The sequence below is a fragment of the Calyptranema fuscum S582 genome, assembly GCF_055793305.1.
Map to the genome: position 1 here is coordinate 57,672 of NZ_JBSLYH010000010.1, position 115,343 is coordinate 173,014.

General features: G+C 47.2%; 75 protein-coding genes, 1 tRNA gene and 1 pseudogene (2 of these 77 cut by a window edge). 33 read left to right on the forward strand and 44 right to left on the reverse strand.

Annotation, left to right across the window (positions count from 1 at the left end; genetic code table 11):
- The 3 genes from ACR6Z4_RS09260 to ACR6Z4_RS09270 all read right to left on the reverse strand — a co-directional run.
- Positions 1 to 599, reverse strand: the 5' portion of a protein-coding gene (locus ACR6Z4_RS09260) for an SLBB domain-containing protein (protein WP_479716968.1). Its footprint begins 865 nt before the window's first position; 599 of the gene's 1,464 nt are visible here — the first part of the coding sequence; its start codon is at positions 597 to 599; its stop codon lies off the left edge, out of view.
- A gap of 142 nt (positions 600 to 741) precedes the next feature.
- The gene (locus tag ACR6Z4_RS09265; RefSeq protein WP_479716969.1) at positions 742 to 1,266 is read right to left on the reverse strand and encodes a GNAT family N-acetyltransferase; all 525 of its coding nucleotides are present in this window, start codon (positions 1,264 to 1,266) and stop codon (positions 742 to 744) included.
- A 326-nt stretch (positions 1,267 to 1,592) separates the two neighbouring features.
- Positions 1,593 to 2,213, reverse strand: coding sequence for a TMEM165/GDT1 family protein (locus tag ACR6Z4_RS09270; protein ID WP_479716970.1), 621 nt, complete (start codon positions 2,211 to 2,213; stop codon positions 1,593 to 1,595).
- A 472-nt stretch (positions 2,214 to 2,685) separates the two neighbouring features.
- Here ACR6Z4_RS09270 and ACR6Z4_RS09275 point away from each other — a divergent pair, with 472 nt between their 5' ends.
- Positions 2,686 to 3,861 (forward strand): tetratricopeptide repeat protein, encoded by a 1,176-nt coding sequence (locus ACR6Z4_RS09275; RefSeq protein WP_479716971.1) that lies wholly within the window; start codon positions 2,686 to 2,688, stop codon positions 3,859 to 3,861.
- Between the two features lie 40 nt (positions 3,862 to 3,901).
- Here ACR6Z4_RS09275 and ACR6Z4_RS09280 read toward each other — a convergent pair whose 3' ends face one another.
- Together ACR6Z4_RS09280 and ACR6Z4_RS09285 are read right to left on the reverse strand one after the other, a co-directional pair.
- On the reverse strand, positions 3,902 to 4,774 hold the full coding sequence (locus ACR6Z4_RS09280; RefSeq protein WP_479716972.1) for an SDR family oxidoreductase: 873 nt from the start codon (positions 4,772 to 4,774) through the stop codon (positions 3,902 to 3,904).
- Positions 4,775 to 5,020: 246 nt separating this feature from the next.
- Positions 5,021 to 6,265: an FIST signal transduction protein gene (locus ACR6Z4_RS09285; RefSeq protein WP_479716973.1), complete on the reverse strand. Its 1,245-nt coding sequence runs from the start codon at positions 6,263 to 6,265 to the stop codon at positions 5,021 to 5,023.
- A 394-nt stretch (positions 6,266 to 6,659) separates the two neighbouring features.
- Here ACR6Z4_RS09285 and ACR6Z4_RS09290 point away from each other — a divergent pair, with 394 nt between their 5' ends.
- Positions 6,660 to 6,884 (forward strand): CP12 domain-containing protein, encoded by a 225-nt coding sequence (locus tag ACR6Z4_RS09290; RefSeq protein ID WP_479716974.1) that lies wholly within the window; start codon positions 6,660 to 6,662, stop codon positions 6,882 to 6,884.
- A gap of 178 nt (positions 6,885 to 7,062) precedes the next feature.
- Positions 7,063 to 7,557: a tRNA (adenosine(37)-N6)-threonylcarbamoyltransferase complex ATPase subunit type 1 TsaE gene (gene tsaE, locus ACR6Z4_RS09295; protein WP_479716975.1), complete on the forward strand. Its 495-nt coding sequence runs from the start codon at positions 7,063 to 7,065 to the stop codon at positions 7,555 to 7,557.
- A gap of 139 nt (positions 7,558 to 7,696) precedes the next feature.
- Here tsaE and lgt read toward each other — a convergent pair whose 3' ends face one another.
- From lgt to ACR6Z4_RS09310, 3 genes are all read right to left on the reverse strand, one after another.
- Positions 7,697 to 8,557: a prolipoprotein diacylglyceryl transferase gene (gene lgt, locus ACR6Z4_RS09300; protein ID WP_479716976.1), complete on the reverse strand. Its 861-nt coding sequence runs from the start codon at positions 8,555 to 8,557 to the stop codon at positions 7,697 to 7,699.
- 37 nt (positions 8,558 to 8,594) lie between these two features.
- Positions 8,595 to 9,284: a PPC domain-containing protein gene (locus tag ACR6Z4_RS09305; RefSeq protein ID WP_479716977.1), complete on the reverse strand. Its 690-nt coding sequence runs from the start codon at positions 9,282 to 9,284 to the stop codon at positions 8,595 to 8,597.
- 113 nt (positions 9,285 to 9,397) lie between these two features.
- Positions 9,398 to 9,577: a hypothetical protein gene (locus tag ACR6Z4_RS09310; protein ID WP_479716978.1), complete on the reverse strand. Its 180-nt coding sequence runs from the start codon at positions 9,575 to 9,577 to the stop codon at positions 9,398 to 9,400.
- Positions 9,578 to 9,766: 189 nt separating this feature from the next.
- On the opposite strand from ACR6Z4_RS09310, the gene ACR6Z4_RS09315 reads away from it, so the two are divergent.
- The gene (locus ACR6Z4_RS09315) at positions 9,767 to 10,516 is read left to right on the forward strand and encodes a C40 family peptidase (RefSeq protein WP_479716979.1); all 750 of its coding nucleotides are present in this window, start codon (positions 9,767 to 9,769) and stop codon (positions 10,514 to 10,516) included.
- Positions 10,517 to 10,623: 107 nt separating this feature from the next.
- On the opposite strand, the gene ACR6Z4_RS09320 is transcribed toward ACR6Z4_RS09315, so the two are convergent.
- Positions 10,624 to 11,376, reverse strand: a complete 753-nt coding sequence (locus ACR6Z4_RS09320) for a hypothetical protein (protein ID WP_479716980.1) — start codon at positions 11,374 to 11,376, stop codon at positions 10,624 to 10,626.
- Positions 11,376 to 12,023, reverse strand: a complete 648-nt coding sequence (locus ACR6Z4_RS09325; RefSeq protein ID WP_479716981.1) for an AAA family ATPase — start codon at positions 12,021 to 12,023, stop codon at positions 11,376 to 11,378. The genes ACR6Z4_RS09320 and ACR6Z4_RS09325 overlap by 1 nt, the downstream gene beginning before the upstream one ends.
- 312 nt (positions 12,024 to 12,335) lie before the next feature.
- On the opposite strand from ACR6Z4_RS09325, the gene ACR6Z4_RS09330 reads away from it, so the two are divergent.
- Together ACR6Z4_RS09330 and ACR6Z4_RS09335 are read left to right on the forward strand one after the other, a co-directional pair.
- Positions 12,336 to 12,503: a hypothetical protein gene (locus ACR6Z4_RS09330; RefSeq protein ID WP_479716982.1), complete on the forward strand. Its 168-nt coding sequence runs from the start codon at positions 12,336 to 12,338 to the stop codon at positions 12,501 to 12,503.
- Between the two features lie 129 nt (positions 12,504 to 12,632).
- Positions 12,633 to 12,809 carry a hypothetical protein gene (locus tag ACR6Z4_RS09335; protein ID WP_479716983.1) on the forward strand — a complete coding sequence of 59 codons (177 nt, stop codon included), beginning with the start codon at positions 12,633 to 12,635 and terminating at the stop codon, positions 12,807 to 12,809.
- Between the two features lie 155 nt (positions 12,810 to 12,964).
- On the opposite strand, the gene ACR6Z4_RS09340 is transcribed toward ACR6Z4_RS09335, so the two are convergent.
- Both ACR6Z4_RS09340 and ACR6Z4_RS09345 read right to left on the reverse strand, forming a co-directional pair.
- Positions 12,965 to 13,591, reverse strand: coding sequence for a hypothetical protein (locus tag ACR6Z4_RS09340; protein WP_479716984.1), 627 nt, complete (start codon positions 13,589 to 13,591; stop codon positions 12,965 to 12,967).
- A 116-nt stretch (positions 13,592 to 13,707) separates the two neighbouring features.
- On the reverse strand, positions 13,708 to 17,802 hold the full coding sequence (locus ACR6Z4_RS09345; RefSeq protein ID WP_479716985.1) for a TIR domain-containing protein: 4,095 nt from the start codon (positions 17,800 to 17,802) through the stop codon (positions 13,708 to 13,710).
- A gap of 271 nt (positions 17,803 to 18,073) precedes the next feature.
- Here ACR6Z4_RS09345 and ppc point away from each other — a divergent pair, with 271 nt between their 5' ends.
- Positions 18,074 to 21,202 (forward strand): phosphoenolpyruvate carboxylase, encoded by a 3,129-nt coding sequence (gene ppc, locus ACR6Z4_RS09350; RefSeq protein ID WP_479716986.1) that lies wholly within the window; start codon positions 18,074 to 18,076, stop codon positions 21,200 to 21,202.
- Positions 21,203 to 21,627: 425 nt separating this feature from the next.
- Here the strand turns inward: ppc and pstB are convergent, their stop codons facing one another.
- The 4 genes from pstB to ACR6Z4_RS09370 form a co-directional block, all read right to left on the reverse strand.
- Positions 21,628 to 22,431 (reverse strand): phosphate ABC transporter ATP-binding protein PstB, encoded by an 804-nt coding sequence (gene pstB / locus ACR6Z4_RS09355; protein WP_479716987.1) that lies wholly within the window; start codon positions 22,429 to 22,431, stop codon positions 21,628 to 21,630.
- A gap of 161 nt (positions 22,432 to 22,592) precedes the next feature.
- The gene (pstA, locus tag ACR6Z4_RS09360) at positions 22,593 to 23,522 is read right to left on the reverse strand and encodes a phosphate ABC transporter permease PstA (protein WP_479716988.1); all 930 of its coding nucleotides are present in this window, start codon (positions 23,520 to 23,522) and stop codon (positions 22,593 to 22,595) included.
- Positions 23,519 to 24,460, reverse strand: coding sequence for a phosphate ABC transporter permease subunit PstC (gene pstC / locus ACR6Z4_RS09365; RefSeq protein WP_479716989.1), 942 nt, complete (start codon positions 24,458 to 24,460; stop codon positions 23,519 to 23,521). Before pstC ends, pstA begins: the two co-directional genes overlap by 4 nt.
- Before the next feature lie 292 nt (positions 24,461 to 24,752).
- On the reverse strand, positions 24,753 to 25,742 hold the full coding sequence (locus tag ACR6Z4_RS09370) for a PstS family phosphate ABC transporter substrate-binding protein (RefSeq protein WP_479716990.1): 990 nt from the start codon (positions 25,740 to 25,742) through the stop codon (positions 24,753 to 24,755).
- 365 nt (positions 25,743 to 26,107) lie between these two features.
- Here ACR6Z4_RS09370 and ACR6Z4_RS09375 point away from each other — a divergent pair, with 365 nt between their 5' ends.
- Complete coding sequence (locus ACR6Z4_RS09375) at positions 26,108 to 26,509, forward strand: thiol-disulfide oxidoreductase DCC family protein (protein ID WP_479716991.1); 402 nt, start codon at positions 26,108 to 26,110, stop codon at positions 26,507 to 26,509.
- A 187-nt stretch (positions 26,510 to 26,696) separates the two neighbouring features.
- On the opposite strand, the gene ACR6Z4_RS09380 is transcribed toward ACR6Z4_RS09375, so the two are convergent.
- From ACR6Z4_RS09380 to ACR6Z4_RS09390, 3 genes are all read right to left on the reverse strand, one after another.
- Entirely contained in the window at positions 26,697 to 29,363 is a 2,667-nt protein-coding gene (locus ACR6Z4_RS09380) for a GAF domain-containing protein (protein WP_479716992.1), read from the reverse strand.
- Positions 29,364 to 29,640: 277 nt separating this feature from the next.
- Positions 29,641 to 35,772, reverse strand: a complete 6,132-nt coding sequence (locus ACR6Z4_RS09385; RefSeq protein WP_479716993.1) for a PAS domain S-box protein — start codon at positions 35,770 to 35,772, stop codon at positions 29,641 to 29,643.
- A gap of 648 nt (positions 35,773 to 36,420) precedes the next feature.
- Positions 36,421 to 39,453 (reverse strand): PAS domain S-box protein, encoded by a 3,033-nt coding sequence (locus ACR6Z4_RS09390; RefSeq protein WP_479716994.1) that lies wholly within the window; start codon positions 39,451 to 39,453, stop codon positions 36,421 to 36,423.
- A gap of 640 nt (positions 39,454 to 40,093) precedes the next feature.
- On the opposite strand from ACR6Z4_RS09390, the gene ACR6Z4_RS09395 reads away from it, so the two are divergent.
- A complete protein-coding gene (locus ACR6Z4_RS09395) occupies positions 40,094 to 40,519 on the forward strand; it encodes a hypothetical protein (RefSeq protein ID WP_479716995.1) in 426 nt (141 codons plus the stop codon).
- A 343-nt stretch (positions 40,520 to 40,862) separates the two neighbouring features.
- Here the strand turns inward: ACR6Z4_RS09395 and ACR6Z4_RS09400 are convergent, their stop codons facing one another.
- The 3 genes from ACR6Z4_RS09400 to ACR6Z4_RS09410 form a co-directional block, all read right to left on the reverse strand.
- Entirely contained in the window at positions 40,863 to 41,813 is a 951-nt protein-coding gene (locus ACR6Z4_RS09400) for an alpha/beta fold hydrolase (protein ID WP_479716996.1), read from the reverse strand.
- A 149-nt stretch (positions 41,814 to 41,962) separates the two neighbouring features.
- On the reverse strand, positions 41,963 to 44,728 hold the full coding sequence (locus tag ACR6Z4_RS09405; RefSeq protein WP_479717051.1) for an MGH1-like glycoside hydrolase domain-containing protein: 2,766 nt from the start codon (positions 44,726 to 44,728) through the stop codon (positions 41,963 to 41,965).
- 309 nt (positions 44,729 to 45,037) lie between these two features.
- Complete coding sequence (locus ACR6Z4_RS09410) at positions 45,038 to 45,517, reverse strand: DM13 domain-containing protein (protein ID WP_479716997.1); 480 nt, start codon at positions 45,515 to 45,517, stop codon at positions 45,038 to 45,040.
- A gap of 416 nt (positions 45,518 to 45,933) precedes the next feature.
- On the opposite strand from ACR6Z4_RS09410, the gene ACR6Z4_RS09415 reads away from it, so the two are divergent.
- Together ACR6Z4_RS09415 and crtO are read left to right on the forward strand one after the other, a co-directional pair.
- Positions 45,934 to 47,259, forward strand: coding sequence for a glycosyltransferase family 2 protein (locus ACR6Z4_RS09415; RefSeq protein ID WP_479716998.1), 1,326 nt, complete (start codon positions 45,934 to 45,936; stop codon positions 47,257 to 47,259).
- Positions 47,260 to 47,391: 132 nt separating this feature from the next.
- Complete coding sequence (gene crtO / locus ACR6Z4_RS09420) at positions 47,392 to 49,086, forward strand: beta-carotene ketolase CrtO (protein WP_479716999.1); 1,695 nt, start codon at positions 47,392 to 47,394, stop codon at positions 49,084 to 49,086.
- 77 nt (positions 49,087 to 49,163) lie between these two features.
- On the opposite strand, the gene ACR6Z4_RS09425 is transcribed toward crtO, so the two are convergent.
- From ACR6Z4_RS09425 to ACR6Z4_RS09440, 4 genes are all read right to left on the reverse strand, one after another.
- A complete protein-coding gene (locus ACR6Z4_RS09425; protein WP_479717000.1) occupies positions 49,164 to 49,760 on the reverse strand; it encodes an SAM-dependent methyltransferase in 597 nt (198 codons plus the stop codon).
- A 9-nt stretch (positions 49,761 to 49,769) separates the two neighbouring features.
- Entirely contained in the window at positions 49,770 to 50,564 is a 795-nt protein-coding gene (locus tag ACR6Z4_RS09430) for a PIG-L deacetylase family protein (RefSeq protein ID WP_479717001.1), read from the reverse strand.
- A gap of 128 nt (positions 50,565 to 50,692) precedes the next feature.
- The gene (locus ACR6Z4_RS09435) at positions 50,693 to 51,907 is read right to left on the reverse strand and encodes an acyl-CoA dehydrogenase family protein (RefSeq protein WP_479717002.1); all 1,215 of its coding nucleotides are present in this window, start codon (positions 51,905 to 51,907) and stop codon (positions 50,693 to 50,695) included.
- 117 nt (positions 51,908 to 52,024) lie between these two features.
- Positions 52,025 to 52,366, reverse strand: a complete 342-nt coding sequence (locus tag ACR6Z4_RS09440) for a hypothetical protein (RefSeq protein ID WP_479717003.1) — start codon at positions 52,364 to 52,366, stop codon at positions 52,025 to 52,027.
- A gap of 671 nt (positions 52,367 to 53,037) precedes the next feature.
- On the opposite strand from ACR6Z4_RS09440, the gene ACR6Z4_RS09445 reads away from it, so the two are divergent.
- Both ACR6Z4_RS09445 and ACR6Z4_RS09450 read left to right on the forward strand, forming a co-directional pair.
- Positions 53,038 to 53,955: a putative selenate ABC transporter substrate-binding protein gene (locus ACR6Z4_RS09445; RefSeq protein ID WP_479717004.1), complete on the forward strand. Its 918-nt coding sequence runs from the start codon at positions 53,038 to 53,040 to the stop codon at positions 53,953 to 53,955.
- A gap of 132 nt (positions 53,956 to 54,087) precedes the next feature.
- Positions 54,088 to 54,399 (forward strand): HigA family addiction module antitoxin, encoded by a 312-nt coding sequence (locus ACR6Z4_RS09450; RefSeq protein WP_479717005.1) that lies wholly within the window; start codon positions 54,088 to 54,090, stop codon positions 54,397 to 54,399.
- A 165-nt stretch (positions 54,400 to 54,564) separates the two neighbouring features.
- Here ACR6Z4_RS09450 and ACR6Z4_RS09455 read toward each other — a convergent pair whose 3' ends face one another.
- From ACR6Z4_RS09455 to ACR6Z4_RS09480, 6 genes are all read right to left on the reverse strand, one after another.
- On the reverse strand, positions 54,565 to 54,759 hold the full coding sequence (locus ACR6Z4_RS09455; RefSeq protein ID WP_479717006.1) for a DUF2949 domain-containing protein: 195 nt from the start codon (positions 54,757 to 54,759) through the stop codon (positions 54,565 to 54,567).
- A gap of 100 nt (positions 54,760 to 54,859) precedes the next feature.
- Positions 54,860 to 57,676, reverse strand: coding sequence for a bifunctional acetate--CoA ligase family protein/GNAT family N-acetyltransferase (locus ACR6Z4_RS09460; protein WP_479717007.1), 2,817 nt, complete (start codon positions 57,674 to 57,676; stop codon positions 54,860 to 54,862).
- Between the two features lie 139 nt (positions 57,677 to 57,815).
- Positions 57,816 to 60,584, reverse strand: a complete 2,769-nt coding sequence (locus tag ACR6Z4_RS09465; RefSeq protein ID WP_479717008.1) for a response regulator — start codon at positions 60,582 to 60,584, stop codon at positions 57,816 to 57,818.
- Between the two features lie 472 nt (positions 60,585 to 61,056).
- On the reverse strand, positions 61,057 to 62,775 hold the full coding sequence (locus ACR6Z4_RS09470; protein ID WP_479717009.1) for a hypothetical protein: 1,719 nt from the start codon (positions 62,773 to 62,775) through the stop codon (positions 61,057 to 61,059).
- Between the two features lie 99 nt (positions 62,776 to 62,874).
- On the reverse strand, positions 62,875 to 64,272 hold the full coding sequence (locus ACR6Z4_RS09475) for a glycosyltransferase (protein WP_479717010.1): 1,398 nt from the start codon (positions 64,270 to 64,272) through the stop codon (positions 62,875 to 62,877).
- A 289-nt stretch (positions 64,273 to 64,561) separates the two neighbouring features.
- Entirely contained in the window at positions 64,562 to 65,524 is a 963-nt protein-coding gene (locus ACR6Z4_RS09480) for a DUF1517 domain-containing protein (RefSeq protein WP_479717011.1), read from the reverse strand.
- 733 nt (positions 65,525 to 66,257) lie between these two features.
- Between ACR6Z4_RS09480 and ACR6Z4_RS09485 the strand changes: the two genes are divergently transcribed.
- From ACR6Z4_RS09485 to ACR6Z4_RS09500, 4 genes are all read left to right on the forward strand, one after another.
- A complete protein-coding gene (locus ACR6Z4_RS09485) occupies positions 66,258 to 69,191 on the forward strand; it encodes a CBS domain-containing protein (RefSeq protein ID WP_479717012.1) in 2,934 nt (977 codons plus the stop codon).
- Between the two features lie 66 nt (positions 69,192 to 69,257).
- Entirely contained in the window at positions 69,258 to 70,415 is a 1,158-nt protein-coding gene (locus tag ACR6Z4_RS09490; protein ID WP_479717013.1) for a hybrid sensor histidine kinase/response regulator, read from the forward strand.
- 373 nt (positions 70,416 to 70,788) lie between these two features.
- Positions 70,789 to 73,101, forward strand: a complete 2,313-nt coding sequence (locus ACR6Z4_RS09495; protein WP_479717014.1) for a response regulator — start codon at positions 70,789 to 70,791, stop codon at positions 73,099 to 73,101.
- Between the two features lie 298 nt (positions 73,102 to 73,399).
- Positions 73,400 to 75,940: a PAS domain S-box protein gene (locus ACR6Z4_RS09500; protein WP_479717015.1), complete on the forward strand. Its 2,541-nt coding sequence runs from the start codon at positions 73,400 to 73,402 to the stop codon at positions 75,938 to 75,940.
- A 29-nt stretch (positions 75,941 to 75,969) separates the two neighbouring features.
- On the opposite strand, the gene ACR6Z4_RS09505 is transcribed toward ACR6Z4_RS09500, so the two are convergent.
- The gene (locus ACR6Z4_RS09505; RefSeq protein WP_479717016.1) at positions 75,970 to 77,064 is read right to left on the reverse strand and encodes a hybrid sensor histidine kinase/response regulator; all 1,095 of its coding nucleotides are present in this window, start codon (positions 77,062 to 77,064) and stop codon (positions 75,970 to 75,972) included.
- Positions 77,065 to 77,569: 505 nt separating this feature from the next.
- On the opposite strand from ACR6Z4_RS09505, the gene ACR6Z4_RS09510 reads away from it, so the two are divergent.
- Positions 77,570 to 78,694, forward strand: a complete 1,125-nt coding sequence (locus ACR6Z4_RS09510; protein WP_479717017.1) for a putative bifunctional diguanylate cyclase/phosphodiesterase — start codon at positions 77,570 to 77,572, stop codon at positions 78,692 to 78,694.
- 161 nt (positions 78,695 to 78,855) lie between these two features.
- Here ACR6Z4_RS09510 and ACR6Z4_RS09515 read toward each other — a convergent pair whose 3' ends face one another.
- The gene (locus ACR6Z4_RS09515) at positions 78,856 to 81,162 is read right to left on the reverse strand and encodes a sensor histidine kinase (RefSeq protein WP_479717018.1); all 2,307 of its coding nucleotides are present in this window, start codon (positions 81,160 to 81,162) and stop codon (positions 78,856 to 78,858) included.
- A gap of 616 nt (positions 81,163 to 81,778) precedes the next feature.
- On the opposite strand from ACR6Z4_RS09515, the gene ACR6Z4_RS09520 reads away from it, so the two are divergent.
- The 4 genes from ACR6Z4_RS09520 (at position 81,779) to ACR6Z4_RS09535 (ending at position 89,983) form a co-directional block, all read left to right on the forward strand.
- On the forward strand, positions 81,779 to 84,559 hold the full coding sequence (locus tag ACR6Z4_RS09520; RefSeq protein ID WP_479717019.1) for an ATP-binding protein: 2,781 nt from the start codon (positions 81,779 to 81,781) through the stop codon (positions 84,557 to 84,559).
- Positions 84,556 to 87,159, forward strand: a complete 2,604-nt coding sequence (locus tag ACR6Z4_RS09525; protein ID WP_479717020.1) for a two-component system response regulator — start codon at positions 84,556 to 84,558, stop codon at positions 87,157 to 87,159. The genes ACR6Z4_RS09520 and ACR6Z4_RS09525 overlap by 4 nt, the downstream gene beginning before the upstream one ends.
- A 496-nt stretch (positions 87,160 to 87,655) precedes the next feature.
- The gene (gene ald / locus ACR6Z4_RS09530; protein ID WP_479717021.1) at positions 87,656 to 88,738 is read left to right on the forward strand and encodes an alanine dehydrogenase; all 1,083 of its coding nucleotides are present in this window, start codon (positions 87,656 to 87,658) and stop codon (positions 88,736 to 88,738) included.
- 198 nt (positions 88,739 to 88,936) lie between these two features.
- Entirely contained in the window at positions 88,937 to 89,983 is a 1,047-nt protein-coding gene (locus ACR6Z4_RS09535) for a hypothetical protein (RefSeq protein ID WP_479717022.1), read from the forward strand.
- 33 nt (positions 89,984 to 90,016) lie between these two features.
- Here the strand turns inward: ACR6Z4_RS09535 and ACR6Z4_RS09540 are convergent, their stop codons facing one another.
- From ACR6Z4_RS09540 to ACR6Z4_RS09570, 7 genes are all read right to left on the reverse strand, one after another.
- Complete coding sequence (locus ACR6Z4_RS09540) at positions 90,017 to 91,087, reverse strand: hybrid sensor histidine kinase/response regulator (RefSeq protein WP_479717023.1); 1,071 nt, start codon at positions 91,085 to 91,087, stop codon at positions 90,017 to 90,019.
- The gene (locus ACR6Z4_RS09545; protein WP_479717024.1) at positions 91,084 to 94,077 is read right to left on the reverse strand and encodes a response regulator; all 2,994 of its coding nucleotides are present in this window, start codon (positions 94,075 to 94,077) and stop codon (positions 91,084 to 91,086) included. The genes ACR6Z4_RS09540 and ACR6Z4_RS09545 overlap by 4 nt, the downstream gene beginning before the upstream one ends.
- Before the next feature lie 901 nt (positions 94,078 to 94,978).
- A complete protein-coding gene (gene recG / locus ACR6Z4_RS09550; RefSeq protein ID WP_479717025.1) occupies positions 94,979 to 97,501 on the reverse strand; it encodes an ATP-dependent DNA helicase RecG in 2,523 nt (840 codons plus the stop codon).
- Positions 97,502 to 97,512: 11 nt separating this feature from the next.
- A complete protein-coding gene (locus ACR6Z4_RS09555) occupies positions 97,513 to 98,487 on the reverse strand; it encodes a hypothetical protein (RefSeq protein WP_479717026.1) in 975 nt (324 codons plus the stop codon).
- Positions 98,488 to 98,675: 188 nt separating this feature from the next.
- Positions 98,676 to 99,335, reverse strand: a complete 660-nt coding sequence (gene tsf, locus ACR6Z4_RS09560; RefSeq protein WP_479717027.1) for a translation elongation factor Ts — start codon at positions 99,333 to 99,335, stop codon at positions 98,676 to 98,678.
- A gap of 11 nt (positions 99,336 to 99,346) precedes the next feature.
- On the reverse strand, positions 99,347 to 100,135 hold the full coding sequence (rpsB, locus tag ACR6Z4_RS09565) for a 30S ribosomal protein S2 (RefSeq protein ID WP_479717028.1): 789 nt from the start codon (positions 100,133 to 100,135) through the stop codon (positions 99,347 to 99,349).
- Between the two features lie 224 nt (positions 100,136 to 100,359).
- Positions 100,360 to 100,833, reverse strand: a complete 474-nt coding sequence (locus ACR6Z4_RS09570) for a DUF2996 domain-containing protein (protein WP_479717029.1) — start codon at positions 100,831 to 100,833, stop codon at positions 100,360 to 100,362.
- 318 nt (positions 100,834 to 101,151) lie between these two features.
- Between ACR6Z4_RS09570 and ACR6Z4_RS09575 the strand changes: the two genes are divergently transcribed.
- Both ACR6Z4_RS09575 and ACR6Z4_RS09580 read left to right on the forward strand, forming a co-directional pair.
- Positions 101,152 to 102,027, forward strand: coding sequence for a M48 family metallopeptidase (locus ACR6Z4_RS09575; RefSeq protein WP_479717030.1), 876 nt, complete (start codon positions 101,152 to 101,154; stop codon positions 102,025 to 102,027).
- Positions 102,006 to 102,087 (forward strand) — tRNA-Leu (locus ACR6Z4_RS09580). The genes ACR6Z4_RS09575 and ACR6Z4_RS09580 overlap by 22 nt, the downstream gene beginning before the upstream one ends.
- 141 nt (positions 102,088 to 102,228) lie before the next feature.
- Here ACR6Z4_RS09580 and ACR6Z4_RS09585 read toward each other — a convergent pair.
- Positions 102,229 to 103,482 (reverse strand): vWA domain-containing protein, encoded by a 1,254-nt coding sequence (locus ACR6Z4_RS09585; RefSeq protein WP_479717031.1) that lies wholly within the window; start codon positions 103,480 to 103,482, stop codon positions 102,229 to 102,231.
- Positions 103,479 to 104,129, reverse strand: coding sequence for a MerR family transcriptional regulator (locus ACR6Z4_RS09590; protein ID WP_479717032.1), 651 nt, complete (start codon positions 104,127 to 104,129; stop codon positions 103,479 to 103,481). Before ACR6Z4_RS09590 ends, ACR6Z4_RS09585 begins: the two co-directional genes overlap by 4 nt.
- Positions 104,130 to 104,487: 358 nt before the next feature.
- Between ACR6Z4_RS09590 and ACR6Z4_RS09595 the strand changes: the two genes are divergently transcribed.
- Positions 104,488 to 106,416 carry a GTPase family protein gene (locus ACR6Z4_RS09595; protein ID WP_479717033.1) on the forward strand — a complete coding sequence of 643 codons (1,929 nt, stop codon included), beginning with the start codon at positions 104,488 to 104,490 and terminating at the stop codon, positions 106,414 to 106,416.
- A gap of 179 nt (positions 106,417 to 106,595) precedes the next feature.
- Here the strand turns inward: ACR6Z4_RS09595 and msrP are convergent, their stop codons facing one another.
- Positions 106,596 to 107,585: a protein-methionine-sulfoxide reductase catalytic subunit MsrP gene (gene msrP / locus ACR6Z4_RS09600; protein ID WP_479717034.1), complete on the reverse strand. Its 990-nt coding sequence runs from the start codon at positions 107,583 to 107,585 to the stop codon at positions 106,596 to 106,598.
- A gap of 182 nt (positions 107,586 to 107,767) precedes the next feature.
- Here msrP and ACR6Z4_RS09605 point away from each other — a divergent pair, with 182 nt between their 5' ends.
- From ACR6Z4_RS09605 to ACR6Z4_RS09640, 8 genes and pseudogenes are all read left to right on the forward strand, one after another.
- On the forward strand, positions 107,768 to 109,105 hold the full coding sequence (locus tag ACR6Z4_RS09605; protein WP_479717035.1) for a calcium-binding protein: 1,338 nt from the start codon (positions 107,768 to 107,770) through the stop codon (positions 109,103 to 109,105).
- Between the two features lie 527 nt (positions 109,106 to 109,632).
- Positions 109,633 to 110,217 carry an RICIN domain-containing protein gene (locus ACR6Z4_RS09610; RefSeq protein WP_479717036.1) on the forward strand — a complete coding sequence of 195 codons (585 nt, stop codon included), beginning with the start codon at positions 109,633 to 109,635 and terminating at the stop codon, positions 110,215 to 110,217.
- Between the two features lie 343 nt (positions 110,218 to 110,560).
- Positions 110,561 to 110,677 (forward strand): annotated as a pseudogene (locus tag ACR6Z4_RS09615) (BrnT family toxin); the annotation flags it as partial.
- Entirely contained in the window at positions 110,661 to 110,900 is a 240-nt protein-coding gene (locus tag ACR6Z4_RS09620) for a hypothetical protein (protein ID WP_479717037.1), read from the forward strand. The pseudogene ACR6Z4_RS09615 and the gene ACR6Z4_RS09620, both read left to right, overlap by 17 nt.
- A gap of 599 nt (positions 110,901 to 111,499) precedes the next feature.
- A complete protein-coding gene (locus ACR6Z4_RS09625; RefSeq protein WP_479717038.1) occupies positions 111,500 to 112,579 on the forward strand; it encodes a GUN4 domain-containing protein in 1,080 nt (359 codons plus the stop codon).
- 161 nt (positions 112,580 to 112,740) lie between these two features.
- Positions 112,741 to 113,121 carry a hypothetical protein gene (locus ACR6Z4_RS09630; RefSeq protein ID WP_479717039.1) on the forward strand — a complete coding sequence of 127 codons (381 nt, stop codon included), beginning with the start codon at positions 112,741 to 112,743 and terminating at the stop codon, positions 113,119 to 113,121.
- Positions 113,122 to 113,756: 635 nt separating this feature from the next.
- The gene (locus ACR6Z4_RS09635; protein WP_479717040.1) at positions 113,757 to 114,431 is read left to right on the forward strand and encodes a hypothetical protein; all 675 of its coding nucleotides are present in this window, start codon (positions 113,757 to 113,759) and stop codon (positions 114,429 to 114,431) included.
- A 416-nt stretch (positions 114,432 to 114,847) separates the two neighbouring features.
- A protein-coding gene (locus ACR6Z4_RS09640) for a hypothetical protein (RefSeq protein WP_479717041.1) crosses the window boundary here: on the forward strand, positions 114,848 to 115,343 show its 5' portion. It continues 188 nt past the right edge of the window; 496 of the gene's 684 nt are visible here — the first part of the coding sequence; its start codon is at positions 114,848 to 114,850; its stop codon lies off the right edge, out of view.

Here is a 115,343-nt window from a genome sequence, read left to right on the forward strand (position 1 = left end):
CCGCCGGTGCTATTAGGCAGCAGTCGATAAATTTGGATCTGACGCAGATCGGCAACCTGGGTGACGCCACCGGCAACCTGTAACGCATGGGTGAGATTGGGAACACTGCTTGCCTCATCTTGAGACAGGGTGTAAGAACCGGGGCGGTTAATTTCTCCTGCGATCGCCACCGTCAGAGGTCGAGTTTCCAACAAAGTCAACGTTACAAGAGGACGTCTGAGAATCGTAGCAAAGCGCTCAGACAGGACACTGGAAGCCTGTTGCAAGGTCATTCCCCGCACCAGCACAGAACCAACCACGGGTAGATTGAGAGAGCCGTCTACCAATATCTCAAATTCGCCGCTGTATTCAGGCACATTAAAAATAGTGAGTTGAACGCGATCGCCCACCCCCAACAAATATCCATCCAGTGACGCTGGCGCAGTTGCAGCGAACGGCGGCAAATTAGCACTGGCAGCCTGTTGCCAGCCGGTCAATAGCGGGCACACCAGCCACAGCGTCAGCACAGACAAGCGAATGGCTGATTGTTTTACCCCCTGTGTCGTGCATTTGCGGGTCGATCGGGCATCACTCTGCTGATTGACCTCTGCTCTATCCATGCCCGTGCCTCCGGAAATGACCTGTATCTCTCAAGACATTTGCCGGGAGAGAGAGAGAGAATCAGGAATTTTTGTTTTCACGAAATATAAAGCTCTGCTGATTTAATCGTGAAAATGATCCGTTGATTCAACCGCCTATCTTCTAGCTCAATTGTTTATAGAAAAATGTGGTGTCGCTGAGCGGACCATCCGGCATCTGAGCATAGTTGGGAATGATGCCGATCTCGACATAGCCCAACGAGCGATATAAACGGTCTGCAATACTTCCGGTGATGGTATCTAGCGTCAATAGCGATCGCCCTCTCTGGCGAGCGTAGGCTTCAACCGTTTGCATCAAGGCGCGTCCGATGCCACAGCTCTGGGCTGAACGATGGACTAAGAGCTTGGCAATATTAGCGCGATGAATTTGATTAGGGGGAGTAGCAAGCCCCAACTGTACCGTTCCGATGGCGCGATCGCCTGCGATCGCCGCCAGCAAAACCGTCTGTCCATCTGCAACAGAGCTTACAATCGTGTTCCAATAGGCGATCGCCTCTGCCTGCGAAAACGGCAACATAAAACTGACCGAAGCCCCTCCTTCAACAACATTGGTTAAGATATCGGACAGCTCTAGTAACCGGGTAGACGCAGCGATCGCGTCTAATTCAACAATGGTGTAGTTGAGCATGATAGGAGATGAGAGAGTTTTAAGCGGTATTGGATTTGCCTGAAAATATAGCGCGTCTCTCTCCGATCAAACTAGTGTTGCAAACACAAAATTTTGCAACATGGGGGTTTGGGGGCTGCGCCCCCAAGAGGGGGGAAAACCCCCTCCACCCCCTCTAAAACTTTTAAGTTGGTGTACTAGAACTAAATCTCTGTACCACCTGCTGTACAAACGGCATAGAGTTTTGACCACAAAACACAAGACCTCCAAGGTTTCCAAAAACCTCGGAGGTCTGAGGGAACGATATCAGAGATCGATAACCCTAAAGGTTAAATGATGTCCCCGACTTAAGCACCCAACTCGATCGCCGCTACGATGCCAAACACCATAAACAACCCGCCACCGATCAGGGTAATGGTACGTTCAGAAATACGTCCAGCGATCAGCTTTCCGCCAATCACGGCGACCATTGCACAGATCGCATGACCCAAGACAGCACCTATGGTGACCCCGTAAGGATTGTTGGACGCAGATAGCGCAATAGTTGTGATCTGGGTGCGATCGCCCCACTCTGCAATAAACGTCAAGCTAAACGCTTGCATTAAGATTGCCCAGGGGCTTTTAGTTTGTAGGGTGCATTCAACCTGTTTAATAGCGGCGATCGCATCGGTTTGGTCATCCAGATCGCAGGATTTAGCAGGCATCCGCCACGCATCATAGAGCAACTTAAAGCCAAACCCAATAAACAAGGCAACTTCGGCATAGTCGATATAAGTTTGGGGCAATAATGATGCCGTCTGCCCTAACAGCACGGATAGCACCGTCATCGCAGCCAGTGCCCCAATTACGCCCAAAAATACCAATTTCCGAGAATGGCGCATTGCCAAAAGTACGGCAATAAAAAAGGTTTTATCACCCAATTCCGAAATGGATACGAGTAAAAGACCTGCTGTAAAGGCTGTTAGCATTTCGCTCCTCTCAAAGTTTCTCAGAAAAATGCAGCGATCTGAGTGAACTTGATGAGGGTTTTAAAACACTTCACCAAGCCCACATTCGATCGAATCGTGGACTCAGTGAAGGTCTCGCTTGCGATTAAAAAACTTTTAGCCGTACGTCTTGGCTATTAGCAAATCGTCACCAGAACCAGGCTCATCGCCAGTATGTTGATTCAGGTGGGCTGGCATTATCCCAGCAGCTACTCCCCTTCTTAATGTCAGATAGTATACAAGATGCCAGGCAACCCAGACTACCGTATTCACTCGGTAATCGGCAGTGGTTTAACCATCGCTTACTCTAATTTGATCTGGGTGCTGCGCGAAGCGCAGCACCCAGATCAAAAGCGGCATCGCCTATGGTTTGAATGAGCCATTCTTTAGGAGAATGCTGACAGCGTCTAATTCCTCTGGGTATAGTCATTATGTGGAATCGCCGGATCTGTTCATGAACACAAAACGATTTTGGGCAATGGTTTTGGTCATCACTCTAATTTTTGGGAGTGGTATGCCAGGGACTGCGATCGCCCAAACCCCTTCACCTGTGGAATCTTCTTCTGTCAATTCGTCATCTGGCTCCACATCGCTGTGGGAAAAGCTAGAACGCCTGCGCGATGACACGCAACTCCAACGATTGGTAGAAGACGATATCGAAAAGAGTTTGGCAATTCATGAGCAAATTCAGGTTGAGGTCGATCGCACCTTTTCCCACACGACAACGTTGTTGAATGTATTGCTGGTGATTTTAACTGCCATGCCGATTTTGGCAGGGATAGGTATCTGGTTTATTCGGCGCAGTGTGCTGAACCAGATTGTGGCAGACACCCGCAAACAACTCCAGGAAGAAGTGGAGAAACAACTTTCCGCCGAGGTTGCCGAAGAACTGAAGCAGCAAGCAGCCGCTTTTCAAAAAGAAATTGAGGATTTAAAGGCAGAGTTTGCCGCGCAGCTGGATCAGCTCAGAAGCCTATTTTCTGATGCGCAAAAGGAAAAAGACAAGATTATTCAAGAGCTGGCTCAAATTTTGCCGTCTCCTATCCGCGACTCGACCAGTCCAGAAGTTCACCAAAAAATTCAAACCCTGACCAAGCAGTTAGAAATTCTCAAATCCGCAAATTCTCGTCTGTCGTTTACTGCCAACGATTATGTGGAGCAGGGTAAAGCGCTCTATTTTGAAGGCCAGTACGAAGACGCGATCGCCTTTTACGAAAAAGCAATCACCGCTGAACCGGAGAATCTCAAAGCCTGGTTAAGTCGGGGCGCAGCACTGGCAAAACTACAACGCTACGATGAAGCGATCGCCGCTTACGAGAAAGTAACAACGCTCAAACCCGATTTCTCAGAAGCCTGGTTTGGTAAGGGTTTGGTACTGACACGCATGCAAAAATATGAGGCAGCGATCGCCGCTTACACCCAATTGACAGATCTAAAGCCCGACTTTTACCTGGCATGGTTTGGCAAAGCCCGTTGTTATGCGTACCAAAACCAGATAGCTCCAGCCTTAACCGCACTAGAGAAAGCGATCGCCCTTAATCCCGACAAAGTTAAGGACGCGACAAAAACAGACAATGCCTTCGAACCGCTACGTGACAACGAACAGTTTCAAGCCCTGATCTCGCCCTAAAGAGCCGTCGTTTTTTGTAAAAGTATTGGGTTGCAGACTATTAAACCGTTCCCTTGAGTGCTGTTAATTCTTCTCGAATAGTCCGGGTTTGATAGCCCAAACTGTATGCTAGGGAACTATCTAGCGAAACATCTGCCGGACGCGGTGCTGACATCGGCACATCGGCTTGACGACAGGGCAACAGTTTCTCGCCTGGTAAGTCTAAAATTTCGACCATTAATCGCCCAAAATCGTAGCGAGATAGTCGTTCTTTGCCGCCCAGATGAATGATGCCCTGAACCTTTTCGAGCGCTAATAATAGTCCCTGCGCAGCGGTAAAGCCACCGACTGGCGTCCGGATTTCATCGGTAAAGAGCTTCAGATCCTGGTGCGATCGCAGTTGTTGAATAAACGGCTGAATAAAGCTGGGTGCCGTGGGTGCAGCGCCAAACATTAGCGGCATCCGGGCGATCGCTGCCCTGGGATAGGACGCTCGTATCCCCTGTTCAGCGGCGACCTTATGCTCTCCGTACACATTGACTGGACAGACCAAATCTGTCTCGCAGTAGGGCGGATTCTGCCCATCAAATACCAGATCGGTCGAAGTAAATACGTAGGGAATGGCAGCATCGGCACAAAGGGTCGCCAACGTGATCGACGCTGTCACATTGATGGCATAAGACTGTTCGGGCTGGGTTTGACAAAGATTGGGGCTAGATTGTGCCGCCAGATGGATCACTGCATCGGGTTGAATCTGTTGAAATAAGGAGTGCAGGGCTTGAGTATCGGTCAAGTCAACCTGAAGCGGCTTGATTCCGGGAATTTTCACCGGATGAGAGCGATACAACCCGTAGACCTGCCACGTTTGCTGAGCACTGTGGCACAGATGCCAGCCCAAAAACCCGCTTGCCCCCGTAATCCATAATTTCTTCATGGCAACACGCTTGTTAAATCTCTTGGCTATGGGCTATGCATCACCTTGGAACAGCCAGGATGACTAGTACACCAACTTAAAGTTTTAGAGGGGGTGGAGGGGGTAAAATCCCCTCTTGGGGGCGCAGCCCCCAAACCCCCATTTTGCAAAATTTCGTGTTTGCAACATTAGGGCGCTTTTAAAACTCGCCAAGAGGGTTGTTTTTTCGTGCGCGAAGCGCACGAAAAAACAACTTGAAAACCGACTCTAGGGCTGGCGGCAAATGCCAAAGACCGAGGTATAACCATGCAAAAAGGTGGCACTGCCTACGGGACCAATTTCGCCGTTACAGAAAAAGCCCGTTAACGAAACATCGTTGAGGTAACGCTGAAATAGCTGGGAATCAAAATTGGGTCGCCCATACAGCCCTTCACCCCGCCCGACGCAGGCAAACATGAGTGCGCCAACCGAAGAGGCTTGATTGGGAAGAGACTGGGTTTGGTAGCGCTTGAGCATAGCACTCAGGTCTTCTTCAGATGCCTGGGCATCGCGCAGATGAAACTGAATCCGCTGACCCGGACGAATGCGATCGCCAATGGCGATCGCTCCGTTTCGAGGATCAACCCCTAAAAGATTGCGAACAAGAAAATCTCCGGGTTCTAACTCTTGCTTAAATTCACTCTGGGCAATGCCAACAAATAACGAATGCTGGGCTAATTGGCGATCGTCTTCATTTAAAGTCTGAAAAATTTCCTGAAGCACTTCTAACGGAGTGCGGGTTGGCTGTCTACCGGCACCCACAGCAACGGGTTCTTCTAATTTGAGTAAGATATTACGCTCGCCTTCTGCGACCCGATAAGGCTGCCCTATCGGACGGCACCCCTGTGCCACGATCGCATCCAACATGATATTGCCGCTCAACGCAATGCCAACCGTGCCTTCCTGGTAAGTTTTGTAGTTGCAAAATAAACTGCTGCCGTTGGAAACCGAACCCACATTTGCCAATCCACCGACCTTAATGGAGCCGGGGTAAGCAAAATCTAAGCCCTGCAATAAGTCATTAATGCCAGACGAAAACGGATCTGACAGCAAAACAAAGCTAGGGCGCTCTGCGGGCGAAACCCCGACTAAATCTATCCAACGACTGGGAGGGCTATCTAAATCAGGTAACTCTCCGCTGGCAATATGAAACGCCTGAATATTTACTCCTGGCAAATACGCCAAACTGAGGCTGAGCGCCGCTTGTTGCTCGACTTCACGAATTTGCCCAACGGCATCGGTGCCAACTACCCCGCCCCCACTACAGCCGACGAGTACAGGAACCGAAAGTTGGTCGCGCAGCAATGGCATCAAACGAGAATATTCACTAGCAAACGCGGCAGAAATAAATAGCAATGCCAAATCTGGAGGTTTTCCCAACGAAACCTGAGCCTGCTCGACAACCTCTTTAAGAGCGGCTTCCAGAGAAGGACGGGTCGATAAAGCACTAGCCCACTTCATTTGCTCAGTCATGGGTTCCACCATTTGGATGACACCGTTCGCTTACTCGGTTAAGTAAAAGGCAGGAGTTGGTTAGGCATTAAGTTTACCCTAAGACCAAACTCTCACGTATAACTCATTATTGTGGCTACCATTAAATTTTGGTAACAATCGTTACGAGCTAAAAGCGTCTGGCAAGGCTAAGATCGAAATTGAGTCATCCTAGTTGCTCACCCTTTACAATTTGTAGAGGGTTAAATCTTAAGAAATGGCACTCGATTCAGCCTTTGTTTCTTCAGTATATGTATTACTGAAGATTAGGTTAACACCTGATACATTGAGTTGATCGGGTTAGTTGACGGGCTGAGCTATCTTGGGATAGTTATACCCTTTGTATTGATGAAATTGATTGGGATAGCAGGATCTTATGAGCGATATTCATAACCAGATTCAAGAAGAAAGAGACCAAGCTCGCGTTGTTTGCGAGGTCAGTGGGGCAAATTCAGCCGAATGTGCCGCAGCATGGGATGTCGTCGAAGAGTTACAAGCTGAAGCGTCTCACCAACGCGAAAAGGAAGAGCCTAAAACTTCCCTGGAGCAATATTGCGATGCTAATCCAGATGCAGATGAGTGCCGGTTGTACGATAACTAAGTAGCGCGTTCAAGATATCAACCTAGAAATTGATACCGTGTAGTTAGCAGATTGTAGAAGGTTAGGGGCGCAGATTTCTGCGTCCCTAATTTGCGTTTACAGCACTTTCTACGTCAAAGGTGGCGTTTTTCTGACAGGAAAACGCCACCTTTCAAAGCAATGCATTTTAGATCGAAGTATGGACAAGACACCGGACACCGCCATTATTCACTTGCCCAGTGCTGAGGCAACCAATCAGCTGGGTAGACTGCTGGGGCGATCGCTTGTTGCTGGCACTGTGCTGCTGTTGCAAGGCGACTTGGGGAGCGGTAAGACGTCACTTGTGCAGGGAATCGGTCAAGGGTTAGGAATTACCGATGCGATCGCCAGTCCTACATTTACTTTGATTAATGAATATTTAGAAGGTCGCATTCCGCTTTACCACTTCGACCTCTACCGCTTGGAACCCGCAGACGTGACATCGCTCTATCCAGAAACCTACTGGGAAGGCATTGAGACCCCTTTGGGGATTGTGGCAATCGAGTGGGCAGACCGTCTACCCTATTTGCCACCCAGTTATTTAAACATGACCTTAGGATGGACCGCTGAAGGCGGGCGAGAAGCCCATCTTACAGCCGTTGGCGAGATTGACTTATCCCACCTCAATATGAGGCTGCAACGGTTAGAAGCATGATTCAAAAGAACCTGCCGAAAGATTACCTTTCTGGATGATTCAGTAGGGCGTTGTGGGGTGCGGAGCGCCCCACAACGCCCTACTTGTACGCAACAAACACCGCTATCCGCAAATCAAACATCGTAGAGGGTCTGGCGGACTACTTTAATTCAACTCTGGCTCTTCGTTTGGGAAATGAAGTGACATCAGGAAGCGATCGCTTCAACCCATACAGCCAAACCAAACCCAACAGCCCCAAACTAATTTCGGTAAGACTGACGACCTGGGCAATGCGTAACGGCCCCAGCATCAAACTATCCATCCGCAGCCCTTCGATCCAAAAGCGCCCTGTACTGTACATCACCATGTAGACCAGCAACAGCGTCCCCAATCGTAAGGGCACCTTGCCTTTCAAGCCCCAGAAAAATAGAGCGATGAGCAAGCAAAAGACACCTAAATTCCAAAGCGACTCATACAAAAATGTGGGATGAAAATATTCAAACTGAACATAGCCGCGAGGTCTGTGTTCAACCGGAATATAAAGTTTCCAGGGTAGATCCGTTGGGCGACCGAAGGCTTCAGAGTTAAAGAAATTGCCCCACCGTCCGATCGCTTGCCCCAAAATCAATGATGGGGCTACCAGGTCAGCAATTTGCCAGAAGAATAATTTATTGAGACGGGCAAACACCAGCGTTGCCAATACCCCTCCCAAAATTGCCCCGTGGATAGCAATTCCGCCTTTCCAGATCGCCACAATATCTTCGGGATGGCGAGAGTAAGCATCCCACTCAAACCAAACATAGTAGAGACGGGCAGAGGGGATAGCTGCCAACACCAACCAGATCACCAAATCTGACATGAGTTCGGGGTTAACATGCCGCCGTGACGCCAGATAGCGAGACAACGTGACTCCCAGCAAAACCGCAGACGCAATCAGCAAGCCATACCATCGCACCGCTAATGGCCCTAATTCAAACAAAATAGGACCCGGAGAGGTAAATTGTGCAGCCAAAATCGGCATTGTTAAAAAGCACCTTCCCAAATGATGAGCACTTTACTTATTCAAATGACACGTTTAGGCGGTAGTTAGAATTGCCGGTAACTCGATTCACCCGCACGTAGTAAACACCTGCGCCCAATGTTTTTTCAATCGATTCTGCGTTTCTGCCCCGGTTGTCAGAAAAAGCAACTCGCTTTTCTTTACTGTTGAATAATGTCAGATCGGTGTTGGACTGAAGCCCATCTAAAATCGCCGTTAGCTTGCTGCGGCGGAAGAGCCGAATTTTGTAGAAGTCAAATTTATCTTCATTATCGACGGTACCGCTGTTAGAAAAACTGCCCTTGAGTTGGCTTCTAGTGGTGCGAATGAGCTGAGCGTTGGAAAAACTGTTCCCTGCATCTTGAAAGATAGAAATTCCCAGTTGGTAGTTTTTAATATCTCCATCAATGCGGTTAACCCGAATAAAGTAAGTGCCTGCTGGCAGCAAACGCCGCACAACCTCACCCGCATTTTCTTCATTTTCAGACACATCAATTTCATTGCTGTCTGGATCAAAGATGCCGAGGTCAGCATTATCTCCGTCTTTCAGGTTCGAGAGTCGGACACTGACATTGCTTGCCCGTGTCAGACGAATTTTGTAGAAGTCAAGCTGGTCAGATTTGTCTAGCGAATTGCTGAGGATGACTGTGCCATTCTTGAGATTGATGTTAAACGCTTCTGAAAATCGATCGCCTGCATCCTTTACCATGAATCCCGATCCTTGTGTTTCTATACTGTGCTAGCCTATCGCTTGAAGCTAAGGGAATGTGGAGATGAGCCTCCCCGGCAGTAATGGTGTCACTGTACCCTATGCTTCAGAACTTAAGCCAATGCGCTGCGGCAATATACCTCACCGTCAGGCATGAATTGCAATGTGTCTTTGGGTTGCACCTGACTATTCCAGCACACTTCGATAAACACACGCAATTGCCATTCTAAACCCTGTTTGCGTTGGAACCTGGAGTTTTCCTGCAAGGGAAAATCTAGCGAGACTGAATCCACGATGATATCTATGTCATACGGCACCTTTGGAATCACAGATCGTTGGGATCACAGATTAATTGACCTGCCATTCTGTTTGAGAGAGCGACGGCGGAGCCGTCGCTCTCTCAAACAGAATTGGGGTTTATTCAATTCACCATCCTGATCTAATATCCACTGGTCTATCTGTCCACAAATGTTTCACCTTCCATGATTGCGATCGCCACTCTCCAACAGACCTTTGCTGCCCAGCCTTTGCAAGAATATCAATGTCAAGCAAACCTCAATCTTTATGACTCTCCTAGCCTGACAGGGTTAACAACTCAGGCGATCGCCAAACGGCACCTGATCATCCAGTCCATTGATCCGTCAATCGATCGATCAATCCACACAGCAATTCCAGTGCGGCTTTGCGAAGACCATTATCCAGGCTGGTTAGCGGTTGAGGATCTAGATTTACTGGCGATCGCAGATACTCCCTATGAAGCGATCGCCCTTTCTGAAACTGCCATTCGAACCCGTCTGCCTAAAGTTATCGACTTTGCCTATGCGGCGATGAAGCAAACCAACCATTATCTCTGGGGTGGCACTGTCGGTCCGAATTACGACTGTTCTGGGTTGGTGCAAACGGCATTTGCCGCGATGGATATTTGGCTTCCCAGAGATGCGTACCAACAAGAAGCCTTTGTGCAAGCTGTCTCGCTGGAGCAACTGGAGCCTGGGGATCTAATCTTTTTTGGCACGCCAGAACGTTGCACCCATGTCGGTATCCACCTGGGCGATCGCTACTATATTCACAGCTCAGGCAAAGATCAGGGTCGCAATGGCATTGGCATCGATTGCTTATCTAACCAGGGCGATCGCATCAGTCAGACGTACTACCAGCAGTTGAGAGGGGCAGGGCGAGTGGTTGCCAGCTTTCAGCCCCACCTGCACTCCGTACCCCAGTCCAGACCCTAGATTTTATGGAAAAGTTTTGTCTGCGGCAAAGCCGCAGACAAAACCTTTTCTCATCTCAACACCGTTTGCAAGGTCGGGTGCCAAGCACCCGACCTTGCACCCTCATCTCAGTCAAACCAACCGATGTCGTCATTCGATAGGCGGCTGGCAGGGGGTTCGGGGCGCACTGGATGCTGAAGCACTTTTTTGAGTTCGATGTAGTGCGTGGTTGAGTGCTCAGATTGAGCAGGTGCAGTGGTTGCGTGGGGTAATTTCAAAGGTACGTCCGTGCGTTGTGGGCTTGCCGGTTTTGCTGCAACTGGCTTCACCTCAGCCTGACGCCCCCGCGCTAAGTCGGCTTGCAGTTTCTCTGCCAGGGTGCGCTGTTCGTCTAACTTGGCTGCCAAATCCATGACTTGCCGTTGCAACAAACGCTCTTTATCGTCTGCGGCAGCGATGGTTTGTTGCAAGGTGGCAATGGTTGCTTCGAGCGTGGCGATGCGGGTTAAGAGTTCTGCATCAGCGGGGGCAGGGGAAGCAGTTTCAGACTGGGGTGGTGCTGCTGAATCTGGAGATTTCTCAGCGGCTTCTACCGATACCTGAGGAGTCTCGTTTACCTCAGCAGTTTTTGCCCCAGCGTGAGGGTCTGATGCCGAGTCAGTAGAGGCTGTTGCCGCCGATGAGGGTTTACGCGTTTTGCTGGTGCTACTCTGCGCCGCAGGCTGAGTTTTTGCGGCAGCATCAGCAGGCGATCGCCCTTTTGCAGATGCTGTTGCTGGTTTTGCCGCTGGGGCAGGTTGCGCTTCAGCCGCTTCAGCCTCGGCATCGGTTGATTTTTGTGCTTCTTCTCGCAATAGGTCAGATAGACGTTTCCTAGCCATTACTTCCTCCAATCTCGTTGAATTTCCTCAACAACCCGACGATAGTCTGCTTCTGCCTCTCGGGCATTTTTGCCGCGACACTGAGCAATCGGTAAGCCCTCTAGAGCTGCTCTTTCGTGTGCTTTATACGCTCGGATAAACGCATGACATGCCGGAATTCCAAGTTCTAATAAGGTGTTTTGGGCTTCTAATGCTTCATTCAGGCTGCGTGGATCTACTCTAGTTAACAGTACCCGATAAGCAACCCTTGCCGGAACGACTGCTGTTTTAACCGTTTCAATCAGAGCCGTCAGATCCATCGGCGAAGGAGGGGTTGGCAAAACCAGGTAATCTGCCGCAGACACTACGGCGGCTAGTGCGCTGGAATTGAGGGCAGGAGGTGTATCTACGACCACCAGTTGATAGCCTTTGACCTGACGCAATTTTTTTAGCAAGGTGGGGTTGGTTTCTTGCGATAGATCAAAATTCATTCCCTTTTCGTGGCGCTCAACCCACCATGTTGCCGAGGCTTGCGGGTCAGCATCAACGAGCAACACCTTGCGTTGGTCAGCCAGTGTTGCTGCCAGGTTAACGGCTGTCGTCGTTTTGCCGACGCCCCCTTTGCCGTTAAGAACAGCTAGGATTTTGTGTGTCTGCGAAGTCTGCATGGGGTTGAATATACCTCGATATGTTCAACTCAGAGCAAAAAACACACAACCTTTTAGGACATAACCCTGGACGTCCGCGTTGTTATGGTTCTACGCAATTTAGTTAGGACATCGGGGAGGTGGGGCGGTGCCCCCACGCAGGGGTTTCACCCCTGCACCCCGTCCTAACCCGAATGCGTACCGCTATATGGAATATGGGATTTCAAAAGGGTACAGAGAATACATTAATGTTAGCGAGAGATCACGATAAATACGGGCTACGTTGGCTTGAGCCTTTGCTATAACCGTAGGTATGTAGTACGTCAAAGATTCATGACTAAATATCTGTGGCGATCGCTCTTGATTTTGTTGTTGATTTACGGCTTGTATGAAGTGAAATCAGCATTGGGAATCAACCTTTCTCGCCAATATCATGCCGCAGACCTATTTAGAATTCCGATTCAGCTATTCGTTCACCTGCTACAACGGGTTGTTGGATGAGAATTGATTTAGCAATTTTCATCTAAATGGAGGGTCTCACCTCTCTCCCCCTTCCGTAATCTTGCGATTTAAAATCGCGGTTTAAGGTATTAAGAATAGATCAGCTATATCAGGACGAGGGGTGCATTTATGGCTGTCACGTATCTATCCGACAACGACATCGCGATCGCAACGGCGATCGCACAATATACGACTTCTGTTGAAACCATGCAACAGCCCAAAAAAGTATTAAAAACTAATCCATTTACAACCTATCGAGATCCCGAAACGGGACGCTGGATGGTTGTCAAACCGACGGGACTATAAAAAAAACTTAGGGTTTTGTTTACGTAAATTGCCATAACAAGTCTGGACGCTAAACGACCGGGCTTGTTTTTTGCATATAAGTACAGAAACGGTGCTGTGGGGCGCTTCGCGCCCCACAGCACCGCACTGAATCAACCCGCCCAGCGCTATAAGAATTAATGTCGATAGTGGAAGGCAGCCACGTTATTGCTTGTAGCCGCTGCAATTTGAGGTGCGGGTCGTCGAGTCTGGCTACTCCCCTGAGCAATGGCATCTATAGGCAGAGCTTTGGGATTGAGTGCGATAGCAATTCTGTTCAGAGCTGAATCAGGCAGTTGCGAGACCTCTTCGGCACAATACCACTCATCTGAACTTAAGGAAAAGTCGGCATAGTAGGCATCGCCATGGTGTTCATGGCAATAGGTTTCGGTATGCTGCCAATCGCTTATGGCTTGGGCGATCGCCTGACGTTCGATGTCATCATCCAATTCACCCAATCGATCGTTCCTATCGCCTAAGTCCTGATCATCGTCCAGAGCTTCTAATATCTCTTCATCCAGGAGATCCACATCTGACCACTCATCCAGATCTCGTAAGATCTCCTGATAAATTTCTGCTTCAAATCTCTCTTCATCCCAATCTACAGGAATAGAAAAATTAGCCTGGGCTAAGGTCAGCGGATTATTTTTGAGCTGATAGGGGTGCTGCGTAATTGCGTAGGCATTATCTGAGGCAACAAGACTAACAATCACCGCTGAAACAACGCTGGCAGTCAGATTTAGAGATCGAAAATTGGTCATCATATCAATGACTCCAGGATAATTATATCTAGACAAAATATGGCGTTTCGCGTCTGCATAGATTGCAGTTGTTGTGAGAGAGCCTTGCTACACATGCTAAATAAGCTTAATGAAAAAAGTTAGTGTTGGATACCCAGACCCTGACACAATGTGCGATCGCCAGGATCTACCTGAGGACTATATTTTAGATAGTCATGTAGCCAGGCACAGCCCTTGTTTAACACATCATCCAGGGTTAAATCTTGAATCCGCTGTTCTCCCAACCGATCGACGCTAAGATTCCAACGGATCACTCGATGATCCGCTCCCGCCGAGGCTAGTGTTTTACCGTCGGGGCTAAAACTGACACTGGTGATCAAACCCTCATGCCCGGTTAGCGTTACCAATAGCTGACCCGAACGATTCCATAGCTTGATGACATTCTCACTACTGTAGGTCTCATCGCCGCTGGCTGTAACCAGGATCTGTCCATCGGGGCTAAAACTGACGCTATTGACTGCCGACTGATGCTCTGGAAGCGTTTGCAGCAATTGCCCCGATCGATTCCACAGCAACACAGCACCATCGCCACCGACAGTGGCGATCGCCTCACCATCGGGGCTAAAGCTAATGGCATTGACCCAGTCTTGATGCTCTAACAGAGTATGCAACAGTTTGCCCGATCGATCCCACAGCTTAAAGCTATTATCGCGGCTGGCAGTCGCCAGAATCTTGCCATCTGGACTAAATGCCACACTGGTGATTCGATCTGCATGTGCTGTCAGGGTATTAAGCAGGTGACCTGCTCGATCCCATAGCTTTACGGTGCCATCATCATATCCGGTTGCCAGAGTCGTGCCATCCAGGCTAAATGCAACATCGACAGCTTCGACCTGCCCTGGTAAGGTCTGGAGCAATTGTCCTGCTCGATTCCATAGTTTGACAGTGCCATCTTTACTAGCCGTGGCGATCGCCTCATTATCGGGGCTGATCGTCACACGGGTGACAAAATCTTGATGTCCATTTAACGTCTGCAACAGATGACCTGATGTATCCCATAACTTCACCGTATTGTCGCGGCTGGCAGTTGCTAGTAGATCACCATTAGGGCTATAGCTGACACTTGTCACCCAATCTTGATGCCCGTTGAGAATTTGCATCACTTGGGTTGGACGTGACCATAGTTTTACGGTTTTGTCATCACTGGCAGAGATCAGAGTTTGCCCGTCGGGGCTAAAGCTGACACTATTGACCCAATTTTGATGCCCTTGCAAAACCTGTAAGAGTTGCCCCGATCGATCCCACACTCTTACCGTTTTATCCCAACTAGCGGTGGCAATAAACTGTCCATCGGGGCTAAAACTGACACTTTTAACCTCACCCTGATGCCCCGTCAGAGTTTGTAATACCTGACCATCAGATGTCCATAGATTGACTGTGCCATCCCCGCTGGCTGAGGCAAGGATTTGTCCATCGGGGCTAAAGCTGACGCTGTTGATCCAGGCAGTCTGTCCAGTTAAGGTCTGACGGGCTTGTTTTGATCCAGAATCGGACAGATCCCACAGCGTTACAGTTTTATCTAAGCTGCCACTGGCGAGGGTTTGTCCGTCAGGACTGAAGCTGACACTCAAAACGCTATCTTGATGCCCAGTCAGCGTCTGTAGCAATTCACCTGAGCGACTCCAGATTCTAATCGTCTTATCGTCACTGCCACTGGCGATGCGCTGTCCATCGGGGCTAAAGCGAGCCGTGTTGACGGCAGATTGATGACCGATCAGAGTATGCAGCCGTTCACCTGACCGACTCCAAAGTTTGACGGTGCCTTCTTTCCCGGCTGTCAAGATGAGTTGTCCATCGGGGCTAACGCTAACACTGGTAACCAGGCTGCGATCGCCTTGTAGGGTCTGAATCAACTCGCCATCTGCTGTCCATAAGCGGATCGTGCCATCGCCACCCCCTGTGACAATGAGTTGCCCATCGGGGCTAAACTGGGCGCTGCTGACCCAGTCTTCGTGCCCCATCAACCGATTTCGTTCTTGCACCCCATAAAAAGCTTGCAAGAGTGCTGCAATTACACGGTGTCGCGTTTCCTGGCTCGTCCAACCCAACTGCTGCTTGAGTTGTCTGCCCGCCCGAATGCCTTCAATTAAGGCATCAAAGGCTTGATCAGAATCAAACAAAGCGTTGGAATACCGACTGAGCGCATTGATCTGTCCTTCTTCGACGACTTCGGCACGACGCCACTGGAGCACAGCAACTACTAAGGCAGCGCTAACCGAAACCAGCAGGCTGCGTAAAATCCACAGACGAATTTTGTCGCGGCGTTGTTCAGCGGCGATCGCCCGTTGACTGGCGTGGATAAATTCGCTTTGCAAATCGGTGGCAGAGGGTTGTTTACCACGCTCCAGAGCCTCTTGGAGCCAGGTTTCCGCTACGGCAAACTCAGTGCCCCGTAGCAATAAGTCGGGATTTTTGCCTTTGTCTTGCCATTCCAGCGATCGCAACGACCATTTCGTATGGTTTCGTACATGCTCTCGGTCAGTGTCGATCGTCCGCACCAGTTCGTTGAAATTTGCATAGAAATCGCCGTTATGACGATTAAAATCAATCCACTGCACGCTAGAAAGTGCGACAGGTAAGGTCGCCAGGTCTATCGGACGATACAGTACCGTGACGATCCGCTTATTGAGCTTCGCGGCATATGCTACTTCGTCGGCACAGTAAGGTGAGTTGACCGAACTGGGAGAAAGGATAAATAAGACATTGTCAGAGGTTTCGATTCCCCGGTAGATTTCTTGCTGAAAGTCTGTACCGGACGCAATGCTTTCTTGATCAAACCAGGTGGTTTTACCCTGGATCTGGAGGGCATCGTTGAGTTTGCGGGCAAAGTCTGAATCAGTGCGCGAGTAAGAAACAAAAACTTCCAGGGTGAGATTGGGGGGTTGCTTTAAACTCTCGCTGATAAATTCTATCTGAAGGGGCGTTGGTGGATAGTCTGGGCGTTGTTGAGCAATTTTTAGCCAGGCTTCGGCATGGCTGAGGTTATAGCCTCGCAGCAAAATGCTGGAATTGCGGCTTTGCCGATCCCATTTCAGTGCCTGGGTGAGTAAAATCTTATGTTGTTCGTGGTACGGGGCGTCTGTATCCAGGGTATTTAGCAATTCGTCAATCGCCTGGCGATCGCCTTCCTGGATATAGCCCGTTAAATCGATTAACTGGAGCGATCGCAAATGGGCTGGAATCTCTTGCAGATCGAGCGGTTCAACCAACACGGGTAGAATCCGTTTGTGCAAGTCTAAGGCATAGGCAAGTTCTTGCTGGCAATAGGAAGACTGAAGCGAACTCTGCGAGATTAAATACACAAGATTGTCGGTTTGCTCAATCCCCTGATTAATCTCAGTTTGAAAGGCTACTCCCTTTTTGATATCGAGGTCACTTGTCCAGATGGTAATGCTCTCACGCAAGAGAATTTTACCAATGGTTTCTGCCACCGCCCGATCTGGGGTGGAGTGACAGATAAACACCTGGGTCATCAAATTGTTGGCGTTTTGGATGCTCTCACAAATAAATTCGCAATGCAAATCCGTCGGTTCACAGGGCGCTTGCTCTTGATCAAAGCGCATTTTGAGCCACTGCTCGGCTGCTGTTCGCTCTTCCCCAACCAGCAAATAGCGAGACTCTTTATGGTGTCGTTGCCACTCCAACGCCTTTGCTAAAAAATACGTATGTTGGGTTACATAGTGGCGTTGGCGCTCAAAAATTTCTAATAAACCAGCAAACGACTGCTCAAAATCGTCTACCCCTTCCCGAAAATAAACCCAGTTGATTTTGCTAATGGTCGGATGCATATTGGGGAAGCTAGAATGCAGCCCCTTCGCCTGATACTCTTGCCACTCTTCTTCTGTGCCCTGGGGATGACGCTGCTGCCAAAGTTCAGCGCTGATTTGTTCCACATGTAACAGAGGAACGATCCGTTTGTTGTGACGCAGGGCTAGCTCAATTTCTTTATGGCAATAGGGGGAGTTAACGGAATGGGGAGCAATGATATAGAGGAAGTTATGTGCTTTTTCAATGCCGTCATCAATCTGGTTTTGGTAGTCCACACCTAACGGAATATCGTGTTGATCAAACCAAATCCCTAAGCCCTGCTCGATCAACCGATCATGTAATGTTGTGGCAAATGCCTTGCTGTCAGCTCGTCCATAGGAGATAAAAGCATCCTGAAAAATCTTCATCGGCTTTTTAAAAATTGCCTGGGTGATATTTAAATCTTTTATTAATTTTATCGGGGTAGACAAAGTAAGTTTTGATGATTGCAGTCAAAGCGATCGCAATAAACGTGAGATATTCGTGGTATCTCTGGGGTTATCGTTTTCTCTTCCTCCACTCATCCATCCTTCTCACCGATCCTGAAGATATTCCTTAGACAGCGACAGAATCCGCTAAAGACCTGGATTAGAGAAGGCAAAACCTCTAAAATTATCAGATATTCTTGGCAGGATAACTATGACATCGACTCGCGCTTCTTCAGAAGACACTCTAAGCCCTGACACTGTTTCAGAATCTCAAGTCGGTCAAGAAACGCCAAATTCTGCCTCAGACTTGTTCCTGCGCCATCGCCTCAGGATTGTAGAGGACTTGTGGGAGTCTGTTTTACAGCAAGAATGTGGTCAACAACTTGTGGATTTATTAAGGCAGTTGCGATCGATGTGTTCACCTGAAGGGCAGGTGCCAGAATCGGTTGAGGTCACTGCCTTAAAGCTAGTAGAAAAGCTGGACTTAAACGAAGCCATTCGTGCAGCACGCGCTTTCGCCCTCTACTTTCAGTTAATTAACATTGTCGAACAACACTACGAACAACGCGGGCAACGCCAATCGCGCGCGGTCGAAGGCTTGTCTCGAACACCCGAAAAACCCAGTCCAGTTGAGCCGGAAGAACCCATTTATCTCGATCCAGAAGCGCAGGGTAGTGGGCTGCACGCCGATTTCCTTGAGAAAAACTTTTACGAGGATGGTGCCGTTCGACGGGAACCTGCGACCTTTCAGACGCTGTTTCCAAAATTGCGTACGCTCAATGTCCCCCCCCGACAGATCCAACATTTAATTAATAATCTAGATGTGCGGTTAGTGTTTACGGCACACCCCACAGAAATTGTGCGGCATACGATCCGAGATAAACAGCGCCGGATTGCTAAAATTCTGCGTAATTTTGATCAGGTCGAAGAAGGGTTGCAACCGCTCGGCTTATCTTCGTCCTGGGAAGTCGATATGCTCCGCGATCAGCTGATGGAAGAAATTCGGTTGTGGTGGCGCACCGATGAACTGCATCAGTTCAAACCCACGGTTTTAGATGAAGTAGACTATACGCTGCATTACTTCCAGGAAGTTTTGTTTGATGTGATTCCTGAGCTATATCATCGCTTGCGGCAGGCATTGCATAATACATTCCCCCATTTGCAACCACCCCGGTACGACTTTTGTAAGTTTGGCTCTTGGGTTGGGTCTGACCGCGATGGCAACCCGTCTGTGACGCCCCAAATTACCTGGAAAACTGCCTGTTACCAACGCAATCTGGTTTTAGAAAAATATATTCAATCGGTTAAAAATCTAATTAACCTGTTGAGTTTATCGTTGCATTGGAGTGATGTCTTGCCAGACTTGCTGGAATCGTTGGAGCAAGACCAGGTGCAAATGCCAGATATTTACGAACAGCTGGCGATTCGCTATCGCCAGGAACCCTATCGGTTGAAGCTGGCATATATCCAAAAACGGTTAGAAAATACGCGCGATCGCAGTCTCAAACTCTATAACGGCGACTATTTGCAAGACGACACGATTGAGATTAATCCGGCAACGATTTATCGGTCGGGCAAAGATTTTCTGGCAGCGCTGCAAATGATTCAGCGAAATTTGCAGGAAACCGGGCTAAGTTGCCGTGATTTAGAAAATCTCATCTGCCAGGTGGAAATTTATGGGTTTAATCTGGCGCATTTAGATATTCGCCAGGAAAGTTCGCGTCATTCGGATGCGCTGAGTGAAATTGCCGACTATCTGCAAATCTTGCCGACTTCCTATAACGAATTGTCGGAAGAACAGCGATCGCTATGGTTATCCACTGAGCTGCAAACCCGTCGTCCTTTAATTCCCACAGAATTACCCTTTTCCGAAAAAACCAACGAGACGATCCAAACGTTTCGCATGGTGCGCAAGCTGCATCAAGAGTTTGGATCTGAAATTTGTCAGACCTATGTCATCAGCATGAGCCACCATGCCAGTGACTTACTGGAGGTCTTATTGCTGTCTAAAGAAGCAGGTCTTTACGATCCGGCAACCGGAATTGGCAGTCTGCATGTGGTGCCGTTGTTTGAAACGGTCGAAGATTTGCAGCGTGCCCCAACGGTGATGCGTCAGTTGTTTGAACTGCCCCTTTACCGCTCTTATCTCGCTGGCGGCTATGCCAAGAGTGCAGAAGTCAAAGTGGTAGAACCTGAGTTAGACGCTGACTTACAAAACTCGAAACTGAAAACCCAGACCTCGCTGCAAGAAGTGATGTTGGGCTATTCCGATAGCAACAAAGACTCTGGCTTTTTGAGTAGCAACTGGGAAATTCATAAAGCTCAGCAAGCGTTGCAACGCACTGCCGATGAATATGACATTGCCCTGCGCATCTTTCATGGTCGGGGTGGATCCGTGGGGCGCGGCGGCGGACCTGCCTATGAGGCAATCCTGGCACAACCCGGTCGCAGCATTGATGGACGGATTAAAATCACCGAGCAAGGTGAAGTACTAGCCTCTAAATACAATTTGCCAGAATTAGCCATCTATAACCTGGAAACCATTTCCACAGCCGTATTGCAAGCCAGTTTGTTGCGCAATGGCTTTGATGATATTCAGCCCTGGCACGAAATTATGGAAGAGTTGGCAGCGCGATCGCGCTCTCACTACCGGGGTCTGATTTACGAACAGCCCGATTTTGTCGATTTCTTCCATCAGGTCACACCCATCGACGAAATTAGCCAATTGCAAATTAGTTCTCGTCCGGCGCGGCGCGGCGGTAAGCGGGATCTGAGCAGTTTGCGAGCAATTCCCTGGGTGTTTAGCTGGACGCAAACCCGCTTTCTGTTGCCGTCCTGGTATGGCGTCGGAACGGCTATTCGTGACTTTTTAGAGCATGAGCCCGAAGAACATCTAAAACTACTGCGCTATTTCTATTACAAATGGCCTTTCTTTAAGATGGCAATTTCGAAGTGCGAAATGACGCTGTCGAAGGTGGACTTACAGATTGCCCATCATTATGTGCAAGAACTTAGCCAACCTGAAGATCGCGATCGCTTTGAGAAAGTCTTCAAGCAAATTGCCGCAGAATACTATCTCACCCGTGATCTGGTACTCACGATTACAGGTCATAAGCGGCTATTGGATGGCGACCCCGACCTTCAGCGCTCGGTGCAACTGCGCAATGGCACCATTGTGCCCCTGGGCTTCTTGCAAGTTTCGTTGCTAAAACGTCTACGTCAACACAAGTCGCAGGCAGCGTCTGGGGTAATTCGTTCGCGCTATAGCCGGGGTGAACTGTTGCGCGGTGCCCTGCTAACGATTAACGGCATCGCTGCCGGAATGCGGAACACAGGTTGATCTGCGATCGCGTGCAAGAGAAATCTCCAATCTCTCAGGTACGCGATGCTCCTTCCTCCAGAACTGGGCATTCTAGCGTGCCACGCTATAGCAACCGCCGAGACGGCTAGATCAGGAGGTTGTGTGAGAACCCGCGCAGAGCGCGGGTTCTCACACAACCGTTATCTTAATCAACTCCTCGACTACTATATCTCCAGGTCTTTAAAACGATAAAAGCCCCGCACTGCGGGGCTTTTATCGTTTTAATCTGATTAATCTGAACTCAGCAGTGTTGATGCTGGGGATGCATTTGAACATGAACCCTGCGGCTCAGCCCCATCACCAACGCATAGCGCTGTGCAGGTTGATTCAGTGCGGAGTTATGGGGTGCTCCGCGCCCCATAACACTGTTTCTGTACTGAACACAAACTTGCACACCGCTATCATCAACCAAATCGACCGCTGACGTAATCTTGCGTTGCCGTTTGCGTCGGGCTATTAAAAATAATTTGAGTAGGGGCGTATTCTACCAGATACCCCATTTTGCCGCCGGTCAGTGTTGCCTCAGCATTAAAGAATGCCGTCATATCCGACACCCTAGATGCCTGTTGCATATTGTGGGTGACGATGATGATGGTATAGCGTTCTTTTAACTCATGCATCAACTCTTCTACCCGTAGTGTCGAAATCGGGTCAAGCGCAGAGCACGGTTCATCCATCAACAATACTTCTGGCTCAATGGCGATCGCCCGCGCAATACACAACCGTTGTTGCTGACCTCCAGACAACGACAACCCACTTTCTTTTAACTTATCTTTGACTTCGTCCCACAGAGCAGCACCCCGGAGCGATCGCTCCACCAGTTCATCCATATTGCCTCTGTAGCCGTTGATCCGGGCACCAAATGCAATATTTTCGTAGATTGATTTGGGGAATGGGTTTGGTTTTTGGAAAACCATGCCAATACGGCGACGCAACTCGGTTGGGTCAACACTTTTGTCGTAAATATTGACGCCGTTATAGGTAATCCGGCCCTCAAGTCGGGCACCCGGAATTAGGTCATTCAGCCGATTAAAACACCGCAATGCCGTGCTTTTGCCGCACCCTGATGGTCCAATAAACGCCGTAATTTTGCGATTGGGAATTTCTAGAAAAACATCACGAACCGCCAGGTTCGAACCATAGTAGTAGTTTGCTTTCTCGACATGAAAAGCAGTGTCGGTTGCCACAGTGAAAGAATTGGTTTGCATGGGAGGTCTGCCCTCAAAAAATAATAGTAAAGCCAGAAGAAACGGCTTAAATCTTGCTAATAGACCCAATCAAACGGTATGAAGAGGGCAGAAGGGATAAGGCTCCAACCCTCCTGTTGCAACGGTAAATATTGCAACACCAGCTATCTGTCAACCCAAACTTATCGTCTAGATTGAAATCTATTCCGTAGATAAATCGCTCCAGCATTCATAATTAGCAGCACAATCATCAAAACGATGCTGCCCGCAGCCGCGTTGGCATGAAACTCTTCTTGGGGGCGAGAAGTCCAGTTCCAAATTTGAATCGGAAGGGCAGAAAAAGACGATTGAAACCCTTCTAGCGAAATCGGTGGGGTAAATGGCACAAAGGTTTGTGCACCAATCACAATCAACGGCGCAGTTTCACCAATAGCACGCGATAAACCCAGAATCGTACCTGTCAAAATTCCTGGAAATGCCTGGGGTAAGACATGATGCCAGACGGTCTGCCATCGCGTTGATCCGAGTGCCATCCCTGCCATCCGCAAACTGTCTGGCACTGCCTTCAACGATTCGCGCGTGGCAACGATAATCACCGGCAAAATCAATAACGCCAGCGTTAGACCACCAGCTAATACGCTCCTGCCGCCGGTGATGGGTTCGATAATTCGAACAAACACCATGAGACCGAGCAAGCCATAAATAATTGATGGCACTGCTGCCAGATTACTGATATTAATCTCGACAGCTCGCGTTATATAAGAATCAGGGGCAAACTCTTGCAAAAAAATACCTGTACCGACACCAATGGGGAATGCGAATACAGCCGTAATGCACAACAACCAAACCGTACCCACTAAAGCCGATAGAACTCCGGCATTGGTCGGACGTCGGGAGGGGAAGCTCGTCAGAAAATCCCAGTGCAGTCGGGGCAACCCATCTAAAAAGGTCGTGGTCAGCAACCACACCAATACCAAGATACCAATAACTGTGGCTGACCAACTAGCGAGCATAAAAACTTGATCCCAAGTATAGCGGGAGGATAACTTTGGATCAAAATGCTCGTTAGCCTGAAACCCTTGTTGTTGAGGCATAGAACGGGGAGATGTCATTCGTACTTCTCCTGGTAACGACGAACAAACCAGAAACTAAAGATATTGAGCACAAGCGTAATCAAGAACAAGGTCATGCCAACGACAAACAGTGTGTCATATTTTAGAGTGCCCACCGGAACATCTCCTCCACTGACCTGAACGATAAAAGAGGTCATGGTCTGGATTGGCACTCGTGGATCAAGGGTCAGAGTCGGATTTTGCCCAGCTGCCAGGGTAACGATCATCGTTTCGCCCACTGCCCGTGCTATACCCAAAATAATCGCTGCCACAATGCCAGACAGTGCTGCCGGAAGGACAACACTGACAATGGTTTCTCGTTTGGTTGCACCGAGTGCATAAGAACCTTGTCGGAGGCTCTGGGGGACTGCATAAATCGCATCTTCACTCAAAGAGGCGATCGTCGGGAGCAAGGCAATCCCTAAAACCAGACCAGCACTTAGACCATTAAATGTTTGCAACCCTGGGACAAGCACTTTCAAAACAGGGGTGACCGTGAGCAGGGCAAAATACCCGAAAACAACGGTCGGTACACCTGCCAAAATCTCAAGCGCCGGTTTCAACCAGGTGCGCACTTTGCGAGGGGCATATTCACTCAGGCATACAGCCGCTAACAAACCTAGAGGCACAGAAACTAACAACGCAATCAAGGATGTTAAAAATGTTGCGCTGATCAGCACAAAAATGCCGTATTTAGGATTCGTAAATAGCGGCGTCCAGGCAGTATCTGTAAAAAATTGTAGGGGCGAAACCTGGGCAAAAAATCGCAGGGTTTCAGTAATCAGTGACAGCACAATGCCAACGGTTGTCAGAATTGACAGAGCCGCAAAAATACCAAAAATAGTTTTAACAATAGCTTCTGATCGTTTGCTTTGAGCACGATTGGGATGCCATAGAACAGCAGATTGCTGCTCACTGGGGAGAGAACTGTCAGTCATGTCAACAACCTTAAACTTAACGAATGATGTCAGGTCGGTCTTGAAGGACTGACCTGACAGCGACTCTCAGCACAACTCGTCGTCAATAGACCTCTTGCAAATTAAGTTTTTGGGATTAGTTTGGTCAGGGGCAAAGCCTTTGACCAAACTAATCTGAAAGAGGTCTAACAGAAATGAGAACTTGCAGGATAGGGCTTCATCACGAGCCGTTTAGACTCAGCGACACGCTAGAAGCCCGACTGAATGCAGTTATGCCTGCGAACTGAATGATTGTCAACTGGGTAAGCAAGGTCTACTGAACTAGCCCTTTGACCTCAGTATATTTAGCATCATCCAACGGGACATACCCTGTTTCTTCAACAAATTCCTTGTTTGCGGAATCTGTATAGAACTGGATGAACGCTTTTACTTCAGGACGTTCCATCTCGTTCTTGCTGACGTAGATAAATAGAGGACGAGATAAAGGCTTGTAGGTGCCGTTCAAGACATCTTCCTGACTAGGTTCAACACAGCCTTCGCCCCCGTCTACTTCAACGGCTTTGAGCCTGTTTTGGTTTTCTACATAGTAAGCATAGCCAAAATAGCCCAATGCATTTTTGTCACCTTCCACGCCCTGAACCAAGACGTTGTCGTCTTCGCTGGCGGTGTAGTCTCCTCGACTAGCACCCTCTTCTCCATTGATTTCATCAGTAAAGTAGTCAAAGGTGCCAGAATCAGTGCCGGGTCCATAGAGTGTCAGGGGTGCATCGGGGAAATCAGGGCGAACCTGGTTCCAGCTGGTGATTTTGCCCTGAGAATCCGGTGACCAAATGGTGCCCAGTTCTGCAACTGTGAGGCAGGTTGCCCAATCATTTTCAGGATTGACAACAACCGTGAGTGCATCCGTAGCAACGGGAATTTCAATATATTCAATACCGGCTGCTTTGCACTTTGCAGCTTCTTCTTCTTTAATGGCGCGGGATGCGTTAGAGATTGCGGTTTCGCCACCACAGAATTTCTCAAATCCACCCCCTGTGCCAGAGGTACCTACTGTAATTCTAACATTAGGGTTAGATGCCATAAATTCTTCCGCCATAGCTTCACTGATGGGGAAGACCGTGCTGGAACCGTCAACTAAGATATCACCACTGAGATCGGAGGCTGGTGCGGAAGCAGCCGTGTCTCCAGCAGGAGATTCGGTCGTGGTATCGCTGCCGCCACTGGCGCAAGCTGTTAAACTTCCAATGAGAACAGCCAATGAAATCGCGGATGCCAAGCGTGCTGGGCGGTTCGTAAAAACCATAAGTCCTCTCAACTCTCTAAAAAATCGATCTGCGTTTTACAGGGTTTCCTGTCGCAAGATACTGCATGAGAGTAAAGCTTAGGTTAAGAATATGTTATGAAATTGATTGTTTTGGGTCTATGGTTGGTGTGCTTTCGCTACAGTCTGAAGGGATTAAGTAGCTTTAATTCTTAGAAATAAAATTTTGACAAAGATTGTGATTGGATTGACCAACGGATACGCCGTGTTTTGCAAAGTTTGGAAATCTGCGAGAATTAAACATAGCATAGTGCGATCGCTTTCTATGGCTATCTCCATAGCGATTGATTCATAAATGCCATGAATGCCATAAATTTGAGTAGTCTGTTTATTGGATCGTCTTAGGGATGTACCACGTAATTTATGACGGCAACTGTAACCTGTGTGTCAATTTGGTGAGATTTTTGGAATCTCTGGATGCGGGTCAACAGTTTCACTATGCACCTATGCAAGATCCTGACGCTCTGGAGCGGTTTGGGATTACACCCCAAGATTGCGAATTGGGCATGATTGTGATCAATGGCAATCTGCCAGAACAGCGCTGGCAAGGCAGTGATGCCGCTGAGGAGATTGCTCGGTTATTGCCTGTTGGGCAGCCGTTTATCGACGCATATCGGGCATTGCCAGGGATGAAGTGGATGGGCGATCGCGTCTATCAACAGGTTCGAGACAATCGCTATGCTTTATTTGGCAAACGTACTTCGACATACCAATCTGCCTATCCCATTTGTCAATCTGGACAGTGTTGAATTTTGGGATGAATTTGCATGGCAAACCGAAGCCTGGATAGGGTATGAATGTTGCGAGAGCCGCGCTCCGCGCGGCTCTCGCAACACCTTGTACATCACGTTATGAAACATTGCGGTAGAACAGTGAGGGGGTTTGAGCGCGCGGCGGCGGCGTGCGCTCAAACCCTCGCCATTGAGGAGTTACAAGTTAGAACAACAAGTAATCTGCACTAAACTCCAGGATGAAGCAGGTCTGATGGGTGTTACTTTCTACCCGAATATCTGCATCAATGTAGCTTACTAGTTTTTTGACCAGAGCCAGCCCCAAGCCTGTGCCGCTATATTTCCATGGATCGCCACTGGGAATGCGATAGAATTTCTCGAAAATGCGGCTGATTTCGGTACTCGGAATTTCGACGCCTGTGTTGCTGACGGTGATTTGTAACGCCTTGCGGCTGTCCGTTTCAATCATCTGAGCAGATAAAACGATCGCTCCTCCAGCAGGGGTATATTTGCAAGCATTGGTTAGCAATTCAGACAGAATGCGTTCCAGGGATGCGATGTCGTTCTTGAGAATGGGCAAGGTTGCAGGCAGATTTAGAGAAATCGTTTGATGGCGATCGCCCATGGTTTTGGTAAATGGCTCAAGCACATGGGGCAACCAGTTTTTCAAGTCAATATCAAACAGAATCAGCGGTTCTGTGCCGGCTTCTAATGTATTCAGATTGAGCAAGTCATTGATCAGACTAATTTCTCGTTCACATTCATCACTTAGCACTTGAAAATATTGAGCTGCTCCCAATTTAGGGTCTAATAGCCCCATCGGTTGCAGAATGATTTCAAGCATTTGAATCGCGAGTTTGACATTTGAAATAGGAGTCCGTAATTCATGAGAAATAGTGTTGAGAAAGTCGTCTTTAAGCCGATTGAGACGTTCTAATTCTTCTACTTGAGCTTGAGCGGCTTTATAAAGGCGTGCCTGGCGAATGGCGATCGCACATTGATCGGTGACTTGTTGAATCAGTTGAATTTCGGCAAGACTAAAAAACTCAGAGCGATCGCGCAGCAATAAAATATCGCCCAACATTAGCCCCTGATCATCCATCATGGGGCAAATGAGCACGGTTGCCCAGCTCCAGGGATAGGTGTCTACCGTTGTGCAAAACTCTAGTGCGATTCCCTGCATCAATTGAGTCGTGATTTCAGGAAAATCTTCCGCCGATAGCACCAAACCAGCTAACTCAGGATGCTGCTCGGTAGATTCTGTGACGACCGTCAAAACTTCTTGTTGCTCATCATTCAGCTCAAAAAAAACAACATTGCTAAACGTTACCGCTAATTGGCTGGATAGCTCCTGGATCGCCGTTTGCAGAATTTTTTGTTCATTCAGGCTATCTCTAACGCTGATGATGATGCGTCGCAGCAATGCTTCAAAGTCGAAGGCTTGTTTGAGAAGTGCTGTCCGGTCCTGGACTTGTTGTTCAAGCCGGGTATTTAACTGTTGCACTTGTTGATAGAGTTCAGATTGCTGAATGGCAATGCCCACCTGGTCTGCCAACTGTTTTAGTAAACTTATTTCCCAACTTTTCCAGGGTCGGGGTGTTGCACAGTGTTGCGCTGCCAGTAAGCCCCACAAGCGATCGCCATGTAAGATACCAACGACCAGGTTTGCCCGGATATGAAAGCGTGCCAGCATATCCACATGACACTGGGCTAAACCAGCCGTATAAATATCTGCGACTGCCTGACTGCCTCCGAGTAAATAATGACGAATGCAAGGTTCGACTGTGAGGTGCGCGTCTTCAATGGGGCACCCCAACATGACCGGATAACCCTCTGCCAGAGACTCAGCAATTACCATGCCACCCCAATCCGGCAGATTTAAGCCGGGCGTATTTGCCAGCGATAGATCTGGATCGACCGATGGGATTGCCGAGGTTGGACTCAGTTCTGTGACAAAGCGATAAATAATCACTCGATCAATATTTAAAACCTGTCGCACCTCAGCAACCGTGGTGGTGAGAATGTCATCCAGGTTGAGCGATCGCCGAATGCGCTGGGCGATCGCCCCTAACAATCGTTCTTGTTCAGCTTGTTGCCGCAAGGTCTCTTCGGTCTGCTGTCGATCGGTGATGTCTTGAAATACCAAGACCCCGCCCAACACTTCACCCTGAGCATTTTTGATTGGGGCAGCCGAATCTCCAATAATTCGCCGTACTCCATCTTTCATTTTCAGCAAACAATTGGCTGGCAGAGTTGTCTGCACTCCGTCTCGAATCGCTTGCAAAATTGGATTTTCGATCGATTCACCCGTTTCTGCATGGACGAGTTCCATCAGCAAAATGGCAGGTTTGCCCAAGGCATCGGCTTGTTGCCAGCCCGTCAACTCTTCGGCAACCGGATTCATAAACGTAATCCGACCTTCTTTGTCAGTTGTAATCATGCCATCGGCAATGCTGTTGACCGTGGTTTCCAGGTGTTGCCAGTTCTTCCACACGGTATTTTCTTCTTGATGCCGACGCAGTGCCGTCTTAATAGCCGCATGTAACTCAAGCCGATTAAACGGTTTGATGACATAGCCAAACGGTGCAGAACCAATGGCTTGCTCAATCGTTTGTTCGTCTGCATGGGCGGTGAGATAGACAATGGGGATGTGAAGCTGTGCCCAAATCAGTTGCGCGGCGCTGATGCCATCCATTTTGCCGCGCAACCGAATATCCATCAGCACCAGGTCGGGTTGGGTTTCGGCAGCAACCCGGAGAGCTTCGTCCCCAGAATTAACCGTTGCCACGGTTTCGTGGGCAAAGATTTTGAGGATCTCCTGGATATTCCAAGCAACGAGCCGCTCGTCTTCAACGATTAAGATTCTTGCCATGCAGAGTAACTAGCAGAGTAACTAAATGTTTTGCAGGAATTGATACCAAATTAAACAGAACTCAGGACGGCTAAAGGGGAATGGGGCTATGCCCCCAGATGGGGGCAAATACCTCGCGCCCCCATCTGTCGCGTTTGTTTTTAAGTTGGTATGAATTGAATTCGTTTCTATACTAGTTTTGTTTATTTCCCTGGTTTTCATTCAAACGTACCCGATCCCCCTACCAGACTAGCTGAGAACTTATGAAATTCATTGAAATTTAACCAACTTCGCGGATCTAGAGGTCAGAGGACTCCGCTGTGTAGGGTGGAAAGGTGACAATAAAACAGGTGCGATCGCCTCTAACAATCTCGATGGCACCATTGAGCTGATCGACAAGCGTCAGCACCAGTCTTAAGCCCATCGACTTAACCGACATGTCTAGAGCGAAATTATCGGGCAGTTGATCACCATCGTTGGCAACCCTAAGACACAGAAGCTGATTCTCGGTTTGATCCAACGATATATATAGCTTGCCCGATTGACCGTCTGGAAAGCCATGTTTTAGGGCATTGGTAATCAGCTCGTTTAACAACAACCCACAGGGAATAGCCTGGTCAAGCGACACCGTAACGCTAGAAGAGATATCCAATTCTGGGGTAATAATGCCAGAGGTGGATCGATAGGTCTGGAGCAGATGCAGGACTAATTCTTGAACATAATCGGTCAGTTTAATTTCGGCAAAATTTTGAGAGCGGTAGAGGCGTTCGTGTACCAGTGCCATCGAGTAGATGCGGCTGCAACTATCTTCTAAAGCAGCACGAATCGGGGGATCACTGGTACGCATGGCTTGTAGGTCAAGCAAGCTAAAGATGATTTGCAGATTATTTTTGACGCGATGGTGAATTTCAGACAGCAATACATCTTTTTCTTTGAGCGAGTCTTGCAACTGTTCCTGGACTTGCCTGCGGGCTTGAATGTCTTCAACGACCGCAATGTCATAGATCTGGGAGCCGTCAGAGTCTCGCACCCGCGACAGGGTCAGATTGACCCACCGAATACTGCCGTTTTTGCAGATGTAGCGTTTTTCTCTAGAAGCGCTCATGCTTTGATCAGTCAGGATTTGAGCAGTATTAGCAAACCAATGGGGATCAATGTCGTCGGGGTAGGTGATGTCTTTCCAGGTGCGCTCCAACAGTTCGGCTTCGGTATACCCCAGCATTTGACAAAATCGCTGATTGACTTTGAAATATTTTTCTGACGTACTTTCGACCAGCGTCATGCCGATGCCAGCTTGCTCAAAAATGCTGCGGAAGCGAGCTTCACTCGTTTGCAAGGCTAAGGCAGCGTGTTTGCGATCGCTAATATCGGTGACTAATGAATAGAACCCCAGAGTTTCATGGGTTTCCGTCAGCACCGGGACAAAGATGGTATCGACATAGCGACTTCCACCCCTGAGATAAGGAACTTCGGTTTCATAGTGAACAGCTTCACCCCCAAGAACTTGGTGGATATAGCCCTGAAGCTTTTGATGGGCGGCATCTCCCAAAACGTCTCGAACCGACCGACCGACAATATCTTCGCGAGGGCAATCAAACCAAATTTCATAGGTTTTATTGACAAATTGATAGATTTGCTGGGCATCAATGTAAGAAATACAGACGGGCAGGGCTTCGGTAATTAAGCGCAATCGCTCTTCACTTTGGTGCAGCGCATCTTCTGCCTGTTTACGCTGGGTAATGTCGGTCGTAATGCCATCAATGCGAATTGGGTTGCAGTCGTTATCGTAAATCAGTCGGGCGCGAACCTGAATCCAGCGCATCGTGCCATCCGACCGGATGATGCGATAGTGCTGATCTTTGCTGCCCGTTCGAATTAAGTCACTGGCTCCAGCCTCGATGATGGTGAGGTCATCTGGGTGAACAACCTCCATCCACAGTCGGGGATTTTGGGTAAAGTCAGCCACCGAGTAGCCGTAGATCGCTTCTACTGCCGGACTCATATACAGCAGGCTGTAGTCTTTGCAGCTGACTGACCAGACCATATCTTCTAATGAGTTGAGGATGCTATTCAGCCGTTCCTGGCTGGTACGCAACGCCTCTTCCATCAGCTTGCGACCCGTAACGTCACGGTTGACGCCAGCAAAGCGGATGATATCTCCGGCTTCGTTGTAGATCGGGAAGGTGCGATCCCAAATCCACCGAATTGAGCCATCGGGCAGAACGACTCGATATTCCTGATCAAAAAAGCGATCGCCCTGGTTTTGAAATTCTAAATTGTAGAGGATGCGATCGCGATCGTCGGGATGGATATGATCAAGCCAGGAAGACGGATCGTCGTATAGAAGCTGGGACGATAGCTGATAGAGCTGTTCGTACGCCGGGTTGAGATAGATCAGCTGCCCCGATTTGAAATCTTTTAAGAAAAAGACATCTTCAATATTGTCGGCAATTTGTCGCAGCTGCTGTTCGCTTTCTTGCAACGCCGTTTCAGCCTGTTTGCGGCGGGTTGCATCTTTGGCAAAGCAGTAATGCCCGGTCTGTTGCTGGTGATTATCGTAAATGGCGACGAGCACGACCTGTTTATAGAAGATCGAACCATCTTTACGGATGCCCCGGAGTTCCATTTCGGCTCTGCCGGTGCGCTGCATTTCTTGATGTGCGGCGATCGCTTCTTCTAAATCATCGGGATGAATAGCTTGTAAACACCCCATCCCCACCATTTCGTCTGGGGTATAGCCCATCATGTTGGCATAGGCTGGGTTGATGCTGACATAATTTCCGTCTAAATCGATTTGGGCAATGCCTTCGATCACATTTTCCATTGCCAAATTAAGCCGTTTGACCTCTCGTTCTGCCTGGTTCAGGTCAGTTGTATTGATGCTGGTGCCGATGATGCGGACAATCTGGTTGTGGTGATTGCGGATCGGAGTCAACTGGGTCAGCCACCAATACTCGTGCCCTTGAAACGGCAAATATTCTTCGTAGGTAATGCTAGTGCCAGCATCAACACAGGCTTGGTAATGTTGCTGGACGATCGCTGCCCATTCTGGAGATAAAACTTGGGCGGGTGTTTTGCCGATGAGGAACTCTGTAGAAAGACCCGTGAAACGCTCGTGGGCTGAATTGAGGCCGACAAAGCGAAATTCTCCGGGGGCGACCACATCTACAACAAAAATACTTTCTTGCACGCCATCATAGACACTTCGGAGAAATGCTTCCTGGTCTTGGAGGGTTTGTTCGGCTTGCTTCAGCTCGGTAATGTCGCGGCTTGTGACAATGGCTCCAGAAATGCTGCCGTCTGGTTCTAAATAGGGGACATAGGTCACGCTAATAAACCGCGACCCTATGACTTTATAGTGAAACCATTCTTCGTATTGAATCGTTTCTCCTGCAAAACACCGATCGAGTCTGGGTCGGATCGCGGACTCAAATATATCTGGGTTCATCAAATCGGCAACAGAATGCCCGACAATTTCATCGTAGGTTTTATCATTCCGTTGTAGATAGGTTTGGTTGACCAGGGTGTAAACGTAGTTGCGATCGACCAGAGCAATGCCATCGGGGGTTGCAGAAACAATGCGGGCAGATTTTTGCAGCATGGCTTCTGCTTGTTTTCGCAGAGTGATGTCGTTGACCAGCACAAATCGGGCAGTCTTTCCTTCCCAGGTCAAGTTGCTGGAGGTAATTTCGACATCCATCAAACTGCCATCGCGCTTGCGGTGCTTGCCAATCCGTCGGGCAGGTACACCAGGGTTGGCGATCGCCTGTCTGAAGGCAGGAACGTCTTCGGGTGGACGGATATCGAAGAGAGATAGGGCTAAAAATTCTGCTTCAGAATACCCGTAGTGGGCGATCGCCGCTTGATTGACCCGCAAAAACGTCAGGGTTTCCAGGTCATAAATCCACATGGGGTTGGGATTTGTTTCAAACATCAAGCGATATTGCGTTTCAGAAGTTTGCAACGCCAACTCAAGCTGTTTTCGTTCTGTAATATCTTCGGCAGTGCCGACATAGTGCAACGTCTGATCGGCTTCATTGGTTACGGGCAAAACGTTTGCGGCAATCCACCGAATGCTGCCATCGCGATGAATAATGCGATATTCTCGCGTTGCCGAATTACCTTGAAACTGGGTTTTCAGTGAGGTTTGAACCAGGATGCGATCGTCGGGATAAATGCTTTCTAGCCACGAGTTAGGGTTTTCATAGAGGCTTGCGCACGACCGTCCCCAGAGGGTTTCGTAGGCGGGACTGACATATAGAAACTGCCCAGTCTCAGCAGAGCGAATAAAGAAAAATTGATGGATGTTGGCAGCAATTTGCCGGAACCGGATTTCGCTTTCTTTGAGCGACTCTTCTAACTGTTTGCGTTGTGTCAGATCAGTTTCCACAAACGTAACGACCCAGCAATCTTCGGTGGCATGGCGATGAGACGTAAAGGTTTCAGAAATCCACCGCAGACTGCCATCTTTGTGGTGAAAACGGTATTCAAATTGGGCAGTCCGTTCGTTAAAAATATGATCCCAAAAGTCGATCGAATGGATGTCGTCTGGCACGACCCGCGATCGCCACAGGTTGGGATCTGCCGAAAATTCGTCAGCCGTATAGCCAAACACAGCTTCATGCCCAGCAGAGCGGTAGATTTCTCGCTGAGATCGGTCGGCAAAAATGTAAAAACAGCCGATGGCGGCATTAACACTGTTCAGGACGTCATTCAGCCGGGTTTCCGATGCTTTCAGTTGATTTTCTAACTGTTTGCGATCGCTGATGTTGCGGCGCAGGGTCAACACGCAGTCTATGCCATCTAAATGAATGATTTCGGCAGACAGCAACAGCGTTTTTGCCCCGGTGGGCGTGTTTTGCAGCTCTACTTCTAAATTGGAAATATGCCCGGTTTGCTGAAGCAAGTGTCGAAAGCGATCGCGGTCGGCAGCATTAGTCCATAGCCCTACCTCCAGGGTTGTGCGACCAATCACCTGATCTCGGGAGAACCCATAGGTATGCAGAAAGGTATCGTTGACTTCGATAAATCGTCCATCTGCCAGGGTAGTGAGAGAGATGGCATCGGGGCTAACTCGAAAAACTTTGGTAAATTTTGCCTCTGAGATTAACCAGGCGCTATTGAGTGACTCAAACAATTGCCGCAGTTGGAATGACATTTGCTCAAACGACTGCGCCATAATCGACAGCTCTGCAATGCAGCCGTGGGGCGTTGGGTAATGGGTGGCGATCGTTCTATCGGCGGCTTGTTGTGCCAGTGACCGGGCAGCGCGGCTGAGGGTTTGGATGGGGGTGGCAATCCACTGGGCTAGTGCCGTTGCCAGAGCGATCGCCCCTACCAACACAAAACTGAGGAGATACCAGGTCTGATGGGTATTGGCATTGATGGGTGCCATAAACACCGACTTGGGTATCGCTGTAACAATCAACCAATCCAACCCGTCTCTAGACCGGAAGGGAAGGACATTGACGAAATAGCGATCGTCTTTGAGCTTGAGCTGAAGATATTGATTTTCCTCAATCTGATCGAAGCTGCTAAATTGAGCTTGCAAACTGCGGCTGATATCCCGCACGATGGGGGCTTGACTGTCAGCTGCATTCACCCGCTTGTATTGCGGTGCGCCCTCTTGCCACCCGGTCGTATAGGGCATGATGCTGGTTGAGGTGCCCACCAGCAATCCATTCCGTTCCATGACAAAAACGGTTCGGACTTCATCGGCTGTCAGGGTGCGCAAAAAATAATTGAGGCGAGACAGCAAAATGCCTGTGGAAAACACACCTCGCAATGCACCCGTATTGGATTCATACACAGGCACACTCAGATTGAGTGACAGATCGCGATCGTTTCCCATTTGAAAAATCGGAACCCAGGTCGATTGCCGTTGCTCAACCGCGATTTTATACCAGGGTCGTTTGCTGGCATCAGATTGTTGATAGCTGTGTAATAGGGCAGTTTGATTACCGTGTGGATCGACCGCATACTCATCAATTTTGTTGCGGGTTGAGGCATCGGGTTGCAGGAAGTTGATCTGCCCTGAATGTCGGCTGAAGGTGACAAATTTGCCATCCTGGGCGGCAGCCGAAACGACGTCAATTGAGTCAAAATTTTCGATTTGCTCATACAAATGCTGGGTCAATTGAGTCGTATTTTGCAGGTCTAGATCGCCATCATCAAAGGCATCTACATTCAATCGATTGATTAAATAAGCCGTAGAGAGATAGCTCTCGATTTGCTGAGAAATGCGATCGCTAACGGTTGCCATCAACTGATGCGCCAGATTTTCGACGGCTCTTTGCCCATTTCTGAAGGCAAGATGGCTGGTTAAGCCAATTCCCACAACAATTTGAGCAACAAAGACAACGGTCAAAATTGCTCTTAAACTCCACGGTCGAGGAATAGTAAAGGAACGGATCAGTCTAGGGAATACCATGCGTTTTAATGGGGCTAGCATGTACTTGAACACGGCAAACGATCAACGCAGTGACTATTCAGACTCGGTTCCATACAGGGATGAACGTTATGGGGTTATGAGGCGGCAGTACTGATTTAGGCTACGAACTTTAGTGTGAGTGCCGCACGGCACTCACACTAAAGTTCGTAGCTGGATTAAGCCATGCCTACAGAGCTTCATCAAAAAAAATCCAATGGGTTAGATCGTATGTTTAATCTCACGTATTTTTGATTATCTTTTCTTCAGTATTCAGAGGATCTTTTACAAATCTTGAAATGCAGCGTCAACTTCACACAGGGTGTTCATGAAGAAATGGTGAGTGCCGTTGAAGTTCTTAAGGATAGCGCTAGTACAGCAAAACTTTCGTTTTGTCAGGGGTGAAGGGGTGGAACCCCTTCTTGGGGGCTTCGCCCCCAACCCCCCTGTTGCAAAATTGGGTGTTTGCAACACTAGGCAGGTTGATTCAGTATGGTATTGTAGGGCGCGAAGTGCCCGACAATACCGTTTCTCTACTTAACGCCATATAGCCTGACACCGTTGCTAAATCCAGCCAGGATTTATGAAATGGGTTGGGTGCTGCGCGCAGCACCCAACCCATTTCACTCAAAACAGCACCGTTTCCGGGGCTTACCACTGCACGATAAAGGTCGTTTGCCCTTCATGACTGATGACCTCAATCGTTGCCCCCAAATGCTCTACTAACTTTTTTACCAGCGCTAAGCCTAACCCGGTACCACCATGTTTCCAGGGGTCATGACTCGGGATCCGGTAAAACTTGTCGAAAATGCGGGGCAATTCGTCGGGGGCAATTTCGATCCCGGTGCTGGTAACGCTAATTTGTAACGCCTCAGGTCTATCGGGGAAGGCTAGACTGCCACTATCGTGTCGGCAAAGGCGATCGCCATTGGCGATCGCCTTTGCCGACACGATAATGGACTCTGACATGGGGGTGTATTTGCAGGCATTGCTGAGCAACTCGGCAACGATGCGCTCTAAATACGATAAATCAGTGGTTAAAGAAGGCAAATTATCGGGAATCTGCAACAGAAACTGTTGCTCTTGGCGTGCCGCTTGTTCTATAAAGGGAGCCGCAATTTGCAGCAACCAGGGTTGCAGTTGAATCGTGGTCAGGTTCTTCAAGGCTTCATCATTGGCTTCTAACCGAGACAAGTCGAGCAAATCGTTAATCAGCTTAATTTCTCGGCGGCATTCATCTTGCAAAATACGGAAATAGCGTTTGACCTGTGCCAGCGTGGCAGCCGGTAAGATTAATGGTGCGTCAGAGGCTTCTGCCTCCTCATGGGTTTCCAAATCAGCATGTCTAAACAAAACCGTTTCGAGCATTTGAGTTGCCATTTTGATGTTAGACATGGGTGTGCGCAACTCGTGGGAAACCGTACTCAAAAAGTCATCTTTTAGGCGATTCAACCGTTCTAACTCTTCGACCTGGGCCTGGGCAGCATGGTACAGCCGAGCTTGCCGTAAGGTGATGGCACATTGGCTAGCCACCAGCTCAACCAGTTGGATATCCTGGTCGCTAAACACTCGATCGGCTTGATGAATTAACCACAGATCGCCCAGCACGCCCTGATCATCTTGAATGGGGCAGGCAAGTTTGGCAACACGCCCCTGTTCGGGATGGGGAAATAAACTACAAAATTGGAAATATTCGCCTGCCAATAATTGCTCATAGCCTTCGGCAAAGTCAGCCATTCGCATGGTGTAGCCCTGAAATGGCACCCCGGACGTGGTGTACTCATAGCAAATGGTTGAGGATTGGTGTTCTAAATCGTAGAGGGCAGCGTTGCAGGTATGAACTCGGACGGTGCGGGCAAGCTCTCGCACAACCGTTTGTAAAATGTGCTTTTCGTCCAGGCTATCTCTAACGCGATCGATAATTCGTTTGAGGGTAGCTTCAAAATTAAACGCTTGTTGCAGTTGAGCTGTGCGTTCTTGAATTTGAGCTTCAAGATCGCTGTTGAGGTGCTGAATCTGTTGGTAGAGCTGACCTTGTTGGATGGCGATCGCAATTTTTTCAGCCAGTTGTTGCAATAACTTCATTTCCCAGGCTTGCCATTGACGCGGCGCATGGCATTGCTGAATTGCCATTAAGCCCCAGAGCTGGGCACCTAAAACGATGCCCACGACTAGATTGGCTCTTACCTGAAACTGCTCTAATAAATCGATATAACAATCGGCAAAACCAGCGGTGTAAATATCGGGCGTATTCCCCACATAGTTGTGAGTATAGGGAATGATGCATTGTTCAACATTCAGGCACGGGTCAAAAATTTCTCGTCCTAACATCGGCACCCACCGGGCATCGACGGACTCAGCAATCACAGCCCCCCCATCATTGGGATAAAACTGATAGATGACTACGCGATCAGCCTGCAATAGTTGACGGATCTCAGTGACAGAGGTATTGAGAATGTCATCCAAATTGAGCGATGCTCGAATATGTTGCACGATGGCACTCAACAAACGCTCTTGCTCTGCCTGATGTTGTAACGCTTGCTGGGCTTGTCGATATTCGGTGATATCGCGTGCCACACTTAACACAGATTCCACTGTTTCATCGGGGTCAAATTCAGGCACCAATCGAAATTGATAGAATCGCATTCCCTCAACGGTCAACAGGGCAAATTCAATGCTTTGTTCGATGCCCGTGGCGATGACGTCTTGCAGTGCCTTATCCCATGACTCTACAACGGTTGCCGACATTCCTAAAGTCTGGTTGGTTCTGCCAATAAAGGCTCTAGCCGGAATGCCAATGGCACGTTCCATGGCTGAATTGACATAGGTATAGCGTAAGCCTCGATCAAACCGGGCAATGATGTCGGGTGAGTTTTCTACCAATGCCCTAAATTCTTGTTCGCGGCGATGAAGTATAGTTTGGGCTTGTTTTTGTTGAGTGATGTCTCGAAATACTAAAACACTGCCAATAATGTCTCCTTGCGGATTGCGAATGGGCGAGGCGATATCTCCGATGGCTCGTTCTCTACCATCTTTGGTGCGCAACAGGCATTCGGTGGGCACTGCGATGCTGATGCCAGACTGAATCGACTGAAGCAGGGGGTTGTCTAACGTTTCCCGAGTTTCGCTATGAATCAGGTCAAGGATATGGGTGGCAGATTTGCCGATCGCCTCTGATTGCTGCCATCCGGTCAGTGCTTCGGCAACCGGGTTCATAAACGTAATGTAACCATCGCGATCGGTCGTAATCGTGCCATCGCCAATGCTGTTGAGAGTGGTGACCAGCCATTGTTCGGTTGCCTGAAGTTGCTTTTCTTTTTGGCGACGATAAAGCGCGATATTAATGGCAGTTTTTAATTCGGCAGAATTAAATGGTTTGACTAAGTAGCCGAAGGGTTCTGAGGCGATCGCCCGTCGTAAGGTTTGCGGATCGCTATGGGCTGTTACATAGATCACAGGGATGCCGAATCGCTGGCGAATTTCGGTCGCTGCCGTGATGCCATCTATTTGCCCGTCCAGCAAAATATCCATTAAGACAAGATCGGGTTGTATATCTGCGATCGCGTTCAGGGACTCTGTCCCAGATGTAGCATTGGCAATAACTTCATGACCAAAAATTTGTAAAGCTTCTTGAATACTCCAAGCAACAACCCGTTCATCTTCAACGATTAAAATTCTCGCCATAGTGAACATTGCCTCTGTCCGCCACCCTGGTGACTGGGAACGTGCTAGTGGTGCTTCCCCGATGTTGTCAAACAAATCACAGGAAAGGAACCCGCAAAAACAAGGATTTCGTAGCTAATTTTGATACGAACGTAAAGATTATTTATAACAGCAATCTTACTGTTTCCCCGGATGTAACATCCAAACTTCAGCAATCTCAATCTCTAGGGCTAGAGCAAATGATGCAAATCCTAACTTTTTGCATTCAGCTGTCGGGTGACCGATTTATCGTCACCGATGAAAAGTACTGGTGTGTTGTTGGAGCGCCGCGTTCCGCGCGGCGCTCCAACAACGTATACGCTACGCTATGGAAAATTGCTATGTAGCTACCGAAGGGCTGATTAGAACGCGGGGCGGGGGGCTGTGCCTCCTGTCCAAAGGACAGCCCTGCACCCCGTCCTACTGAACCCTGTGATGATTTTTTGTGGCGCGGGCGTCGCCCGCGCCACAAAAAATCATCACAGTTCCAGGACTACCCAATTGCGATAGGAGATCAAGTTTAAAGAAGAAACTTGTAAATCGCCGCCGAAGAAATCAACGACCCCATAAAATGGCTGTAATTTGGGCATTGCTATCGTCATTTGGATTGAGGACGACGACGATGAATACAACCTGGGTTATGGATAGTGTACAAACGGCGATCGCCAGTTCTATCTCCAGCTGGCTAGACCAGCACCCCATTGTTGCTTGGGCAGTTTCTCACCCGCTGTGGGTGTTGGTCATTCTGCTGATGTTATTTTTTCTGTTGTGGGGCTTTTTGAAGGCGATCGCCCACTTTGCCGAACGGGTTTGGCTCGCCTTATTTCGGTTTCCCTTTCGCCTGGGGCAATGGCTGCTGGGGCTGATTGTGCAAACCCTCAGACCCTCCGTTGCCCGTGCGGATGGCATACCTGAAGACCCCCCGCAACAACAGCTAACCGTTTTGTTAGATCGCTTGGAAACGATGCGACGTGAGCAAGACGAACTGATGCAAGAAATTCAATCCATCCTGACGGTGAATAGTTTGATGCTGAAATCCTCAAAATAGCGGATGTCCTTGATTCTGATGGATGTTGTGTCAGAACCATCACATCCCGTAAGGGCTTAGGAGCTGTAAAGAAATAACATGAGCTGGGCTGTTAGCTGTTGGCTAATAGCTAATAGCCAGACAAAACCGTGAAACTATTTTTCAACAAACCCTTAGGATCGTGGATTAAATAAGATCGAATATTGAATCGTTTGGAGGGGCGAACGGCCGTTCGCCCGTACAACAAATCATCGGAGTTATTTAATTCCCACTCCTTAGCATTAGGGTAAGGATTTTCGGGATGTATCAGGGATTTTTTGCCCAATGCTAAGCCCTTACACTACGCGCTTCGTATGGCTCTCAACTACGATCTGTCGGCGTTGGGTTTTACCTCAACCTGTGGTGATAAGTGCCGTTGAGCTAAGCCAATAAAAATCTCTGGGACTTCAAGATGGGGTAACACGCCAGCATTGGGAATTTCGTGAAATGTGGCGATCGCCTGGGGATTTAATTGAGCCAATCGGCGACCTTTTGAGGGGCTGCCAAAACGAGCATTTTCGCCCCAAAATAACACAGTGGGAACTTTGAGAGAATTGATGTGGAGACTCAAGTCGAAAAAGACATCGCCCCGTAACGAAGATAGAGCCGCATATTCGGCATTGAGTTGCCGGGCGGAGGCAAGATAAGCCGCCACAATTTCGGGGGTAATGCGCGATCGCTGGGCAAACAAAAATTGTTCTAGAAAGGTTTGAATCGCAATTTCATTCGCGGCTCCCAGTTGATAAATCCAGCGATCGACGATAGGGATTTTGGTTACTTGAGCTGCCAGATTGCGGCGATAGTCTTCGCCAAAGTCGCCATACCCCGATGGACAGACCAGCAATAGCTTTTGGAATAGCTCAGGACGTTGGCTGGCTAAGCGAATGGCGATCGCTCCCATGAGGGATGAAGCAAAGACGACCACGGGTGCCCAGGTAGTTTGCTCAATCAACTCGGTCACCATTTGTAAATAATCTTCGACCCGATACTGGCGTTGGGGATGGGTCGATTGCCCCCAGCCAATTAAGTCGGGGGCGATAATGCGATAATCAGCAGCAAATGCCGGGTAAACCTTTGACCATTCGTAGGCTGACGATCCACCGCCCAAACTATGCAGAAACAGTAAGACTGGGGTTGAATCTGAGGTCGTGTCTGGTATTGAATGGGGGGGCAAATCCGGTTGCCAAAAGCTGCTCACCGATGTGTAGTATGCCATGACGCCCAAGGAGGTTTCGATCACCGTTTGGCTAAACCCTGGGGGTTGAAATCGCAGCATCTACTGATCCCAAATTAAAGTATTCCTCCATCTTAGGATCCTTACAAAATTAAAACCCACAACTTTTTTGGGAGAGTGCGGCGAAGCCGCACTCTCCCAAAAAAGTTGTTCAAGTTATTTTATAAAGATCTTTAGGATGTGATGTGAATTTAGGGGTGATCCGTGACCAGGGGTGAACATGGAGCTGATTCAGGAGTTTTGTGTTGCCCTTGATATTCGCTATGCTGTTGAATCAGTTTAGCAATCAACCCCGTCCAACCCGTCTGGTGACTGGCTCCAATGCCTGCACCATTATCACCATGAAAGTATTCGTAAAACAAAATCAAATCTCGCCAGTGGGGATCCGTTTGAAACGTTTCATTGCCTCCATAAACGGGTCGATATCCGGCTTCATTGCGGGCAAAGATTTGCATAAGCCGTTCTGATAAAACAGTAGCAACGTCCCACAGAGTCAGCATTTGACCTGATCCGACCGGACACTCGACTTTGAAGTCTTCGCCGAAGTAATGATGAAATTTTTGCAGAGATTCAATAATCAAGTAGTTGACCGGAAACCAGATCGGACCTCGCCAGTTGGAATTTCCACCAAATAAACCGTTACTGGATTCAGCAGGTTCGTAATCGACGCGGTGCTGCTGTCCTCCGGCTACAAAAATGTAGGGATGTTCTAAATGACAGCGAGACAGGGCACGAATACCATGCTGGCTGAGAAACTCGGTTTCATCTAGCATTTTTTTGAGAATGCAACGCAACTTATCAGGATAGGCGATCGCCAATAAGCGTCTGGCGTCTGTCCCTTCGGTTTGAATGCAGGCAACATTGCGCGTCAGGTCAGGGCGATTGGCAATAAACCATTCCATCCGCTCTTTGAATCCAGGCAAACTATTCAATCGATCGGATTCCAACGTTGCCACCGCAAACAGGGGAATTAAGCCAACCATCGATCGCACTTTTAGCCGCAGTCGTTCGCCATTGGGCAAGTGCAAGACATCGTAGTAAAAGCCATCCTCGCTATCCCACAATTCCGCACCATCCCCGCCAATATGATTCATAGCATCAGCGATATAGAGGAAATGCTCAAAAAACTTGGTTGCCATGTCTTCGTAGACAGGATTTTCTTTTGCTAATTCTAAAGCGATCGTCAGCATATTGAGGCAATACATTCCCATCCAACTGGTGCCGTCTGATTGCTCCATGTAACCGCCGGTGGGTAAGGGCGCACTGCGGTCAAACACACCGATATTATCTAGCCCCAGAAAGCCACCTTCAAATACATTACTGCCTTCGGTATCTTTGCGATTCACCCACCAGGTGAAGTTGAGCAATAGCTTTTGAAATACCCGCTCTAAAAATTGGCGATCGCTTCTGCCATAAATCTTCTGCTCGATCTTATAAACACGCCAGGTTGCCCAGGCATGAACCGGCGGATTGACATCGCCAAATGCCCATTCATAGGCAGGAATTTGACCATTGGGATGCATATACCATTCCCGTGTCATCAGGTCGAGTTGTTGCTTGGCAAACTCTGGATCAACTATGGCTAACGGCAGACAATGAAATGCTAGATCCCACGCGGCAAACCAGGGATATTCCCACTTGTCGGGCATCGAAAGCACATCTTCAGTTTCGAGATGCAACCATTGATGATTCCGTCCATTTTTGCGCTCTGGCGGCGGGGATGGCATAGTTGGATCGCCCTTCAACCAGCGATCGACCGAATAGGACAGGTATTGTTTGTTCCACAACATTCCGGCAAATGCTTGCCGTTGAATAGTTTGCTGATCGGCATCTATGGGAAAGGGACAGATCCGGTGATAAAATGCATCGGCTTCTTGCACCCGTGTTTGCCAGATAGTATCAAAATCATGCCCAAAGGGTTGAGCTAAATCCAACGCCCGACTCAGCCTCAGACGCACTACTTTCGTTTCACCACCTGCGATCGCCAGCTGATAATCAGCGGAAGCTTTTGTTCCCACGTGCGCCGGGTTTACGGCATTGATCTGACCATTGATGATGTAATCATTAATCCCGTCTTTGACGTATAGACTCTGATTTTTAACGCCGTACAACCGTTGATGATTGGTTTCATTCTCTGTAAACAATAAGGAAGGAACTTCGTTATTCTGAGCTTCACAGTACAGCTGAAAGCGTCCCAGGGTTGGATGCTGAGCTGCAATACTGGCGACACCAGCAGGAGGAGTACTGGATGGTGTGGGATAGTGATTTTGAGTCGCCGGATCAACAGAAATCCCCCGACTCAAGCCAGGTTTGGGCATCCCTTCATCCCACGACCAGGTATTGCGAAACCACAGGGACGGCAGGAGATGTAGCGTTTTCTCTGCCGTCCCCCGATTGCTCATGCTGATTTTAATCAAGATATCTTCAGTATCTGCTTTGGCATATTCAACAATGACATCAAAGTAGCGATCGCCTTCAAACACACCTGTATCCAGCAATTCAAATTCTGATTCTTGGCGACTGCGTCGCCCATTTTCTTCTACTAATTGTCCATAGGGAAACGCTTGCTGCGGATATTTATACAGATACTTCATGTAAGAGTGAGTCGGGGTGTTGTCGAGATAGAAGTAGTATTCTTTGACATCTTCTCCATGATTGCCCTGCGACCCAGTTAAACCAAATAAGCGTTCTTTTAAAATGGCATCTTCCCCATTCCACAGGGCGATCGCAAAACACAGTAACTGGCGATCGTCTGAGATGCCAGCGATGCCATCTTCGCCCCAGCGATATGCCCGAGAGCGTGCCTGGTCATGGGGAAAGTAGTCCCAGGCTTCACCATACGCGCTATAGTCTTCCCGAACTGTACCCCATTGGCGTTCGCTCAAATAGGGACCCCACTTTTTCCAATTGGCTTGACGCTTGCGAGTTTCTTCTAGCCTGGTTTCTTCAGCCGTCATCATCATTCTCCCTCTATCTTCCTTGCTATATCGCAAATCGGGGCATTGCTTACAGCGCTTCGCGCTTGAATATGTTTAGATTTTTTGTTGTGTGCCGCGCTCTGCGCGGCACACAACAAAAAATCTGTGGCTTAATCAATTGAAAATGGCTGTAAGAGTGGTATGAATTGAACGTGAAACCAAAGGTTTCACGTTCAATTCATACCCAAAATCAGCAACGCCCAAATCGGTAGTGGTATTCATGTCATGATTTTTTGGGGCGCGGGCGACGCCCGCGCCCCAAAAAATCATGACAGTTCCAGGACTACCCTAACGCAATGGAGCATAACCAAAGGTTGCGTTTGCCATGCGGCACCAGATCACAACGGCACCATAGTCATCTAGATTAATCGTATCTGGAATAGGATAGCGTTGTGCGCCACTATAGTCTTGTAAAGCACCCAGATTAATCACACTGCCCAGATTGCTATACGATTGCCCCGGTTGGGCTACCGGATCTAAAAGAACGTGCAGGTCGGGGCCTTGAGTGCTGGTGCTGAAGGCGGCATCAATTTCTAAATAGCGATGCCCATCGTCGGTAACAATGCGGGCTGCACCCGTCGTGGGTGCTTCACCCGCCACAAATGAGCCTGATTTTAGGACAGATGTGCTTTGTGCCACCATCACGCTATGAGTTATAGACGGCTGACCTGATACGGATGAAGGAGTGGCGATCGCAACTGCAACTATGGGTAAGGCAGAAACGAGAGCAGTGGTAACACCAAGCAATACCAATCGATTCAATTTCATAGTGTTCGGCTTCATTCAAAAGTTTGGGGTGTTGACTAAAAGCCATCTTGCCTGGATCTCAATGAAAAAAAATGATTTCCCCCTGAGAAATTGAAATAAAAATCTGAAGGTTGGCTGAGACTTTTCACGCCCAATTCTCAGATTTAAACCTTGAGATACTTCCTAAAAAACGTTCGGAGTTGTCGCACCTGCTCCGTTGAGGATCACAAATTCATTAAAACCTGGACGTTCATTTTTGGAAGCGCGGCTCCGCCGCGCTTCCAAAAATAAATTTTCGGCTTTATCAAATCCACGATCCTAAGTGACCTGGATTAACACCTCTATCTAAGTAAGACAGATACTTCAAAAGAAAGATTTGCGTAAATTAAGAAACTACGAAAATAAGCTAGTACAAGATTTAAACGTTTACTTGAATCATGGTATCAACTCCTTCAGGCAACGAGGGAACTCAATTTCGTGCGAAAAATCGAAGTGCGAAGGGTGTACAACTTCAAGAGCCCCATCCCTTTTCGAGTTTGTTAGTTGCTCCTGACTTGTCGGGCTTCACCTTCTCTTCTCAAGCTCTTGTTCAGACTCTACCTCATCCGAATTGCAATGTTTGCGTCATCGTTCCTGTTTGTAATGAAGAGGAAACCTTAGAGCAAACCCTCACGGCGCTTTTGCATCAAACCGACTTACGAGGTAAAGCGCTCGATCGCACCAGTTATGAAGTAATTGTATTAGCCAATAATTGTACGGATTGCTCAGTTGACATTGCAAAACAATTTGCCGATCGCCATCCATCGTTGGTGCTGCATGTAGTTGAGCGGGTGTTTCCGCCGGAAGAAGCCTATGTCGGACGGGTTCGTCAATTATTAATGGACGAAGCCTATCGGCGCTTAACCAGTCTCAATCGCCCTCAAGGAATTATTGCTTCTACCGATGGGGATAGCCAGGTTTCACCTACCTGGATTGCCGCAATCCGTTGGGAAATAGCGCAGGGTGTAGACGCTGTGGGCGGACGGATTGTCACTGATTCCCGAAGCCGTCATGCTCTTAATCCCCATGCCCGTCATTGTTTTTTATATGAAGTCGGCTATCGCTCTTTGATTGCCGAATTAGAGTCTCATCTTGATGCAGATCCGTATGACCCCTTTCCCCGTCATTATCAACACTATGGAGCCAGTTTTGCCGTCACCGCAGCCATATATGCTGAGGCAGGTGGGTTGCCAGCCGTTCGTACTCCAGAGGATGAAGCATTTTATCAAGCCTTAATGCGCATTAATGCCCGCTTTCGCCACAGTCCCCTGGTGCGAGTCACTACCTCAGCTCGACAAACCGGACGCTCTCCAGTGGGGTTAGCGAAGCAATTAAATCAATGGTCAAAGCGAGAGAATCAGGCATTTTGGGTAGAACCGGCAGGGGCGATCGCAACTCGATTACAAGCCCGTCGCTTACTACGACAGCTATGGCATCATACTCTCACCAATTATTCCTTGCCTCATCGTGAGGTCATCCAGTTAGCACATACCTTTGGTATCGATCCGCTGTGGTTAAAGCTAGAATTAACTCAACGATATACCTTTGGTCATCTGTTTCAGCGCATTGAACAACAGCAACTTGAAGAAGGTCATTGGCGGCAGCGCTGGTCGCTTGTAGATATCAAACAAGCCATTTGGGATTTACGCCTTCATATAGAGCGATTACGCCGAAGATCATCCAGCATTGCTGATTCTAGAGACATGTTTGTCAACCAAACGTAAGGTCTGTCGTACGTGTAAGGGTGCCGATCCCATGAAAGAGATCGTACAAGCTTCTCTCCCATTTGATAGATAAAAAACGACTTGGAACTTTCTAGAATTGCTGTGTTCTCTAGGAAATAGTATTGGTTGATAGTGCAAACATATGACGTTGTAATGATTGGCGCAGGCCATAATGGCTTGGTATGTGCTGCTTATTTGTTAAAAGCAGGCTATAGCGTTCTTCTCCTAGAGAAACGTCCCATTCCGGGGGGTGGCGCTACTACTGAAGAAGCCATGCCCGCAGAGGCTCCAGGGTTTTATTTCAATCTTTGTGCCATTGACCATGAGTTTATTCATCTCGGTCCAGTTGTTGAAGAATTAGAACTAACTAAGTACGGGCTAGAGTATCTTTTTTGCGATCCCATTGTTTTTTGTCCTCATCCCGATGGCAAGTATTTTCTTGCCCATCAATCGGTTGAAAAAACCTGTGCAGAGATTGCCCGATACAGCCAACGAGATGCTCAGAAATACGGTGAGTTTATTGACTTTTGGCAGCGTCTCACCACGGGTATCGCACCCATTTTTAATGCTCCCCCCAAATCGATTCTGGATATCATCGGCAACTACCGATCAGACAATATTCAAGACTTTCTGTCTGTTCTAGGTGGCGTTGATAAAACGCTGAATCTAGTCCGCACTATGCTGAGCAGCCCTGAAGACGTTCTTAACGAGTGGTTTGATTCAGAATTTTTAAAGGCTCCCTTAGCACGGTTAGCATCAGAATTTGGTGCTCCGCCTTCGCAAAAAATGATCTCAATCGGGTCAATGATGATGTCAATGCGCCATCATCCGGGTATGGCTCGACCTCGCGGTGGTACGGGAGCGTTAACTAAGGCACTTCTGAACCTGGTGAAGAGTCTGGGGGGAGTTGTCCTATGCGACCAAACCGTAGAGCAACTGTTGATTAATGCTGATAAGCGAGTAGAAGGGGTCAGGGTCGCTGGCGGAACGGAATATCGGGCGACAAAGGGTGTCATCTCTAACATTGATGCCAGACGATTATTTCTGCAATTGGTGGACGCCGATACAATGCGATCGCTTGATGCGGATCTGCAAGAAAGTTTGGAACGGCGTATTGTCAATAACAATGAAACGATCCTCAAGATTGATTGTGCTTTGTCAGAACCCCCACGGTTTGAGCAGTTTAACCATCAAGATGAGTATTTAATCGGGTCTGTATTGATTGCCGATTCGGTGAATCATGTTGAGGAAGCCCATGCTTTACCAGGGATGGGAAAAATCCCGGATGCCAATCCCTCTATCTACCTGGATGTACCCACAGTTCTAGATCCATCCATGGCTCCTGAAGGACGGCACACGCTCTGGATTGAGTTTTTTGCGCCCTATCAAATTGCTGGGGCAGAAGGGACTGGACTGAAAGGCACGGGCTGGACGGATGAATTAAAGAATAAAGTTGCCGATCGCGTGATTGATAAACTGGCAGATTATGCACCCAATGTGAAAAATGCCATCCTGGCTCGTCGAGTCGAAAGTCCGGCTGAATTAGGAGAACGCTTAGGGGCTTACAAAGGTAATTACTATCATCTTGATATGTCCCTGGAGCAAATGCTTTTATTCCGGCCTTTACCCGAAATCGCTAATTACACAACACCTGTAGAAGGATTGTATTTAACCGGAGCAGGCACCCATCCGGGTGGCTCGATTTCAGGAATGCCGGGACGGAATTGCGCTAAAGTTTTCATTAGCTCCCAGCGCTCTCTAGGGCAAAAAGTTAAAGATGTTGGCAAAGATGTGGGTGAATTTGTGAAGTCAATTCTTCCAGGTTAGTAATTGAGAGAAAGCCGCGCTGAGCGCGGCTTTCTCTCAACACTCGTTATCCATCCAGGTGCGAAGTCTTATATGAATTAGCGTTTATTTCGCTGAAACAGATCCAGACGATATTGTGCCTCTCGTTGCCCTTTGAGATGGCTGAGCTGAGTCGGCACATCGTCAAAAAATGAATCATGAACTTGATCCCCAGTTAAGGGCATTTCTTTAGCATCTACCGTCCAATGCACCAAGAGCAACTGTCCATCAGGTTGTAAGTGCTGAATCATCAGATCTTGGGCTTGATGCAAATCGTCCCAGCACCAGTAATAGCCCACTTCTGACAGCACAATCAAGTCGAACTGTTGTGCTGGAAACTCATTGGGCACCTGCATCAGCTGAAACTGAATGTGGGGTAAATGACGACATCGCTCGATCGCCTGATCTTGGGCTTTTTTAGAGACATCAATCGATAATAAGAAGGTACAGCGATCGCCCAATTTTTCCGTCAGTACACCAATAGAACCCCCGATTTCTAATGCACGTTCATACTGGGGTTTGGGCAATGCTGCTAACGTTGCTGCATACTTGCCTGCTTCATAATCACTGGTTGTAAAGTTCCAGGGATCAGGATTGGTTTCATACAACGCATCAAAAAACTCGGGGTTCAAGGATTGAGAGTTAGGTGTACCCATGCAAAGTCCTCAACATGTAATTTCCTCGAAGTACAATTCCCAGGGAGATTGAAAGTTGGCAAGCATTTCTGGCATTAAGCGAAACCCAGTGGGATCATCATGAATCAGATCCGTGGTTTGAGATTGATAGGCGGCGATCGCCTGTTGTTTGAGAGCAATTACTGTTTGAATGTCGAGTCGCCAACCTGTATGGGTTGCGGTCGGGCAATTGCCCCGTTGGCTTGTATCCCAATCCCAAATCAGATATTCAATCAATCGGGGTAACATTTGTAACGGTGGCAATAATGGCTCTGGCAAGGCTTGCACAGCCGCATGAATCAACTGCCAGGATGCTCGGTGATCGGGATGGGGGTCATAACGCCAGGGGACAAAAATAACTTGGGGTGAATGGTGGGTGATGTAGGTGCAAATCTGCTTTACCGCCGCAGCAAATCCCACGTCGTCTACCTGGGGCACGGCTCCATCTGGCAGTTTCAAAAAGGTAACAGCATCTGCCTCTATTCCCAACGTTGCCATGGCTTGCAGCGTTTCCTGTTGCCGCAATGCCTGTAACGCCAGCGGTGGATATTGACGGGAATGAGGATGAGACTTTGTACCATCACTGACCACCAACACCTTGACGTCATAGCCCGACTGATGCAGAAGCGCGATCGCACCTCCACATCCTAACGTTTCATCATCGGGATGGGGTGCCACAATTAGGACTGAATGGGCGATCGCCATATCGGGCATCACTGCATCCGACATAACTTGCGGGAGCGATCGCAGCGGCAACAATTCAGGTGTGATCAAAATGGATGTCATTGGTTGAGCATTGAGTTAATGTATAGCGTTGTGCGCCTGGATAGATGATGTTTTTTGGGTGAGAGCCTTGCAGAGCAAGGCTCTCACCCAAAAAAACTTGTATCTCATGCTATGGGGAATTGCTATATTTACGCTGCGTCATTCTGCCAAATGGCATCAGCCGATTCGCCCTGCTTAAGAACGTGCTGCCCAACAGAGGCTAAAGCCGCATCAAAGACGGGTTGACGAATATAGAGGGTTAAGTCCCGAATGATGCGTTCTAACGGCTGAGGTGGCAATAACCCTCGTGTACCGACCGATCTTTCTGCCAGTTGCATGACATCTACGCAAACCTGTTCGATTGCCGTGCGCACCATGTTGGCATACGCAACCAGTTGTGCCGCATTCGGCTGGGGCTGGGTTGGGTCGCCCGCAAAGATAGGATCATACGCAGCCACTCGCTCCGCCGCACTTTGCAGCCAAAGATTGCCACTTTCTAGAGCGATCGCCATCTGTCCCAAACGGGCTTCTTGATACGGATCTTGAGTCCGGTTGAGTTCCCGCAAAAATTGCCGGGTGGCGTCCAATACAGCCGCCGCTCCCCCCAGTTGTACAGCCGCAAAACGGATCACTCCCGTCGTTAGCCAGGGTTGACGATAATAATCTCCGGGCTGACCAATCAGAGCTGTTTCATCCAACTCCACACCTGTAAAATCTACTTTATAGCTGGCAGTGGCTCGCATTCCAGCGGGTTGCCACCAGCTTGGATCAGCAACAGTGGCTACTTCATCCATCGGTACAATGCACAACTGCCAACTGCCATCCGGCAACGCACTTGGGACGAAGGGGCGATCGACATAGCCACACCCTGAGGCAAACGTTTTACAGCCTTCTAAGCGATACTTGCCGTTGGTTAAAGGAATCAGCTTGACGCCATCTTGAGCTTCTGCATTCCATACACCAAAGATTTTATGGCGATCGCGAGCATCTGATGCATACTTGACAATCTGTTCAGGTGTTCCCAGAGTTTGAATCAATTGCAGCGCATTGACATGACCTTCATAGATCCGCCCCACGGCTAAATTGCCATAGCCGATCTGCTTCAGTGCCGTTAGCAGGGTCGCTGTCGCAGCGGATTCAATGCCCCAACCGACCCCACCTAATTCTTGAGCAAGCGGGGCTGCCAACAAACCTGCCTGGGCAATTTGTTTGAACTCTTCCACCGGAAAAGCGCCGCAGTAGTCTATCGTAGCCGCATTTTTGCTGCAATATGATGCAATCTGAAATACAGATTGAAGAAACTCACCTCGATTCAAGTTTCCTGCATGAAGTCCATTGAATCGAGGTGAAAGTTGTTGAGTCATGGTTAACTCATTCACTAAGTCGCTCATAAAGTCTCGCTAACCAGCATCAAGATCGCATCCTCACACTCTCATTAGAATCTAAGGGTGTGCTAGCGTTCATCTGCTTTGAGACTGAAGTTAGGGTTGAGGTTTCGCGTTGCGATTAACAACAATTAAGGTGACAGGCTTTGCATTGGCGATCGCAACGCCTACTTCTTTAAAGTCTTTTCCGGTAATTTGTGCCCAGGTTTTTCTTATTTGACACGTAGAACGATCCAGACCGAGCGGTCTTTTTATCACGGCAGTCCACACATCGTCGGTGGCGTGATGCCCCAATGCATAAAATCCAAAAGCATCGTAATAATAGTCAACAAATTCCTGTAGAACGATTGTACTCCGACTGCGCTGAGCTACAACGTCTTGGGAGCGAACCGATGCCCTATTTTTCGGAGTCAAGATATTCCAGTTAAATGCGGTCATAGACTTAAGCCTCAAGGGGGTCAGAGGAGGAAACCTTTAATCCACGGTAAGTCGGTCAAGATGCAGTAGATTGATGAATTGACTATGGCATATAAAAATTGAGAACGCAAGATCGTTTGTCAGGCATACTGCTTTTGCGCTTACATCACGGGTAGACACCATTAAACGTTTTACAACGGGGTGCAGGGGTTCTATCCCTGCGTGGAGGCTTCGCCTCCATGGTGCAAAATTTAGTGTTTGCAACATTAGTGCTCTATGCAGAATTTTCTCTCAGGTCAGGATGTCAGGGCAGCGGCTCTCTACGAGGTCTATCCCTGTACCCCACCAATAGAAAACTGACAGACCATGGGTCTGAACGCTACTAATTGTGAGATTTTTTTACATGAAAAATGGCTTTTTTCGCAAAAAAATCCCCGACTAAACCCCTAAGGATCGGGGATTTAATAAAACCCAATTCTTTTTGAGAGAGCGACGGCTCCGCCGTCGCTCTCTCAAAAAGAATTACAGGTTAATTAATTTGTGATCCTCAGGATCGGGGATTTAATAAAACCGAAAATTTATATTTGGCAGCGTAGCAGCGTCGCACTTGCAAACATAAACGTTTGGGTTGTATTTAATGTGCGATCCTAAATTCACGTCATCATTCATCTATCTATCGTGTCCATGTTGTTATGAAAAAAGTTTTGCTATCTACCGTTTTATCGATATTGCTACCGCTGGCAGCCTGCGCTCCCAGTTCCAGCCCCACCCAGTCGGGTGACAGCTCAGTGGAGGTGAAACCGCTGGTAACCAGTGCCATTCCCGATCAAGATCCAGAAAAACTTCAGCGATTGTATGGCAAGCTTGCAGAGTATTTGTCAGCAGAGTTAGGTATTCCTGTGGAATATAAGCCGGTTACCGATTATGCGGCGGCTGTGACTGCGTTTAAGGTAGGAGATTTAGATCTCGTCTGGTTTGGCGGGTTGACGGGTGTACAAGCGCGACTACAGGTACCTGGAGCACAGGCGATCGCCCAACGTGATATTGATGCTGAGTTTCATAGCGTTTTTATTGTTAATAAGAGCACAGGGATTGAACCGTTTGATGACATCAACGGCTTACAAACGTTAAAAGGTCACTCCCTTACCTTTGGCAGCGAATCCTCCACATCGGGTCGATTGATGCCGCAATATTTTTTAGAACAAGCAGGTGTAAAACTGGAAGATTTCAAAGGAGAAGCTGGGTTTTCACAGTCCCATGATGCCACCATCAAACTAGTCGAAGCGGGGAGTTATGAAGTCGGTGTACTCAACGAACAAGTCTGGAAAAGCCGAGTCGATGCCGGTGAAGTAGATCTCGAAAAAGTTCAAGTCGTCTGGCGTACCCCTGCCTACTATGACTATCACTGGGTAATTAATCCAGCCGTTAAAGAGCGTTATGGTGAAGATTTTGTGAATCAGGTGCAGGCAGCACTGTTGAAGCTCGACCCCACTGTTCCAGAGCAACAGGAAATTTTAGATCTGTTTGGAGCGACCCAATTTATTCCGACTGAAAACGCCAATTACAGTCAGATTGAAGCCGTAGGTCGCCAAATCGGTAAAATTCAGTGACTGTCATTCTTTTTGAAAGAGCGATGGCTCCGCCATCGCTCTTTCAAAAAGAATATTGAAGATTATCACTAAACTATAAAGAAAAACTAGAGATTCTGCTTCAAGCACATTCAAGCACAAAAATTAATTCTTATGAAAGACTTACAAAATATCATCCATGGGAGGCAAGTAAGACCAGTACATCCTGGTGAGATTATTTTAGATGTGCTTGAAGATTTAGACATAACCCAAACAAGTTTCGCTGAACTTCTTGGCGTATCGCGACGTACTGTTAATGAAATTGTTCAAGGTCGAAGACCCATTACGGTGGATATGGCAATTCGCATTGGGAAAGCTCTGGGAAATGGTCCGCAACTCTGGCTTAATCTTCAGCAAAAGGTTGATATCTGGGATGCGATGCAAACAAACCGAGAAGAATACGATAAAGTCACGACGATAGTGTGATAAATTATCGGGTTTGCATTGCTTTGCAGGTTTTATAAATATCACTTCTAACCCTATTGGTTAGATCCTTGATAAAACCGAATTGTTATTGGGGAGCCACGCTCCGCGTGGCTCCCCAATACCTTGATTACTTGAAAAGTGTTGTCAGGGGTCTATTGACTTAGATTAAATACACTGTTCAAGCCAGTCGAAAATCTGATCCAGTTGGTTAATAGTGACCAATCCATACTGCCACAGAATCATCGGCAGAAACCCGGATGATTGGGTATCCTGAGCCAACGCTAACTGAATAGCATCGGTTGGAATGCCCAGGTCTTCTGTTAAAAAACTGATGAATCGTTCCTGTCTACCTGGCACCATAACCTTCACCTCCGCCCTGATTTTGGAGTTGGCTAACTGGATAATTTACCACATTAAAGGAAAAGTGTGAGGAATTTGTGAAGGTTAACTGAGAAATAACTCAGATTGACAGGTCTAAATCTGCCTTAATCAAATCGGGCGATCGCGTTAGAGAGAACCCGGCTTTGATACAGACCCGTTGCATTCCTGTATTTTCGGGCAAGATTTCTGCGGTAATCCGCTCTAATCGTTCATCTCGACCAATTTGTACCAGACGTTTGAGTAACTCGGTACCCAACCCCTGACACTGCACGGCATCGCTGATGAGCATGGCAAATTCTGCTTCATTGACCCCATGCAGCTTGCTCAGACGTGCAACACCCACAATTTCATGCTCCTCTGTTTCAGGATTTTTGTAATCTGCAATCAACGCCATCTCCCGGTCATAGTCAATAAAACAGATGCGGGTGAGACGCTCATGGGTGATACGTTGGCTCAGTTTGATCAAATGGAAATACCGCAGATAAACACTTTGTTCAGAAAGCGTTTGATGGAAACGAGCAACTAACGGTTCATCTTCGGGCGAAATCGGTCTGATGCTGACATCGATCCCATTCTTTAATGTCCAGGGCGCAACATATTGGGTGGGATAAGGGCAAATAGCAGATTTGGGGAGTTGGTTTTCTGGAGTATCAGCCTGATGTAAAACAATGCGAGCATCCAACGCCAGCAATGGCATCGTGTTTGGGGTATCCAATGGTGATGCCAATAGGGGGTTGATATCAATTTCCTTGATCCATCGCTGTTCGACCACCAGTTGGCTAAAGTTAACCAACAATTGTTCTAACGCGGCAAAGTCAATGGGTTGCCGTCCACGCACGCCTTTCAGGGCTTTGTAGATTTTGGTTTGTTCCATCATCCGCCGTGCCAGGGTGGTATTGAGCGGAGGGAGAGCGATCGCCCGATCCTTAAACACTTCTACCAACTGTCCGCCCATGCCAAACAACAACACGGGACCAAATTGCGGATCAAGGCTGCTGCCAATAATCAACTCATAACTATCATTGAGATTGATCATCGGTTGCACCGTGACCCCCAGAAAAGCCGTGTTATCTTGATCTCGGCTACCAGCCTGTCGCTGTTCGTGTTGCCAGTTTTCTACAGCAGAGGCGATCGCTTGATAGGCGCGTCGAACCGACTCTGCATCCCGCAGATTGAGCTGCACCCCTCCCACATCTGTTTTGTGGGTAATGGTTTCAGAAAAGAGTTTGAGTACAACTGGATAGCCAATTGCTTCTGCTGCTTCTACCGCCTGGATATCGGTCGTCGCAACACGGGTTTCCACCGTCGGAATACCATAGGCAGCCAGAACTTGCTTTGATTCAAATTCGGTTAAGATGGTGCGATTTTCCTGACGTACTTTCGCCAGAACGGTTTGAACCTTAGTGCGATCGGGAATGCCCTCCTGATCTTCTAGCAATCGAGGCGTTTCATAGATGGCACGCAGGTTATAGCTGTAGCGCCACATGTAATTAAACACCCGTGCGGCTGAATCTGGATAGGCATAGGTGGGAATCCGATAGCGGTTGAGCGTGGCTTCTCCTGCCGTCACTTCCGCTCCCCCCATCCAACTGGCCAGGATCGGCTTGGTTGAAACTGCCATATTGGGCTGAGGCACTGCAACGGTAATCAACTGCTCAGCCGTTTTGGTCGGATCTGTCATCGCCTGAGGCGTCAAGATCACCAATAATCCATCACTACCGGGATCTTTGGCGGCAATTTCTAGCGCTTTGACATAGCGTTCGGGTTCTGCGTCTCCTAAAATATCAATCGGATTATTGTGGCTCCAGTAAGGCGGCAATACTTGATCAAGCGCTGCAATGGTTTCATCTGATAGCTCTGCTAATTCACCGCCTGTGGCAATCAGGGCATCTGTTGCCAATACTCCGGGACCACCTGCATTGGTAATGATTGTCAGTCTGGGGCCCTTGGCACGGGGTTGTTTTGCCAATACTTCTGCCACATCAAACAATTCTGAAATCCGAGTCACCCGCAACACCCCACACCGCCGAAATGCAGCATCCAGAACTCCGTCACTGCCAGTCATCGCACCCGTATGGGAGGCTGAGGCTTTGGCTGCGGCTTCAGTTTGCCCACCCTTGATGACAATGATGGGTTTAGACAACGCAACTTCTCGGGCAGCAGAAATGAAGGATCGAGCATTGCCGATCGATTCCATATAAATCACGATGCTCTGGGTGTGGGGATCATCGCCTAGATAGTAGATCAGATCTCCCCAATCGACATCGAGCATGGAACCAATGGAAACGAAGGCGCTGAAGCCAACATTTTCCCGCAAGCTCCAGTCCAAAATAGACGTACACAAAGCACCGCTTTGGCTAATAAATCCGACGTTACCTGGGCGAGCGGTCGCACTGGCAAACGTGGCATTCAAACCCGTATGGGGATTCATTAAGCCCAAGCAATTTGGTCCGATGATTCTTAATCTGCCTGCCCTTGCTTTTTCTAAAATTTGCTGTTCCAGGGCAATGCCTTTGACACCAATTTCTTTGAATCCGGCTGAAAGAATAACAGCTCCTTTGACTCCGGCTTCAACACATTCGCCAATCACGCCAGGAACGCTTGCCGCAGGCGTTGCAATCACGACCAGATCGACGGGTTCGGGAACCGCTGCAATACTGCTATAAGCCGTAATGCCCATGACACTGCGATGCTTGGGATTAATCGGAAAAACGGTACCACCAAACGGGCTGCTAATTAAATTCCACAAAAGGGTGCGACCTACACTGCCAGGGCGGTCAGTGGCACCGATAACGGCTACGGTTTTAGGTTCAAACATGGCGCTCAGAGGTTGTCGCTGAGTGCGCAAAATGTCGTAGGTGGAATCGGGTATGGATGGTCTGGGAGTTTGTACCATAAGTATGCCTAAGGGGGGGAAAGGTCATTAAGCGATCGCCTACCAATCATTCACAGCATATCGCTTCAAATTAACCCCACCCTGAACTTAAAAGAAAAATTTGAGGATGTTGTGAGGACGTGCCCCATTCACCACACCATCACCTCAAAGATGGCGATCGGGCGATCGCCATTTTCGTTTTTTGCCAGATAAACGACAGTGTTTGCATCATCACGGTTGGGCTACATGGCATGGGAATGTAGTCTGTTGCGCCCATCTGTCGCACTTGTTGTGCATCATCTGATTGCTCCAACAGAACGATGACTTGAGACTGTTGCGTCACCTTGCTCCGTTTTAATTGATTGAATACTTTAACCCCATCTGTATCGGGCAACTGTTTAGCCAATAAAATCTGATGGGCGCGTAGCCTGGGTTGAGGGCCGCATAACTGCTCAACGGCTGCGACGCCCGTCAAAAATGTTTGGCTACTATAGCCACGAGTGTTTAAGGCTCGCACAACGTCTTGGGTTAAGAGTGGATCGGGATGAATTAAAACAACATCGACGATGGCAATGGGGCTTAATATAGGGGCTTTCCAGGTTGTCGGATAAATGCGATCGCCACCGGCTTGATAAGCCTGGTCTAAAGCATTACGGGCAGCATGTTGTAGCGCACTTAAACTGGTACCATCTTCTAAAAGCTGGGCAACACCCGCCGAAAACGAGACATGAAGACTATCGTTGCCGTCTAAAGGAAACTCATATTGGCGAAAGGTTTCTAAGGCAGCCGCAAGCCATTCCACCCCTTCACGACGATGGATGTCATACATCCCTACGACAAATTCTGCACCACCCCAACGAGCGATGACATCTTCTTGGCGCAACTCATCTTTTAGCAGTTGGGCAAGATGACGTAAGACTAAGTCACCTGTAGCATGACCATAGTGTTGATTGATCTGTTGCAAATGATCTACTTTCAAGACTGCCAGACAGACGGGCTGTTGGGCATGGCTCGCCAATTGCAGCAATTGATTTAAGTCTTCCGTAGCTCGTTTGCGATTGGATAAGTCAGTAACGTCATCCTTTTCACCCTGATGGCGGAGCAGACGGGTTCGATCTAAGCGATTGAGGATACGCACGACTAGTTCTGGAGCCACAATCGGCTTATTCACATAGTCATCTGCACCGGCTGAAAAGACGGCATGAATCGTCTCAGCATCAGTACAACTGGTGAGAAAGATGACCGGCAACCATCCCCACTTCAAATCATTACGTAGAGTTTGGCAAAGCTGAATACCATTAATCTCCGGCATTTGTACGTCTAAGATCAGCAACTCTGGATTGGTTGCAGTTAATACATCCCAAAATTTTTGAGGGTCGGATAACGTGATAACGTTGACGCCCCATTCTTTTAGAACACGTTGCAACTGAGCCAAAATAATCGGATCATCATCCACCGCTAAGACTTTAGGAGCATTAGGCTGATTGTGATGCAAGATCTGGGCGATCGCGTCTACCACCTGAACAGGTTTTTTAGGTTTTTGCAGAAATCCTTTCGTTTTTAAAGATGCCACTGCAATGCGTTGAGACAATGCATCACTCGCCGTAAACACAAGGACGGGAATCTGTGGCATTTGGCGAGTTAAATAATTCAAAAAAGCTAACCCTTCATCGGGTAACTTGCTGACTTCCAGATCTAGCAAAACTAAATCAAAACGGTGTTGCACCACAAGCGATCGCGCCTCTGCAATAGTATTAACGGCTATAGCGCATAGCCCTCTGGCGATCGCCTCTTCTACCAGTGCTTCTGTCAGTTCTGTATCTGTGTCTACAATCAATAATCGTCGCCCCACCACCCCATCAGGTGGAGAGGCAACCTGGCTCAAGCAACTGATGCCATCTGGCTGAACGGGAAGTGTTACGTCCGTCATCAGTTGCTGCAACTTCTCTACCAATTGGCGCAGTTCGCGAGTTTCCTGGGGCAACGCACTTTTGACACATAATTCAATCTGCCGTGCCCTATTAGCTGCCTCTTTCAGCCCAAAAGTACCTAGAGAACCCACCAGTTTATGAGCTTCTTGCTCAATTGCTTGTTTGATCTTTTTATCTAGCTTCTTAGCCGTTTTTACAGTATGTTCTAACCGATTAATCCGTTCAAGAATGATGTCCTTGTTGCTTTCCCATGCTTGATCCAGGGTTTCTTGTGAAGTGGCGGGCTGGGATGAACCTGGGAGTTTCGTTTCAGCCTGGGTTGCGTAGGCAGCATTGATGCGGTAGCCTACCCCATACACTGTTTCAATTAAATCTGCGGCACCCACGGCTTTTAGCTTCTGTCGTAAGCCTTTGATATGCGCCCGAATTGTTTCTTCCCCAGGCATTTCATCATCAAATGACCAGAGTTGCTCTAATAAAGCAGTCCGGCTATAAACACGCTGACTATTACGCAAAAACAGCTCTAGAATAGAATATTCTTTGGGCGTAAAGTGTAAAGGATAGTTGCCATAAGAGACTTCCCGCTGATTTGGATCGAGCCGTAACTGTCCCCATTCCAATATGGGAGATGTGCTGGCTTGACTGCGACGCATCAATGCTCTGACTCTAGCGACAAACTCATCTAAATTAGGCGGTTTGATCAGATAGTCATCAGCCCCTGCATCTAACCCTAAAACCTTGTCGTTGCTACTTCCTCTGGCTGTGAGGATAAGAATCGGTGTTTGGATGCCATGCGATCGAATCTTGCGGCAAAGACTGATGCCGTCTAGCTTGGGTAACATGACATCTAAAATCATCAGGTCATAGGTTTGGGCTGAAGCCAACTCCCAACCCATCTGACCATCTTCAGCCATATCAACCACGTAGCTCTGAGCTTTTAGAACTGTTTTGAATAGAATCGCTAGATCTTCCGTGTCTTCTACCAACAAAATTCTCATGGTGCCTTGATCATAAGAGTGACGCTTACTCAGTCAGGGCAAAAAATCAGTACCCCCTTAGCTTATTTTTCCCACAAACATGGGTTAACGCCATTTCTTCTCACCACTCAAACGTAAAAAAAGATATAGCGGTTTTTATGCCGATTTAAACGAATGTGAATTTTTATCAGCCCCTATCAAAACGGTGGCTATAGCGCTTTGTACCCAGATAAATTACGGGGTTTGTATGAGAGCTGCGCTCCGCGCAGCTCTTATACCGTTTCTATATGAAAATGCGCCAAATCTATTAGGGGTAGGACGGGGTGCAAGGGTTTCACCCTTGCACCCCGTCGTAGAGCTTTTAATTGGGTCTACTAGTGTTGCAAACACGAAATTTTGCAACATGGGGGTTTGGGGGCTGCGCCCCCAAGAGGGGGTTTTACCCCCTCCACCCCCTCTAAAACTTTTAAGTTGGTGTACTAGAACGACGTAATTAAGGTTGTTGCCTTCTGGGACGGGCAATCCGGTCTGCTGAGGTAATCCGATACAAGGCTTCCAGTTTGCCGACAAAAACCTCTTCTAAATGAACGTTAGGCACCGATCGCCCACCTTTACCATGTAAAGGATTGCTATGAAATAACAAACACCCTTCGGTTTGCCTGAAAAGTTGTCTAAAGTTTAATTTTTTAGCATAGGTTTGAAATGGATTTTGCCTACCCCGAGGATTGTAAAAGATCTCGTCAGGATAAATTTGTTGCAATCGTTCTGTAAACGTTTCACCTGCCCACCAACTGTTTGCATAAAACAACGCAGAGGCTTGAGAAGAGGCGCGGGCAGAGGTAATAACGGCACATGTTTTATAGGCTGGCTCCGTGCTAATAAGATGCTGAATTTGTTGCAGTTCATCTCGTCTGAGTGCTGCACGATTTTGGATGAAATGAGATGAATCTTCTATCTGTTCAATACCAACAATGATGCAGCCAATCAGGGCGATCGCTCGGACTCCAAGCCCCAAATGATTAAGGTTAAATCGGTTGAGATAAGGTGGCGAAAAAGAGACAAGCGCAAGACTGCCGAGACACAGTTCCATCAGTACGACGATCAACAGTCCCATGAGGCTTAAAGATGGAACTAAATAGCGAATTTCTGCTCCTTTATCCAGAGTAAGAAAAACTTGAAACCATGAGGCAATTAATAAGAGAACGGCTACAAAAAACAGCTTATTTACTTTCGAATTGCTGGGATCATCTAACCTTGTCTTTTTGAAAAGTCTAAGAATAAAAATTGCTAAGCATACAACTGTTAAGACAGTAATAATATTGAAAAAAGTGTGACTATATCGATTTAGGAAAAAGCCACCTGTTTCCACGACGACTTCAACATCTTGTTGTTCTTCTCGTCCGTGAATGCCCGAGCCGGATGCGATACCCGATAGCCAATTCCAGATTCTAGAATATTGGCTGATGATTGGAATAGTTGCAATAAAAAATGTAAGAATAGCCGTGGCGATCGCCAATAATTTGCGATAGATTCCTTTAGGTAATAGGAAAAAAATTGCCATCGGCATAAACGTCACTTTTGTTGCCATACCAATGCCAAAAATAGCACCCAAGCCAATGGCAAACCATTTGGTTTGAGCTGCTTTTTCAGAATAAATATAGACAACTAACGCCATCACCAATAATTGACAAACTGTAAACACAAGAACCTCGGGAACAACCCGACTCGGTTCATTCATTAACATGGGTCTGGCAATTAAAAATGGCGTAAGTTGAAGAATAATACTCAGAAATAAGTTTCTAGAAAGCCAGAATGTTAAAAATCCTAATCCTGCCAAACAACCGGCTGTTAACAAAATTAAGGTGTCACTGATCAGATGTAGATACAGTTCAGAATTCTTAAGAACAGCTTCCGACAATCCATCCTGGCTAAAACGAAAAATAGATTGAACCAGATGTGAAATATGAAGTGTAATGGCACCTAATAATTGCAGCGTCGTACCAGGATGATCGGTATGGGCAGGGGTGATAAAATTAGCAATATTGAGTGAGTTTAATAAGTAGGGATAATCGGGATCTTGGTTCGGCGTAAACCAGAAAGGACCTTTTTGATTTCCAATCAGTTCATAGGAAATCACATACAAAATAGGGAATAGAAGTAATAAACCGGATCTGGCAACTCTGTTCCAGTTAATATCTTTTGCCTGAATCATATTGATGATTAAAAATGAGGTGTAAACAACTGATCAGGTGGATGATGCAGGCAATTGATCTGTCATCTTGCTCTCGCCATGAATTTAACTGAAATGGCATCAATTAAACTTAATTTTCTTGGCGGCGTAGAGACACATTTTCAATAAATTCAAGCCTTCAGAAAAGTGTTGAATGTTGGAACGACCATATTCTCTGGGATAATAACGAACTGGAATATCTTTGATTTTTAGCCCTAGCTTGGCAGCGCCAAACAGTAAATCAAAATCTCCAAACGGATCAAAATCTCCAAAATAGGAACGGTTTTTGACTACCTTCTGGTAGTTTTCTTTGGAAATAGCTTTAGTTCCGCATAGCGAATCTTTAATCCGCGTGTTGAGTAAATAGGATAGCAACCAGGCAAAGAACCGATTTGCCATCCGGTTGATGGGAGGCATTGCGGCTGAACTCAGAGGATAAATCAGGCGACAACCATTTGCCATCTCACAATATCCAGAGGCGATCGCTTCAAAGAAATGGACTAAATCTTCCGGTCTTACCGTCAAGTCAGAGTCCAAAATCATCAGCACATCGCCCTGAGCCATATCAAAGCCCTGACGCACGGCATTGCCCTTGCCTTTACCCGTTTGCTGACAAATTTTAATATCCCATTGGTCGCCGTATTTAGCTTGCACCCGTTGAATTTCTGCCCACGTATCATCTTGAGAATGACCTTCTACAAAAATGACTTCTGTGTGTTTACCCAGACGAGGCAAGCGAGTGATGCAACTTTCAATATTGCCTGCCTCATTGCGTGCAGGGACGATGACCGAGCACGTTTTTTCACGAATATTGCTTTGTACCAGCTCGGCACTGAGATACCTGCGGGCGACGACACATTCGGACAGACAGAGTTGGTTAAGACCGGGCAGAGGGGCTAAAAAGCGGTTAATAAACCAGGATAAAAATGGAATGTATTTGGGAAACAGTAAGCGTTTGCTATGGAAAATGACTTCAAACCCTGCCAGATTCAGCAAGTTTTCAATATCTCTAAAACTCAGCCAGTTCAAGGGCGGTAACGGCATCCGTTGCTTTACCGCGATCGCCAATTTGAGGATGGCTTCCCAGGCAGGGTTGTGGAAGGTGAGGATGAGGCGGGTCGAAGAGTCGCAGGTTTTTTGAATATTTTGTAAGGTCTTGGGCACATCCTGGATGTAGCTCAGGGTATTTGCCATCAGCACATAGTCAAACACCTGATTGGATCTAAAGTCTTCAGCATCTTCTACTTCAAACGTCAGGTGAGAAAAGCGATCGCTGGCGGCTTCAACCGCAGAAGAATTAATATCAATGCCCAGACCATACTCAGGCTGGACAGTTGCCAGTAGATAGCCCAATCCGGAGCCAACCTCAAGCACCTGGGTTTGGGGTTGAACGATAAAGCAATAAAATTTTTCCAGATCCCGATAGTAATAAAGATTACGGTCTCTCCATTTCTCTAAGTCATGACTTGGAATATACATATCGGGTATTTTTAATTGCTTAAGAATAAATAAAGATCCAGGGAAACGTCTCTGGATTGGACAACAGAGATAATAGTATATTTTCTGTAAACTTTCTCAATGCGATCGCAAAAAGACTGCCATCACCCTACAATCTCAATGGCTCAGCGCTGAGACACACAAAAATGCCCCATGCATTGCACAGGGCACTTTTCAATGGCTTAAACCGAGGATTTTATGTTGTGTGCCGCGCTCCGCGCGACACACAACATAAAATCTCAACCTGTCCACGCGTGAAGCGATATAAAGCTTACAGTCGTTTCAGATCCGTGTACTCGGTCAACAGATCTTCTGCCGATAAGGTGTCGTTATCGGCTTGAGGCGTCCACAGTACTTCTAACGCAACGAGTTGTTCGCTAGACACTGAACCCAATTGGGTCAGAGCCCGACGCAAATCTTCAGAGCTATTAATCGTTGGCAACTGTAATTTGCCCTGAGTTGCCACTAAAAGCGTGACAACAATATATTCGCCCGGTGACTGCATGATGTCGCCTGCACCTGAACCGCCGGATGCAGCCAGGGAAGCTCTAGCTGCCGCCTGTTTCAACTGGCTATTAACATTAGAGAGCGTTTCTTCACTAAATTTGCTACGTTCGGCAAGTGCCAAACGGTTGAATTGAGCTTCTGCTGCTTCTAAACGTGCCATCTGCGTGTCTGCACCTGCATAAACCCAATATTCGGGATGGCGCAGCAACGACAGCGTCGTTTCTTGTAAGACCTGAGTAAGACCTGCCGAAGAACCTGTATTCGCCGTTCTGGCAATGCGATTGAGGTCGTCTTGTAAACTCCGGGCTTCAGCTAATAAACCAACTTGCAACCGAGCAACCGAGAGGCTGGGGTTAGCCGTGTAGGAGTCGTAGCCCAGTGACTCGCCCTCAGTCACGCCGCGAAAGCTTCGGACTAAGAAACTTGCAATGGAGATAAAGATGAGAATGGTAAACAGCCCGCCAAACCCGCCACCAAATCCGAAGATCGGTACCAGAAAGGGAAACCCAAGTCCGCCACCGGGATAGTAGCCCCCTCTGGGTGAACTATAGGTTCGGCTGGGTGCGCCATAGGAACGACTGGGAGTTCGGAAACTACCCCCGCCGATACGACCCCCTCCTGCTGCCAATGCGCCGTCTGCCTGACTAAAAATTAGGGTAAAGGCAAGACAGAAAATTAAGAGGGGTTTGACCAAGGACTTCACGGCTGAAAATAACTTTTCGTGCATAACATCGCACCTATTTATCTAAAACTTAGGGATCATCGTAAATGTGAAAATCAAGCGTTTATTTTCTTTGAAGCAACAGTGGACGCTGGCAGAGATAAACGTCTGATTCTATTAACGAGCGACCCTCAAACTAAGGTCTTCTTAAAGAACTTTTACAAAAACCTTACAACTACTAATTTACAGCCTTCTAGCTCTTCTGGCTGTTGAACTTAAGCTATATTTTAGAGGGATATCCGTACCAAGCCGATCTCTAGCTTGCCAGACTTTTGAGCCGTCCCTGGGATGCTAAGATCATCAGCCGAGCAGATCCCATTAAACAGGCGATCGCCAGGAATCTTAACGAAATTACAGCCATTTTCAATGGATTAAGCCACAGATTTTTTGTTGTGTGCCGCGCTCCGCGCGGCACACAACAAAAAATCTAACCATATTCAAGCGCGAAGCGCTGTAAGTAACCCTCATCCACGCTGAAACCTGTTGTCTTGTCCGTTGACCTACTCCGTCAGATTTAATGGTTGCACCCCCAGAGAGAACCAGAAAGTTTGTATCGAACTTGGTAGCAAAACGGTGTCTCTGGGTACTACTGATCAAGAGCCTGAAAGCATTCACAGGTTTTTCACAACCTTAAGTTATTCTTCGCGTATCTAGATGTTCATCCCTGCGCAATGCCAACCAAAGCTACGGCTTGCAGAGAGATGCTTATCCAGGCTCAGCCACCTAGATCACTACTGCGATGCTGCTTGACAACTCCCTACTTTCAGATAAGAGAACGGTTGATCGGGCGATCGCCATCGATCCACTGACCGTCAGCCCCGATATGCGGGTCGTAGACGTGATTACGCTGATGAGTCAAAGCAGAGGGTCTGGCTCTCTACCCCATACAGCATCAGCAGACCCCCTTTATCAAGTACAAGACGCAAAATCAGGCTGTGTTTTAGTTGTCGAACAGCAGCAAATCATTGGTATTTTTACGGAACGAGATGTGGTGAGGCTTGCTGCCTCTACTCAACCCTTTGAAACCCTGACTATTGCCGAGGTGATGACACGTCCCGTTATTACAACGCAAGTATCAGAACTTCAGGATATTTTTTCTGTACTAAGCCTTTTACGGCACCATCATATTCGCCATTTGCCCGTGGTTGACGACCAAGGAAAACCCGTTGGCTTACTCACGCCAGAGAGTGTAAGAAGTCTATTACAACCAGCTGATTTACTGCGGTTGCGAACGGTTGCTGAAGTGATGTCTACCCATGTGGTGCAAGCATCTCCGATGGCGTCTGTGCAAGAGTTAGCTCGCTTAATGGCAAATCATCGTGTCAGTTGTGTGGTCATTGTTGAAAATACAACTATGCCGCTAGGAATTGTGACAGAGCGAGATATTGTCCAGTTTCAGTCACTCGGTTTAGATTTCAAACATGTTCAAGCACAGGTTGTCATGAGCAGTCCGCTCTTTTGTTTGCAACCAGAAGCATCATTGTGGACGGTTCATCAAGAGATGGAACGCCGAAAAGTACGACGACTGGTGGTTACAAATGCTGTTGGAGAACTGGTTGGCATTGTGACGCAAACGAGTCTACTGAATAGTCTGAACCCCGTTGAAGTCTATAGCCTGGTAGAGGTCCTGCAAGAAAAAATTAATCGCTTGGAAGCAGAACGGGTTGAGTTATTGGAGCATCGTACAGAACATTTAGAGCGTCAGGTACAAGAGCGAACGTGCAAATTATTACAACAAGTTGAGTGCGATCGCCTTCTGGTTCAGCTTTCTTCCCAAATCTATCAATCCCTGGATTTAGCAGAAATTTTTCAGGTTACGGTTGAGCAAGTGCGGCACTACCTGAAAACCGACAGAGTCATCGTGTGTCGCTTTGAAGCAAACTGGACGAGTACCGTGGTTGCTGAGTCAGTTGCCGCTGGCTGCACTTCTTTATTAGGGCGGGTTGTCGATGATCCTTGTTTTGGTTCCCATCGGATCGAGCCTTATCGCCAGGGTCGCATTCGTACCATAACCGACGTTTGGGTAGATCTCCTGACTCCTTGTCATCGTGATTTACTGATTGACTTACAGATTCGCGCTAAGGTGCTGATTCCTGTGATTTACGGAGGGCAGCTATGGGGATTGCTGAGTGCTCAACAATGTACTGAGCCGCGTGAATGGTCTACAGACGAAGTAGAAACCTTACAAAAACTGACAACTCAATTGGCGATCGCCATTCAACAAGCAGAACTTTATCAAACTCTGCAACAGTTAAATCAAGACTTAGAAGCGAGAGTAGAAGAACGTGCCCGCGCGTTACGAGAAAGCGAAGATCGGTTTCGGGTCATGGCTGATAGTGCACCTGTGCTGTTGTGGATGGCAGACACCAGCACCCAATGCAATTTCTTTAACCAGGGGTGGCTCAATTTTACAGGTCGTAGCCTGGAAAAAGAAATGGGTGATGGTTGGACAGAAGACTTACATCCAGATGATATTCAACGGTGTCTAGATACTCGCATGGAAAGCTTTAAGGCAAAACAGGGTTTTCAAATAGAGTATCGGTTGCGTCGATATGATGGTGAATATCGTTGGATTTTAGATACAGGAACACCCCGATTTACGTTAGATGGACGGTTTGAGGGATACATCGGGTCTTGCATTGATATCAGCGATCGCAAGCAAGCAGAACAACAACTTCAACGACAACTATCTGCCATCGAAGCCGCCATTGATGGCATTGCGATTCTCAATACGAATGATCAATATATCTATCTCAATCCTGCTCACCTCAATCTGTTTGGCTACCAGGATCCGTCTGAGATGGTCGGGAAGACCTGGCGTAATCTCTATCCGATTGAAGAGATCCGGCGCTTTGAACAAGACGTTTTTCCAATTTTAGGGCAAGAGCGGCACTGGAGTGGGCAAGCGATCGCTATGCGCCGAGATGGTTCATTTTTTGCTGAAGAAGTCTCCCTGACGTTAATTGAAGGTGGCGATTTAGTCTGTGTGTGTCGAGATATTAGCGATCGCAAACAAGCAGAAGAACAATTAAAGTCTTCCCTGCACGAAAAAGAACTGTTGCTTAAAGAAATCCATCATCGAGTCAAAAACAATCTGCTGGTGGTTGCCAGTTTATTAGATTGGCAAACTAACTATATTAATGACCCCGATACTCTAAAAATCTTTGAAGAAAGCCAGCATCGAATTTATTCGATGGCACTGATCCATGAGAAGCTTTATCAGTCAAAAAATCTAGATCGAATTGATTTAGACGAATATCTCAGAACACTAACAGAGCATCTGATCGTTTCATTTGATCTTGACCCTGACAAAATTCAGTTTTGCTATAACCTGGAATCAATTTTTTTGAATATTGAGACAGCCACCCCTTGTGGATTAATTATTAGTGAGTTGATTTCTAATGCATTAGAACATGCATTTCCAGATAATGTATCGGGACAGGTTTGCATCGAAGCGTTAAAAGATGAAAATCAACATATCAAGGTGATCATTCGAGACAACGGTAAAGGATTTCCCAAAACAATAGATTTCCGAAATACTGAATCGTTGGGATTGCAATTAGTGTGTTTGCTCACTCAACAAATACAAGGAGATATCGAATTGAAGTGTGACAACGGCACAACAGAGTTTACGCTGTCCTTCTCAGAGCTAAACTACCGTCGCCGAATTTGATCGATTCTTAATAAAACTGAGCCGTAGAGTATCTTTTAAAATTGTGTCTGTCAGGAGAACCCAGAAATGAACAATATCCGCATCCTTATCGTAGAAGATGAATTATTAATTGCTCAGAATGTGTCTCGAAAGCTGACAAAAATGGGCTATACGATAGTCGATGTTGTTTCGTCGGGTGAAGCCGCCGTTCAATCAGCGCTTGAGAAAAAACCTGACTTGGTGTTAATGGATATTGTCATTCAAGGTGAAATGGATGGCATTGAAGCGGCTGCCAAAATTCAAGAACAGTACCCCATTCCGATCATTTATGTTACAGCGTATGCTGATGACAAAACTTTGGAGCGGGCAAAATTGACGAGTCCGTTAGGATATGTTCTGAAACCCTTTAAAGAACGAGAACTACGCGTCACTATTGAACTTGCCCTTTCTCGACATCAAGCAGAAGTTGCAGTGAAAAAAGCACTAGAGCAAGCGGAAGAAAAGCGACAGGAAGCTGAGCAGGAAAATGAGCAAAAAACAGAACATGTTGCCATGGTTTCCCATGAATTTCGCACCCCCTTATCGGTGATTCAAATGACTGCTGAATTGCTGCAAAATTATCAAGAACATTTGACTGAAGATGCCAAACAACACCATCTTCAGCGTATTCGTGTTGCAGCGGGAAATATGAATGCACTCATAGAGGGTGTTTTAACATTGGGCAGAATTGAACATAGCAAATTAACGTTTGCACCATCTGTCTGGAATGTGACAAATTTCTGTAAAGAACTGATCGAGGCTTTGCAATTGGATTCGGGAGGTCAATATAGTCTGAAATTGATTGAACACAGTGCTAATCTTGAAGCGAACCTGGATGAAAGAGTGTTATGGCACATCCTCAACAATCTATTAACGAATGCAGTCAAGTATTCTCCTGTCGGTAGCATTATTACCCTGACGTTATCTGCTACCGATGAAGACGTTTGTTTTCAAGTTCAAGACCACGGAATTGGCATCTCGCTAGAGGATCAAAAGCGATTGTTTGAACCATTTCAACGAGCCAGCAATGTGGGCAAAATTCCCGGAACAGGTTTGGGGTTAGCCATTGTGAAACAGCTGGTTGACTTACATCAAGGACAGATTCAAATCCAAAGTGAATTGGGACAAGGAACAACCTTTACCGTGACCCTTCCGCGTACGTCTGCCGCTTTAGTCGAAACGGAGCAACTTGTTAGCCAGGCTTAGAATGGGAATTCAATAACGTCGATGATGTATTGTACAGGCGAACGGTCGTTCGCCCCTGCAAATGATTCAATAGTCGATCTGATTTAATCCACGATCCTGAAGCACGATCCTGAAGCAATTGATTGTTATCCCAACGCTTATCACTGCCTATCACTGTTCTGCCATGAGCGATCGCCACACATAGTACACCAACTTAAAAGTTTTAGAGGGGGTGGAGGGGGTAAAACCCCCTCTTGGGGGCGTAGCCCCCAAACCCCCACATTGCAAAATTTAGTGTTCGCCATACTGAGGATGCAATAACCCGACAAAATGAACCATCCGATATAACCGCGAGTTTCAACGTGTCCTAACTGATACCCATAGGTGATACAAAATGACGATTAGAAGAAGAATTATTTACGGATATGGGCTTGCTCTCGGGGTCGCTATCGTCGGCGCAGCAACTGGATTTGTGGTGGGCAACTACTATACGCATCAGGCTTTAGAAGCCAGACAAGCAGCCTCTAACCAACGCAAATTTTTGAGTACATTGCAACTTGATATTTTGCGCAATCGACCGGCTAAGCAGTTATCGCCTTATGTGCAAGATCCAGAAGGATTTCGTCAAGAAGGTGCCAAAATTATTGCCAGTCTAGAAGCCATTCAAACGGAGCTGACAGCCTATAACAATTCAACCCATCCCAATAGTTTGGAAGGCTTACAGCCCCTACTCGACGACTACGAGCAAACGGTTAATGCTTGTACTCAAATGCTGCGCGACTTTATTGAAAAAATTCAACCTTTAACCACAACAGCCGCAGGTTCTGAAGAAGCTGAAAAGCTAGTTGTCCAAGTGGTAAGGGCACCCGAATTTGTTGCCTTTATTGAATTTCCTGATCAGTTAGCAGACTTTTACCAACAAGCCGAGCAACGAGAAGATGCCGCAGAAGTTGCGTTGGCACAAGCAGAAGCACTTCGTTCTCGCATTATTGTCGCAGGGTTAGGGTTATCGGTGGCGATCGCCATTTTTCTTGCCCTCTATATCAGCCGTGCGATCGCCCATCCCATCCAATCTGTAACAGATGTTGCCCAGCAGGTGACGCGGGAGTCTAATTTCGATCTTCAGGCTCCCATTTACAATCAGGATGAAGTAGGGGTACTGGCAACCTCACTAAATCAGTTGATTGACCGAGTCAAACAACTCTTGCAAGAAAAGCAAGACTATACAGCGCAGCTTGAACTGGCGAAAGAAGTTGCAGACACCGCAAACCAGGCAAAAAGTGAGTTTCTGGCAAATATGAGCCACGAACTGCGGACGCCTCTGAATGGCATTTTGGGCTATACCCAGATCCTCTCCCGCACGATGCTGGCGGAACAACAACAGCGCGGAATTGACATCATCCATCAGTGTGGGTCTCATTTGCTGACATTGATTAATGATGTGCTGGATCTGGCAAAAATTGAAGCCCGCCGTATGGAAATTTATCCAACTCCCTGCTATCTCCCTGCCATCTTGCAAGGGGTCGCTGAGATCTCACGGATTAAAGCTGAGCAGAAGGGGCTTCACTTCGTTTATCAAGCCTCCGATGATTTACCTACCGGCATCATTGTTGATGAAAAACGGTTGCGGCAAGTGTTATTGAATTTGTTGGGTAATGCCGTCAAATTTACCCATCGTGGCACCGTGACGCTCAAACTAGACGCTCAGCCCGTCCAACTTCATGCGATCGCAGACCCGACTTCAGACCTTGATACAGAAACCATGCCAACCGTCAAACTGCGATTTCAAATCGAAGACACAGGTGTGGGTATGGGACCTGACCAACTTGATGCGATCTTCCTACCCTTTGAGCAAGTTGGTAGCTTGCGCCACCAGCAAGAAGGTACAGGCTTAGGGTTGGCAATTAGCCAGAACATTATTGCCATGATGGGAAGCCAGATTCAGGTTCGTAGCGAATTAGGCGTAGGTAGTGTGTTTGAGTTTGAAATTGAATGCCCCTTATCAAGGGATTGGGTATATGCCAATACTCTGACGCCATTGGGTAAACTAGTAGGGTATTTGGGCAAGCGTCGCCAGATTTTAGTGGTAGACGATCGTTGGGAAAATCGGTCAGTTTTGCGGAGTTTACTAGAACCGCTAGACTTCACGGTTCTAGAAGCGAACAATGGTCAGGAAGCCCTGCAAATCGTTCATCAATCGTTGCCCGACCTGGTCATCACTGACCTGAAGATGCCAGTTGTCGATGGCTGGCAACTGATGGCACAACTGCGGCAAACCGAAGCGACACAAGATATGATCGTGATTGTGTCTTCTGCTAGTGTGTTCGATGCGGATCGACACAAAAGTTTTATGGCAGGCGGTAACGACTTTCTTCCTAAACCTGTGCAAGCAGAAGAACTCTACCGTACCTTAGCCCAACACCTGCATCTTGACTGGGTTTATACTGAATCCAATCCTCCCGCTTCTCAATCGGCGGGGCAGGCTTCTCTGACAGAAATGGTTTTGCCTGATGCGGCTGAATTACAACAGTTGCTTGATTATGCGATGCGAGGAGACTTGAATGGATTGTCTGGAGAATTGGCTCAGATGCTGCAATCAAATGGGCAGTATCGTCTTTTTACCGAAAAGCTGAGTGTCCTGGCAAAAGGCTTCAAAATTATTCAGATCCGTCAGTTTCTTCAGGATGCTTTATACCAGCAAGTTTAGCTTAGGAGCGTGGATTAAATATGATCGACTATTGAATCTTTTGCAGGGGCGAACGGCCGTTCGCCCGTACAGCAAATCATTGACGTTATTTAATCCTATTCCTTAGGAGCGTGGATTGAATAAAACCCATTTTTTTGAGAAAGTGGCGACTCCGCCGCTCTCTCAAATTGATATCACATGACGTACACGGTTGTTGAGAGAGAGCCGCGCGGAGCGCGGCTCTCTCTCAACAACTGTAATCTCTCCAGTCACGAAGCGCTATAAATCACTTTAAAACAAAGCACCAGGAATGCCTTCCATGTCTCTCTTGCCGGACAACATGACGATCTTAGTGGTTGATGATAACCCGACCAATTTGGAAGTATTGCACCATGCCTTGAGTGAGGTTGGGTATGGAGTCCGGGTTGAAGTTGATGGACGGAATGCGATCGCTCAGATCAAACTCAACCCGCCCGATCTGATCTTGCTAGATGTCATGTTACCGGGAATCGATGGCTTTGAAATTTGTCGGCAAATTAAAGTCGATGTGCTAACCCAGGCTATTCCTGTCATTTTTATGTCTGCTTTGGTCGAAACCCGTGACAAAATCAAGGGCTTGAATCTAGGTGCTGTCGATTACATCACAAAACCCTTTCAAAAAGAAGAAGTATTAGCCCGCGTCCAATTACATCTGCAATTGCGTTATCTATCCCAAACGCTAGAGCAACAAAATCTTCAGCTAAAACAATTGACTGATGAATTAGAACAACGGGTCACCGAGCGAACGATTGAATTGTCGCGATCGCTGGATGAGCTAAGACGTACGCAATCGCAGCTTGAGACAGCCAATACCCGATTGGAAGAATATGCCATCACCTTAGAGCAAAAGGTAAATGAGCGAACCCAACAACTACAACAAGAGGTTCGAGAACGTCAACAAGCTGAAACAGATTTGCAGAATCTAGTTGCGGGCACTGCGTCGGTTACGGGAGATGCATTTTTCTCTGCCCTGGTTGCCCATCTGGCTAAAGCACTCGGTGTCTGTGGTGCAATCATCTCAGAAGTCAAACACGATCAATTACATCCCCTTGCGGTTTGGGCAGACGAACAACTGCAACCTACTTTTTCCTACTTATCTCAACTCACACCCTGCAATGTCGTTTTACAAGAAGGGATATATTGCTGTTCAAGCCAGGTGCAACAGCAGTTTCCGCAAGAATATGATTTGATGAACTGGCAAGTAGAAAGCTGCCTGGGTGTATCTTTGCAAGGTTCCAATCAACGCTCAATAGGTACGCTATGCATTCTGGATAACAAACCGATTGTAGAGCAAGCCCGGTTTGAAACCATTTTACGTATCTTTGCTGCCAGAGCAACAGCTGAGTTAGAGCGACAACGAGCCATGGAAGCGTTGCAAGTCCTCAATCAAGAACTGGAAGTCAGGGTTGAACAACGAACCGCAGATTTGCGTCAGAGTCAGGAATATTTACGGCAACTGACAGAGAATATTGATAGTGTCTTTTGGATGACCAATCCTGAAAAGGATGAAATCATTTATATTTCGCCTGCCTACGAACGCATTTGGGGATATCCTTCAAACACCCTGTACCATTCGCCAGAACAATGGTATCAGATGATTTATATGGAAGATCGCGATCGCATTTTGGCAGCCTTTCCTAAACAAAAGCAGGGCACTTATGATGAAGAATATCGGATTGTCCGACCCGATGGTGAAACGCGTTGGATTCGCGATCGCGCCTTTCCCATCCACAATGACTCTGGCAATATTTATCGAATTGCTGGGATTGCCGAAGATATTACGGAAGAAAAACGGATTGAAGAAACTCTAAAACTACAAAAACGGGCTATTACGGCTAGCAGTAATGGCATTGCAATTGTGGATGCACGGTTACCTGACCATCCCACTATTTTTGTGAATCCTGCTTTTGAAAAAATTACTGGCTATTCTGCCATAGAGGTCTTGGGAAGGAATTGTCGATTTTTGCAAGGATTAGAATCGGGTCAAGTCGAGTTGGAAAAACTGCGTTATGCCTTAAAAATGGGACAGAGTTGCACTGTAAGCTTGCGTAACTATCGCAAAGATGGCAGTTTATTTTGGAATGAACTGACGATTTCCCCCATTCATGATGAGCAGGGAATTTTAACCCACTACATCGGCATTCAAACAGATATTAGCGATCGCAAACGAGCCGAAGAACAACTGAAGTCTTCCTTACAGGAAAAAGAACTGTTACTCAAAGAAATTCACCATCGCGTTAAAAATAACTTGTTAGTTGTATCAAGTCTATTAGATTGGCAAGCTGACCATATCGAAAATCCTATTGTTACTAGAATTTTTGAGGAAAGTCAGCACCGCATTCAATCAATGGCATTGATTCATGAAAAGTTATATCAATCTGCAAATTTAGAACGAATCGACTTTGGTGAATATCTTGAAACCCTCGTCAACCAACTGTTCTTTTCATTTGACCTGAGTGAGGAAAGAATAAACCTTCGTTTCGAACTAGAACCCATTTTACTCAATATTGAAACGGCTACTCCCTGTGGACTCATTGTCAGTGAACTGATTGCGAATGCATTTGAACATGCGTTTCCTAATAATAAAGAGGGACAGCTAACGCTAAAACTAACCCAACAAAACCAGCGGATAACAATCAGCATTCAAGATAATGGCATTGGGTTTCCAGAGCATTTAGACTTTCACCATACGGAATCATTTGGGTTTCAATTAGTCAATTTATTAACCAAACAGTTGCAGGGCACGATCGAGATTGTTAGCCAGCAAGGGACAACATTCCATCTAACCTTTTCAGAGTTGATATACCGCAAGCGCATATAAGGCTTCTACTCCAACATTTCCAACATTTTCTAGGCGGTCGGCAAGCTAAAACTAACCGTAGTCTGGGGTTCAGCAGTACTCTGAATGCTCAAATTTCCGCCATAGAGTCTGGCAACCCGTTGGGCGATCGCCAATCCTAAACCTGAGCCTTGTTGCTCATAAAGATTGCGATCAAACTGAGTATATGCTCCAATGCTCTCAATTTGAGCAGTTGTCATCCCCCTACCCTGATCAATCACTCGAATCGTAAAACAGTCATTATCTACTGAGCAACAGATATGCACAGGAGTTCCAGCCTGGGAAAACTTAAAAGAATTAGAAATGATTTCCTCAATTGCCTTACAAAATAGCTCTATTGAAATTCGAATCGGGGCTTGCTGCAACTCCAATTTCAAATCTGGTTCTCGCTGCGATTTTTTAGCACAATTCTGAGCAATTTCCAAAATGACGTACTGTGGATGTTCTAGGATTAGCACAGGTTTTAGAGGTTTGTTGAAGTTGGGTGTTTTATCAATAATTTCAAGCTGGGCATAGAGCAAAAAATTCTCTACTAAGTGGTGTAACCGTTCGGCTGATGAATAAACGGTTTGCAACAGCTCAATCACTTCTTCAGAGTCTAGGTCATGAAAATGTTCCATTAATAAACTAGTCATGCCTAAAATGCCATGGAGTGGGGTATTCAGTTCATGGGGCAAACTGCTAGAAATTTGTATTCTCAGATCATCCAAATTTTTCTGGATTTGCCGTTTCGTAAAATCTCTCTTCTCAAGCTGCGTAGAAATTGCTTTGAGTAATTCTGAATCCGTAAAGGGCTTAGTCAGGTAGTCATTCGCTCCTAACTCCATCCCCAACCGCACATTTTTTCGTTCGCCTTTAGCTGTCATCAAAATCAAGGGTAGCATCGCCGTTTCAGGTTCTTCCCGCACCATTGAAAGCACGCTAAAGCCATCTAGCTTTGGCATATCAACATCGCAAAGAACGAGATCAGGACGGTTTTCCTTCAGTTGTTTGACCCCCTGAATTCCATCTTCCGCAATGTCCACTTGAAACCCATGAATTTCTAAAATTTGTTGAACGATGCTACGAAGATCGGGTTCATCTTCAATAATTAGAATTTTGTTCATCTCACGCTGTTTGATTGCATCTACCTTGTTTTCAAGATAAATGAAAAATATGAAAAACTTGGGAAGATGATGCCTCTTTTTAGCTGACTTGATTTCTTCACAACTTTTTCATTTTTAGGCTCTAAATTAATGGACATAACACGATGCTCTCAGAATCAAGCCGTTGCTGGGTTAAGAAGTTGTGCGGAGTGCCGTGTCTTTATGGATCAATCGTTCAGATAGTCTCGACAAGATGTAGCAATACTCAATGGCATAAAGTACAAATTTTGAGAGAGCCGCGTGAAGCGCGGCTTTCTTAACCACCGCACTCTATTCCAGGCACAAGTGCTATAGGCTCTACAAGGGGTAGACGGAACTCTGTCTCTACAAGCACGTACAGCCCTATTTTTTGATTCTGCTCACCTTGAAAGAGCATTGGTGTTCCCCATCGAGAAACTCCGGTTCTCAAACTAGATGGGTGTGAACTTCATCAATCGTTGCTCTTGTCATCTACCTCTAGCCAATCATGTCAAAACTAACTGATACCCGATTTATGCAAGCACTTATGCACCACTCATCAACGGTTGCGGTATTTGAAAGTGAGTTAAAAATGGCTAGAGAGTTTCAAGAGCAATTATCTCAACCTATCAGCTCGATTCAAGCGGCTTTAGAACTGTTGATGCTGGAGTCACAAGAAGGATTATCTGACAAAGCCCAACAGCTTCTGGCAATTGCCCTCAACAACACAGAGCACCTTGGAAAACTGATTCAAGACTTAAACCAAACCCTACCATCACCAACTATTTCCGGGGCTCAGGCAGATTTTGACCACGCAACTACTACCAAGAATTATCTGCAAACAATTTCCCGCATCCAGCTCGAAACCGACTTCAAATTAGCATTACAACGGCAAGAGTTTTTTCTCTGCTACCAACCCATCGTTTTACTGGCTACGGGTGAGTTGAAAGGGGTAGAAGTGTTAGTTCGCTGGCGACATCCAGAACGGGGTTTACTTTCTCCTGCTGAATTTATTCCCTTTGCCGAAGAAACAGGGTTGATTATTCCATTAACCCGGTGGATTCTTCATTCTGCCTGTACTCAACTGCGGCTGTGGCACCAGCAGTTTCCTAGCAATCCTCTGTTATCGATAAGCATCAATATTTCTGCTCAGCACTTTTCTCATCCATCATTGCTCAAAGATATCCAACAGATTCTAGAACAGACGGGGCTTGACCCCATTAGTCTAAAGCTGGAAATTACAGAAAGTGCCATTATGCAAGACCCAGTAGCAGTCACTCAGGTGCTGCATTGTTTGAAAGATATGGATGTGCAAACGTATTTAGATGATTTTGGCACAGGATATTCGTCTCTGGCGTATTTGTGCCAGTTTCCGATTGATACTCTCAAAATTGACCGTTCATTTATTTCTGGGATTACGGCTGACTCTGAGCACCTAAAAATTATTCGCTCTATCTTACAGATGGCATGGAACTTAGGGATGAACGTAGTTGCCGAAGGAATCGAAACAAAAGACCAGTTGGCATGTTTGCGGGCACTTAAATGTGACTATGGGCAGGGGTTTTTGTTCTCGCCGCCTGCTAATGCCCAATATTTTGAAGATCGGTGGTTGCGATCACCATCTATAAGCTGAAAACATTCCAGAATGCATAGACTCAATCAAAAATTTTGCACCATCAGCAATGCCTGAACTGATTACGGTTTTTGTGGGAGAGCCGCGCGGAGCGAGGCTCTCCCACAACACTTGTATTTCACACCCAAACTGGCACTTTATTAAACCGCAGATCCCGATCATTATGGGGATCTGCGCGATTGAGTCTGTTGGTGAATCGGAATTTGAATCATAAATTCTGTGCCCTCTCCAGGTTTAGAGACGCAGTCTAACCGACCATTGTGTTTTTCTGCAATGATTTGATAGCTAATTGACATCCCCATCCCGGTTCCTTTACCAACGGGTTTGGTTGTGAAAAAAGGTTCAAACAAACGTTGACGAGCGGCGGCTGATAGTCCACAGCCATTATCGGCGATCGCAATCTCTACCCAATGGTCATCTATCACATGGGTACGAATTACAATCACAGGGAATAGCTCCAGATGTTCGCTCATTTTTTCTTCTAACGCATCAATGGCGTTGGCTAACAGATTCATAAAAACCTGGTTGAGCAGACCCGGATAGCATTCTACTAACGGTAAAGAATCATAAGCTCTAATAACTTCAATTTCCGGACGTTCTGGTCTGGCTTTGAGGCGATGCTGCAAAATCATTAAGGTACTATCAATGCCTTCATGAATATGAACTGTTTTGAATTCAGCTTCATCCAACCGCGAAAAGTTGCGCAGGGATAGAACAATTTGACGAATGCGATCGGTGCCGATGCGCATAGACCGTAGAGTTTTAGGCAGATCTTCTTGTAAAAATACAAAATCGATCGCCTTTGCTTGTTGTTGAATCGCTGGAGCAGGATTAGGATAGTGAGCTTGATAGATCTGTACGAAGTTCATCAAGTCTTGCATGTAATTATCCAGGTGGCTGAGATTGCCATGAATAAAATTAACCGGATTATTAATTTCATGGGCAACACCTGCGACCAGTTGCCCCAAGCTCGACATTTTTTCGGCTTGTAGCATCTGAGATTGGGTGCGTTGAAGTTGTTTTAAGGTGGCTTCTAAATCTAGTCTTTTCTCATTTAACTCTTGAGTTCTTTCAAAAACTTTTTGTTCTAATGTCTGGCTATATACCTCTAATTCTTGGGTTCGGTCATTTACCTTCTGTTCTAAGGTTTGGCTATACGTCTCTAATTCTTTTTTTGCTTCTGCTTGTTCATGCAATAATGCTTGCACTCGTTGCAGCAGTTGATTAAAAGTGTTTGCTAATAAGCTGACTTCATCATCCTGAGAGCTGACTCTGGCTTGAACTGTAAAATCTGCCTTCTCTGTTGCTTGTTGGGCAATCAGTGCCAGGTTGTTGATTGGAGCCGATAGGGCACGGGAAAAGCGTAGCGTTACCCCGGTCGCAATAATACCTAAACCCAGAAAAAACAACCCAAATATTGATGCTAGTTGGTAGCCATCACTCCGAATCTGTGTCAGGGTGACGGAAGTTACAGCAACCCAATTGGTATCTGGAATCGTTGCCAGAGTATATTGGCGATCGCCATCTACCCAGGATGCCATGCGAATTCTGTCAGGGGGTGTTGTCGTTGTTTTAGAATAGTTCAGCAATGCCGTTGCCTGTTGCACAATACTAGCTTTACCCAAGATTTCTTGAGATGCGGTAATACCTTGTGCATCAATGGTGGCGATCGCCGTGATCGACTCTCCTAAGGCTACAATTTGCAGTTGTTCAGAGCCACTTAATTGCAAATTTTGCAGCTCTCGTTTTAAATATTCCAACTGAGCCGCATCATACCCCCCCTTCAAAACCCCCAAAAATTCCCCAGAGTTTGGATCAACAATTGCTTCAATAATTTCAATCGTGACGGTTTGACTCGATTGATCAAACCCCGGCACCCCAATCCATTGCCGTTGTTGTTTACCCGCCAACCACCAGGCTTCATCGCGTTGCACAAAATCGCTGGTGGCTTGATTGTAGGCAATATTCAAACCATGCTGCTCGGTAAAAAAGATTTCCGCAAACTTGCCAAGGTGAGCAATATTTTCTAAATAGTTATTTAAAACAACGTTAGGGTTTAAAAGTTTGGTATCTGCAAATTGTGATTCTACTTGTTCAATCGGTAAATCTTGAAGGTGTTGCGATTCTACAGTCTGTGTGCCCTGTCGTATGGCGTCTAGAATGGAAGGATTGGTTGCAACTGTTGCCAGCAAGGTCAGTTTGCTTTGCAGATCTTTGTGGGTCAGTTCAGCTGTGACGATCGATAGATTGTGTAACCTTAATTTGGCTTGCTGAGCTGTCCGTTGATAAGTAAGAACGGCACTCAATCCACCAGCAATAAGCAATGGCAGCAACCCAATCGGTAAAAAAGTCGTTAGCAATTTTCGCTGAAGTGGTTTTGCCAACTTATTCGATTTGGCGATAGGTTTAGCCTGAATAAACCTCATAGATTGATCATCTAAATCATCTAAACGGGATTGCAGCACCATAAAATAAAGGGTTAGAGTCCATCGATTTGCCAATCAGCATGATGCTGTTTAAATGCCAGGTGAGTTGAGCATGGAAGCAATCTCATGATTCATAAATGGCGATCGCTCCTTTAGGATCACAAATGAATTAAAATCCGGACGTTTATGTTTGGAAGCGCGGCTCCGTCTCGCTTCCAAACATAAATCTTCAGTTTTATTCAATCCACAATCCTTAAGAGTTTTAATCATGATGAATTTGCTTCAAGGGTCTACTCCAAAAGAGATAGTGCTGAATCCTGATATGAATTTGTCGGTGAACCCGAAGGGTTCACCGACAAATTCATACCAAAACCAGAAACGTCTATCCTTGAGTTTTACATTTACAGCCATTTTTAATTGCTTAAACCACAGATTTTTTGTTGCACGGGCGTCGCCCGCACGACAAAAAATTATTACTTTTTTAGGACTATCACCTAACTTAATCAAGAATTGTGGAAATCATGTGAAAAGACGGAACTGAATCCTCTGGATCATAGGGGTTAATCTATGCTAAGAGTTTGCCTCATCTAGCATTGAAGGTGTTATAGCTAGTAACATCAGGAACTCATGTGTTAGCAGTCCTGTTGAACCTTTCGCTATGAAAATTCCCTTACGCCTGCTGCTAATTTTGCCCTTCATTTTAGAAATTACAGCAGCAGTTGGATTGACAGGTTGGCTTTCGCTCCGCAATGGGCAAAGAGCGGTGAATAACGTCGTTTCTCAGCTTGAACAAGAAGTAACCAACCGAATTCAATCTCAACTGGATCTCTATCTCTCAACTCCCCATCGGATTAATCGGATTAATGCCGAATTGTTTCGTTTGGGGTTACTCAGTTTTGATCAACAATCAGTTTTTGAGCGTTATTTCTGGTATCAGATTCAAGAGTTTGACCAGACGAGCTATATCTATGTCAGCAGCGAAACGGGAGGCTTCTGGACGGCTCATCGTGAGTCGGTCAATGGTCCCATTACTTATTACGTTACCGATCGCCCTGGCGATGGGGTGATGGATCATTACACCGTGAATGATCGGGGTCAACGAGGCACTTTATTAGACACCACGTTAGACTATGACCCTCGCACCAGAGGCTGGTACAAAGATGCTGTGCAAGCCGGTAAGGCTCGCTGGACTGATGTTTATCAAGTGGTTCCAGAATTGACCCTGTTGATTAGTGCCAATCAACCACTTTACGATGCCTCAGGAAAGCTCATAGGCGTATTGGGGGTCGATCTCGTGCTATCGGATATCAGTAGTTTCCTCAGTACGCTCAAAATTGGTAAGACAGGGCAGGCATTTTTAATTGAACGAAATCAGGCGTTGATTGCCAGTTCGACCCAAGAAAATCCGTTTATCCGATCCAATGAAGAGAAGGCTGAAGAGCGGTTGAATGCTGCCAACAGTAGCAATGTTATGACGGCATCGGCGACACAATATTTAGCAGACCAATTTCATGGCTTGTCTGCGATCGCCCAATCGCATCAACTCATGTTTCGGCATCATCATCAAAATTATTTTGTCCAGGTAACACCGATTCAAGACGACTTGGGAATTGATTGGTTGCTGGTCGTCGTGGTGCCCGAATCCGACTTTATGGGGCAGATTCGTGAGAATACCCAGACCACTATTGGCTTATGTGCGATCGCTCTGATCGTAGCAACTGGCTTGGGGATTTTGACAGCTCGCTGGATTGCGCGCCCCATCGGGCAACTCAGCCGCCAATCCCAACAAATTACTGCCGACCTAAAAACTCCTGAAGCCTACAGTAGCCTGACAACCCTGGTTGAGCAACCCATGCAGTCCAGTTCCATTGGGGAAGTCTCTACCCTCTCCCTCTCCTTTCACCGCATGGCAGAAGAACTGAATCGTGCCTTTCAAGATCTGCAACAAACCAACGTCGAGTTAGAAGACCGGGTGCAAAAACGCACCATCGATCTAGAGAAAGCCAAAGAACAAGCCGAAGCAGCTAATCGTGCCAAAAGCATGTTTTTAGCCAATATGAGCCACGAGTTACGAACCCCCTTAAATGCAATTTTGGGCTTTGTCCAACTGATGAATCGTTCTGCCGCATCGGCACAGACTGAGCGGGAATATTTGGGGGTGATTAACCACAGTGCAGAACATTTACTGGACTTGATTAACGATGTTTTGGATTTGTCCAAGTTAGAAGTGGGCAGGATGACGCTCAATCTCAGTAATTTTGATCTCTATGCTCTCCTGACTCAGATGTACGAACTGTTTTATCCGCGAGGAGAAGCCAAAAATGTACAGTTGCAAGTGTTATGGGAAGACGACGTTGCTCAATACATTCGCAGCGACGAGAAAAAGATGCGTCAGATCCTGATCAACTTACTAGGTAATGCGATTAAATTTACACATACGGGTAGCATTACGGTCCATGTTCAATCTATTCCGGAGCCGCTACAAAAAGGGGATAATACTGCCGCCTCACCTGCTCGAACCTGGCTGCAAATTGGGGTGCAAGACACGGGCATTGGAATTGCACCCGACCATCTGGAAAGCATCTTTGAATCGTTTAATCAGGCTCAGCCCGGAGAGAGCGGTACCGGCTTGGGGCTGACGATTAGCCGCCAGTTTGCCCAGTTGATGGGCGGAAATTTAACCGTCCAGAGCCAGCCGGGGCAGGGGGCAACGTTTACGTTAGAGATTCCGATCGAACCCGTTGCCGCATCTGAGGTCATCGCCAAAGCCTCTACTCATCGAGTCGTTGCCCTGGCGGCAGGACAACCGACCTACCGGATTTTGGTCGCCGACGATCGCTGGACTAACCGACAATTTCTTGTAAAGTTATTAACTCCATTAGGGTTTGAGGTGCGCGAAGCCAATAACGGACAGGAAGCGTTAGATGTGTGGCGCGAGTGGCATCCTCATCTGATCTGGATGGATATGCGAATGCCTGTGATGGACGGCTATGAGGCAACTCAGCAGATCAAAGCCCATCTCAATGGGCAAGCAACGGTGGTAATTGCCCTGACAGCCAGCGTGTTTGAGGAAGAACGAGAGATCGTCTTGGCAAAAGGATGCGATGACTTTGTACGAAAACCTGTTAAGGAAGATTTAATCTTTGCAAAATTAAGCCAGCATTTGGGTATTGTCTTTGTATACGAGGATACGCCCATGCAGACTAACTCGGCTGCATCTGCCGCTCCCCTGGACTCAAAAGCTTTGGCAGTGATGCCCTCAGACTGGCTTAATCAGCTGAAAGAAGCGGCGACCATTGCCAAGCCCGCCCCAATCTTGGCTCTGATTAGTCAGATTCCTCAGCAGGAAAACGTTTTATCGACGGAGTTGAAGCGCATGGTCAATAATTATCAATTTGCAGCCATTATTCACTTAGTGGACGCGGCAAATCAATCATGATATCCGACCTGTTTCATGGAAAAATTCCTGAAATTTTAATTGCCGATGATACCTTAGACTCTCTACGATTGTTATCTGATACTCTCTCTACATATGGGTATGAAGTTCGTAGTGTCACTAATGGGAATCTGGCATTGGCTTCAGTGCGAGCTGCACATCCAGATTTAATTTTGCTCGATATCAAAATGCCCGATCTGTCGGGCTATGAAGTTTGTCAACAGCTTAAAGCAGACCCTCAGACCCGCGATATTCCAGTCATTTTCATTAGTGCCCTGCACGAACCGTTTGATAAAGTCGAAGCTTTTAATGTTGGGGGTGTCGATTACATTACGAAACCGTTCCATATTGATGAAGTGTTGGCGCGCATTCAAAATCAACTGGCACTGAGGTTTTCGATCGCCCATATTCATCAACTCAATGCAGAACTGGAACAACGGGTACAGGAGAGAACAGCTCAGCTAGAACAGGCAAACCAATCGCTTCAGCAAGAAATTATTGAGCGCCGACAGATTGAGCAAAATCTGCGGGAGAGCGAAGCTAAATTTCGTCAGATTTCCGAGCATATTCAAGAGGTGTTTTGGTTAGCAGAATATGATCCGGCAGTGGCACAACAACCCACTGCCATTATCTACACGAGTCCTGCCTATGAAACGATTTGGGGGCGCACCCGCGAAGCACTTTATAAGAATATATGGGACTGGATGGCAGGCATCCACGAAGACGATCGCCAGCGAGTTAAGCAAGCATCTTCATTGCAAACAATTCAAGGGGGGTATGACGAAGAATATCGGGTGGTTCGTCCCGATGGTTCGATCCGCTGGATTCGCGATCGCGGGTTTCCAATTTACAATGCCGATGGGTTGGTGTATCGAGTGGCGGGTATTGCCGAAGACATTACGGCTCGAAAACAAGCAGAATTAGAGCGCGATCGCTTTTTCAATCTATCCCTGGATCTGCTGTTTATTGCAAATCACAAAGGTAAATTCAATCGCCTCAATCCGGCATGGGAAGAACTGTTGGGCTATACCGATCAAGATCTACTGGGTCAATCGTTTTGGTTACTGATTCATCCAGACGATCAGCCGATTGCCCAGAGTGCTCGACAACTTTTGAAGCTAGGAGATGATGTCAATACGCTCGAAATGCGCTGTCGTTGCAAGGATGGGTCTTATCTGTGGATTGCCTGGAATGCCGTACCGTTTCCGCAAGAAAATTTGATCTACGGTGCCGGACGCAATATCTCCCAACGCAAAGAATCTGAAGCCCGATTGGTGCATGAAACGCTGCATGATTCGTTGACCGGATTGTCGAATCGAGCCTGCTTTATGGAACGGTTGGCGATCGCCATCAAAAAAAGTCATCGTCAGCCGGATGGTTTCTTTGCCGTCCTGTTTATTGATCTGGATGATTTTAAGCGCATCAATGATACGCTGGGGCACTTGATTGGCGATCAGTTGCTGATTCGAATTTCGCAAATCTTAAAGGAAGCTGTACGAGAAGTCGATTCGGTGGCTCGCTTGGGCGGGGATGAATTTACGATTTTGCTGGAAGAAGTACAAAATTTAAAAGAAGTATTGACCATTGCAGAACGAATTCAAGAAAAGCTCAAATCATCCTTTCGTCTGGGCTACCACGAGATCTTTACCAGTGCCAGCATTGGCATTGTTTTTGGCACACCCAGCTATTATGAAGTCGCCGATATTGTGCGAGATGCTGACATTGCTATGTATCGAGCGAAAGCCAATGGCAAAGGCTGTTATGAAGTCTTTGATCAAGCCATGTATGCCCAGACGCTGCATTTAGTGGAACTAGAAAACTATCTGCGCCATGCCATTGTCAATCAGGAATTACACCTTTACTACCAACCCATTGTTAGCCTATGGCAGGATCGGCACTTAGAAGGGTTTGAAGTCCTGTTACGGTGGCAGCATCCGCTCAAGGGCTTGATTTCTGCGTCTGAATTTATCCCAATTGCCGAAGATACAGGGTTGATTAATATCATTGGGGAATGGGTGCTACGGGCAGCCTGTGTGCAATTTGAAGTGTGGCGATCGCTTCATCCTGGGTTCGACAACTTGTATCTCAGCATCAACATTTCGGGACGACAGTTGCGAGAACCTTCTTTAATCCTGACGCTCGACCAGATTTTGCGCGATACGCAGATTCCGCCCCGGTGTTTGAAATTAGAGATTACCGAAAGCAGCCTGATTGAAAATACTCAAACTGCTGCCCAAATCTTACAAGAGATTCAACAACGCGGCATTCAAATTAGTCTGGATGATTTTGGTACCGGGTTTTCGTCACTGCGATACTTGCACCAATTTCCGATTAATGTCATCAAGATCGATCGATCGTTTGTAGAAACGATTCAACATGGCGATCGCGAACGCAGTATTATTCACTCCATCATTACACTGGCTCGGGCTTTAGATTTTGCCACCGTCGCTGAAGGGATTGAAACTTACCATCAGCTAGAACAACTGCAAGCATTGGAGTGTGAATCAGGGCAGGGATTCTTCTTTTCTCAGCCCCTCTCGCATAATCAGGTAGAAGAATTTTTGCTCCACAATCGCTTTGTCACCTTTTCATTTCCGCTATAGCCCCAATATAGCCGGACGTGAAATACAAGTTTTTATGGGAGAGCCGCGCGGAGCGCGGCTCTCCCATAAAAACCAGTTGATCCACAAGCTGGGATTATGGCGGTACGCATTAGGGTAGGACGGGGTGCAGGGGTGAAACCCCTGCGTGGGAGCACCGCCCCCACCCCTCTAATGTCCTAATACCAATCTTTTATGAAGTTGCGCCAAACTAGAACCCCCTGTAGTCCCCCTTGGCAAGGGGGACGGCGACAGCCGGGGGTTGAATAAGACGCCGCTTCACATTAAATCGGTATAACTGGATTGCGTAGAGCCATAGATATGAGCAATCATTGCAAATCGCTAACGGTGAACAGTCAGGAGATCTAAGCTAGAGATATCAATGTCTAAAGCAGTTTGTGTCTCATGCCAATTCCCTAAATTGCGGCAGTGTTGATCATCGTTCTCAGGGCGTTGCTACCCGTTCTTTAAAATCCAAATCAATCAGTTGAGGGCATCAATGGAAATTGGAGTACCGAAAGAGACTAAAGACCAAGAATTTCGGGTCGGGCTTAGTCCAGACAGTGTGAGAGTGCTGTGTGCCAGTGGACACAGCGTTTTTGTAGAAACGCAGGCAGGGATTGGGGCAGGGTTTATCGACGATGACTATGTTCAAGCAGGTGCCCAAATTGCCAAGACTGCTCAGGATGCCTGGAACCACGAATTGGTGGTCAAGGTCAAAGAGCCCTTACCATCGGAGTATCCGCTGATCCAGAAAGGGCAATTGCTCTTTACCTATCTCCATCTGGCGGCGGCGCGGGGACTGACGGAACATTTACTCGCCTGCGGTGTAACGGCGATCGCCTATGAAACCGTTGAATTGCCCAATCGCACCCTACCCCTGCTCACCCCCATGAGCATTATTGCAGGGCGATTATCGGTGCAATTTGGTGCCCGTTTCTTAGAACGTCAGCAAGGCGGACGGGGTGTTTTGTTGGGCGGAGTTCCTGGCGTGCGTCCTGGTAAGGTCGTGATTTTAGGCGGTGGTATCGTAGGTACCGAGGCAGCCAAAATGGCGATCGGGCTGGGTGCCCAGGTTCAGATCTTTGATATTAATGTAGAGCGCTTATCCTATCTGGAAACTCTGTTTGGGTCTAGAGTAGAACTCCTCTACAGCAGCATTCCTCAAATCGAAACAGCCGTTCCAGACGCCGATTTATTAATTGGTGCCGTCCTGGTTCCCGGTCGTAGAGCGCCAATCTTAGTGCCGCGTTCACTGGTCGAAAAAATGCGCCCCGGCTCTGTTCTCGTAGACGTAGCCGTGGATCAAGGGGGCTGTATCGAAACCCTACATCCTACCTCTCACACCCATCCCACCTATATCGAAGCCGGTGTGGTTCACTATGGGGTGCCCAATATGCCCGGAGCCGTTCCCTGGACTGCGACTCAAGCGTTAAACAATAGCACGTTGCCCTATGTCGTCAAATTGGCAAACTATGGATTTAAGGCGCTGGATATGGATGAGGCGTTGGCTAAGGGCTTAAATGTTTGCGATCGCAAACTGGTGCATCCTGCGGTGCAGCAAAGCTTCCCCGATCTGTAAACGCAAACGAAGTTATGGTTGAGAGAGCGACGGCAGAGCCATTGCTCTCTCAAACACAATGACAGATTTATGGATCTATGATCCGTAGCAATACCAAAAAAGTGGGTAGATATCCTTAAAACTACGCAGTTTTTGGACATCAGCCTGTATAGTGACGTCAGCCATTTCAGAGCAGTTGTGTTTTCTGAGGGATTTGCGATGTTATTAGACGATTGGTTAATTGCCCCACCGTTGGTTCAATCTGAAGTAGTCTCATTACCTTCAATAGCGCAGCTTTGGGCTAAAAAGTACATTCAAACCTTGGGGTTTAGCGATGCTGTTATCACCCTTGATACGGGTGATGAAAAAGCTACCCTGGTTCAAGAACTGGTCGAAAATCTTCGGTTTGCCAGCGCTCGTGCCTGGTCGCAGACCGAAACGCTACTCTCAAAAGAGCTGACTCGCCATCATGTTGTCCATCGTCTGGTCGATCCGTGGGATATTGCCAAAGATGTTCATGGGATCTATCGCAAGGCACTCTGCGCCTATGCCGACCAGGTTCCTGCTCCCCGTTTCGCAGTCTTGATCTCCGCCAGTTTAGGGAATATTCGTCGTAAATATACCGCCGTAGATCCACGGCTGATTGCGTTCGTTGCTTTGCAGTTTCATTACTGTGGTCAAGAATTGTTGTTGGAACCAATGCCCTATTGGCACCGCGCCAATCTTCAAGACTACTTCAAAGTCATTGATGACCATCTCTATATGCCATTACAACGGGCTTATAGTGCGGCTGCCCAGCATGATTATGCCAGCTCACCAGCGCTGCAAGTGGTGCGTCGATTGGTTCCTTTAAGCAGTGACATTGCCCGCAAAATTGTGGCACGGGTGATGAAGCTCTATCCCCACTATACGTGTCACTCCGGTCAACTCAATCACCCGACCGTACAAATTTCCAGCATCCGAGATGTGGAAATGTTTCAGACGTACCTCTGGGTTTGCATTCTGGAAGAAGATATCAGCATCTTGAAACAAGAGTTGTTTCCCCTATGTTTGATGCTGTATCCGGCGTTAAATGTATCGTGGGAATTAGTCCAACAAATGATTTATTTGTTAGGATGTGAGATTCAATCTCGCCTGAAATTAACCGCAGCAGACTATTATGCCCCTTACTATCAAGCCTTATATAAAATGTTTTCCCCAGAGACGTTGTTAAACGAGCCGTTTGGCGCACCGATTGAGGCAGATAAAGCTAGGGTCGGGGTTTGATGCCAACCTGCCATTAATCCTGATCGATCCTGATCAATCCAGATCAATCGTAAAAATTGCGCCTTTAGGCTCATTACTTTCTACTTTGATCTGTCCGCCATGGGCTTCGACTGCCATTTTACAAAATGCCAGACCCAACCCAATTTGCGAGGCTCCTTTCATTAAGGTGCCAATTTCATATTTTTCAAAGATGCTTTGTCGCAAATCTTCTTTGACACCGGGCCCCGAATCTGCCACTTGAATTTTGACGTGTCCTGAGGCTGCCTGTTCTAGGCGAATGACAATTTCGCTTTTGGATGGGGAAAATTTAATCGCATTTAATAGCAAGTTATCGAGAATACGACGAAACACATTAACATCAACGCTGGCAGTCCCCTGGTCGGCAATGTGAGCCGTCAGGGTCAAATTTTTCTGAGCGGCGACCGCTTCCATGTCTGCTACGGCTGACACACAAAGCTGACTGACATCCGATAGACTGCGTTGCAGGCTCATTTTTCCAGACTCTAACTTTGCCATCAGGAGCAAGGTGTCAATCATCGATTGCAATTTCTGTCCGGCTGAAATAATTTGGTCGGTTTTTTTGTTCTGGCGTTCGGGGGTATAGTCTGCCTCTTGCAAAAATGTTGCTGCCAATAAAATGCTGGTCAGTGGGTTTCTCAAGTCATGGACGATCATGCTAGAAAGTTCTTCACGCGAAGCCATTAGTTCTTGCAGATCATCATACTGATGCTTGATCCGGAGCATCGATCGCACTCTTGCGCGTAGCTCCAACCCATTCACAGGTTTAGAAAGAAAGTCGTCGGCTCCTGCTTCTAAACATTTGGCTAAATCTTCTTTTGTGCTCAGTGCTGTGACGACAATGACGGGAATGTGCTGTAACTGCGGCTGAGATTTAAATTTTTGACAGAACTCGATACCGTTCATTTGCGGCATCATGACATCCAGCAAGATCAGATCTGGCTGAAACGACTGCAATAAATCAAGGGCTTGCTGACCACCCGTGGCGTAGCTGAGGCTGTAGCCATCTGCATCTAATAACGCCTCAATCACATCAAAGTTATCGGGTTCATCATCAACAACCAAAATTGAAACGGAAGCTTTCATCGATGGTTTACCTTTCTTTTCTCTAAGAGATATTGAATTTTTTCAACTAAATGTTTAAGTTTAACGGGTTTTGTAAAATAATCGTTTGCTCCTGCATCTAAGCATTTTTCGCGATCGCCTGACATTGCCAAAGCCGTTAAGACAATAATGGGCGTATCGTCAAACTGGGGATCAGAGCGCAGTCTTTGAACCGCTTCTAAGCCATCCATGCCGGCCATCTGGACATCCATTAAGATCAGATCCGGATGAGAACTCATTGCCAGATCAATAGCAGATTGCCCATCTTTTGCCAAAATTAAACGATATCCGCGTGCCGTGAGATAGTTTGACATCGTCACAATGTTGGCTTCATTATCTTCGGCTAATAAGATTAAGCCAGACGGAGCGATCGCCTCAGGGGTTGCAACAGGATTGGGTGCCGCCGTTGTAGGCGGGGTGTCAACCTCTTTTAAATAATTAAGATGGTGTAGTGCTTTACACAACTGGTTGCGATTGATCGGTTTCACTAAATAAGCACTTGCACCCTGGGCTAACCCTTTGGTTTGCTCATCCACCACAGACGTGACTAAAACAGGGATATCTTGAGTTTGTTGATGGTGTTTGAGTTGGTGCAAAACATCCCAGCCTGAAAGCCCTGGCAACTGAAGATCGAGAATAATTAACCCCGGTTGCAATCGAATGGCTTCATCAATTGCCCCTTCTCCTCGTCCATGTAGATACGCCTGGATGCCCACCTCATTGAGATAACGAATAATTTGTTCCGCAGCTACTACTGAATCTTCGATAATCAGTGCCTGTGGCTTACGAATCGGTAGGACGCTGGTGGCTGGCGCTGACTCACCCAACGGCGGCGGCAGTAGCGTCTCCGCAGCATTGCCGATGAGATAGGGCAACCAAATCGTGAAAGAACTTCCTTCTCCCAACGTGCTTTCAACAGAAACATTACCTTGATGCAGTTCGACCAGGCGACGCACCAGGGCTAACCCTAAACCCGTCCCCGAATGTTGGCGATTTAAGCTGCTATCTACCTGAATAAAGGGTTGGAACAACTTTTTCAGATCCTCATCGGCAATGCCAATACCCGTATCGATAATCGAGATCCGAAGCATCTTCATTTGCTCTTGGGGGTGTGCGATTAGTTTAACTTTTCCTCCCTCTGGCGTAAATTTGATAGCATTACTCAGCAGATTAATCAAAACCTGGCGGATGCGACGTTCGTCCAAAACGACATCGGGCAAATTTTGGGGGATCTCGGTTGTGATCTGAATTTGCTTTTTCAGGGCTTGCTGTCGCACAAAGGTGAGGCTGGTTTCGCAGAGATAACGGACTGGAATCGGTGCGATCTGCAATTCCAGTTTGCCCGCTTCAATCTTCGATAGGTCGAGAATATCGTCAATTAATTCCAGCAGATGTTGTCCACTGCGCTCGATGGTGGCAATACTGCGTTTCTGGCGATCGCTCAAAGAACCAAATACTTCTTCTTGCAAGCCTTCTGCCATGCCCAAAATGGCGTTGAGTGGAGTCCGTAGCTCATGACTCATATTGGCAAGAAATTCATCTTTAAGTCGGGTGGCTCGGTATAACTCGGCGTTGGTCAGGGTCAGGCGTTCGTTAATTCGGTGTAGTTCATCTTCGGCACGCTTGCGATCGCTAATATCTTCGATCAGATACACCACAGACGACGGACGACCCAACGCATTAAAAATCAGCGCACTGGTGACATTAACCCAGAGCGTTGCCCCATTTTTGGCAACTGCCTGATTTTCAAACGACGCGACGGTCAGCGTGTGGTCTAACAACTGCTGAAGTTGGATGGGGCTTTCTTGTTCGGTCGCCTGAAGAATGGTGTAGATTGATTTTTGTAATAGCTCGGCAGTGGAAGAATTGACAATCGACGCCAAGCTAGCATTGACTCGGGTCAGACGCCCATCCAGGTCAGAAATGGCAATGCCCACCGGACTTTGCTCAAAAATCTGCCGAAAACGCTCTTCACTTTCTCGTAACGCTGTCGTTCGTTGCGCTACGCGCACTTCCAATTGTTGATTGAGCTGATTGAGTTGCTGCAATGCCATGTCCGCTTGTTTGCGATCGGTGATGTCGCGCACAATCACCAGCACTTCATCATCATGTAGTTTTACGATTCTTATTTCTTCCCAAACAAGAATATTTTCGACCTTGATTTCTTGTTCGTAAATTTGTAGCTCTCCAGTATCGTTTGCGCGTTGGGCATAATACATCCGACGATCGGCTAATTCTTCCGGTAAAACATCGTAAATGGATGGATTGACCAGATCGGGAGATGGATAAATGGCATGGGCTGCATCTCCACCCAAAATCTTTTGGTAGCCATGATTCACTTCCATCCAGATCATCAAATCGGGAATCGCTTGAATAATAGCTCGGGTAGTGATTTCACTGCCTGACAATGCCGATTCAGTGGGTCGAGATTCAAGTGGGTGCGCCTGGCGATCGCTCCTTCCCTCAGATACGGATGGGACAGTGCGTTCTTCAATACGTTTTTCTGTACGTTCTTCGGTACGCTCTGGTATACGGTTTTCTAAGAGTTGAGCCAGTCGCTGCTCGGCAGCGTGTAATTGCCTACGGGACTGTGCCAGTTCAATCACATACCGCAGCGATCGCTCTAATAACGCATAGGTTAGTGCAGGTTTGGGCAGATAGTCTTGCGCCCCCTGTTGCATGGCTTCTAGCCCCAACTCATCGTCATCTGTGTTGATCAACGTCACAATTGATACATCAGGAGCCGCTTGCTGTAGAGCTGCGATCGCATCGAGGTTTTGCCCAGCAGATGGGTATAAGCTCAACAAAATCACATCAATCGACTCTTGCTGACAGCGGGACACAGCGCGGTCAAGCTGCCATTCATGCACGATATGACATGGACAGTTAGGATGCTCGGTGATCAGTTCTTGCAACCGTTCGACAAACATCAAATCATCTTCGATCAGGAGAATGTGTAGCCGTGGTGACATAGAAATAATCAACAGAAAAGGGGAATTTCAATGAAATAAATTGGCTTACTCGGGTAACTTTTTACGATATGATTTAGCAACTTCTATGGTATTTTGCGGATGAGACTAAACGTTTCATCGTCAAAATTTCGTTGTCATTTAATAATGCTGATTTAAGCCTGGTACTGCCGTTCAATTTAAACGTTATCCGTCTTTATAATTCCCCCGTTCGATTAAAAATTTATTGCGGCTGATCCTGATTTGAGCAGAGGTTCTAGTAGACGCAATTAAACGGTTTACAACGGGGTGCAGGGGTAAACCCCTGGCGTAGGGGCTGTGCCCCCCGCGTTGCAAAATTTAGTGTTTGCAACCCTAGATACGGGTGTATTTTTTTAAAGCGCTGATTCAGTCAGCATTTCAAAAAAATATCTTCATATTTGCACTGCAACCGGATGGTAATGGATGGGATGCAGGGCGTATTTTACAGGAACGAAGTATGAAAGGCTATGTAGAGATAAAGTTAGAGTGTGGAAACCCAGTCCCCATATTCTAATTCATCTGGCTAAATGCCAAATATTTTTCAAAGGCATTACTGAATTCAGCTCCATAGCGCTGTGCGGGTTCATTCAGGACGGTGTTGTGGGGCGCTCCGCGCCCCACAACACCGTTTCTGTCCTTAACGACCTTGCACACCACTGTAAAGTTTGGAGTGATATACTACGCAATCTAGTTAGGGCACCAGGGGGGTAGGGACGGTGCCCCACGCAGGGGTTTCACCCCTACACCCCGTCCTAATCCTCACGCGTACCGCTATACCGTTTTGATATGACGATGCGCCGGGTTGGAACAGGGAGTGAAGAGAGCATTGCCCTCTCCACTCCCTATTACAAGTTGCAGCTTGATATTGAATTGGTATCAGTGGTCAGGTCAAAATTGTCCCGCCCATCAGCTTCCGATAGCGATATTCCAGCTCGTCTTGCATCAATGCCCATCGCTCTAACGTGGGATCTTTTTCCATCACTTTCTCGGCGGCTTCGCGTGCCAGTTGCAATACGTCTTGATCTTCCAGCAAACTGGCAAGGGCAAAATCGGGCAACCCCGATTGACGGGTGCCCAACACTTCTCCGGGCCCGCGAAAGCGCATATCCATTTCGGAGATAAAAAATCCATCCTGCGACTGCTCCAGCACTTTCAACCGTTGTCGCGCGGCTTCGGCTTTAGAACTGTTCATCAACAAACAAAATGATTGGGCAGCCCCCCGTCCAACCCTGCCTCGAAGTTGGTGGAGCTGCGATAGCCCAAAGCGTTCGGCATGTTCGATTAACATCACACTGGCATTGGGCACATCGACGCCTACTTCTACGACTGTTGTAGACACCAGGATTTGAGTCTGGTTATCTCGAAACCCGGCGATCGCCTCTTCCTTTTCTGCCGATGTCATCCGACCGTGCAACAGCCCTACCTGAAAATCTGGAAAAACTGATTCTTGAAGGCGTTGATGTTCGTCGATCGCAGACTTTAGATCTAATTTTTCCGATTCTTCCACCAACGGTAAGACGATATAGACCTGATGCCCCTGAGCAATTTCACGACGCATCAGATCATACGCCTGGGATCGATCTTTGCTCGATAAGATGGTGGTTTGGATGGGTTTACGCCCCGGTGGCAGTTCATCAATCTGGCTGACATCCAGATCTCCATGCATGGTTAATGCCAGTGTCCGAGGAATGGGCGTTGCTGTCATCGTTAGCACATGGGGATGTTCGCCCTTTTGTTGCAGTCGTGCCCGTTGTTGTACGCCAAATCGGTGCTGTTCATCAATCACCACCAACCCCAGTTTTTGAAACTGAACCGGATCTTCAATCAGCGCATGGGTACCGACTAACAAAGGTAAAGCTCCCGTTTGTAGATCTGCCCAAATTTTTCTGCGCTTTGCCACCCGTGTTGATCCTGTTAATAATTCGACCGGCAAATGGAGCAGATTAAACCAACTGACCAATTTGCGGTAGTGTTGTTCTGCTAATACTTCGGTCGGAGCCATCAATGCTGCCTGAAAGCCCGACTGAATGGCTGCCAGGATCGCAACCACACCCACGACTGTTTTACCCGACCCGACATCACCCTGCACCAATCGATTCATCGGTGCCGTTTGTTGCAGATCGTTGAGAATATCGTTGACTACCCGTTGCTGGGCGTCGGTCAGCTTAAACGGCAAAACATTATAAAAGTTGTCGATCAACTGTCCGGTTGGAGCCAGTACCGCACTGGTTTGCTCTTGCCGTTGGGCTTGCCGACGTTTGAGCAACCCCAGTTGCAAATAGAAAAATTCATCAAATACCAGACGGTGACGAGCCGCTGCCAGTGCCTCTGAGTTGGGCGGGTAGTGGATGTGGGCGATCGCTTCTTGTAACCCAATCAATCCATATTTTTCGCACAATTTAGTGGGCAGTGGGTCATGGAGTTGACTGGCAGCAGGTAACGCCGCAATTACGGCTTTTCGTACCACATCAGCGGGCACACCCTCGGTGAGCGGATACACGGGCACCACTCGCCCCACCTTCATCGAGTCAATCGAGGCACCGGAGTGATCAATCACCTCAATCTGCGGATCTTCCAGCGTCACGCCATACTTACTTTCTTTCACCAATCCAGAGGCAGCCACGACGGCACCCGGAGGATATAGCCGTTTTTGTTGCTCTTGCCACCCCCGATTACGATAGCGGGTTCCGGCAAAAAATCGACTCAGCTTAATTTGTCCAGACGCATCGCGCACCACCAATTCAAAAATTGTGAGTTTGGTATTGCGAGGACTGTTGAAGCAGGTACAGCGTTTGACCGTGCCAACCAGGGTCACTGTTTCCCCTGCCTGCACATCTCGGATGTTGACCTGGCGCGCATAGTCAATATGGTCGCGAGGATAGTAATACAGCAAATCTCGCACGGTCAGCAAATTTAACTTTGCCAATCGTTCACTATTTTTAGCGCCTACGCCCGGTAGATAGGTCAGAGCTTGATCGAGTTCGACCCGACGATTGGCATCGACTAACGGCGCAGTTTTAGGAGATTTAGGTTTGAGGTTTGACGGTTGAGTTGACGGTTGGCTGATAGCATCCAGAGGTTGGCTATGGGTCTGCTCTTTGAACCCTGATCGTTGACTTCTATCCGCGAGTTCTTGATGGTCTAACAGCGATCGCCGAGTTTGATATAGCGTCCGGCGCGTCTCTGCCACCAGATGTTGCCGTTGAGCAAAGGTTAGCTCAGGATAGTGGGCAAACTGATTTGCCAGGTGACGCAACCGTTCCTGGTCGGCTTCTGATAACTCGGTTGGAATTTGACTCAGGCTCAGGCTCAAAAACTCGCTAAAGCGATATTGGTTGCCCATGAGGTCATTAAAGCCTTTCTCTGCCTCAACCGCTAATGCTTTTTGCAAACGCAACCAATCCATCCCACGCCCTCTTACTCACCTTCGTACCAACTCGATCGCCATAATGCTTCAGCCTGGGCGATCGCTTTTTCTCGCTGCCGTTTTTGATACTCTTGCTTGAGCTGACTGACGCGAGCAGAGAGGGCACGGATTTTTGACCGCAAACTGGTAAGGTTGGGGTCGTGAAATTCAAGCTCAGACAGGCGCAATCGGATCGCCATAATATGAGAAACAGACGATGATCCCTTCTCTTCCGTTTCTGTCTCCACCATCAGGTTTAAAACGTTGGGGTGTCCGGTGCTGGGTTCTGTCGACATTCCAGCTTTTGCAGCCACTTCCAAAATCGGTTCGGGTAAGTTTTTAGATAACATGCCCGATTGTTGCAACAGTCGGTTCGCTGCATGAGAGACGGACTGCAACGCATCGGCACTCAACTGTTCCAGTTGTTCTTGCCATTTCAATAATTCTTTTGGAGTTTTGAGTTGATTGGGATGAATCAGGGTAATCGGTCGATCCCCATCGACTTCAGCCGCAACTGCCGATTCTATAACCGCATCCATGTCTATTTCGGGATGGATTCCTAGTTCGGAATGAATTTCTATTTGAGGATGAATTTCTATGGGGGATTGAAGGCGATCGCCCTCTTCCATAGGGGGATTGACGACCCATGCCGCTTGATCTGTCCTGGTGGGGGGCGGATCAAATTCGGATCGGTTTATCTGATCTGACCCTTGCAGAGGTTCAATTAACTGCTTTTGAGACTGCCGAGCTAATTTTTGCAGCGCCTGCTGAAGCGATTGGCGTTGAGTCAGGGTTAACTCCAAAAACTGTTCCGGATAACCCTGAGTGCAAATATAATATCCTGCTAAAATCAGCTGCCGCCGCAACGTTTCTCCTAAAGCAGCCAGGTATTCGCTATAGGCCCTGTAGAGGTCTTCGCCGATTCCTCCAACCAGGTGTTCTAACGCTGCAATATCTTGCTCGATTTGTTGAACTGCTCTAGCCATAGCTATAGAAACATTGCCATCAAAAGGATCACTTCCAGCATAGCGAAAGGACTGAGTCCCAGAGGCATCAGCGCCATATGATTGAACGCTAGTGCTAGGTTCTCAGTCCTGATAAAAATAAATCTTCAACGGTTTGGACAAGGGTTTGGAGCCTACGCCCCTATAACCTCACAGAACAAAGCCGAGTGTTACTTGCCACCCGTTTGGGCTGCCACTTCTGATGCGAAATCAGTTTCTTCCTTTTCGATGCCTTCACCCATGACATAGCGGGTGAAGCGACGAACCTGGATGTTTTCGCCCAACTGTGCAATGTGCTGTTTGATCAACTCTTCGACGGTAATGCTCTGATCACGAATAAAGGGTTGGTCTACCAGAGACATTTCCTTTAGACGCTTTTCAATGCGACCGACTACGATCTTCTCACGGACGTTGGCAGGCTTGCTTGCCAGGTCGTCCTTGCCCATCTCGATTTCTTTTTCTTTGGCAACAACATCTTCAGGGATATCGCTGACTTGAACATATTCGACGTTAGGGCAAGCCGCAATTTGCATTGCCATATCTCGCACGAGCGCTTGGAATGCTTCATTTCGAGCAACGAAGTCGGTTTGGCAGTTGATTTCTACCAACACACCCACGCGACCGCCTGTATGGATATAGCTGCCGACTAACCCTTCAGCCGTGATCTTGCCCGCTTTTTTACCAGCCGAAGCAAGTCCTTTCTGACGGAGCCACTCGATCGATTTCTCCATGTCACCGGCGTTTTCTGCAAGCGCTTTCTTGCAGTCCATCATGCCTGCGCCAGTCTTATCGCGCAGTTCTTTAACCAGCTTTGCTGATATTTCTGCCATTACTCCCTCCCTTAGACTCCTGTTTCTTCTTCTTCCTCTTCTACGAAGTCGCTGTCTTCATAGTCAAACTCTTCTTCAGCAGCTTCGTAATCGTCATATTCCTCTTCAGCTTCAAGCTGCCCATGACGACCTTCGTAAATGGCATCAGCTAAGCGCCCAACAATGAGTTTAATAGACCGAATGGCATCATCATTGGCGGGGATTGGAATATCTACGACATCGGGATCGCAGTTGGTGTCTAACAACGCCACGATGGGAATGCCCAGCTTCTCGCATTCTTGAACAGCGTTGTATTCTCGACGCTGATCAACCATGACCACGATGTCGGGCACCTTGCGCATTGCCTGAATGCCGCCCAGATATTTCTGTAATTTCTCCAGCTCTCGACGCAACGTCGCAGCTTCTTTTTTGGGTAGAAGATCAAGCGCACCCGTTTCTTGACGACGCTCCAGTTCTTTCAACCGATCAACACGAGTTTTGATCGTTGCCCAGTTGGTCAACATGCCGCCCAACCACCGTTGGTTGACGTAGTAAGAACCACACCGTTCGGCTTCCTGTTTAATGATGCCAGCAGCTTGCCGCTTAGTCCCAATAAACAGAACTTTTTTGCCCTGTTCAGATGCATTACGCATATAAACGTAGGCTTCTTCCATCAATTGGGCAGTTTGCACCAGATCAATAATGTGAACGCCGTTACGAGAGGTGTAAATGTAAGGCGACATTTTTGGGTTCCAACGGCGGGTCTGATGACCAAAGTGAACCCCCGACTCAAGCAATTGAGCCAACGTAACAACTGGCATAGATTTTTCGAACTCCTTTCGGGTTTATCCTCCATCCGGCAGCATTTTTGAATGATGGTTAGCGGTTAGCGATCGCTATCGGCTAAATATAATGACACTCAAAAACACCCGAAAACCCGGATGTGCGAGATTTTGGACAACTCTTCCAGAGTAGCACAGTCGAGTTCGGTTGATGAGAATTAAGTATTGCCCAACACAAAATCAGTCTGGGACGGGTGATGAGCTTAGTTTCTTACCAGCCATTTTTGACCGTTGAGCCGTTGAACGGTATAGAGCAGCAAGAGATCGAGAGACACTTTGCGCTCATCGATCATGAACGATTCAAGGGTGCTGGGGCTTGAGCCGTTATCGGCATACGCAAAGAATTTTTGATCTTGGATGTCTTCTTTCAGAAAACCGATGATAAATTGACGGGCACCGCCATGAAATTTACCCTGCACTTGCCAGCACTCACCGATTTCATCTAATCCTTTGATGGGTAACTTGCTTTTCTGAAAGCTCAGGTCAGCATCTGTAACCCCTAACGTCCCCAGCATCTTTTTCAAGGCAGGGATAAAGTCTTGGGTGATGAACTCTGAGAACGGCTTATCTTCTAGCGCTGGAGGTTTTTCTTTTTTAGGTTTAGCTGCGGCAGCCGGGGGGCTGGCTTCTGAGGAGGGTTTTGCTGAAGCCGCTTTGGGTGAAGTTTCTTCTGACATTGCTCAATTAGCGCTCAGGTTAGCTTTTATGTTTATACTACAGGGTTTACCGGGTTTTGTGGCATTGCTCAATCCAGCTATGGAATTTAGTGTAAATGCCGTACGAAGTGCAGTACCTACACTAAGGAGTCTTGTAGAAATAATTTGAGCAGGCGAGGGGCTTAAGCCCCTGGTTGCAGCCATCCGACTATCCAACGGGATCAACGTATTCGTACAAGCTGCCTAAATTTCATAGATTCAGATCAGCAACGCCGATTTTGTCTATTTTCGATAAGCTGATTTCAATAGTCCTATTTCGGAAATGGATCACGTTGCTCCATGACTGTCCTTAAAACTTTTCTCTTGGGTCTAAGATCTGACCAATTTCGTCACCCTCTCGATTTGCAAGCAACCCAAGCGTTGAAACAACTTCCTGGGTTAGACGTGTTAGTGCGAAATCTATTGGGTCCCGTTGCAGAAGAATTTCTGTATTTAGATAATATTGCCTCTAGCATCCTGGTCGGTGAAAACCAACTGCCTGATCTGCACAAGCTGTTGTCAGAAGCCTGTCAGATTTTAGATATAGAGCAACCTCAGCTCTACATTCGGCAAAATTCTGTTCCCAATGCTTACACGTTTGCGATGCGAGGGAAGAAACCCTTTATTGTGGTTCATACCTCTTTAATCGACCTGCTGACACCTGAAGAATTTCAGGCGGTGCTGGCACATGAGCTAGGACATCTTAAATGCGATCACGGGGTCTATTTAACGCTGGCGAACATTATTATGTTGGCGGCTGGGCAACTGACCCCCTGGGGCGGTTTAATTGCTCAAAATCTTCAGGCGCGGATTTTGGAATGGGTGCGCTGTGCGGAGTTTACCTGCGATCGCGCGGCTTTACTCGTTGCCCAAGATCCGAGAGTCGTTGCCTCTGTGTTGATGAAACTGACTGGCGGATCACCCAAACTGGCTGAGCAACTCAACCTCGATGCTTTCTTGGCACAGGCTCGGTCTTACGATGCTGTAAGTATGACCGAGTTGGGGCAATTGCTGAAAGAAGCGCAAACCGCTCAGCTTACCCACCCAGTTCCGGTATTGCGGGCTAGAGAAATTGATCGATGGTCGGACAGTAAAGATTATCAATTACTGATACAAAAGCGAACTTTTGGGTATAATAGGGAAGCCGAACCCAAGGGCGGATGGCGAAATTGGTAGACGCACCACACTCAAAATGTGGCGACTTCGGTCATGTCGGTTCGAGTCCGACTCTGCCCATATAATAGAGAAGAATGCGGGTCTCGCTCTGCGAGACCCGCATTCTTCTGTCATGGCTCAATACCATGAATATTTACGAATTGATTCATCCCCTGCATCCCGTCTTGTAACGCCGGCATGAATCAACACCGCACAGCACTCTTATGGATTAGGACGGCTACGTTGGTAGTTAAACCGCTGAGAGATCGCTTTTTTGCGAGTTCCCATCGTATCTCCCGATTGCAGATCGGTATCTAAATCATCCAACATAGCCAGTTCTCGCGCCATCTGTGGCGATGCCGGGGCAGACTGGGTGATTTCCCGTGCGTCCTGAAGACTGGCTTTGGCTCCTGCCAGATCACCCCGATCGATACGTCTGACCGCTTCTAGTCGGGCACGGGCTGCCATCAAAATAGCAATCTGTTGTTGAACTTCAGGATGGAAGGGGAAATCATCTAACTGAGCAGCAGAAACGACGGGCAGACGTAATGTTGCCCGCAGGATTTGGCGTGCTTCTACATCAGGATCATCCCATGCCAAACGGAACTGGCACAGATCAACAGGCTGAGTCAAAACCGGAATTCTCAGGCGCACAACGATTGAAATCGGGTTGCCCATGATCAAGTTGGGCAATTTCCAGCGGCTGGTTGTTGTCTGGTCAAAATCGTTTAAACAATCCATGACGGTGACACCCACCTGGGGTTGCACGCCTAAACTGACTTTGTTGCCAAAGGTCGCCATTAAACCCTGTAGTTCTGCCCGAAAAATATTGGGAAGCTGGGTCGGAGAAGCAATGTGATAAAAATTGCCATCGCCGCTGCGTGCCATACTTTCCAGTAAGTCTTCGCTATAGTCGTTGCCAACCCCCATGGTGCTGGTACTGACACCTCGCGTCGCCAGCCCATGGACATCAGTGGCGATCGCATCGGGATTCGTTTCCCCTACATTGGCTAAGCCATCGGAGAGCAACACAATACGATTGATTTGGTCGGCTTTGAGGTGCTGGCTGACTTGAATCCCCCCCTCGACCCAACCCCCATGGAGAGCCGTTGAACCTCTGGCAAAGATTTGTCGAATTTTACTAAGAATTTCAAATTTATTGGTTGCCTGTGTCGTCGGCACAATTGTTTCAATGCAGTCATCAAAGATCGTCACACTCACGCGATCGGTCGGTAATAACTGCTCAACCGCATACGCTGCCGCCTGGCAGGCATAGTCCATTTTAGAACCAGACATTGAGCCAGAGCGATCGATCACCAACCCTAAATTTAGCGGCGGACGTTCTAATTTAATAGGTGAATCGGGCGGCAAAATTTTCACCAATACATCGAGGGTTGTAGGTTCATTTTTGGCGATCGCAGCACGTAAAGGAATCAGTTCAATAGTAGGTAAATTTTGAGCTTGGAATGAATTCATAGAGAACGTCTCCGCTGAGTTGCAAGAGTGAACAAACGATGCGCTATTATTTGCAGTAAATTTTTTTGCTCTTGGTCGCTATTAGGATAGTTAAAGTTTTCATGGACGTGAATTTCAAGACCTGGTAAGATTTCTAGCCGAAGCCAAGCCGAAGCTGTACCCGTTGCGGTGGGAATAGATTTAACAGCAGGTGAACCGGGATTTCGAGACATTGCAGCAGGTGCCGCAGGTGCAGGTGACGATGCACGTTGTTGAATGTGTTCTAAAAATGCCAATGCCGGGTTTGCTGCCTGAACGGTGAGTTCTACACCTCCATGAAGTAGAGATTCCATTGCAGCATTGTCTTTAGACAACACTAACCGAGTAATGGCAGTAGACGTATATCCCTCCATCAATAACCGTTTAACTAACAACAGTTGCAACAAGTGGCGATAGCCATAGCGCACCTCTCGTCCATGTTTCAGCGGTTTATCGATTAGCCCCTGGGTGCTGTAATAGCGAACCAGGCGAGGATTGATGTCTTCTTGCAGTCTGGCATTTGGCTCTTGATTGGGCAAAAACTGGGGCAAGCAATCATTTGCCACCTGGACGAATGCTTCTAATGTCCACTGCGGATTCTCCCGTGCTAATTGCTGAAGAGTTTTCATACCCCAATTCTATTCATGACAGTTTAGACTGTCAATATCAAATTTTGTTGCAATTGATTTCTGATCACACAGCAGCGTATAGCGATCCCATAGCAGCCCCAGGACTGGTCAGACCAGGGGCGCGGGGGCGGTGCCCCGGACAGGGGTTCCACCTCTGTACCCCATCCTAATTCATCATTCATCGAAAAATTCCATGCTTTTTGGGAGCGCGACGGCACCGCCGTCGCGCTCCCAAAAAGCATAGCCGGTTAATTAATCGGTGATTCTGCAACATGAAGCTAAACAAATACCTGTGAGATATGTCACCGGGGAAACTAGAGCGTTAGACTTCTGGAGAACGACTGGAAGGAAATGCGCTATGGTGCGATTAAAGCTATGGCAATGGCTGGTATTAGCCCTACCGATCGCTATAATAGTCGGCTTTTTATTGGTGGCAGCCGGTTGGCAGATTCAGGAATGGCGGATCAGTTGGCTGTGGGCAGTGTTTACGCTCGTGTTTGTGGGATGGCGATGGTTGTTAGTGCACTGGACACGTCCGTTGCTGCAACAGGTTGAAGACGTGGTCGCCGAGGTCAGTCAAGACCTAGCCACGACTGATGTGGCTCCCCTCTCTTCAGACCAGAGCACGGTTGAGCAGGCTGAATCTGTTTTACAAGGCATTCTCAAACAGTCCCAATCCGATCGCCCGTTATGGGAAGACTGGCAAACGTTTTGGGTGCGCTGTCAAGAATTAGTGGTAGCGATCGCCCATATCTACCATCCAGAAGTCAAATACCCTTTGTTAAATATCTATGTGCCCCAGGCGTATGGGTTGATTCGAGGCACGGTAGATGATGTGGATCAGTGGATGAATAAATTGTCGCCTGTGTTGAATCAGGTGACTGTAGGGCAAGCTGTGCAAGCCTATGAAGTCTACCGCAAGCTAGAACCTTCTGCCCGCAAACTGGGTCAAGTCTGGAACTGGGCACAATGGTTGTTAAACCCGGTCGCAGCATTAGCCCGACAAGCCAGCCAACCTTATAGTAATCGTGCATCTCAACAATTGTTGGGGAATTTGAGTCAGTTATTGCGAGAAGTCGCCTTACGTAATTTATGTCGTAATGCGATCGCACTTTATAGCAACAATTTATCCAGTTTAGATACCAAACCGACTACAGCCACTCTACCCAAAGTCAAGACGCAAACGTTACGAGAGATTCTGTCACAGGCTGAACCCATTGCAGAGGTGGAACAACAGCGGGTTAATATTTTGCTGGTGGGGCGAACCGGGTCGGGTAAAAGTAGTTTGATCAATACCTTATTTCAAGCAGATCGAGCAACCGTTGATGTCCTGCCTAGTACCGATCAAATCCAATCCTATCAATGGCAAAGCCAGACCCAGGAGATATTGAATCTCTGGGATACCCCTGGTTATGAACAGGTGAATCGGGCAGACTTTCGAGAGCAGGTGTTGGAGTATGCGACGACAGCTGATTTGCTATTGGTAGTAACACCAGCACTTGATCCGGCGTTGCAAATGGATGCGGATTTTTTGCGCGATATTAAGACAGATATTGCCGATTTACCCGCGATCGCCATTGTTACCCAGGTCGATCGGTTGCGTCCAATTCGGGAATGGCAACCGCCCTATGATTGGCAATGGGGCACACGTCCTAAAGAAGTCGCTATTCGAGACGCAACAGCATATCGGGCGGAGGTGTTGGGTGAATTTTGCGATCGCGTTTTACCGCTGGTGACGAGCGATCGCACGATCAATCGAGTTGCCTGGGGGGTTGATTTATTGTCGATGGCATTGATAGAGGCGATCGCACCTGCCAAACAATTGCGCCTTGCCCGCTTTCTGAAAGATTTGGATGCTCGCACAATCGCTGCTGCCCAAATTATTGATCACTATACGTTTCAGATGACTACCAGTCAGGGATTGACGGCTCTCCTCAAGAGTCCTGTGCTCCAGTTTATTTCTACCCTGACGACGGGAACCCCGGCTCTGGCATATCTTTTGGCAGAACAAATCCCTGTCGAACAATTGCCTATTGTTATTGGTAAATTGCAAATGGCATACGACTTATTTACCTTGCTAACGCCTTCTAGAGAGATGCCCGATCGCCCAACAAAGGCTCCTAATTTTGAGTTGTTGTCGCTCTGGCCATTGTTGTTAAACAATTCGGCAGCACCCGATCGCAATGCCTGGGCATTTGGTCATGCGGTGGTCGAGTATTGGACGCAAAATTTAACCCCTGAGCAACTTCAGCAACGCTTTGCAGACTACCTCAAACAAGGAACTTAGGAGCGTGAATTTACTAAACCCGAAGGTTTATTTTTGGAAGCGCGGCGGAGCCGCGCTTCCAAAAATAAACTTCCAGGTTTTAATTAATTTGTGATCCTTAACGGTTTATAAAAATACGATCGATCGTATCTTTATGAGTCTCATTTAACGATGTTGATATGGATTTACAAAAGCGATCGCTATACGTGAGCAGGACGATCATAAAGATGGGCAACATATTCGCCGTAGCCGTTATAGAGTAACGTAGGTTGTACATCCCAGGTTAATCGTGTACCTGAGCCAATCAAACGTTCGGTTGCTTGCGACCAACGAGGATGAGGAACATCCGGTTCAACGTTAGATTCAAACTTGTACTCATCTGGAAATAACGAATTCCAAAACGTTGCCGGTTGCTCTTCAATAAACTCAATTTTAACGAGCGATTTTGCGCCCTTAAAGCCGTACTTCCAGGGAGTTACCATGCGAATGGGTGCGCCATGTTGTTTCGGTAGCGTATTGCCATATACACCGACCGCAAAGAATGCAACCTCTGCTGCCATTTCTTCGATCCGCAACCCTTCTGTATACGGAAACGGCAAGGAACCCACTCCCCAGGATGACGGTCCCGGTGTGATCTGTGGATCATAAAACGAAGTGAACCGAACAAAGCGAGCGTTTGGTTTTGGATCGACTGCCTGAAGTAATGCTTTCATCGGAAACCCTAGCCAGGGCACTACCATTGCCCATGCTTCTACGCATCGAAACCGATAGATCCGCTCTTCTAAGGGAAAAGTTGTTAGCAACTCATCCAGGTCATAGGTGCGAGGATGGTTGACCAAACCGCTGACTTCCAATTGCCACGGATCGGTGGGTAATGACTGGGCATTTTCCCAAATTGATTTAGTGTCTCCAAACTCGTAGAAATTATTATAAGTAGCAGCAACCATGCGATTGGTCAGAGGTCGTCCGGCATCTGCAAAGGCAGGATTAAGGCTAGAAGTCAGTGGCTCCACCCCCATTAAAGGATCTACCGCTATACTTTTCTGACAGCTGACTAACGGGGCGATCGCGGCACCTAACCCAGCCCATGCCATGTTTTTGAGAAATCGCCTCCGATTGAAAAAGATAGCTTCTGATGTAACGAGTGATTCAGAAAGCTGCCAGGATTTGGGAATTCGGATCAATACCATATGCGATCTACAAGTCTAAATATCACTATCCTTATAACGTCCTAAGCTGAGAGTCCTCTGAGAAAAGGCTGTGCATATTGAGACTAGACCGATCCAAAACGAGTTGCAAAGAAACGTGAATTGGGCAGACATCTTATCAAGTTCTTGACATTTGTTTTCTATTCTCCTGACAGCAAAGGCAAATGAGCATTGACCCATCGCTTCCAGGATCAGGGAAATCCATCTGCCCTGCTGGCATCGCTATAGAGGACAGCGATCGCTTCATTGCTATTGCCTTTTATTCGTTGAATTATGGAGATTTCATCATGGCAGTCATTCCAAATTTCAATACGGCAACATTTACACCCGGAACCCCAATTAACAACCCCTATTTACCCTTGATCCCCGGCACTATCTTTCTCTATCAAGGAGAAAGTCAAAATGCCACCCCCGATGAAGGCGATCGCGAAATCAATCAAGTTGCGGTCACCTTCCAAACTCAGACCATTAGCGGTGTTGAGGCAACGGTGGTACGAGATACATCCTGGGTAAATGGGTTGTTGGAAGAAGATACAGCAGATTGGTATGCCCAGGATACAAATGGGAATGTTTGGTATCTGGGTGAAGCCTCTACAAGCTATCACTACGACGATGATGGTCACTTTCTTGGCACAAGCAATGATGGTTCCTGGAAAACCGGCGTCAATGGTGCAGTACCGGGCTATGCGATGGAAGCCGATCCGCAAGTAGGCGATCGCTACTATCAAGAATTTTCACCCAATGATGAAGCAGTAGATGAAGCAGAAATTATCAGCCGCACTCAAGCGATTTCGACGGGTCTAGGAAATTTTGGCAACGTCTTACAAACGCTGGAATCAACAGCGGTAGAACCCAGTGCCCTTGAATACAAGTACTATGCCCAGAACATTGGCTTGGTCTTAATTGAGGAAGGATTGGACAACAATCTACAACCAGATTTTGTATCTGAATTAGTCTCTATTCGCTCCGTTACTGCCGATGCTTTTAACAATGGGCATGGCACCGGCAGCAACGATACATTGGATGGAGACACGGGGCGCAATACCTTACGAGCCGGACGCGGCGATGACTTCGCGCAAGGGTTTGCAGGGAGCGATCGCCTTTTAGGTCAAGATGGTAATGACTTCTTAAGCGGAGGTGGCAAATCAGACTTGCTAGATGGTGGTGATGGCGATGACATTTTAGTAGGGGGTCAGGGCGTCGATACTGTGAAAGGAGGCAAAGGTCACGATCAGTTTGTCTTCAGAACCCTGCAAGACAGAGGTGATCAGATCAAAGACTTTAGTCGTCGAGATGTCATTGTTTTGGCTGAAATCTTTGATTCACCAGACTACAGCAGCACCACACCTTTTGAAGATTATGTGCAGATCAAGCAAGTTGGCTCTAGCACAGTAATTCGCATAGATGCCGATGGCGACGCCGGTTCCAGCCCCTTTAAGCTATTGGCACGCTTGCCACATACCCACGCTAACGTCTTAACAGACGCAAACTTTGTTTTCTAAGAGTACATCCAGAAGCGCGGCAACGCCGCGCTTCCAACCATAAACATTCCAGGTTTTATTCAATCTGTGATTCTCAGTAACTTCATTAATTTCCTTCCAGCTACTCGAAAATCAGTAGATCTGTGGAAAAATATATCTAACAACTTCCTTGCCAACGTCTATTTCTTCGCAAATTCCTCCTAATATATCTGGAATTGCTTAATCCAGCCATGAAATTTGAAGTGAGTGCCGCGCGAAGCGCGGCACTCACTTCAAATTTCATGGCTCAAATCAGTAACGCCTACATTCTCTAGGGGAATTAGATGGAATTTGCCTGTTTAATTAAATTAATTGTTAGCCCGCAGAGTCGGCTATGGTGACGGTGCATTAATGCTGCATATCAAAGTCCAAGCTGGAGTTATCTTGAAGCGATATGTAAGACCGAAATCCAAGTTCCCTCGCGTAATATAAGTTCCTAACGCTCATTAGGTGACACGCGAAACTCAATACATTTTAATTGAAGCATAAAGTATATAAGGATATTCGAAATGAAACTTGCTGCCAAAGTGATGTTTGTTTTTTTTGTTACTTCTTTGGGTCTTGTATCCTGGTTTGTTTTCGGAGAACAACCAAGTGATGCACAAAGTTCTGGTGGAAGTTTTTTTAACAACACTCTCTCTGGGAAATGTATAGATGTAGATGGTGCTCCTGGTCGAAATAACGGAGCAGTGTTACAACTGTGGGATTGTGAACTCTCTGGAACAAATCCTGACAATAATTCTACGACCGATCAAAGATGGATAATCACAAGTGATGGATATATTAGAAATTCGCTTTCTGGGAAATGTATAGATGTAGATGGTGCTCCTGGTCGAAATAATGGAGCAGTGTTACAACTGTGGGATTGTGAACTCTCTGGAACAAATCCTGACAATAATTCTACGACCGATCAAAGATGGACAATCACAAGTGATGGATATATTAGAAATATACTCTCTGGAAAGTGTATAGATGTAGATGGTGCTCCTGGCCGAAATAATGGAGCAGTGTTACAACTGTGGGATTGTGAACTCTCTGGAACAAATCCTGATAACAATTCAAGTACAGACCAAAGATGGAGTTTCACAAATTAGTATTTCAGGTACTAATTTTTTGCAACATGGGTGGGGGCATTTCCCCCACGCAGGGGCAGAACCTCTACACCTCGATGTAAAATTGTTAATTGAGTCTACTCGTAAAAGAAAGCCATCCAATAGTTTACCTGGAGTGGACTGCCGGAAAATCTTGATCCATAGCAAAAGTTCTTTGCAGGTGCTCAAGCGAACCGTTGGCTTGTTCAAATAGCGTTACTGATTTTAGGGGTAGTCCCAAAAAAGTAATGATTTTTGTGGCGCGGGCGATGCCCGCGCCACAAAAATCATCATATGAATACCACTATCATTTTAGGAATGAATTTAAACGCTTATGATGGGAATGTCAAAGTTAGGGCAATTATTGGTTGTCTCTCATACTGACCGCGAAAACCGCACGCGAATTATCAGTGCCCGAAAAGCCACTCGCCAGGAAAGAAAGTTCTATGAAGAAGGAAATTGACGAACTAGAAGATGAGCTGCGCCCTGAATACGACTTCTCCAAAATGGCGGCAGGAGTCAGGGGCAAGTATGTTGAAAGATACCGAGCAGGAACCAACTTAGTTCTCCTAGATCCTGATATTGCCAAAGCTTTTCCAACAGATGCATCTGTAAATGAAGCACTGCGATTATTGCTCCAGATTGCTCAGCGCCAACAGCCTGACAACCCGGTTGGAGCAGACTGAAGGACAACCTTGACGACGATGCCAAAGTTGCTGGTAGCTATTTTAGTTATGGTGACTAATTGCCAGCAAAGACATAGTGGGCTAGGCAGAGTCAGTAGCCCGACCGCGCTGTACCAGAACGCTCTAAACCACGAGTTATATTGCAAAGCTTATCTGCATTCCGTGAGCGTGACCGTTATAGTTACTCAAGTTATTGATTAAGGTAGTTCATCTAGTTTGCTCGTCTGGGCGATCGCATTTTCTCGTTCCAAATGCTCAAAGCTTTTTTTAAGTGAAGTATTAACAGCTTTATATTTAAGCAGTAACGAACAATCGTATAAAAAATCTACTTTTCAGACGAATCCTAAACAACAAGATTTCGTATCAATTTACGCAACGAAAAAAGTGGCGAAGAGAAAGTGATTCATACTGACAGAAGCTCGTATTCTGCTGGATGCAACTGAGCGATCGCAATACAATCATATATTCATTTTAAAGGATATGACTTCAAAGCGGAAAGCCTTATAGAACAGCAGTTACAGGACATCACAGTTGCAATCGATCCGGAAATTAAATTTTTCCCGCGTTTAAGTTATGTGTGGATTTGGAGGTGCTTGCCCATGTCTCAAATGCGAATCCTGAAGCCATTAAGCGGTGTCTTGGCAGTAGCCCTAGCCACAACGATAACGCCACCCGTGGATGCCCAGACCGAATCTTATCAGATCAGCTGTCAAACAATGGTTTCTCTGGGTCAGGGAGTGAGTTTAACCTACCGATTGGCGGGTAGCTTGCCGGAGACAGAAAGTCCTCAGAACCCAGTTGAAACAGCCTTGACCCTGACGGTACAGTGGCACGATCAAACTGGTCGCGTTCAAACCTTGCTCAGTGCCGCTGCGTTGAGTGAATATGAGCAATTGGCTCCCGATGCTGACTATTCTCAACTACCGTTTGAAGAAGCGTTTCGTGGTCAACCCAATCATGGCGATCGCCTGTACGGGGCACCTGCTTCGGTGCATGGACTCTACATTAGTCTGCGTCCTACTAGCGGACAGCCCCAGCAGATGCAGACGATTCACTACTTGCGCCCTGGTGAGTATGTGCGCTCAATGGCGGGCACCTGCCAGACGGAAGATGAAGATCTGAATGCAACCATTGACGAGCAGTTGGCAGTGTTACAAGAACATCTTCAAGCGGGAGACTGGGCGGCGGCCGATCGAGAAACCCGACGGTTACTTGCTCCAGAATCGGTCTTAGTGCCACCGTTTGAATCAGCATCAGTGCGATCGCAGGTAATTCGTGCTATTGACCAGATGTGGCTAACAGCCAGCAATGGACGGTTTGGTCTCAGTGTGCAGTTGCGCCTCTGGCAGGACGCATTAGCCGATCACCCTGACAATCGGGATGCGGCTGTCAATGCCTTTCGCGATCGCGTCGGCTGGAATCTGACGGCTCCTCGTGCTGAAGTTGACTTCATCAGCAGTGATTGGTTGAATGAATCAGAGCTGACCTACTCTTTGCAGGCTCCAGAGGGGCATTTGCCCTGGGCTGGGGTGTCGGATGAAGTAGTACAATCAGTTGCTGTGCCACCGCCAGGGGTGCATTGTGGTAGTTGCACCGTCGATGCCATGCAGCTCCGCAACGAACGCTTCTATATCTACATTCCTCAACTTATGGAACGGGTGGAATTGTCCTTAGAATGACGGGTATCCCAGACATCAGGATGGTTCATACATATCAGCGAACTGGAGTGACTCGCCCGTTTTGGGATTTTAGGCAGCAAAATTTCGCCTATTTATAGTTAGCCTGTTCCGTGCGGTTCAATAGAGTGACAAGTATCAGTGCGGGAATACAAGGAGCTGTTATGAGTGCTTCACTCTTTATCAAATTAGACAAAGAAATTGGCTTTGACACGTCTGTTGACGGGAAAGCTCTGTCCATAGCATTAGATATGTTAGACAACTTAGCAACTCAGTTGAGAGTCAAACCATTAATGGAATTTTTTAGTATAGATCCAGAAGATTTGCCAGAGGAATTAGAAACAATTGAAAGCACTTGGGATGAAGAGTGGTTTGAGGCAAGTAAAGGTCTTATAACCGTTGGCGCACTACTCTCGCATCTCGAAACGAATGATGTTTCTGGTATCGACAAAAGTTCTGTTATTGCTGACTTGAAGAAGTTTGAACAAGTGCTTAGTGAAGCCGATAAGCAAGGAATTAAGTGGCATCTTGAGGTAGATTATTGAGTCTCGAAGCCGACCAATCCCACACCACACATCATGCGGGTTCGCAACAAGCGGTTCATGAAGACGAGCAAACAAGGCTAGTGAATTAGACGTACCCTTGAACCTTCACCTACACAGTACGAACAGATGCAATCCCTGTACCTCGAGCCACCCGTCGATCATTCCCGTGTGCGTTGCTAGCATTTTTGACAAGCGCCAATAGCCTTCACAACTCATGCCCGTCAAAATCGCCCTTTTCTTCATCCGTCCCATGGACTGCGTACCCCATGCCCACCCCGATTTAACACATGGGTATCAATCATTGTCGTCTTCACATCCTCAGATGTGATCAAGCAACTTTTGGAGATGAGGTTGAGAAGATGGCATACAGACCATGTATCGCTGAAGTCTAAATAAAATCTAAGCTTTCCCCAGCATTTACTTGGTTGGTGATTATACTAAACCATGCTGACTAATTCTCTCATGAGGGATATTAGGCAGAAATTTTCCGCCTGATCGCCCGTTTTAGTATATTAGGCAGAAAAATTCTGTCTATTAATAGTCATCCCGCTAGATTAGTGTAAAGACTTCTCCCATAATATTATTTAGTGGTAGGCAAATAATAATTTCTACCGATCATTTGAGGCATACCACTAATGAGTGAACAAGAAGAGCAGAATTCTCAGAATAATGAGATTGTCAAACTGATTCTTGAAGCACTTCAAGTGCCAGTTAAAATTGCAAAGCAAACCGTTGGTAGTATTCTGCTGTTAGCTTTAATTAACATTGCATCTGGAGCTTGGCTTGCTTTCATTTCATATCAAACATTCAGGGGTAATGCTTCATTAACTAGTTTCATCTTCTTGGTTATAGCTTGTCCATCTCTTCTACTAGCAAAGCTATATCTGACATTGAAGGAAATCGTTGGTCTACCAGATCAAATTGTTGCATTTTTTCAGACAAGCTCAAGGAAAGTGGCTGAATTAAATCAGGCGCAGGAGCGGATAAGGAATAAGCTCAAAGATGCACACTGGCGCGTCGATAATCTTGTTAGAGAGAAAGAGTGGCAGGCTTCTGATGTGATTTCAGCGACAAAAAATGCTCGTTATGGACTTTCATTATGGAAACGCCTTCGGAATTATTTCGCACTTGTCCGTCGTGTACGTGATGTGAAATCTATACTTAGTGAGTTTGAGGGATTGGCGACCTTAACGGCTGGGGCGATGCTATTAGCTAATCCTGTATTCTTAACCATAGTCACGATTTCAATTGGTGTAACGTTGATATGGGCATTAGTTGCCATAGTTGCTTTTTTGTTCTACGTTCTATGAGTGAGTTGACAAGAGGAAAATGCAGTGCGATCGTCGATCTTGTAGGGTGCGTTCCTCCATTCAACTCTCGCTACTCCACTGATAGATTTCTGGGAACGCACCATGCTCATGCTTGAAGCGATCGACCGTAGTCTAACAATGACCATGCACACCGACCGCCGAGAGATTATCTGTAGGTGCGAGAGGTTTTATCTACGGCGAGTGACAAGCACCGTTAGCTGGCTTCTTCTCTCGGCAAAGTTTGCCTTAAATTTCTTTACGGGTATTTGGTCTTAAGGTGTTCCAAAGTTATGCGTGGGATGGTGTTTTAAATACACCAGTAGAATTCACACACTCAATCAATAGTTTTCCGAAATTACGGCAACCAAAGTTGGAGTATCACGATACTCCCCCAACCATGTAAAGAAACAAACTGTATGTCTGATCAGCCATCGGACCGCGAATTGCTTAACCAAGCATGGAAAATTGCAAGAGAAAAAATTCAGCACGAGGATAATTTAATCAACCATCGAATGACATGGATGATATCCTCAAGCTTTTTTTTATTTTCTGCATATTTTGTCATTTTTAACCGTCCTGCTTCCACTCAATTGGGAAATCCGCATCTTGCAGAAACATTTTCATTTCTTATTCCGCTTATTGGAATTACCGTATGTTGGATCTCGTGGCTCCTTGTTATGTCTGCCACCAATCATGTGGATAAAATAAATGGATGGTGGTCAAAGCAACTTGAAAAATATCCCGGGAATAAAGAAAACTACCCGTCTCTAACTGGGGAATCTAAGTACAGTTTTACAGATTGGAGGAACATTTATTCAATTCTTCCCTTTGTTATGTTGGTATCATGGATTCTGCTACTCTGCATTTCTATAGAACTTTTAAGCAATGGATTCTTGGAAGATTTTTTTCGCT

Excerpts from the sequence above, each read along its gene's own strand:
- ACR6Z4_RS09265 (WP_479716969.1), bottom strand. The coding sequence starts at position 1,266 with ATGCTCAACTACACCATTGTTGAATTAGACGCGATCGCTGCGTCTACC.
- ACR6Z4_RS09270 (WP_479716970.1), bottom strand. The coding sequence starts at position 2,213 with ATGCTAACAGCCTTTACAGCAGGTCTTTTACTCGTATCCATTTCGGAA.
- ACR6Z4_RS09275 (WP_479716971.1), top strand. The coding sequence starts at position 2,686 with ATGAACACAAAACGATTTTGGGCAATGGTTTTGGTCATCACTCTAATT.
- ACR6Z4_RS09280 (WP_479716972.1), bottom strand. The coding sequence starts at position 4,774 with ATGAAGAAATTATGGATTACGGGGGCAAGCGGGTTTTTGGGCTGGCAT.
- ACR6Z4_RS09285 (WP_479716973.1), bottom strand. The coding sequence starts at position 6,265 with ATGACTGAGCAAATGAAGTGGGCTAGTGCTTTATCGACCCGTCCTTCT.
- ACR6Z4_RS09290 (WP_479716974.1), top strand. The coding sequence starts at position 6,660 with ATGAGCGATATTCATAACCAGATTCAAGAAGAAAGAGACCAAGCTCGC.
- tsaE (WP_479716975.1), top strand. The coding sequence starts at position 7,063 with ATGGACAAGACACCGGACACCGCCATTATTCACTTGCCCAGTGCTGAG.
- lgt (WP_479716976.1), bottom strand. The coding sequence starts at position 8,557 with ATGCCGATTTTGGCTGCACAATTTACCTCTCCGGGTCCTATTTTGTTT.
- ACR6Z4_RS09305 (WP_479716977.1), bottom strand. The coding sequence starts at position 9,284 with ATGGTAAAGGATGCAGGCGATCGATTTTCAGAAGCGTTTAACATCAAT.
- ACR6Z4_RS09315 (WP_479716979.1), top strand. The coding sequence starts at position 9,767 with ATGATTGCGATCGCCACTCTCCAACAGACCTTTGCTGCCCAGCCTTTG.
- ACR6Z4_RS09320 (WP_479716980.1), bottom strand. The coding sequence starts at position 11,376 with ATGGCTAGGAAACGTCTATCTGACCTATTGCGAGAAGAAGCACAAAAA.
- ACR6Z4_RS09325 (WP_479716981.1), bottom strand. The coding sequence starts at position 12,023 with ATGCAGACTTCGCAGACACACAAAATCCTAGCTGTTCTTAACGGCAAA.
- ACR6Z4_RS09330 (WP_479716982.1), top strand. The coding sequence starts at position 12,336 with ATGACTAAATATCTGTGGCGATCGCTCTTGATTTTGTTGTTGATTTAC.
- ACR6Z4_RS09335 (WP_479716983.1), top strand. The coding sequence starts at position 12,633 with ATGGCTGTCACGTATCTATCCGACAACGACATCGCGATCGCAACGGCG.
- ACR6Z4_RS09340 (WP_479716984.1), bottom strand. The coding sequence starts at position 13,591 with ATGATGACCAATTTTCGATCTCTAAATCTGACTGCCAGCGTTGTTTCA.
- ACR6Z4_RS09345 (WP_479716985.1), bottom strand. The coding sequence starts at position 17,802 with ATGAAGATTTTTCAGGATGCTTTTATCTCCTATGGACGAGCTGACAGC.
- ppc (WP_479716986.1), top strand. The coding sequence starts at position 18,074 with ATGACATCGACTCGCGCTTCTTCAGAAGACACTCTAAGCCCTGACACT.
- pstB (WP_479716987.1), bottom strand. The coding sequence starts at position 22,431 with ATGCAAACCAATTCTTTCACTGTGGCAACCGACACTGCTTTTCATGTC.
- pstA (WP_479716988.1), bottom strand. The coding sequence starts at position 23,522 with ATGACATCTCCCCGTTCTATGCCTCAACAACAAGGGTTTCAGGCTAAC.
- pstC (WP_479716989.1), bottom strand. The coding sequence starts at position 24,460 with ATGACTGACAGTTCTCTCCCCAGTGAGCAGCAATCTGCTGTTCTATGG.
- ACR6Z4_RS09370 (WP_479716990.1), bottom strand. The coding sequence starts at position 25,742 with ATGGTTTTTACGAACCGCCCAGCACGCTTGGCATCCGCGATTTCATTG.
- ACR6Z4_RS09375 (WP_479716991.1), top strand. The coding sequence starts at position 26,108 with ATGTACCACGTAATTTATGACGGCAACTGTAACCTGTGTGTCAATTTG.
- ACR6Z4_RS09380 (WP_479716992.1), bottom strand. The coding sequence starts at position 29,363 with ATGGCAAGAATCTTAATCGTTGAAGACGAGCGGCTCGTTGCTTGGAAT.
- ACR6Z4_RS09385 (WP_479716993.1), bottom strand. The coding sequence starts at position 35,772 with ATGGTATTCCCTAGACTGATCCGTTCCTTTACTATTCCTCGACCGTGG.
- ACR6Z4_RS09390 (WP_479716994.1), bottom strand. The coding sequence starts at position 39,453 with ATGGCGAGAATTTTAATCGTTGAAGATGAACGGGTTGTTGCTTGGAGT.
- ACR6Z4_RS09395 (WP_479716995.1), top strand. The coding sequence starts at position 40,094 with ATGAATACAACCTGGGTTATGGATAGTGTACAAACGGCGATCGCCAGT.
- ACR6Z4_RS09400 (WP_479716996.1), bottom strand. The coding sequence starts at position 41,813 with ATGCTGCGATTTCAACCCCCAGGGTTTAGCCAAACGGTGATCGAAACC.
- ACR6Z4_RS09405 (WP_479717051.1), bottom strand. The coding sequence starts at position 44,728 with ATGACGGCTGAAGAAACCAGGCTAGAAGAAACTCGCAAGCGTCAAGCC.
- ACR6Z4_RS09410 (WP_479716997.1), bottom strand. The coding sequence starts at position 45,517 with ATGAAATTGAATCGATTGGTATTGCTTGGTGTTACCACTGCTCTCGTT.
- ACR6Z4_RS09415 (WP_479716998.1), top strand. The coding sequence starts at position 45,934 with ATGGTATCAACTCCTTCAGGCAACGAGGGAACTCAATTTCGTGCGAAA.
- ACR6Z4_RS09425 (WP_479717000.1), bottom strand. The coding sequence starts at position 49,760 with ATGGGTACACCTAACTCTCAATCCTTGAACCCCGAGTTTTTTGATGCG.
- ACR6Z4_RS09430 (WP_479717001.1), bottom strand. The coding sequence starts at position 50,564 with ATGACATCCATTTTGATCACACCTGAATTGTTGCCGCTGCGATCGCTC.
- ACR6Z4_RS09435 (WP_479717002.1), bottom strand. The coding sequence starts at position 51,907 with ATGACTCAACAACTTTCACCTCGATTCAATGGACTTCATGCAGGAAAC.
- ACR6Z4_RS09440 (WP_479717003.1), bottom strand. The coding sequence starts at position 52,366 with ATGACCGCATTTAACTGGAATATCTTGACTCCGAAAAATAGGGCATCG.
- ACR6Z4_RS09445 (WP_479717004.1), top strand. The coding sequence starts at position 53,038 with ATGAAAAAAGTTTTGCTATCTACCGTTTTATCGATATTGCTACCGCTG.
- ACR6Z4_RS09450 (WP_479717005.1), top strand. The coding sequence starts at position 54,088 with ATGAAAGACTTACAAAATATCATCCATGGGAGGCAAGTAAGACCAGTA.
- ACR6Z4_RS09455 (WP_479717006.1), bottom strand. The coding sequence starts at position 54,759 with ATGGTGCCAGGTAGACAGGAACGATTCATCAGTTTTTTAACAGAAGAC.
- ACR6Z4_RS09460 (WP_479717007.1), bottom strand. The coding sequence starts at position 57,676 with ATGGTACAAACTCCCAGACCATCCATACCCGATTCCACCTACGACATT.
- ACR6Z4_RS09465 (WP_479717008.1), bottom strand. The coding sequence starts at position 60,584 with ATGAGAATTTTGTTGGTAGAAGACACGGAAGATCTAGCGATTCTATTC.
- ACR6Z4_RS09470 (WP_479717009.1), bottom strand. The coding sequence starts at position 62,775 with ATGATTCAGGCAAAAGATATTAACTGGAACAGAGTTGCCAGATCCGGT.
- ACR6Z4_RS09475 (WP_479717010.1), bottom strand. The coding sequence starts at position 64,272 with ATGTATATTCCAAGTCATGACTTAGAGAAATGGAGAGACCGTAATCTT.
- ACR6Z4_RS09480 (WP_479717011.1), bottom strand. The coding sequence starts at position 65,524 with ATGCACGAAAAGTTATTTTCAGCCGTGAAGTCCTTGGTCAAACCCCTC.
- ACR6Z4_RS09485 (WP_479717012.1), top strand. The coding sequence starts at position 66,258 with ATGCTGCTTGACAACTCCCTACTTTCAGATAAGAGAACGGTTGATCGG.
- ACR6Z4_RS09490 (WP_479717013.1), top strand. The coding sequence starts at position 69,258 with ATGAACAATATCCGCATCCTTATCGTAGAAGATGAATTATTAATTGCT.
- ACR6Z4_RS09495 (WP_479717014.1), top strand. The coding sequence starts at position 70,789 with ATGACGATTAGAAGAAGAATTATTTACGGATATGGGCTTGCTCTCGGG.
- ACR6Z4_RS09500 (WP_479717015.1), top strand. The coding sequence starts at position 73,400 with ATGTCTCTCTTGCCGGACAACATGACGATCTTAGTGGTTGATGATAAC.
- ACR6Z4_RS09505 (WP_479717016.1), bottom strand. The coding sequence starts at position 77,064 with ATGAACAAAATTCTAATTATTGAAGATGAACCCGATCTTCGTAGCATC.
- ACR6Z4_RS09510 (WP_479717017.1), top strand. The coding sequence starts at position 77,570 with ATGTCAAAACTAACTGATACCCGATTTATGCAAGCACTTATGCACCAC.
- ACR6Z4_RS09515 (WP_479717018.1), bottom strand. The coding sequence starts at position 81,162 with ATGGTGCTGCAATCCCGTTTAGATGATTTAGATGATCAATCTATGAGG.
- ACR6Z4_RS09520 (WP_479717019.1), top strand. The coding sequence starts at position 81,779 with ATGAAAATTCCCTTACGCCTGCTGCTAATTTTGCCCTTCATTTTAGAA.
- ACR6Z4_RS09525 (WP_479717020.1), top strand. The coding sequence starts at position 84,556 with ATGATATCCGACCTGTTTCATGGAAAAATTCCTGAAATTTTAATTGCC.
- ald (WP_479717021.1), top strand. The coding sequence starts at position 87,656 with ATGGAAATTGGAGTACCGAAAGAGACTAAAGACCAAGAATTTCGGGTC.
- ACR6Z4_RS09535 (WP_479717022.1), top strand. The coding sequence starts at position 88,937 with ATGTTATTAGACGATTGGTTAATTGCCCCACCGTTGGTTCAATCTGAA.
- ACR6Z4_RS09540 (WP_479717023.1), bottom strand. The coding sequence starts at position 91,087 with ATGAAAGCTTCCGTTTCAATTTTGGTTGTTGATGATGAACCCGATAAC.
- ACR6Z4_RS09545 (WP_479717024.1), bottom strand. The coding sequence starts at position 94,077 with ATGTCACCACGGCTACACATTCTCCTGATCGAAGATGATTTGATGTTT.
- recG (WP_479717025.1), bottom strand. The coding sequence starts at position 97,501 with ATGGATTGGTTGCGTTTGCAAAAAGCATTAGCGGTTGAGGCAGAGAAA.
- ACR6Z4_RS09555 (WP_479717026.1), bottom strand. The coding sequence starts at position 98,487 with ATGGCTAGAGCAGTTCAACAAATCGAGCAAGATATTGCAGCGTTAGAA.
- tsf (WP_479717027.1), bottom strand. The coding sequence starts at position 99,335 with ATGGCAGAAATATCAGCAAAGCTGGTTAAAGAACTGCGCGATAAGACT.
- rpsB (WP_479717028.1), bottom strand. The coding sequence starts at position 100,135 with ATGCCAGTTGTTACGTTGGCTCAATTGCTTGAGTCGGGGGTTCACTTT.
- ACR6Z4_RS09570 (WP_479717029.1), bottom strand. The coding sequence starts at position 100,833 with ATGTCAGAAGAAACTTCACCCAAAGCGGCTTCAGCAAAACCCTCCTCA.
- ACR6Z4_RS09575 (WP_479717030.1), top strand. The coding sequence starts at position 101,152 with ATGACTGTCCTTAAAACTTTTCTCTTGGGTCTAAGATCTGACCAATTT.
- ACR6Z4_RS09585 (WP_479717031.1), bottom strand. The coding sequence starts at position 103,482 with ATGAATTCATTCCAAGCTCAAAATTTACCTACTATTGAACTGATTCCT.
- ACR6Z4_RS09590 (WP_479717032.1), bottom strand. The coding sequence starts at position 104,129 with ATGAAAACTCTTCAGCAATTAGCACGGGAGAATCCGCAGTGGACATTA.
- ACR6Z4_RS09595 (WP_479717033.1), top strand. The coding sequence starts at position 104,488 with ATGGTGCGATTAAAGCTATGGCAATGGCTGGTATTAGCCCTACCGATC.
- msrP (WP_479717034.1), bottom strand. The coding sequence starts at position 107,585 with ATGGTATTGATCCGAATTCCCAAATCCTGGCAGCTTTCTGAATCACTC.
- ACR6Z4_RS09605 (WP_479717035.1), top strand. The coding sequence starts at position 107,768 with ATGAGCATTGACCCATCGCTTCCAGGATCAGGGAAATCCATCTGCCCT.
- ACR6Z4_RS09610 (WP_479717036.1), top strand. The coding sequence starts at position 109,633 with ATGAAACTTGCTGCCAAAGTGATGTTTGTTTTTTTTGTTACTTCTTTG.
- ACR6Z4_RS09620 (WP_479717037.1), top strand. The coding sequence starts at position 110,661 with ATGAAGAAGGAAATTGACGAACTAGAAGATGAGCTGCGCCCTGAATAC.
- ACR6Z4_RS09625 (WP_479717038.1), top strand. The coding sequence starts at position 111,500 with ATGTCTCAAATGCGAATCCTGAAGCCATTAAGCGGTGTCTTGGCAGTA.
- ACR6Z4_RS09630 (WP_479717039.1), top strand. The coding sequence starts at position 112,741 with ATGAGTGCTTCACTCTTTATCAAATTAGACAAAGAAATTGGCTTTGAC.
- ACR6Z4_RS09635 (WP_479717040.1), top strand. The coding sequence starts at position 113,757 with ATGAGTGAACAAGAAGAGCAGAATTCTCAGAATAATGAGATTGTCAAA.